The 114945-nt window shown below is 67.4% G+C and carries 96 protein-coding genes and 1 pseudogene (2 of these 97 only partly in view); 56 read left to right on the top strand and 41 right to left on the bottom strand.

Going from position 1 to position 114945, the window contains the following annotated elements; translation table 11 throughout:
* On the bottom strand, window positions 1–10011 hold the 5' portion of the coding sequence (locus tag ULB03_RS24815; RefSeq protein ID WP_322485757.1) for a hypothetical protein. It extends 435 nt beyond the left edge of the window; only the first 10011 of its 10446 coding nucleotides appear in the window; the start codon lies at window positions 10009–10011; its stop codon lies off the left edge, out of view.
* 760 nt (window positions 10012–10771) lie between these two features.
* On the opposite strand from ULB03_RS24815, the gene ULB03_RS24810 reads away from it, so the two are divergent.
* The gene (locus tag ULB03_RS24810) at window positions 10772–12397 is read left to right on the top strand and encodes a fumarate hydratase (RefSeq protein WP_322485756.1); all 1626 of its coding nucleotides are present in this window, start codon (window positions 10772–10774) and stop codon (window positions 12395–12397) included.
* A 240-nt stretch (window positions 12398–12637) separates the two neighbouring features.
* Window positions 12638–14245, top strand: coding sequence for an EAL domain-containing protein (locus ULB03_RS24805; RefSeq protein ID WP_322485755.1), 1608 nt, complete (start codon window positions 12638–12640; stop codon window positions 14243–14245).
* Window positions 14246–14278: 33 nt separating this feature from the next.
* Here ULB03_RS24805 and ULB03_RS24800 read toward each other — a convergent pair whose 3' ends face one another.
* Window positions 14279–16348 carry a hybrid sensor histidine kinase/response regulator gene (locus ULB03_RS24800; protein WP_322485754.1) on the bottom strand — a complete coding sequence of 690 codons (2070 nt, stop codon included), beginning with the start codon at window positions 16346–16348 and terminating at the stop codon, window positions 14279–14281.
* 189 nt (window positions 16349–16537) lie between these two features.
* A complete protein-coding gene (locus ULB03_RS24795) occupies window positions 16538–16780 on the bottom strand; it encodes a hypothetical protein (protein ID WP_322485753.1) in 243 nt (80 codons plus the stop codon).
* A 486-nt stretch (window positions 16781–17266) separates the two neighbouring features.
* Between ULB03_RS24795 and ULB03_RS24790 the strand changes: the two genes are divergently transcribed.
* A complete protein-coding gene (locus ULB03_RS24790) occupies window positions 17267–18307 on the top strand; it encodes a Gfo/Idh/MocA family oxidoreductase (protein ID WP_322485752.1) in 1041 nt (346 codons plus the stop codon).
* A gap of 94 nt (window positions 18308–18401) precedes the next feature.
* Here ULB03_RS24790 and ULB03_RS24785 read toward each other — a convergent pair whose 3' ends face one another.
* Window positions 18402–18824, bottom strand: coding sequence for an organic hydroperoxide resistance protein (locus ULB03_RS24785; RefSeq protein ID WP_416211188.1), 423 nt, complete (start codon window positions 18822–18824; stop codon window positions 18402–18404).
* Window positions 18825–19061: 237 nt separating this feature from the next.
* Between ULB03_RS24785 and ULB03_RS24780 the strand changes: the two genes are divergently transcribed.
* Window positions 19062–19598 carry a MarR family winged helix-turn-helix transcriptional regulator gene (locus ULB03_RS24780; protein ID WP_322485750.1) on the top strand — a complete coding sequence of 179 codons (537 nt, stop codon included), beginning with the start codon at window positions 19062–19064 and terminating at the stop codon, window positions 19596–19598.
* 3 nt (window positions 19599–19601) lie between these two features.
* Here the strand turns inward: ULB03_RS24780 and ULB03_RS24775 are convergent, their stop codons facing one another.
* The gene (locus tag ULB03_RS24775; protein WP_322485749.1) at window positions 19602–20465 is read right to left on the bottom strand and encodes a LysR family transcriptional regulator; all 864 of its coding nucleotides are present in this window, start codon (window positions 20463–20465) and stop codon (window positions 19602–19604) included.
* Window positions 20466–20606: 141 nt separating this feature from the next.
* On the opposite strand from ULB03_RS24775, the gene ULB03_RS24770 reads away from it, so the two are divergent.
* Window positions 20607–21638, top strand: a complete 1032-nt coding sequence (locus ULB03_RS24770; protein WP_322485748.1) for a zinc-binding alcohol dehydrogenase family protein — start codon at window positions 20607–20609, stop codon at window positions 21636–21638.
* A gap of 196 nt (window positions 21639–21834) precedes the next feature.
* On the opposite strand, the gene ULB03_RS24765 is transcribed toward ULB03_RS24770, so the two are convergent.
* Window positions 21835–23520 (bottom strand): class I SAM-dependent methyltransferase, encoded by a 1686-nt coding sequence (locus ULB03_RS24765; RefSeq protein WP_322485747.1) that lies wholly within the window; start codon window positions 23518–23520, stop codon window positions 21835–21837.
* 386 nt (window positions 23521–23906) lie between these two features.
* Between ULB03_RS24765 and ULB03_RS24760 the strand changes: the two genes are divergently transcribed.
* From ULB03_RS24760 to ULB03_RS24745, 4 genes are all read left to right on the top strand, one after another.
* On the top strand, window positions 23907–25145 hold the full coding sequence (locus ULB03_RS24760; RefSeq protein ID WP_322485746.1) for a glycosyltransferase: 1239 nt from the start codon (window positions 23907–23909) through the stop codon (window positions 25143–25145).
* 206 nt (window positions 25146–25351) lie between these two features.
* Window positions 25352–27541, top strand: coding sequence for a peptidase domain-containing ABC transporter (locus ULB03_RS24755; protein WP_322485745.1), 2190 nt, complete (start codon window positions 25352–25354; stop codon window positions 27539–27541).
* Window positions 27501–28868, top strand: a complete 1368-nt coding sequence (locus ULB03_RS24750; protein ID WP_322485744.1) for an HlyD family type I secretion periplasmic adaptor subunit — start codon at window positions 27501–27503, stop codon at window positions 28866–28868. Before ULB03_RS24755 ends, ULB03_RS24750 begins: the two co-directional genes overlap by 41 nt.
* 37 nt (window positions 28869–28905) lie before the next feature.
* Window positions 28906–30576: a tetratricopeptide repeat protein gene (locus ULB03_RS24745; protein WP_322485743.1), complete on the top strand. Its 1671-nt coding sequence runs from the start codon at window positions 28906–28908 to the stop codon at window positions 30574–30576.
* A gap of 46 nt (window positions 30577–30622) precedes the next feature.
* Here the strand turns inward: ULB03_RS24745 and ULB03_RS24740 are convergent, their stop codons facing one another.
* Window positions 30623–31693 (bottom strand): rhamnan synthesis F family protein, encoded by a 1071-nt coding sequence (locus tag ULB03_RS24740; RefSeq protein ID WP_322485742.1) that lies wholly within the window; start codon window positions 31691–31693, stop codon window positions 30623–30625.
* A 135-nt stretch (window positions 31694–31828) separates the two neighbouring features.
* Window positions 31829–32851, bottom strand: a complete 1023-nt coding sequence (locus tag ULB03_RS24735) for a rhamnan synthesis F family protein (RefSeq protein WP_322485741.1) — start codon at window positions 32849–32851, stop codon at window positions 31829–31831.
* Window positions 32852–33116: 265 nt separating this feature from the next.
* Between ULB03_RS24735 and ULB03_RS24730 the strand changes: the two genes are divergently transcribed.
* Genes ULB03_RS24730 through pcaC form a run of 3 tightly spaced genes read left to right on the top strand, consistent with a single transcriptional unit; the run spans window position 33117 to window position 35662 of the window.
* Window positions 33117–34469 (top strand): 3-carboxy-cis,cis-muconate cycloisomerase, encoded by a 1353-nt coding sequence (locus tag ULB03_RS24730; RefSeq protein WP_322485740.1) that lies wholly within the window; start codon window positions 33117–33119, stop codon window positions 34467–34469.
* A gap of 12 nt (window positions 34470–34481) precedes the next feature.
* Entirely contained in the window at window positions 34482–35261 is a 780-nt protein-coding gene (gene pcaD / locus ULB03_RS24725) for a 3-oxoadipate enol-lactonase (RefSeq protein WP_322485739.1), read from the top strand.
* Between the two features lie 11 nt (window positions 35262–35272).
* On the top strand, window positions 35273–35662 hold the full coding sequence (gene pcaC / locus ULB03_RS24720; protein ID WP_322485738.1) for a 4-carboxymuconolactone decarboxylase: 390 nt from the start codon (window positions 35273–35275) through the stop codon (window positions 35660–35662).
* Here pcaC and ULB03_RS24715 read toward each other — a convergent pair.
* Window positions 35553–36590, bottom strand: a complete 1038-nt coding sequence (locus ULB03_RS24715) for a LysR family transcriptional regulator (protein ID WP_322485737.1) — start codon at window positions 36588–36590, stop codon at window positions 35553–35555. The two genes, pcaC and ULB03_RS24715, sit on opposite strands and share 110 nt — an antisense overlap.
* Before the next feature lie 153 nt (window positions 36591–36743).
* Between ULB03_RS24715 and pcaH the strand changes: the two genes are divergently transcribed.
* The 5 genes from pcaH (at window position 36744) to ULB03_RS24690 (ending at window position 41391) form a co-directional block, all read left to right on the top strand.
* Entirely contained in the window at window positions 36744–37475 is a 732-nt protein-coding gene (gene pcaH / locus ULB03_RS24710) for a protocatechuate 3,4-dioxygenase subunit beta (protein ID WP_322485736.1), read from the top strand.
* A gap of 3 nt (window positions 37476–37478) precedes the next feature.
* Complete coding sequence (pcaG, locus tag ULB03_RS24705) at window positions 37479–38081, top strand: protocatechuate 3,4-dioxygenase subunit alpha (protein WP_322485735.1); 603 nt, start codon at window positions 37479–37481, stop codon at window positions 38079–38081.
* Window positions 38082–38565: 484 nt separating this feature from the next.
* Complete coding sequence (locus tag ULB03_RS24700; RefSeq protein WP_322485734.1) at window positions 38566–38787, top strand: hypothetical protein; 222 nt, start codon at window positions 38566–38568, stop codon at window positions 38785–38787.
* A gap of 38 nt (window positions 38788–38825) precedes the next feature.
* Window positions 38826–40346 carry a hypothetical protein gene (locus ULB03_RS24695; protein WP_322485733.1) on the top strand — a complete coding sequence of 507 codons (1521 nt, stop codon included), beginning with the start codon at window positions 38826–38828 and terminating at the stop codon, window positions 40344–40346.
* Between the two features lie 4 nt (window positions 40347–40350).
* Window positions 40351–41391: a hypothetical protein gene (locus ULB03_RS24690; protein WP_322485732.1), complete on the top strand. Its 1041-nt coding sequence runs from the start codon at window positions 40351–40353 to the stop codon at window positions 41389–41391.
* A gap of 130 nt (window positions 41392–41521) precedes the next feature.
* Here ULB03_RS24690 and ULB03_RS24685 read toward each other — a convergent pair whose 3' ends face one another.
* The 5 genes and pseudogenes from ULB03_RS24685 to ULB03_RS27540 form a co-directional block, all read right to left on the bottom strand.
* The gene (locus ULB03_RS24685; protein ID WP_322485731.1) at window positions 41522–41920 is read right to left on the bottom strand and encodes a DP-EP family protein; all 399 of its coding nucleotides are present in this window, start codon (window positions 41918–41920) and stop codon (window positions 41522–41524) included.
* A gap of 1 nt (window position 41921) precedes the next feature.
* Window positions 41922–45212, bottom strand: a complete 3291-nt coding sequence (locus tag ULB03_RS24680) for an nSTAND1 domain-containing NTPase (RefSeq protein WP_322485730.1) — start codon at window positions 45210–45212, stop codon at window positions 41922–41924.
* A gap of 118 nt (window positions 45213–45330) precedes the next feature.
* The gene (locus ULB03_RS24675) at window positions 45331–46098 is read right to left on the bottom strand and encodes a pentapeptide repeat-containing protein (protein ID WP_322485729.1); all 768 of its coding nucleotides are present in this window, start codon (window positions 46096–46098) and stop codon (window positions 45331–45333) included.
* Window positions 46099–46202: 104 nt separating this feature from the next.
* Window positions 46203–47051 (bottom strand): 4-hydroxybenzoate 3-monooxygenase, encoded by an 849-nt coding sequence (locus ULB03_RS24670; protein WP_416211187.1) that lies wholly within the window; start codon window positions 47049–47051, stop codon window positions 46203–46205.
* A 70-nt stretch (window positions 47052–47121) separates the two neighbouring features.
* Window positions 47122–47397: pseudogene (locus ULB03_RS27540) on the bottom strand (FAD-dependent monooxygenase); the annotation flags it as partial.
* A 272-nt stretch (window positions 47398–47669) separates the two neighbouring features.
* On the opposite strand from ULB03_RS27540, the gene ULB03_RS24665 reads away from it, so the two are divergent.
* Together ULB03_RS24665 and ULB03_RS24660 are read left to right on the top strand one after the other, a co-directional pair.
* On the top strand, window positions 47670–48164 hold the full coding sequence (locus ULB03_RS24665; protein WP_322485728.1) for an AraC family ligand binding domain-containing protein: 495 nt from the start codon (window positions 47670–47672) through the stop codon (window positions 48162–48164).
* A complete protein-coding gene (locus tag ULB03_RS24660) occupies window positions 48152–48622 on the top strand; it encodes a helix-turn-helix domain-containing protein (RefSeq protein WP_322485727.1) in 471 nt (156 codons plus the stop codon). The genes ULB03_RS24665 and ULB03_RS24660 overlap by 13 nt, the downstream gene beginning before the upstream one ends.
* Here ULB03_RS24660 and ULB03_RS24655 read toward each other — a convergent pair.
* The 3 genes from ULB03_RS24655 to ULB03_RS24645 all read right to left on the bottom strand — a co-directional run bounded on the left by ULB03_RS24655 (window position 48609) and on the right by ULB03_RS24645 (window position 51155).
* Window positions 48609–49001, bottom strand: coding sequence for a hypothetical protein (locus tag ULB03_RS24655; protein WP_322485726.1), 393 nt, complete (start codon window positions 48999–49001; stop codon window positions 48609–48611). The two genes, ULB03_RS24660 and ULB03_RS24655, sit on opposite strands and share 14 nt — an antisense overlap.
* 70 nt (window positions 49002–49071) lie before the next feature.
* Window positions 49072–49689, bottom strand: a complete 618-nt coding sequence (locus ULB03_RS24650; RefSeq protein WP_322485725.1) for a response regulator transcription factor — start codon at window positions 49687–49689, stop codon at window positions 49072–49074.
* 26 nt (window positions 49690–49715) lie between these two features.
* Window positions 49716–51155: a HAMP domain-containing sensor histidine kinase gene (locus ULB03_RS24645; protein WP_322485724.1), complete on the bottom strand. Its 1440-nt coding sequence runs from the start codon at window positions 51153–51155 to the stop codon at window positions 49716–49718.
* A gap of 165 nt (window positions 51156–51320) precedes the next feature.
* Here ULB03_RS24645 and ULB03_RS24640 point away from each other — a divergent pair, with 165 nt between their 5' ends.
* On the top strand, window positions 51321–53738 hold the full coding sequence (locus tag ULB03_RS24640; RefSeq protein ID WP_322485723.1) for a TonB-dependent receptor: 2418 nt from the start codon (window positions 51321–51323) through the stop codon (window positions 53736–53738).
* Window positions 53739–53853: 115 nt separating this feature from the next.
* Here ULB03_RS24640 and ULB03_RS24635 read toward each other — a convergent pair whose 3' ends face one another.
* From ULB03_RS24635 to ULB03_RS24615, 5 genes are all read right to left on the bottom strand, one after another.
* Entirely contained in the window at window positions 53854–55188 is a 1335-nt protein-coding gene (locus tag ULB03_RS24635; RefSeq protein WP_322485722.1) for a PQQ-dependent sugar dehydrogenase, read from the bottom strand.
* Entirely contained in the window at window positions 55185–55697 is a 513-nt protein-coding gene (locus tag ULB03_RS24630) for a DUF2231 domain-containing protein (protein ID WP_322485721.1), read from the bottom strand. The genes ULB03_RS24635 and ULB03_RS24630 overlap by 4 nt, the downstream gene beginning before the upstream one ends.
* Before the next feature lie 199 nt (window positions 55698–55896).
* On the bottom strand, window positions 55897–56745 hold the full coding sequence (locus ULB03_RS24625) for a hypothetical protein (protein ID WP_322485720.1): 849 nt from the start codon (window positions 56743–56745) through the stop codon (window positions 55897–55899).
* A gap of 64 nt (window positions 56746–56809) precedes the next feature.
* Entirely contained in the window at window positions 56810–57295 is a 486-nt protein-coding gene (locus tag ULB03_RS24620) for a TspO/MBR family protein (protein WP_322485719.1), read from the bottom strand.
* A gap of 293 nt (window positions 57296–57588) precedes the next feature.
* Window positions 57589–58983 carry a hypothetical protein gene (locus ULB03_RS24615; RefSeq protein WP_322485718.1) on the bottom strand — a complete coding sequence of 465 codons (1395 nt, stop codon included), beginning with the start codon at window positions 58981–58983 and terminating at the stop codon, window positions 57589–57591.
* A gap of 275 nt (window positions 58984–59258) precedes the next feature.
* Between ULB03_RS24615 and ULB03_RS24610 the strand changes: the two genes are divergently transcribed.
* Genes ULB03_RS24610 through ULB03_RS24600 form a run of 3 tightly spaced genes read left to right on the top strand, consistent with a single transcriptional unit; the run spans window position 59259 to window position 62250 of the window.
* Window positions 59259–60575: an ethanolamine ammonia-lyase subunit EutB gene (locus tag ULB03_RS24610; RefSeq protein WP_416211200.1), complete on the top strand. Its 1317-nt coding sequence runs from the start codon at window positions 59259–59261 to the stop codon at window positions 60573–60575.
* Window positions 60575–61360: an ethanolamine ammonia-lyase subunit EutC gene (gene eutC / locus ULB03_RS24605; protein WP_322485716.1), complete on the top strand. Its 786-nt coding sequence runs from the start codon at window positions 60575–60577 to the stop codon at window positions 61358–61360. Before ULB03_RS24610 ends, eutC begins: the two co-directional genes overlap by 1 nt.
* A 14-nt stretch (window positions 61361–61374) precedes the next feature.
* Window positions 61375–62250, top strand: a complete 876-nt coding sequence (locus ULB03_RS24600) for a carboxylesterase family protein (RefSeq protein ID WP_322485715.1) — start codon at window positions 61375–61377, stop codon at window positions 62248–62250.
* 84 nt (window positions 62251–62334) lie between these two features.
* Here the strand turns inward: ULB03_RS24600 and ULB03_RS24595 are convergent, their stop codons facing one another.
* Complete coding sequence (locus ULB03_RS24595) at window positions 62335–63258, bottom strand: LysR family transcriptional regulator (protein WP_322485714.1); 924 nt, start codon at window positions 63256–63258, stop codon at window positions 62335–62337.
* A gap of 111 nt (window positions 63259–63369) precedes the next feature.
* Between ULB03_RS24595 and ULB03_RS24590 the strand changes: the two genes are divergently transcribed.
* From ULB03_RS24590 to ULB03_RS24575, 4 genes are all read left to right on the top strand, one after another.
* On the top strand, window positions 63370–64002 hold the full coding sequence (locus ULB03_RS24590; RefSeq protein WP_322485713.1) for a DsbA family protein: 633 nt from the start codon (window positions 63370–63372) through the stop codon (window positions 64000–64002).
* A gap of 84 nt (window positions 64003–64086) precedes the next feature.
* Window positions 64087–64914: an MBL fold metallo-hydrolase gene (locus ULB03_RS24585; RefSeq protein ID WP_322485712.1), complete on the top strand. Its 828-nt coding sequence runs from the start codon at window positions 64087–64089 to the stop codon at window positions 64912–64914.
* Window position 64915: 1 nt separating this feature from the next.
* Window positions 64916–65305 (top strand): nuclear transport factor 2 family protein, encoded by a 390-nt coding sequence (locus ULB03_RS24580; RefSeq protein ID WP_322485711.1) that lies wholly within the window; start codon window positions 64916–64918, stop codon window positions 65303–65305.
* A 136-nt stretch (window positions 65306–65441) separates the two neighbouring features.
* Window positions 65442–66995 (top strand): carboxylesterase/lipase family protein, encoded by a 1554-nt coding sequence (locus ULB03_RS24575; protein ID WP_322485710.1) that lies wholly within the window; start codon window positions 65442–65444, stop codon window positions 66993–66995.
* A gap of 78 nt (window positions 66996–67073) precedes the next feature.
* Here ULB03_RS24575 and ULB03_RS24570 read toward each other — a convergent pair whose 3' ends face one another.
* Entirely contained in the window at window positions 67074–67721 is a 648-nt protein-coding gene (locus ULB03_RS24570; protein ID WP_322485709.1) for a TetR/AcrR family transcriptional regulator, read from the bottom strand.
* A 91-nt stretch (window positions 67722–67812) separates the two neighbouring features.
* Window positions 67813–68913, bottom strand: coding sequence for an LLM class flavin-dependent oxidoreductase (locus ULB03_RS24565; RefSeq protein ID WP_322485708.1), 1101 nt, complete (start codon window positions 68911–68913; stop codon window positions 67813–67815).
* Window positions 68914–69267: 354 nt separating this feature from the next.
* Between ULB03_RS24565 and ULB03_RS24560 the strand changes: the two genes are divergently transcribed.
* From ULB03_RS24560 to ULB03_RS24550, 3 genes are all read left to right on the top strand, one after another.
* A complete protein-coding gene (locus ULB03_RS24560; protein ID WP_322485707.1) occupies window positions 69268–71610 on the top strand; it encodes a TonB-dependent receptor in 2343 nt (780 codons plus the stop codon).
* Window positions 71611–71619: 9 nt separating this feature from the next.
* On the top strand, window positions 71620–72900 hold the full coding sequence (locus ULB03_RS24555; protein WP_322485706.1) for an MFS transporter: 1281 nt from the start codon (window positions 71620–71622) through the stop codon (window positions 72898–72900).
* Between the two features lie 186 nt (window positions 72901–73086).
* Complete coding sequence (locus ULB03_RS24550; protein WP_322485705.1) at window positions 73087–73863, top strand: cyclase family protein; 777 nt, start codon at window positions 73087–73089, stop codon at window positions 73861–73863.
* 6 nt (window positions 73864–73869) lie between these two features.
* Here the strand turns inward: ULB03_RS24550 and ULB03_RS24545 are convergent, their stop codons facing one another.
* A complete protein-coding gene (locus tag ULB03_RS24545; RefSeq protein ID WP_322485704.1) occupies window positions 73870–74697 on the bottom strand; it encodes an AraC family transcriptional regulator in 828 nt (275 codons plus the stop codon).
* A 137-nt stretch (window positions 74698–74834) separates the two neighbouring features.
* Here ULB03_RS24545 and ULB03_RS24540 point away from each other — a divergent pair, with 137 nt between their 5' ends.
* The 4 genes from ULB03_RS24540 (at window position 74835) to ULB03_RS24525 (ending at window position 77480) form a co-directional block, all read left to right on the top strand.
* The gene (locus ULB03_RS24540; RefSeq protein ID WP_416211186.1) at window positions 74835–76100 is read left to right on the top strand and encodes an MFS transporter; all 1266 of its coding nucleotides are present in this window, start codon (window positions 74835–74837) and stop codon (window positions 76098–76100) included.
* An 89-nt stretch (window positions 76101–76189) separates the two neighbouring features.
* Window positions 76190–76477 carry a type II toxin-antitoxin system ParD family antitoxin gene (locus tag ULB03_RS24535; protein ID WP_322485703.1) on the top strand — a complete coding sequence of 96 codons (288 nt, stop codon included), beginning with the start codon at window positions 76190–76192 and terminating at the stop codon, window positions 76475–76477.
* Window positions 76474–76851, top strand: a complete 378-nt coding sequence (locus ULB03_RS24530; protein ID WP_322485702.1) for a type II toxin-antitoxin system RelE/ParE family toxin — start codon at window positions 76474–76476, stop codon at window positions 76849–76851. Before ULB03_RS24535 ends, ULB03_RS24530 begins: the two co-directional genes overlap by 4 nt.
* Window positions 76852–77078: 227 nt before the next feature.
* A complete protein-coding gene (locus ULB03_RS24525) occupies window positions 77079–77480 on the top strand; it encodes a hypothetical protein (RefSeq protein ID WP_322485701.1) in 402 nt (133 codons plus the stop codon).
* Window positions 77481–77553: 73 nt separating this feature from the next.
* On the opposite strand, the gene ULB03_RS24520 is transcribed toward ULB03_RS24525, so the two are convergent.
* Window positions 77554–79650, bottom strand: coding sequence for a S9 family peptidase (locus ULB03_RS24520; protein ID WP_322485700.1), 2097 nt, complete (start codon window positions 79648–79650; stop codon window positions 77554–77556).
* A gap of 368 nt (window positions 79651–80018) precedes the next feature.
* Between ULB03_RS24520 and ULB03_RS24515 the strand changes: the two genes are divergently transcribed.
* The 6 genes from ULB03_RS24515 to ULB03_RS24490 all read left to right on the top strand — a co-directional run bounded on the left by ULB03_RS24515 (window position 80019) and on the right by ULB03_RS24490 (window position 86719).
* Window positions 80019–81014, top strand: coding sequence for an ABC transporter substrate-binding protein (locus tag ULB03_RS24515; protein WP_322485699.1), 996 nt, complete (start codon window positions 80019–80021; stop codon window positions 81012–81014).
* 80 nt (window positions 81015–81094) lie between these two features.
* Window positions 81095–81916 (top strand): ABC transporter permease, encoded by an 822-nt coding sequence (locus tag ULB03_RS24510; RefSeq protein ID WP_322485698.1) that lies wholly within the window; start codon window positions 81095–81097, stop codon window positions 81914–81916.
* 3 nt (window positions 81917–81919) lie between these two features.
* Window positions 81920–82711: an ABC transporter ATP-binding protein gene (locus ULB03_RS24505; RefSeq protein WP_322485697.1), complete on the top strand. Its 792-nt coding sequence runs from the start codon at window positions 81920–81922 to the stop codon at window positions 82709–82711.
* On the top strand, window positions 82674–84521 hold the full coding sequence (locus ULB03_RS24500; protein WP_322485696.1) for a sensor histidine kinase: 1848 nt from the start codon (window positions 82674–82676) through the stop codon (window positions 84519–84521). Before ULB03_RS24505 ends, ULB03_RS24500 begins: the two co-directional genes overlap by 38 nt.
* Window positions 84505–85869: a sigma-54-dependent transcriptional regulator gene (locus ULB03_RS24495; RefSeq protein WP_322485695.1), complete on the top strand. Its 1365-nt coding sequence runs from the start codon at window positions 84505–84507 to the stop codon at window positions 85867–85869. The genes ULB03_RS24500 and ULB03_RS24495 overlap by 17 nt, the downstream gene beginning before the upstream one ends.
* Window positions 85870–85882: 13 nt before the next feature.
* Window positions 85883–86719, top strand: a complete 837-nt coding sequence (locus ULB03_RS24490; protein ID WP_322485694.1) for a beta-keto acid cleavage family enzyme — start codon at window positions 85883–85885, stop codon at window positions 86717–86719.
* 106 nt (window positions 86720–86825) lie between these two features.
* On the opposite strand, the gene ULB03_RS24485 is transcribed toward ULB03_RS24490, so the two are convergent.
* Window positions 86826–87113 (bottom strand): helix-turn-helix domain-containing protein, encoded by a 288-nt coding sequence (locus ULB03_RS24485; protein WP_322485693.1) that lies wholly within the window; start codon window positions 87111–87113, stop codon window positions 86826–86828.
* On the opposite strand from ULB03_RS24485, the gene ULB03_RS24480 reads away from it, so the two are divergent.
* The 8 genes from ULB03_RS24480 to ULB03_RS24445 all read left to right on the top strand — a co-directional run bounded on the left by ULB03_RS24480 (window position 87019) and on the right by ULB03_RS24445 (window position 96059).
* Complete coding sequence (locus ULB03_RS24480) at window positions 87019–87786, top strand: XRE family transcriptional regulator (RefSeq protein WP_322485692.1); 768 nt, start codon at window positions 87019–87021, stop codon at window positions 87784–87786. The two genes, ULB03_RS24485 and ULB03_RS24480, sit on opposite strands and share 95 nt — an antisense overlap.
* A 154-nt stretch (window positions 87787–87940) precedes the next feature.
* On the top strand, window positions 87941–88225 hold the full coding sequence (locus ULB03_RS24475) for a hypothetical protein (RefSeq protein WP_322485691.1): 285 nt from the start codon (window positions 87941–87943) through the stop codon (window positions 88223–88225).
* Between the two features lie 111 nt (window positions 88226–88336).
* Window positions 88337–88831: a MarR family winged helix-turn-helix transcriptional regulator gene (locus ULB03_RS24470; protein ID WP_322485690.1), complete on the top strand. Its 495-nt coding sequence runs from the start codon at window positions 88337–88339 to the stop codon at window positions 88829–88831.
* Window positions 88828–90939, top strand: a complete 2112-nt coding sequence (locus ULB03_RS24465; protein ID WP_322485689.1) for an FUSC family protein — start codon at window positions 88828–88830, stop codon at window positions 90937–90939. The genes ULB03_RS24470 and ULB03_RS24465 overlap by 4 nt, the downstream gene beginning before the upstream one ends.
* On the top strand, window positions 90936–91151 hold the full coding sequence (locus ULB03_RS24460) for a DUF1656 domain-containing protein (protein ID WP_322485688.1): 216 nt from the start codon (window positions 90936–90938) through the stop codon (window positions 91149–91151). The genes ULB03_RS24465 and ULB03_RS24460 overlap by 4 nt, the downstream gene beginning before the upstream one ends.
* 32 nt (window positions 91152–91183) lie before the next feature.
* On the top strand, window positions 91184–92161 hold the full coding sequence (locus ULB03_RS24455; protein ID WP_322485687.1) for an HlyD family secretion protein: 978 nt from the start codon (window positions 91184–91186) through the stop codon (window positions 92159–92161).
* A 170-nt stretch (window positions 92162–92331) separates the two neighbouring features.
* Window positions 92332–93828, top strand: coding sequence for a tetratricopeptide repeat-containing glycosyltransferase family protein (locus ULB03_RS24450; RefSeq protein WP_322485686.1), 1497 nt, complete (start codon window positions 92332–92334; stop codon window positions 93826–93828).
* Window positions 93825–96059 (top strand): tetratricopeptide repeat protein, encoded by a 2235-nt coding sequence (locus ULB03_RS24445; RefSeq protein ID WP_322485685.1) that lies wholly within the window; start codon window positions 93825–93827, stop codon window positions 96057–96059. Before ULB03_RS24450 ends, ULB03_RS24445 begins: the two co-directional genes overlap by 4 nt.
* A 27-nt stretch (window positions 96060–96086) precedes the next feature.
* On the opposite strand, the gene ULB03_RS24440 is transcribed toward ULB03_RS24445, so the two are convergent.
* From ULB03_RS24440 to folD, 3 genes are all read right to left on the bottom strand, one after another.
* Window positions 96087–96581: a type II toxin-antitoxin system VapC family toxin gene (locus ULB03_RS24440; protein ID WP_322485684.1), complete on the bottom strand. Its 495-nt coding sequence runs from the start codon at window positions 96579–96581 to the stop codon at window positions 96087–96089.
* A 15-nt stretch (window positions 96582–96596) separates the two neighbouring features.
* A complete protein-coding gene (locus ULB03_RS24435; RefSeq protein WP_322485683.1) occupies window positions 96597–96812 on the bottom strand; it encodes a hypothetical protein in 216 nt (71 codons plus the stop codon).
* 90 nt (window positions 96813–96902) lie between these two features.
* Window positions 96903–97811 carry a bifunctional methylenetetrahydrofolate dehydrogenase/methenyltetrahydrofolate cyclohydrolase FolD gene (gene folD / locus ULB03_RS24430; protein ID WP_322485682.1) on the bottom strand — a complete coding sequence of 303 codons (909 nt, stop codon included), beginning with the start codon at window positions 97809–97811 and terminating at the stop codon, window positions 96903–96905.
* Between the two features lie 226 nt (window positions 97812–98037).
* On the opposite strand from folD, the gene fucP reads away from it, so the two are divergent.
* Both fucP and ULB03_RS24420 read left to right on the top strand, forming a co-directional pair.
* The gene (fucP, locus tag ULB03_RS24425) at window positions 98038–99381 is read left to right on the top strand and encodes an L-fucose:H+ symporter permease (RefSeq protein ID WP_322485681.1); all 1344 of its coding nucleotides are present in this window, start codon (window positions 98038–98040) and stop codon (window positions 99379–99381) included.
* 10 nt (window positions 99382–99391) lie between these two features.
* Window positions 99392–100201 (top strand): amidohydrolase family protein, encoded by an 810-nt coding sequence (locus ULB03_RS24420; protein ID WP_322485680.1) that lies wholly within the window; start codon window positions 99392–99394, stop codon window positions 100199–100201.
* Here the strand turns inward: ULB03_RS24420 and ULB03_RS24415 are convergent.
* The 5 genes from ULB03_RS24415 to ULB03_RS24395 form a co-directional block, all read right to left on the bottom strand.
* Window positions 100198–101544: a phospholipase D-like domain-containing protein gene (locus ULB03_RS24415; RefSeq protein ID WP_322485679.1), complete on the bottom strand. Its 1347-nt coding sequence runs from the start codon at window positions 101542–101544 to the stop codon at window positions 100198–100200. The two genes, ULB03_RS24420 and ULB03_RS24415, sit on opposite strands and share 4 nt — an antisense overlap.
* 150 nt (window positions 101545–101694) lie before the next feature.
* Window positions 101695–102423 carry an SDR family oxidoreductase gene (locus ULB03_RS24410; protein WP_322485678.1) on the bottom strand — a complete coding sequence of 243 codons (729 nt, stop codon included), beginning with the start codon at window positions 102421–102423 and terminating at the stop codon, window positions 101695–101697.
* 100 nt (window positions 102424–102523) lie between these two features.
* Window positions 102524–103729: a UxaA family hydrolase gene (locus ULB03_RS24405; protein ID WP_322485677.1), complete on the bottom strand. Its 1206-nt coding sequence runs from the start codon at window positions 103727–103729 to the stop codon at window positions 102524–102526.
* Window position 103730: 1 nt separating this feature from the next.
* Window positions 103731–104048: a UxaA family hydrolase gene (locus tag ULB03_RS24400; protein ID WP_145734147.1), complete on the bottom strand. Its 318-nt coding sequence runs from the start codon at window positions 104046–104048 to the stop codon at window positions 103731–103733.
* 40 nt (window positions 104049–104088) lie between these two features.
* Window positions 104089–105129 carry an aldo/keto reductase gene (locus tag ULB03_RS24395; protein WP_322485676.1) on the bottom strand — a complete coding sequence of 347 codons (1041 nt, stop codon included), beginning with the start codon at window positions 105127–105129 and terminating at the stop codon, window positions 104089–104091.
* Between the two features lie 274 nt (window positions 105130–105403).
* Between ULB03_RS24395 and ULB03_RS24390 the strand changes: the two genes are divergently transcribed.
* Both ULB03_RS24390 and purU read left to right on the top strand, forming a co-directional pair.
* Window positions 105404–106132: an IclR family transcriptional regulator gene (locus tag ULB03_RS24390; RefSeq protein ID WP_322486236.1), complete on the top strand. Its 729-nt coding sequence runs from the start codon at window positions 105404–105406 to the stop codon at window positions 106130–106132.
* A gap of 150 nt (window positions 106133–106282) precedes the next feature.
* Complete coding sequence (purU, locus tag ULB03_RS24385; protein ID WP_322486235.1) at window positions 106283–107167, top strand: formyltetrahydrofolate deformylase; 885 nt, start codon at window positions 106283–106285, stop codon at window positions 107165–107167.
* Window positions 107168–107236: 69 nt separating this feature from the next.
* Here purU and ULB03_RS24380 read toward each other — a convergent pair whose 3' ends face one another.
* Together ULB03_RS24380 and ULB03_RS24375 are read right to left on the bottom strand one after the other, a co-directional pair.
* Window positions 107237–107959, bottom strand: coding sequence for a hypothetical protein (locus ULB03_RS24380; RefSeq protein ID WP_322485675.1), 723 nt, complete (start codon window positions 107957–107959; stop codon window positions 107237–107239).
* A gap of 177 nt (window positions 107960–108136) precedes the next feature.
* Window positions 108137–108583 carry a MaoC family dehydratase gene (locus ULB03_RS24375; protein ID WP_322485674.1) on the bottom strand — a complete coding sequence of 149 codons (447 nt, stop codon included), beginning with the start codon at window positions 108581–108583 and terminating at the stop codon, window positions 108137–108139.
* Window positions 108584–108751: 168 nt separating this feature from the next.
* On the opposite strand from ULB03_RS24375, the gene ULB03_RS24370 reads away from it, so the two are divergent.
* The 3 genes from ULB03_RS24370 (at window position 108752) to ULB03_RS24360 (ending at window position 110832) form a co-directional block, all read left to right on the top strand.
* A complete protein-coding gene (locus ULB03_RS24370) occupies window positions 108752–109567 on the top strand; it encodes an AzlC family ABC transporter permease (protein ID WP_322485673.1) in 816 nt (271 codons plus the stop codon).
* On the top strand, window positions 109564–109884 hold the full coding sequence (locus tag ULB03_RS24365; protein WP_145734138.1) for an AzlD family protein: 321 nt from the start codon (window positions 109564–109566) through the stop codon (window positions 109882–109884). Before ULB03_RS24370 ends, ULB03_RS24365 begins: the two co-directional genes overlap by 4 nt.
* Window positions 109885–109968: 84 nt before the next feature.
* Window positions 109969–110832: a pirin family protein gene (locus tag ULB03_RS24360; RefSeq protein WP_322485672.1), complete on the top strand. Its 864-nt coding sequence runs from the start codon at window positions 109969–109971 to the stop codon at window positions 110830–110832.
* A 12-nt stretch (window positions 110833–110844) separates the two neighbouring features.
* On the opposite strand, the gene rraA is transcribed toward ULB03_RS24360, so the two are convergent.
* Window positions 110845–111321, bottom strand: coding sequence for a ribonuclease E activity regulator RraA (gene rraA / locus ULB03_RS24355; RefSeq protein WP_322485671.1), 477 nt, complete (start codon window positions 111319–111321; stop codon window positions 110845–110847).
* 192 nt (window positions 111322–111513) lie between these two features.
* Here rraA and ULB03_RS24350 point away from each other — a divergent pair, with 192 nt between their 5' ends.
* Window positions 111514–111891 carry a hypothetical protein gene (locus ULB03_RS24350; protein WP_322485670.1) on the top strand — a complete coding sequence of 126 codons (378 nt, stop codon included), beginning with the start codon at window positions 111514–111516 and terminating at the stop codon, window positions 111889–111891.
* A gap of 105 nt (window positions 111892–111996) precedes the next feature.
* Here the strand turns inward: ULB03_RS24350 and ULB03_RS24345 are convergent, their stop codons facing one another.
* Entirely contained in the window at window positions 111997–113838 is a 1842-nt protein-coding gene (locus tag ULB03_RS24345; RefSeq protein WP_322485669.1) for a phosphoenolpyruvate carboxykinase (GTP), read from the bottom strand.
* Between the two features lie 542 nt (window positions 113839–114380).
* A protein-coding gene (gene tcuC / locus ULB03_RS24340) for an MFS transporter (protein WP_322485668.1) crosses the window boundary here: on the bottom strand, window positions 114381–114945 show its final stretch. It continues 719 nt past the right edge of the window; the window shows 565 of its 1284 coding nt (coding positions 720–1284); its start codon lies off the right edge, out of view — the gene reads right to left on this strand; its stop codon occupies window positions 114381–114383.

The following is a 114945-nucleotide window of genomic DNA, read 5'->3' as shown; positions in this document are numbered from 1 at the left end:
GGAGCCGGCGCCGCCGGTCACCAGGGCCACGGTCCCGCCCACGCCCGCCAGCATGTTGATGGTGCCCGGTACGCCCGTGGCGGCGATGGTGCCGCCGGTCAGGACCGCGGCCCCGCTGACGGCCAATTGGGCGCTGCCGTACGCCACCTGCACGGTGCCCGCCGACTGGCTGTAGGTGCCGTTGACGCCGATGACGGTGGTCAGCCGCAGGGAGCCGCCATTGTTGACCAGGGTGTTGGTCCCGCCCACGTCCACCTGGTCGTTCAGCCACAGGTTGCCGCCGGCCAGCACCACGTTGGCCAGCGTGCTGCTGAGGGTGCCGACGCCGGTGGCGCCGGTCAGCGTGCCTATGGTGGCGCCGCTGCCGCCGGTGAAGACCAGGGCGTTGGCGCCGGTGTTCACCACATTGCCGGCGATGACGCCGCTGTTGGCGATGGTGCCGATGCTGCCCTGGTTGTACAGGGCGGTGACGCCAGTGATGGTGCCGCTATTGCTGATCGCGCTGATGGTGGAACCGATGGCGTTGCGCAGGGCCCGGCCCGTGACGGTATCGGTGGCGCTGATGACGCCGCTGTTGCCAATGCTGTCGATGGTGCCGCTGTTGTACAGGCCGTAGGCGACGCTGCTGATGCTGCCCATGTTGGTGAGGACGCCGATGCTGCCGGCGTTGTTCAGGCCGGCGGCCTGGGCCGAGGGCGCGTCCTTTAGCAGGCCGGTATTGATGACCGTGCCGATGGTGCCCTGGTTCCACAGACCGACCAGGCCCGTGGCGGTGCCGCTGTTGTCCACCAGGCCAACGGTGCCCCGGTTGCGGATGCCATAGCGGGCACCGTCCAGCAGGCCGCTGTTGGCCAAGGTGCCGAGGGAGCCGGTGGTGGCGATGTAGGCCGCTGTCACCACCCCGCTGATGGTGCCGCTGTTGCCCAGGCTACCCAGGGTGCCACCGATGTAGTCGTTGGCCGCCGTCACCACCAGATCCACGTTGGACCCGATGGTCTGGGTCCCCGCGGCGATGGTCAGGCCGGTGACGCCGGAGGTCAGGCTGACCCCGGTGTAGCTGGACCCCGCGCTACCCTGCACCAGGATGGCCCCGTTGCTGCCACCCACCACATAGTTCTGCGTGGCGTCCACGCTGGCGGTGATGGCGCCGCCCGTGATCGCGGCGACACCGCTGACCACCAGGTGGTTGCTGCCCAAGCCCAGCGTGCCCGTCGACTGGCTGAAGGCGCCCGTGATGCTCAGGTCATTCAGCAGCGACAGCGTGGCGCCGCTGTTGACCACCGTGTGGCTGCCGACATTCATCGCGTCGGCCAGCACCTGGCTGCCGCCGGAGAACACGACGTTGCTGGCGGTGTTGGTGATGCTGCCGCCCGTCAGGGTGCCGCCCGAGCCGCCGATGACCAGGTCGGTCGTCGACAGGTTGACGATGTTGCCGCTGATGGTGCCGCTGTTGGCCAGCAGGCCCAGGGTGGCGCCGACGCCGTTGTATAGGGCCGTTGCCCCCGACAGCAGGCCGCTGTTGGCCAGTAGGGCGATGGTGCCCGTGTTGCGGATGCCGATGGCGCTGCCGGTGATGGTGCCGGCCTGGGCGAACACCGTGCCCATGACGCCGCTGTTGTCGATGCCGATGCTGCCGGAGACCTGGCCGATGTTGACGAACAGGCCGACCGCCCCGGCGTTGTTCACGCCGCTGGTGGCGCCCGTCATGGCGCCGGCGTTGCCCAGCGCCAGGATGGTCCCCTGGTTGTCGATGGCCGCCCCGGTGGTGCCGGTGACGATGCCGTAGCTGACCAGGGTGCCGATGCCGCCCGTGTTGGCCACGCCCACGCCGCCCGTCATGACCCCCAGGGAGCCAACGGTACCGTTGAGGATGGAGCCGATGGTGCCCAGGTTGTTCAACGCCGCCGTCGCGCCCTGCAGCGTACCGCTGTTGGTGAGGCTGCCCAGGCTGCCCGTCGCCGCCACGTAGACGGCGTTGCTGGCGCTGATGGTCCCGGTGTTGTTGAGGGTGCCCAGCGTGGCGCCGATGTAGTCGTTCAGCCCGGCGACGACCAGGTTGGTGCCGCTGGTGGTGCCGGTCACGGCCAGGCCGGTCACGCCACCGGCCGCCACGCTGGCGCCGGTGTAGTTGGAGCCGACGCCACCCGCCACCAGGGTGGTGGCGCTGATCTGCCCCGCCAGATAGTTGGCGGTGCCGGACAGGGTGGCCACCACCGTGCCGCCGGTGATGCTGGCCGACCCGCTGACCGCCAGGCGGCCCGTTCCGACATCCAGGGTGCCGGCCGTCTGGCTGTACTGGCCGGTGACGCTGATCAGCGTGCCCAGGCGCACCGAGGCGCCCGTGTTGGACAGGGTATTGCCACCCACGACGACCTGGTCGTTCAGCAGCAGGCTGCCCGACGCCAGCACCACGTTGGCGTTGCTGGCCAGGGCGCCGACCCCGCCCGATTGGCCGGTCAGGGTGCCGACCGTGCCGCCCGTCCCGCCGATGATGGTCAGGGGGACGCCGCCGGCGTTGTTGATGGTGCCGGCGATGGTGCCGGTGTTCACCAGCGTGCCGAGGATGCTGCCGATGTACAGCGCCTGGGGGCCGTTGATCAGGCCGCTGTTGGCCAGGGTGCCGACGGACCCGCCAAAGGCCACGGCCACGCTGACGCCGCTGATGGTGCCGCTGTTGACGACCGTGCCATAGTTGCCCTGGCCCTGGACCCCGGTGCTGCCTGCGGCGATCACGCCGGTGTTGACCAGGGTGCCCACGCTGCCTTGGTTGATGAAGGCGTACCGGCCGTTCAGCAGGCCGCTGTTGGTGGCGACACCGACCGAGCCGCCGCTGGTGACATGGATGCCGGTATTGGCGCTGATGGTGCCGGTGTTGCTGAGCGTGGTCAGCGTGCCGCCGACATAGTCGTTGTTGAAGGCCAGCAGCAGGTCGACGTTGCCGCCGATGGTGGCGATGGACGTGCCGGCGCTGAGGCCGGCCAACCCGCCCGTGACGGTGAGTGCCGCACCGGTGTAATTGGAGCCGGCACCGCCCTGCACCAGGGTATAGTTGCTGCCCGCCAGATAGTTGCCCGTGCTGGACAGGCTGGCGCTCACTTTGCCGCCGCTGATGCTGGCGACCCCGCTGACCACCAGTTGCCCAATACCCGGGTTGATCACCAGCGTGCCGGCCGACTGGCTGTAGTTGCCGGTGATGCTGATCGCGCTGGCCAAGGCCAGCGTGCCGCCGGTGTTGGACACCATGTTGGTGCCGACGTCGATGGCATCGCCCAGCGCCAGGGCGCCGCCGCTGAACACCACATTGTGCGACGTGCTGCTGATCAGGCCGCCGGTCAGCGTGCCCACCGTGCCGCCGCTGCCGCCGCCGATGGTGAGGTCGCCGCCGCCGTTGTTGGTGATGGTGCCGTTGATGACGCCGCTGTTGACCAGCGTGCCGATGGTGGCCGTGCCCGACAGCATCAGGGCGCCGGTGCCGTTGAGGGTGCCCAGCAGCGTTCCGCTGTTGATGAAGGTGTCGATGTTGGAACTGGCGAAGACGCCGCCGTTACCGCCCAGCACGCCACTGTTCACCACGGTGCTGATGACGGCGCCGTGCTGGTAGAGGCCGAGGTTGCTGCCGATGCGGCCGCTGTTGACCAGGGTGCCGATGGTGCCGGCGTTGTTGATGGCGGTGTTGCCGCTGAGCACGCCGCTGTTGTTCAGCGTGGCGATGGTGCCGATGTTCTCCAGGCCATAGCTGGCGGCGATGATGGTGCCGCTGTTGCCCAGGGTGCCGATCAGCCCGGTGTTCTCCACCCCGGCGCCGCTGACGGTGGCGGCGATGGTGCCGCCGGCGTTCAGCAGCGTGCCGATGGTGCCGGTGTTGTACAGGGCGTCGCTGAAATGCGCGCCGCTGACACGGATGACGCCGCTGTTGGACAGCGTGCCGATGCTGCCGGCGTTGCGCACGCCCGCCGCTGTGGTGCTGACCCCCACGCCGGCCAGGGTGCCGCTGTTGTTCAGCGTACCCACGGTGCCATTGAAGGTGACGTAGGCCGCGTAGAGCACGCCGCCGATGCTGCCGGTGTTGCCCAGGCTGGCCAGGCTGCCGCCGATGTAATCGTTCTGCGCCACGGCCACCAGGTTGGTGCCGCTGGTGGTGCCGCCTACGGCCAGGCCGAAGATGGCGCCGCTGGAGATGCTGACGCCGATATAGTTCGACCCGACGCCGCCCGTCACCAGCGTGGTGCCCGAGCCAGAGGCCAGGTAATTGCCCGTGCTGACGAAGTTGGTGGTGACAACGGTGCCACCGGTCAGGGATGCGGCGCCGCTGACCGCCAGTTGACCGGTGCCGTTGAGCGTCAGGGTGCCTGCGGTCTGGCTGTAATTGCCGGTCACGCCCAAGACGGTGTTCAGCAGGACCGATGCACCGCTGTTGACCAATGTGCCGCTACCGACATTGACCGCGTCGTTCAAGGCTAGGCTGCCCGAGGCCAGCGCGACGTTGGCCAGGGTGCTGACAATGGTGCCGCCGGAATAGGTGCCCGTGACCGTGCCGCCCGCCAGGGTGAGCACGTTGGTCGACAGGTTCACCAGGTTGCCGCTGATCAGGCCGCTGTTCGCCACCTGGCCCAGCGTGCCGCCGGCCGCCACCTCCACCGCGATGGACCCGGCGATGGTGCCGCTGTTGAGCAGGGTTCCCAGGCTGCCGGTGCCGGCCACGTAGACCGCGCCGGTCTGGGCACCGTTGTAGGACAGGGAGCCGGTGTTGTTGATGCTGCCCAGGCTGCCACCGACATAATCGTTGCCGACGACCGCCAGAAGGTTGTTGCCCGACACGCTGCCGGTCAGGCCCAGGCCGGTGATCCCGCCGCCCGCGACGACGGTGGTGTTATAGGACGAGCCGACGCCGCCCGCCACCAGCGTGACGTTGCTGCCGCCGGCCAAGTAGTTGCCGCTGGCGTTGAAGCCGCTGGACGTGACCGTGCCCACGGTGATGGCGGCGGCGCCACTGACCGTCAGGATGGCGCCGCTGCCCAGCAGCAGGGTGCCGCTGGCGCCTTGCGTGTAGTTGCCGGTGATGCTGACGCTGTTGGCCAGCCGCAGGGAGGCGCCGCTATTGGCCACCGTCTGGCCGGTGGCGGTGATGTCATCGTTCAGCAGCAGATTGCCGCTGCTGAACACCAGGTTGGCACCGGTGCTGGTGATCCGGCCCTTGTCGATGCTGCCCAAACCGCCCCCCGCACCCGTCAGCACGCCCACCACCGTGCCAGCGCCACCGCCGATGGTGAGGGCGTTGGAGGCGCCGTTGAGGATGGAGCCGGCGATGGTGCCGCTGTTGGTGAAGGTGCCGATGGTGCCGCCGCTGCCCAGGCGCAGCGCGGTCTGGCCCTGGATTGTTCCGCTGTTGCTCAGGGTGCCGATCACACCCTCGTTGAAAAGGGCGGTGTGGACGCTGGCGGTGATGGTGCCGGCGTTCAGCAACTGGGTGATGGTGCCGCCGGCGAAGTTGTCCAGGCCATAGACCTGGCCGCTGATCAGGCCGCCGACGCTGTTGGAGAGAGTGCCGATGGTGGCGGCATTGAACAGACCCGCCTGGCGGGAAAGGGTGAGGTCGGACACCGTGCCCGAGGCGGCGATGGTCCCAGCGTTGGACAAGGTATCGATGACGCTGGCCATGTTGGCGATGCCGGCCACCACGTTGAAGCCCGTGACGGTGTTGGCGCCGGAGACGGTGATCAGGCCGCTGTTGGCCAGCGTGCCGATGCTGCCGCCGTTCCGCACGCCGGCGATGACGTTGCTGGTGCCACTGGTGATGGCGCCGGTGGCGGTGATGGTGCCGCCCGCGGTGTTGACCAGCGCGTTCAAGGTGCCGCTGCTCTGAACACCAAACGCGGCGTGCGTGGAGGTCCCCTGGATGGTGCCGCTGTTGCTGAGGCTGCCCAGGGTGCCGAAGTTGGCGACGCCCGCGGCGGTCGTCGACCCGCTACTGACGGAACCCTGGATCAGGCCGGCGTTGGCGATGGCGCCCAGGGTGCCGTTGTTGGCGATGCCGTAGGCGCCGGCGATGGTGCCGCCGGCCTGGTTGTTCACCAGGCCGATGGTGTTGCCGTTGTAGATGCCCGAGTTGGGCAGGCTGTCCAGAATCTGGCCGCTGTTGTCGATGGTGCCGATGACGCCGCCGAAGTTGGCGATGCCGTTGCGGCCGGCGATCAGGCCGCTGTTGCTCAGCGTGCCGATGGTGGCCGCCAGGGTGCCGCTGGTCAGGAGATAGACGCCAAAGCCGTTCACCGCCTCGGCGTTCAGGGTGCCGGTGTTGGTCAGGTGGCCGATGGAGCCGGTGCTGGCCACCACCAGGGCTGCGGAGGCGGCGCTGATGCTGCTCAGCACGACGGTGCCGGTGTTGGTGAAGGCCGCCGTGGTCGTGCCGAAATAGTCGTTCTGCACGGCCGCCGACAGGGTGTTGCCGGACACGACGGCACCCACCGCGAGACCGGACACGCCCGAACGGACCAGCGAGACGCTGCCGCTGTTGACCGTGGCGTAACTGGAGCCGGCGCCGCCTTCGACCAGATTCAGGGAGTCGCCGATGGTATGGTTGGCCAGCGCGTCGAAGCTGCTGGTGACGATATAGCCGTCACTGATGGTGGCGCCGCCGGTGACCACCAGCTTGGCGCCCGCGTTCAACGTCAGCGTGCCGTTGGCGTTGTTCTGCAGGTAGCCGCCCGTCACCGTCTGGGCGTTGGCCAGGATCAGGTTGGCGCCGGTGTTGTACAGCAGGTGGCTGCCGGCATTGACGTTGTCGTTGAGCAGCAGGTTACCGCCGCTCAGCACCACGTTGCTGTTGGTGTTGGTGATGGTGCCGACGGTGCCGCCACTGCCGGTGAGCGTGCCGATGGTGGTGCCGCTGCCGCCCCGGATGTTCAGGTCGGCGCTGCCGTTGTTGGCGATGTTGCCCTGGATGGTGCCGCTGTTGGACAGGGTGCCCAGAGTGCCGGCGCCGCTGATGTAGATCAGGGTCTGGACGCCCGACTGGGCCGACAGGACCGTGCCGCTGGCGACGGCGATGGAGGCCAGGCTGTCGCCGACATAGTCGTTGAGGATGGTGCCCCACAGGCTGGTGCCCTGGGTATAGCCGCCCAGGGTCAGGCCGGTGATGCCGCTGTCGTAGGTGATGCTGGTGTAGCTGGAGCCGACACCACCGGAAATGATGGGCGTGGCCCCGGCGGCGCCCTGAAGGTAATGGTAGGCGCTGGTCGCGCCGACCACGGAATAGGTGGCGCCGCTGACCACGGCCGCGCCGCTGACAATCAGCTGGCCGCCGCCGATGGCGGAGCGCTCCAGCAGGGTGCCGCCGGTCTGGCTGTAGTTGCCGGTGACATTGATGATGCTGTCGAGGCGCAGGTTGCCGCCGGCGTTGACCAGGGTGTTGGCGCCGAGGGTCACGGCGTCGTTCAGCAGGACGTTGCCGGTTAGCGTGACGTTGGAGAGCGTGTTGCCCAGCACGCCGATGGAGCCGCCGGCGCCGGTGAGGGTGCCATAGCTGGCGCCGCTGCCGCCCTGGATGATTAGATCCCGGGCGCTGTTATTGATGATGCTGCCCTGGATGGTGCCGCTGTTGGACAGCGCACCCAGCGTGCCGGTCGCGGCGATGTATAGCGCGGTGGTGGAGGACAGCGTGCCGGTGTTGGTGATGGTGCCGTAGCTGCCGGCGATGTAGTCGTTCCTGACCGCCGCCACCAGGTCGTTGCCGCTGGCGATGGTGCCCAGGTTGATCCCGGGGGAGGTGCCGCGGAAGACCGCGGTGTAGGCGGAGGCCGCGCCGGCCGAGATCAGGGTGATGGTGCCGCTGGTGGCGGTGTCACCGACAACATAGTTCTGGGTGGCGTTGACGCTGGCGAGGATGGTGCCGCCGGTGATGCTGGCCCCGCCACTGACCGCCAGGCGGCTGTTGTTCAGCACCAGGGTACCGCCGGTCTGGGCGTAGTTGCCGGTGACGCTGATGGTGCCGCCCGAGGTGATGGTCAGGCTGGAACCCAGGTTGGACAGGGTGTTGGCGCCGACGTTGACGGCATCGTTCAGCAGCAGGTTGCCACTGGTCAGCACAACGTTGCTGAGCGTGTTGGTGATAGTGCCGGTCGAGCCGCCATAGCCGGCCAGGGTGCCGATGGTGGTCAGCGTGCCGCCCTTGATGCTGAGGTCGACGGCGCTGTTGTTGATGATGTTGCCGCGAATGACGCCGCTGTTGCTGAGGGTGCCCAGGCTGCCGGTGCTGGAGATATAGAGCGCCGTCGGCACCAAGGTGCCGCTGATGGTGCCGGCGCCGTTCAGCGTGCCGCCCGCCGCCACGTTCAGCGTGGCCATGGCGCCGCCGATGTAGTCGCTGAGCGGGTTGGCATAGATCAGCGTGGTGCCACCGGAGGTGATGTTGCTGAAATTCGCGCCCGTCGGCTTCTGAATCGCGGCGAAGGCGGCCGACTGGTTGACGATGCCGCTGGCGTACAGGATGGCGCCGGCGGTGCCGACGATGTAGTTGCCGGTGCTGCTGAAGGAGGGGACGATGGTGCCGCGGGCCAGCGTCATGCGCCCCGTCACCGTCAGGCCGCTGGTGGTCAGCGTGCTGCTGGCCAGGGTCTGGTAGTAGTTGCCGGTCAGGATCTTGCCGGCGGCGATGGTCAGGTCGCCGCCCACGTTGCTCAGCGTGTTGCTGCCGACGCGGATGGCGTCATTGATGAAGAGGGAGCCCCCGGCGATGGAAATGCCGGCGGTGCCCTGCAGGGTGGTGGCGACCGTGCCACTGGGGCCGTACGTGCCGATGGTACCGCCGGTACCGCCCACCAGGGTCACCAGGCTGTTGATGGTGACGTTGCCCTGGATGGTGCCGGTGTTGATGATGGTGCCGATGGCGCCGGCGCTGTAGATGCCGCCCGCGATGAGGCCGGCGTTGTTGAGGGTGCCGAGATAACCGTTATGGGTGACCGAGGGGTTGGCGGTGGTGGCGCTGATGTTGATGGCGCCGGCGTTGGTGCTGCCGGCGACGATGGTGGAGGTGCCCCGGATGGTGCCGGTGCTGGTGTTGACCAGACTGACGATGGAGCCGCCAGCGCCAATGGCCACACCGGCGGTTCCGGTGATCATGCCACTGTTGGTCAGGGCGGAGATGGTACCGTCCTGGCCGACGTGGCTGTGGAAGGTGGCGGTGGGGCCGTAGCCGCCGTAGTTGCGCACCTCAACACCCGGGCCGGAATCGTTCAGGATGGTGCCGGCATTGCTGACCGATCCCACGACGCCGAACACGTTCAGCGCGCCGGTGCCCCCCGAGTTGCCCCGCAGGATGCCCGTGTTGATCAGGGTGCCGATGGTGCTGATGGTGACGATGACGTCGACGTCGACGGCGCCGCCGACCGAGCTGTAGATATACCCGGTGTTGGTCAGCGTCCCGATGCTGCCGCCCGTCAGGTTTATGGCGCTGTTGCCATTGGCCAGGATGGTGCCGTCGTTGGTGAAGCCGCCGATCTTCACGCCATTCTGGATCTTGAGCGCGCCGCCGAAGCCGTTCGACAGGATGGTGCCGGTGGCGGCGTTGTTGATGGTGCCGACGGTGGTATAGGCGCTGATGCCGTAACTGATGGTGCCGGCGGTGGTGGTGAAGGTGGGCGTGCCGGTGATGATGACGCCCGCGAACCCGCCCGCGTTGCCGGTGCCGCCGATGATGTTGTTATTGATGAGGCTGGTCAGCGTCTTGCCGCCGGTGATGCTGAGGCCGGTGTTGAGCGCGGCGCTGGACGAGGTCGAAGCCCCCACCAAGGTGCCGTTGTTGATGATGGTGCCGACCGTGCCGGTCCAAATAAAGGTGGTGCAGTTGGCGACCGAACTGATCGTGGACGTGGTTTGGAAGCTGCCGCAGCTGGCGGCCGATGCCGGGCGCGGGGCCGCGAGGCCCACGCCGATCGCCAGCGCCGACGCGCCCAGCAGGAAGGCCTGCTGAGTCTTCTTATTGTTCCGGGCGCGTGTATTCGTCTGCGTCGCCATGCCACCTGACTCCCAACCACTGGTTTGCGCATCGCCCGGCGGGGAGACGAAGAAAGCGGCCTTTGGGATGCCTCTAGGGGAGACCGCCCCTACGCCCAAATCCGCATTTTTTCAGTCAGCCCAACCGTCGATTTTTCCGAAACCAAGGCTTCCCCGCCCAGGCCCGGACCTGCCCAAAGGAGGCAGGATCGCTACCGTCTTCTGAGATAGATGGCCAATACCTGTCAATTGTATCTTCCGGGACTTCAACTATCGTGGTGGGTGCAAAAAGTATTTGGTTAACGCTTTTTAACCATTATCTGCTGTCACCACTTATCACATTTAACGTATGCTGTGCGCCATTCTGGTGTGTTCAATATGACTATCTCTCGATTCTTGTATCTAGGAATCGGTAACACCGCAAAAATAACGGGGTAGTCGCCGTCACATTTTATCGTTTCTTAACGTCTTCGCCTTTCGGGTGACAGCGTGCGCACGGTGGCGGAATTGGCGTTTTTCTGATCAACCTATCCTGATGCGTTGGCTTGGGCCGATAAGGACGGTCCCGGAAACGCCCATAACCGAGAACCAAAACGCATATTTTGCGTCTTTAGGTTGCTGTCCGGCTGGAGGCAGGGCGAATCTGGAGTTGGATGGTGCGCGCGCGGCGCAGATGACAGGGCGGGGTGGGTGGCGTAAGGTCCCGGCCGGCCGCGGGAGCCGCCCGTGGCCAGGCCAGTCGGGCCAGATCAATTGGGCCCAATAGTCGGGAGTGCCCCCAATGCCAGACGTCGGCGGTGAAAGCCGGGAGTTCACGCTGTTTCCCGTGGCCAAGGACGCCACCAGCTACCGCAAGCTGACCAGCGACTACGTGTCGACCACGACCTTCGATGGGGAAGAGGTTCTGAAGGTTGAGCCCGAGGGGCTGCGCCTGTTGGCCGAGCAGGCCTTCATCGACATCAATCACCTGCTGCGCCCCGGCCACCTGGCCCAGTTGCGCGCCATCCTGGATGATGCGGAGGCCTCGCCCAACGATCGCTTCGTGGCGCTGGACCTGCTGAAGAACGCCTCCATCGCCGCCTCCGGCATCCTGCCCATGTGCCAGGACACCGGCACCGCCATCGTCATGGGCAAGAAGGGCCGCCGCGTCTGGACCAAGGGCGGCGACGAGACCGCGCTGGGCAGCGGCGTGCTGGACGCCTACGCCAAGCGCAACCTGCGCTACAGCCAGGTGGCGCCCCTGTCCATGTATGAGGAAAAGAACACCCGCACCAACCTGCCCGCCCAGATCGACATCTATGCCGAGGGCGAGGACGCCTATAAGTTCCTGTTCATGGCCAAGGGCGGCGGCTCGGCCAACAAGACCTTCCTGTTCCAGGCCACGCCCTCGGTGCTGGCGCCCGACCGGCTGCTGCCCTTCCTGGAAGAGAAGATCAAGTCGCTGGGCACCTCGGCCTGCCCCCCCTATCACTTGGCCATCGTCATCGGCGGCACCAGCGCCGAGATGAACCTGAAGACGGTGAAGCTGGCCTCCGCCCGCTACTACGATGGCCTGCCCACCCAGGGCTCGGAAAGCGGCCACGCCTTCCGCGACCTGGAGATGGAGGCCGCCGTCCACAAGCTGAGCCAGACCATGGGCATCGGCGCCCAGTTCGGCGGCAAATACTTCTGCCATGACGTGCGCGTCATCCGACTGCCGCGCCACGGCGCCTCGCTGCCCATCGGCATCGGCGTGTCCTGCTCCGCCGACCGCCAGGCGCTGGCCAAGATCACCCGCGACGGCATCTTCCTGGAAGAGCTGGAGCACGATCCCGCCCGCTTCCTGCCAGAGATCGATGACAGCCAGTTGGCGGGCGAGGTGGTCAAGATCGACCTGACCCGGCCGATGTCAGAGATCCGCGAGACGCTGTCCGGTTACCCGATCCGCACCCGCGTCTCGCTGACCGGCCCCCTGATCGTCGCCCGCGACAGCGCCCACGCCCGCCTGCGTGCCGCGCTGGAGGCGGGGCAGCCCTTGCCGGACTACTTCAAGAACCATCCCATCTATTACGCCGGCCCGGCCAAGACGCCGACGGGCTATGCCTCCGGTTCCTTCGGGCCCACCACGGCCGGCCGCATGGACAGCTTCGTCGACCAGTTCCAGGCGGCTGGTGGCTCCTTCGTCATGCTGGCCAAGGGCAATCGCAGCCCGGCGGTGCGTGAGGCCTGCAAGAAGCACGGCGGCTTCTATCTGGGTTCCATTGGCGGCGCCGCGGCCCGTCTGGCCCAGGATTGCATCAAGAAGGTTGAATGCATCGCCTTCGAAGATTTGGGCATGGAAGCCATCTGGCGCATTGAGGTTGAAGACTTCCCCGCCTTCATCGTGATCGATGACAAGGGCAACGACTTCTTCCAGGAATTCACCTGATTTCGATACCGTATTCGGTATCAGGATGAGGTTATGAAAAAGGAAGGCCGGTCCCGCTGGGGCCGGCCTTCTTCATTTCCACGACGCCATCTCATCGGCCGGCACGGGGATCATCCGCGACGATTGGTAATTCACATGCCGTTTACAGAGCGACGCTCCGATTTCGATTCATCTTTAGGTTTTTTTTAACCATGCGCCCTCTAGGATGGTAATCGGATCGAAAGAGCGTTGAGGCGACCCATGTCCGGATTGTTGCGCCGCATCATCGACTGGTTTTCCGAAGAGCCGGAGCCCGCCGCTGCTGGGCGTGAACCCAAGGCTCTCGATGGTTCCGGTAACCGGCGTGGCGCCCGACGCAATCCGGATGAGACCATGTTCCGCCAGCGCCTGAAGGCGGTTCTGGGGCCGCGCTCATCCGCCGCGGCGGGATGCGTCCAGTTCGTCGGGCTTGACAGCCTGAAGGAGAGGCTGGGGCCCCGGTGGGGGGCCGTCCAGCCCCGCGTTCATGCCATGGTCGAGCGGCTGCTGCGCCAGACCCTGGGGGCGGGAGATGTTTATTACGGGTATGGCAGCGAGACCTACGTCATCGTCTTCGCCCGCCTGAACGCCCTCCAGGCCAGCCTGGTCTGCGCCAAGGTGGTGCAGGAGCTGCAGCGCATGCTGCTGGGGGAGCCCGATTTGTCCAGCATCGTGGTGCGCACGGCCGCGCGGGAAGCCTCGGGCAATTTGATCCTCAAACCCGAGCGGCTGGCCGATCTGTTGGCCGACTTGGCGGCCCGCGCGGGGCCTTCGCCGCCGGAGGCCTCCATGGACGGTCCGATGGCGGGAAGCCCCGCCGCGCATCCTGACGGGGCGACCCCGGTCTCCTCGCCTGTGATGCCGTCCGCAGGCCAGGATGCTTCGGCTCACGATGTGTCGGGCCCGCCTTCGGCCCCACCCGTGTCGTCCGCGCATTCTTCCGCGCAGACGCCCCTGTCACAGGCGGCGGCGGCTCTGGTGGAGCTTGGTCGGGGGGCCGCCCCGCCGCCCCCGGGCGACGACGACCCGTGGCTGCATCTGCGCCCCGTGCTGGGGCCGCTGGAGTTCGCTTACCGCCCGGTCTGGGATGTGCGCGGCCAGGCGCTAAGCCTCTATGTCGCCAGCCCCCGCCGCCAGCGGATCGGGGGGCGGCAATACGTGTATGGCTATGAGACCCTGACGGATGCCGCCGGCGGTGTCGTATCCGCCGGCACCGCCAATGGCCTGCAAGAGATCCTGGACCTGGATCGTGAAACGCTGCGCCAGGCCGTCGACGCGTATCTGGAGCTGTATGATAACCGGTTCCGCTATTACCTGGCCTTGCCGGTGCATTTCGAAACGCTGGCGGGAACGATCCGGCGCCGCGCTTATCTCGATCTCGCCGGCCACATCCCCGCCCATTTGCTGCCCTTCATCACCTATCAATTGATGGGTGTGCCCGATGGTGTTCCGCTGGGCCGGCTGACGGAACTGGTCAGCGCCTTGCGGCCTTTGGGGCGCGGCGTGACCGTCAGCGCCGACTTGGCGCCCCAGGCCTATGCCACCTTTGCCTCCGGCGGCGTCAAGGGCGTCGCCGTATCCCTAGGGGCGGCGGTGCCCCGTGGGCGTCTGATCCCCGACCTGCACTTGGCGGCGGCCGAAGCCCGGCGCCGGGGCCTGCACCTGATGGTCGACGGCATCGACACGCCGGAAATGGAACGGATGGCAGAGGAAGCGGGCTGCGCCTTCATGATGGGCGACCTGATCGGTCCGTGGGTGGACGTTCCCGGCCACGCCAGCCGACTGTCGCGCGCCGACGTGCTGGACCATGGGCCGTCGCAGGATCCGTGAGCGATCCGCAGCGCCTTGTCCCGGCCGCCCACGTCAAGCGACGTCGGCGGGGACCATCGCGTCGGCCAGGGCCTCCATGAACTCCTGCACGTTCAGAGGCTTGGTCAGATAGCGCCGGAACCCCGCCCGCAGACCTTTCTCTATTTCGCGCGGCAGGGCGTTGGCGCTCAGCGCCAGGACGGGGATGGCCCGCGTCTCCTCGTGATCGCGAAGGCGGGCCAGCACGTCAAAGCCGCTCATGCCCGGCAGGTTGATGTCCAGCACGATGACATCGGGCCTATGGGCGAGAGCCAGGTCCAGGCCCGTCACCGGATCCGCCGCGACCAGCAGCTTGGTCCCGGGCACGGTCTCCATCAGGTCGCGCATCAGTTCGATGTTGGATGGGTTGTCCTCGACATAGACGATGGTGCGTTTCCCGGCGTGGGGCAGGGGAATGCCGTCGGCGCCGGGGAGGGCCGGTTCGGCCGTCATGTCCAAGGCGGCCGGCAGGGTGAGGGTGAAGGTGCTGCCTTCGCCCGGCACGCTGGCCACCTCGATGGTGCCGTTCATGGCGTCCAGCAGCCGACGCGTGATGGTCAAGCCGATGCCAGTGCCGGGAATGTCGCCGTACTCCTGGCCCAAACGGTTGAAGGGCTGGAACAGGTCGCCCAGCCTGTCGGTCGCGATGCCGTTGCCGGTATCCCCCACGCTCAACGCCACACGGTCGGGTGCCGCCGCCGCGTCCAGGGTGATGCGCACGGTGCCGCCGGGGCGGTTGTACTTGATGGCGTTGGATATCAGGTTGCTGATCACCTGGACCAGGCGGGTACGATCAGCCAGGACGGGCGGCGACGCGTCGGGCAAGGCGGTGATGACGGCCACCCGTGCCTTTTCCGCCACCGGCTGCAAGGCCGTCAGCACATCATCCACCACCTGCCTGGGGTTGACCGGTTCCAGCGACAGGGTCAACTGGCCCGCGTCGATGCGCGCCAGATCCAGCACGTCGTCGATCAGGCGCAGGAGGTGGTTGCCGTTCTTGAGGATCTGCTGGACGCCCCGTTGCTGCTTGGGCGTCATTGGCTCCTGCACCTTGTTGTAATCCATCAGCTGGGCGAAGCCCAAGACGGCGTTCAAAGGGGTGCGCAATTCATGGCTCATGCTGGCCAGGAATTCGGATTTGGCTTGGTTGGCGGCTTCCGCCCGCACGCGGGCCGCCGCCAGGTCGCGGGTGCGTTCCGCCACCGCCTCCTCCAGCCCCTCGCGCGCCCGCAACAGTTCCTCTTCAGCCCGGCGACGCTCCGTCACCTCCGCCTCAAGGGCGCGGTTCACGAGTTTCAACCGCTCCGCTTCGCGTTCGGTCGCGGCGTTCAGGCGTCGGTCGGCCAGGGCTGTTACCAATGCCAGCATGAGCAGGCCGTAGGTGGCGCCGGCCACGATGATGGCCAACGGCCCGCGAGCCACATCGGTGGGCGCGGGTGCCAGCGGGTCCAGGGTCAACACCGTGGCCGCCATGCCGGTGTAGTGGGTGCCGCAGATGGCGAGGCCCATGACGATGGCGGCCAGCGCGCGGTGCCAGCCCTGCCTCAAGCTGACCGACAGCAACAGGGCCACGGTGGCGGCCCCCATGGCGATCAGGATGGAGAGGGCGAAAAGACCGGGGCGGTACGCCACCTGGCCCGGCACCTCCATCGCGGCCATGCCCGTGTAGTGCATGGCCGCGATCCCCAGCCCCACGCCCGCGCCGGCCAGGATGAACCGGCTGACGCTGGTGCGGCCGTGACGCACCGCCTCCATGCCCAGGGCGACGAAAAGGATGGCGGTCACCAGCGACGCCAGCGTCAGCCGCAGTTCCCAGGCCACGGGCACCGCCACCCGCAGGGCCAGCATCCCGATGAAATGCATGGACCAGATCCCGCCGCCCAAGGCGCAAGCCGCCCCCAGATGCCAGGCCAGGCGCGAGCGGCCGGCGGCGCCCATCATGCGTTCCGTCATGTTCAGGGCCACGAAGGAGGCGAAGACGGCGGTCAGGTAGGACAGAAGGATCAGCCAGGGATCATGGCCGATGGCGACGCCAGGATCATCGGTGCTGAAGCACAAACCGGGGAAGACCACCCGCATAGACATGCCCCCAATGCCCCGCGCGACGGTGTGTTCGGCATCCGACGCAGCGATCCTGGCGGTTTGACCGGAAAAATGGTGGGGGGACTATACCATCGCGTTCCTGAGGCATCACCGTTCGAAATAGATGCGCCGCCAGCACCGGCGATAACGGCCATGTCCGGATGGAGAGGGGGCAAGGGCCAGCCGAGCTGTTCAGATGGTCCAGCCCCGGGGCTTCTGGATCGGCTTGGCGTCAATGGCCCGGACCAGTCCCACCACGACACGCACGATGGCCCAGATGCTGCCGATGAACAGGATAATGAATTCCATGCCCACGCCCCGCAAGGCCAGGGCGCCGATGCCGAACATGACGCAAATCCAGAAAGTGCGGATGGCGAAGGTCATGTGGCCTTCGTAAATGGTGCCGGCGAAGTCAGGCCGCTTGATGTAGGCCATGATCAAGCCCAGCGGAAACGCGCCCATCAAGTAAAGAAAATGGACAAGGATGGACCATAAGCGGGCTTTGTCTTCCTGTGTTGGGGAGGAGGCGGGGGTGCCGGCAAAGCTCATCACGCGTTCCTTGGTATGTCGCGGCTTCAGAATTGTCGTTTTCGAAAAGTCATTGAGAGGTATGGTTTCAGTATAAATTCTGGTCCGTCGGCTTTGGTGACATCCGGTGGCCCCGTGTCGATGTTCAGCGGGGAACGACAGCTAAATTCATATAGGGCAATCCCTCTCCCTCGCCACCGGATTTGGGAAATTTGATCGGAAATTATGGGTTAGGTTGTGACATAAATCTATTAATGAGCAATTTTTGTTTGTTTGTCGTCATTCAAGACTGTAAATCGCAGATTAATACGTGGCTTCGCTGAACGAGTGTTCGCCAGGGCCAGAGTGAGTGAAGGGCCAGGCATGCCCAGATGGAAAGAAGGGAAAAGACCCATGATCGCGACCGCGCTGTGCGCCTTCGGCCTGTCCGGCCGGGTGTTTCATGCCCCCCTGATCCAGGCTGAACCGGCCCTGGCGCTGCGCGCCATCCTGCGCCGCTCGGGAACCGATGGGACGGAACCGGAGGGCACGCGGGTGGTGACTGATTTCCAGGCCATCCTGGACGACCCCGCGATCCAACTGGTGGTGGTCAACACCCCCAATGCCCTGCATTTCCCCATGGCGCGCGCGGCCCTGGCGGCGGGCAAGCATGTCGTTTTGGAAAAGCCCATGACCATCACGTTGGAAGAGGGCCGGCAGCTCATGGCCCAGGCCAAGGCGGCGGGGCGGCTGCTGGCCGTCTTCCACAACAAGCGGCTGGACGCCGAGTACCTGACCCTGGGCCGGCATCTGGCCGCCGGCGATCTGGGGCGCCTGGTCGAGGTCGAGTGGCACTATGACCGCTATCGCGCCCATGTCACCCACAAGGCGTGGAAGGAGGACGAGGGGCCCGGTGCCGGCACATGGTTCGACCTTGGCGTCCATTTGGTGGACGGTATGCTGCGCCAGTTCGGACGGCCCCTGTCGGTCATGGCGGAGATGCGGTCCCTGCGCCGGCCGCAGGGCGCGACCGACTATTTCGACGTCCGTTTCCGCTATCCCGATCACCGGGTCATCCTGCGGTCCAGCACGTATGTGCGGGAACCCGGGCCGGTGCTGGTGGCGCACGGCGACAAGGGCTCGCTGGTCATTCCCAAGGGCGACGTTCAGGAGGGGCAAATGGCGGCGGGGCTCAAGCCTGGCGACGCCGGTTGGGCCGTCGTGACCACGCCGGCCGTCCTGCATACCGAGCGTGACGGCGCCGTGGTGCGGGAGACGGTGGCGCTGGAGGCCGGCCGGTATGAGGATTTCTATCGCAATGTGGCGGAGGCCTTGGCTGGTCGCGCGCCGCTGGCCTTCGGGCCGGAGCCGGCATTCGAGGCCTTGGCCCTGGTCCACCGCGCCATCGAGGCGGCGGGTCAGCCCGGACTGTCCTGTGACATCGCTTACGAATAAGCCCGCAAGATACTGACTTAAAAAAGAAAAAGGCCGGCTTCGCCAAGGGCGCGCCGGCCTTCTCTTCATTCGCGGGTGGCAGAAGGGACTGCCGTCAGGCGACGTTCAGGCGAACGTCCAGGTTGCCGCGGGTGGCGTGGGAATAGGGGCACACGATGTGGGCCTGCTGCACCAGGCTGTTGGCGGTTTCGGCGTCGATGCCCGGCAGCGTGATGGTCAGGGCGACGTCCAGGCCGAAGCCGGTGCCATCCTCACGGGGGCCGATACCCACCTGGGCGCTGACGGTGGCGTTCTCCGGCACCTTCACCTTGGCCTTGGCGGCGACGAACTTCAAGGCGCCCAGGAAGCAGGCGGAGTAACCGGCGGCGAACAGCTGCTCGGGGTTGGTGCCATTGCCGCCGGCGCCGCCCAACTCCTTAGGCGTGGTCAGCTTGACGTCCAGAACGCCGTCGACGGACTTGGCCTGGCCCTCACGGCCGCCGGTGGCAGTAGCGGAAGTGGTGTAGAGGATGGGCATGATCATCTCCGTGGTTCAACTGGTTGGGTCAACTTTGGGGGCCGGTCCCACCGGGGTTCGGTTGGGTCATCGGCGCCGGTGAGGGGAGAATTGCGCGATAACGAATTGTGCACAATTTGTCAGTTGGCATAATCACCATGCGCAAATCGATTGTGCGCAATTTGTTCGAGAATGCTAGCCTGCCGTCAATCAGGCGCCCATAGCCCTGGGGGCCACTGCAGAGGTGAGGGCGTCGTCATGGCCCAGGACCAACAGAACACCACGCATCAAGACATGGGACTGGCCGGGACCGGCAACGGCTCTCCCGATACGGCCGCCCTGCTGCGCAATCAGCTGTGCTTCAGCATCTATTCCGCCGCCCACCTGTTCAACCGCACCTATAAGCCGTTGCTGGACCGGCTGGGCCTGACCTATCCGCAATACCTGGTGATGCTGGTGCTGTGGTCCGGGGACGGGTTGACGGTGAAGGCCATCGGCGAACAGCTGGATCTGGATTCCGGCACCCTGACGCCCTTGCTGAAGCGGCTGGAGGCGGCGGGCCTGGTCAGTCGTCAGCGCGACCCGCAGAACGAGCGCCTGGTGCGCGTTACCCTGACCCAGGCTGGCCGCGCCTTGCAGGAGGGCCTGGGCCCGGTGCAGGAGGCCATCCTGTGCGCCACCGGTCTTAACCTGGACGGGCTGAAGGCGCTGAAGGCCCAGGTGGATGAACTGCGCGCCGGCCTGGCGGCCAACCTGGGCCCGGCCGACCTGGGCCCGGCTGACCAGGACGGTTGAGGCCTAGCGGCCTAACGCCTGTGCCATGTGGTCGAGAAACGCGCGAATACGGGGCGTGCGCTGGGCGTCGCGATGCACGCCCGCCCATATTTCGCGCGGCGGCGCCGGCGTCGGCGTGTCCACGGCCACCAATCCGCGCGCCTTGGCCATGACATGGGGCAGGGCGGCCAGGCCCGCGCCCCCGGCGCAGGCCACGGCCTGCAGGTCGCGGCTGTTGGTCCGCAGGGCATGCCGGGCGTCCCGCGCCAGCGCCAGCAACCAGGGCAGGTCGGCCAAGCCGCCGAAGCTCTCGTTCATCAGGATCAGACTGTGGCCGGTGGCCCCCTGGGTGAAATCCGGTATGCCGTGCCGGGCCAGGTACGCGGGTGCCGCGTACAGGCCGAAGCCCACCGTGGCCACCCGGCGTTGCGCGATCTCATTCTGGTCGAAGCGGTGGAAGCGGAAGGCCACGTCCGCCTCCCGCCGGGTCAGGCTGTACAGCCGGGCGTCGGTCACCAGCTCCACCGTGATGCCGGGATGGGCGTCGTGGAACGGTGCCAACTGTGGGCCCAGCAGCCATTGTCCCACCCATTCCGGGGACGTGACGCGCACCGTGCCCTCCAGCCCCACGTCCAGGCCGGTGGCGGCCCGTTCCGCCGCCAGGGCCTCCGCCTCCATGCGCTCCGCCCCGGCCACCAGGCCGGTGCCCGCGTCGGTCGGGACATAGCCGGCCGGTGTGCGCTGAAACAGGCGGGTGCCCAGCCGGGTCTCCAACGCCTCCAGCCGCCGCCCCACCGTGGGCTGGCTGACGCCCAATTGGCGCGCGGCGCCCGACAGGGTGCCGTGCCGGGCGATGGCCAGGAAATAGCGTAGATCGTCCCAATCCACCGGACTTCTCCTATTCGACGCCTATTCATAACTGAATAGACTGTCTTTATTCCTGTCAATTGATGGTCAGAACGGAATAGGCAACCTTGGAGGAGTGCACGCCGCCGCTGACGGCGGCCCCAACCAACGAGGTCGCTCATCATGAAAGCCGTCGGTTATTACCAGAACCAAGCCATCGACCAGGTTGAAAGCCTGGTGGATCTGGAGATTCCCACGCCCGTGGCCACCGGCCGGGACCTGCTGGTGCGGGTGGAGGCCGTCTCGGTCAACCCCGTGGATACCAAGGTCCGCCGCAACGCCGCCCCGGTCGAGGGTACCGCGCGCATCCTCGGCTGGGACGCTGCGGGCACCGTGGTCGCGGTCGGTCCGGAGGTGACGCTGTTCAAGGTCGGTGATGCCGTGTTCTATGCCGGTGCGCTGGAACGTCCTGGCACCAACGGCGAATTCCATCTGGTCGATGAGCGCCTGGTCGGTTCCAAACCCGCCAGCCTGACGGCGGCGGAGGCCGCGGCCCTGCCGCTGACCACCATCACCGCCTGGGAAATGCTGTTTGATCGCATGGGTGTGGCGCGGCTGCCGGCTGGCACCGGCAATGACGGCACCGCCGGCGTGCTGCTGATCGTGGGCGGTGCCGGCGGTGTTGGCTCCATCGCGATCCAGCTGGCGCGGCGCCTGACGGGCCTGACGGTCATCGCCACCGCGTCGCGTCCCGAGACGCGCGACTGGGTCCTGGCCATGGGGGCCCATCACGTCATCGACCATCGCCAGCCGCTGGAACCCCAGGTGCGGGCCATCGCACCCGGCGGCGCCACCCATGTCATGAGCCTGACGGCGACGGAGCAGCATTTCCCCGCCATCGCCGCCCTGATGGCGCCGCAGGGGAAGTTGGCCCTGATCGACGATCCGGTCCAACCGGTGGACATCACCCTGCTGAAGCGCAAGAGCATCTCCCTGCATTGGGAGTTCATGTACACGCGCTCCATGTTCCAGACGCCGGACATGATCGCCCAGCATGAGCTGCTGAACGAGGTCTCGCGCCTGGTGGACGCCGGCGTGCTGCGCACGACGATGACCCATGATTTGGGAGCCATCAGTGCCGCCAACCTGCGCCGGGCCCATGCCGTGGTCGAAAGCGGCACGGCCCGGGGCAAGCTGGTGCTGTCCGGCTTTTAAGCCGCGGAAGGCTGGACTGGGGCGGGCCCAGGCCAGCCGGATTTCCCATAACCAATCCGCGATCAAGCAGGAGGCCGGCCATGCACCGGGTCCCCCCACGGCGGAGCATTGCCCGCCGCATCCTAGACGGGTTCATGCTGGCCGCCCGGCGCTGGCTTGTCGGCCGCCCGGCGGACTTGTGGCCGCCCCTCTGACGTCAGGCGGCGGCCAGCCGCTGCCGCAGCCGGCGGTACAGCCGGATGGGCAGCGGGTAGCGGGACTCCGCCATTAGGGCCAGGGCGGCGGCCACCGGCGCGTCCCCGTTCCAGGACGCGTCACCCCAGCGCTCGTAGACGCGGGCGGCCAGGCGATGGGCCCGCAGGCGCACCAGGCGGATCAGGGCCACCTTGGCGCAGAGGGTCACCGTGTCCGGCCAGTCGCGCAGCAGCGGGTCGCTCACCGCCTGGTCCAGCAGGGCCAGGACCTTGGCGGGTTTGCGATTGCTGCCGATGGTTTCGATGGCGGCCTGCCGCGCCGCCTGGTAGGCGGCGGGCCGGGCCAGGTTGATCAGGCGGGTGACGCAATCGTCGCCCGGCGCCACAGCGACCGGCTGGTCCAGGGTTTCCGCCTGCCGCATGCCCAACGTGGCCAGGGTCGCTTTCATGTCGCGGCGCAGGGCGTCCCGATCCGTGGGCGTCAGCATGAAGCCGGTGGTGGAATCCGTCGCTTCCACCAGGGTCAGCAGGGGGCGGATGTCGGCGCCCTGCACCGCCAGATTTTGCAGGGCCAGGCGCAAGGCGGCGGGGATGGCGGTGCCGGCTTCGCCGTTATCCATGCTGAGGCGCTGCAGCACCCGGCGCAGCGTCACGCCGGCCAGGACGGCGGCGGCGGCGTAGCAGGCCGACCAGGCGGCGTCGTTGTCGGCGTTGTTGACCAGGATGGACTTGAAATGCAGCGAGGTCATCAGGTTGCCGGGTTCCCGCCGGGTGAATTCCTCGATGTCCACCGGGTTGGGCGCCACCACCAGGCTTTCCGGATCGTCCAGGTCGATGCCGAAGCGGGCGCGGACCTGCTCCACCATCTGCTTGAAAACCTCCTGGGCCTCCTCGGGGAAACCGAAGTTGACCAGTTCCTTGAACAGGCGGTAGCGGAAGCCGTTCTCCAGCCGGTCGTATTTGGGCATGCGCTCAGGCGTCAGGCGCCGGCGCAGATATTCCCGCAGCAGGGCGCGGTCGCAGCCGTCCTTGACCCCCGCGGGGAGCGGCACGCGCGAGGCGTGGACGCGCAGGATGCCCGCGACGGGCGCCACGCTGATATGGGTGAAACCCGCCGCGCGCAGCGCCGTTTCCATGGAGGCCGCGGTGAACAGGGTCATGTGTGAGCCGGGGCTGATGATGGGCCACATCATGGAGGCCGGCGTTTCCGGCTTCAGCACCCCGCCATCCGGTGTCGTCAGGACCAGGATGCCCGTGTCGTTCAGGCCCCGGCTGAGCGTTTTCAGCAAGGGGACGGGGTTCGGGACATGCTCCAGCAATTCGAAGGCAGCCACCACGTCATAGGTGACGGGCAGGGGGGTGTCTTCGGTGAAATAGTCCGGGATGATGTCCAGGCCCAGCCACTGGCGGCCCAGCTCCGACGCGCGGGAGGGGTCGTAGCCCTTGGCTTTCCAACCCAAGGCCACCTCGACATAGTCGCTGATGAAGCCGATGTTGGCGCCGATATCCAGCAGGCGGCCCTCACCCGGCTTCAGCCAGCCCATGGGCTCCAGCATCACGTCCAGGCCGGCACCCATTTCCAGGTACAGGTCCGTGGCGGCGATGAAGATGCCGGTGTCGTGGCTGTAGTCGCCCACCGTCCGGTCGGTGGAGAAGCGGACGGTACATTGCCGGCAGCACAGCAGCACCCAGTCCGGATCGTGTGGCCCCCCCAGGGAACGGTCAGGGTCGGCGCATGGGGGCCGGCGTCGCCACAGACCGGACAGGGGGCCGCGATGGTCGGGGCGTCGGCGGAGGGCCAGCGGATGTCCATGCGAGATGCTTCCCCGTGCTGAAAGGCGGCGCCCCATTTCCCTGGGGCGGATTGGCTTCGGTTGTGCCCGAGCGTCGGCGGGCTTGTCCAGCGTCAACCCGGTCTGGCGTCAACCCAATCTGGCGCCAAGCCGGCGGCGGCATGCCGACGGTGGACAAGCCGGCACGCCATCCCCGACAATGCCGCGCCGTTCGACCTGTCGCCAGGGTGCCTGGGGCGTGATCCGAACCGGTGGGGGCTTTCAGAGGTAAGCGGGCGGGCATGTTTCGCGTTTTGATGCTGCACAAGGACTTTCCAGGTCAGTTCCGTTCCTTGGCCCGGTCGCTGATGGCCGACGCGCGCGTGGAACTGCGCGGCCTGGGGCAGCGGGAGGAGGCGGCCATCCCGGGATTGCGGCCGCACCTTTACCAGGACATGCCCACCGTCGACCCCGGCACCCACCCCTATCTAGTCAACGCCGCCGACTATATCATCCGGGGGCAGTGCGCCCTGCGTGATGCGGTGGGGATGGCGCAGCAAGGGTATCGCCCCGACCTGATCGTCGGTCATTGTGGTTTCGGAGATACCCTGTACCTCAAGGACCTGTGGCCGGATGTGCCGCTCGTCGGATACTTTGAATATTATTATCATGGCCGGGGTGCGGACGTCGGTTTCGATCCGCTATACCCCGTCACCCTGGACGACCTGGCCCGGGTGCGCACCTTGAACGCCGTCAATCTGCTGGGGCTTGAGGCGGCGGATCTGGGCATTTGCCCCACCGAATGGCAACGCGCCCTGCATCCCGCGCCGTTTCGCGATCGATTGCGGGTGATGCATGAGGGCATCGACACGGACCTCGCCCGCCCGGGGGCCGTGTCCGCCTTCGCGCTGCCCAACGGCACAGTCCTGCGGCAGGGGGACGAGGTGGTGACCTATGCCGCCCGTGACCTGGAGCCCTATCGCGGTTTTCACGTCTTCATGCGCGCCCTGCCGGAAATCCTGCGCCGCCGGCCGGGGGCGCAGGTGGTTGTGGCCGGCGGGGATGGTGTCAGCTATGGCCCGCCGCCACCCGGCGGCGGGCCTTGGCGCGATCATCTCATGGCCGAGGTGGGACCGGCGTTGGATTCGGGACGGGTCCATTTCCTGGGGCCGCTTGACCATGGCCGTTTCCTGGATCTGATGCGTCTATCCAGCGCCCACGTCTACCTTACCTATCCCTTCGTTCTGTCCTGGTCCATGCTGGAAGCCATGGCCTGTGGCGCGCTGGTCGTCGCCTCGGCCACCCCGCCGGTGAAGGAAGTGGTGCGGGACGGGGTGAATGGCCTGCTGTTCCCCTTTTTCGACACGGCGCTGCTGGCCGACCGGGTGGTGGAGGCGTTGGGGCACCAGTCCCCCTTGGCCGCGCTTCGGCACCAGGCACGGGAAACCGTGGTCACGCGATTCGATGCCCGTTCCCGCGCCGTTCCGGCCTGGCGTCAGGCCCTGTCCCAGTTTGGCTGCCCCATGCCGCCAGCGGTTTAATTCCTTGTTTCATTTAAATGACGCATTAACCGGCCAGAAAATCCAGGGTGGGCATATGTAGAATTTGCCGTTTCTTTTACGAGTGCGCTAAGGTCGCGCGCAAAGGGGGACCGGCTCCTGCCCGCCAGGGCGAACAAGCCGGCACAATGGGGTTCTGTACGGCGGATGACGTGAGCGCAGATTCTTCGACCATGAATGGAGCCATCGTGGATCACACGATGCTCACCGCCCTGCTGCTGGTGGCGCAGCATCACGGCGTCCACCTGTCCCGGGAACAGTTGGTCCGCACATACGCTTCCGGGGAGGGCGAGGTTCAACGCGCCGTCCTGGTGCATGCCGCCGATGAAAAGGGCTTCGAGGCCCGGGCGGTGCGCATGTCCTGGCGCCAGTTGATGCGCCTTGGCCGTGCGGTGCCCGCCATCCTGTGCCTGAAGGATGGCACGGCCTTGGTCCTGACCGGGGTGTCGCCCAGCGTCTCACCGCCTATCGTCTATGTCCGTGATCCAGCCACGCCGACACAGGTGCGTCCGCTGGATGAGATCGCGCTGGATGAGATTTGGGCGGGCGACATCATCCTGATCAAGCCCAAGAACGCCGAGGAGGAGGAGCGGGGCCTGTTCGGGCTGCGCTGGCTGATCGGCGAAGTGCTGCGGGAGCGCCGTATTTTCCGCGATGTCGGCGTGGCCGCTCTGATCATGAGCGTGTTCGCGTTGGTGCCGCCGCTGGCTTACATGATTGTCGTCGACCGGATATTGGTACACCAGCGCATGTCGACCCTGGTGGTCCTGGTGTTCGGCGTCGCTTTCGTCGTCATCTTCGATACGGCCTTCGGCTGGCTACGCCGCTATCTGGTGGCGGAGGGGGCCGCACGTATCGATGGACGCCTGACCGCGTTCATCTATGACCGCTTGTTGGGGCTGCCTATCGAGGTGTTCGAGTCCCTGCCGACGGGCCTCATCAACCACCGCATGAACGAAATCTGGCGCCTTCGTAACTTCTTGACGGGACAGCTGTTCGGCACTGCGCTCGACACCCTCACGCTGATCCTGATCATTCCCGCCATGTTCTTCATGAGCGTGCCCCTCAGCCTGTGGGTTTTGGGCATCGCCTGCGTCATGTTTGCGGTGGTACTTGCCTACATGCCGGTCATCGGCCGCTACCACGGCAAGGTGATTGAGGCGGAAACCCGTAAGAATTCCTTCATGATCGAGACCATCCACGGCATGCGGACGGTCAAGTCTTTGGCCTTGGAAGCCAGCAAGCGGCGCGGCTGGGACAGCCGGGGGGCGCAGGCCGTGAAGGCCAACCGCAACTTGGCGATGATCGCCAACCAGCCGCAGACCATCCTACAGCCGTTGGAGAAGCTGACCTATTCCGGCACTCTGCTGCTGGGCTGCTACATTGCGCTCTCTACGGACCAGTCGGCATTGGCCGGCTCCCTGGTGGCCTTCACCATGCTGGCCAGCCGCGCCACCCAGCCGCTGGTCCAGATCGCCACCATGCTGCAGCAGGTGCAGGAAGTGCGCGGCGCCATCGCCCAGGTCGCCTCCATCGTCAACATCCCGCCGGAGGAGTTGCGCGCCGACCATGGTCTGCGTCCGCGGTTCCATGGCCATATCAGCTTCGAGGATGTCAGCTTCCGCTACGCTGGCGCGCAGAACAAGGCCCTGGACCGTGTCACCGTGGACATCCCCCGGGGCAGCGTCGTTGGCGTCATGGGCCGCAGCGGCTCGGGTAAGACCACGCTGACCCGGTTGCTGCAGGGCCTGCACCAGGACTACGATGGCCTCATCAAGATCGATGGTGTCGACCTGCGGCAGATGGACATCAGCCATTTGCGCTCCAACCTGGGTGTGGTGCTGCAGGACAATTTCCTGTTCAGCGGCACCGTCCGCGAGAATATCGGTGCCGCCCGCGCCGATGCCTCGTTCGAGGAGATCATCGAGGCGGCCCGCATGGCCGGCGCCGAGGAGTTTATCGAGCGCCTGCCGCGCGGCTACGACACCTACCTTGCCGAAGGGTCGACCAACATCTCTGGCGGCCAGCGCCAGCGCATCGCCATCGCCCGCGCGCTTCTGGTCGATCCTCCCATCCTGATCCTGGACGAGGCGACCAGCGCCTTGGACCCGGACAGCGAAGCCATTATCAACAGCAATTTGTCGCGGATTTCCGAAGGCCGCACGATGGTGATCATCTCCCATCGTCTGACCTCGCTGGTCGATTGCGACATGATCGTGGTCATGGAGCGCGGACGGGTCTACGACGTCGGCACCCATGAAGAATTGCTCCAGCGGTGCGATATTTACCGTCACCTTTGGTTCCAGCAGAATCGCCATCAATCTTCCGGAGTTCCCAATGAGCGTGCGCTCTCTGGTCCCGACGTCCCGCGGGAGTGACGCCGCCGTCGCCCAGGCGATCAACGACTTCCAGTCCGAGATCGCGGCGGTGGTGGGGGCCCCGTACCCCAAGCCGGTGCGCGGCACGCTGTACACCCTGTCGGCCATGGTGGCTGTGGCCCTGACCCTGGTTTCCGTCGTGAAACTGGACGAGGTGGTCACGGCCCCCGGCAAGGTGGTGTCACGCACCCCCAGCATCGTGGTCCAGCCGTTGGACACGTCCGTCGTCCGTTCCATCCTGGTGCGGCCGGGGCAGGAGGTGAAGAAGGGCGACCTGCTGGTAACGTTGGACCCGACCTTCGCGTCGGCCGATGCCTCACAATTGCGCGACCAGGTGGCGTCGCTGACGGCGGAGGTCGCCCGTCTGGAGGCCGAGCAGGCCAAGGTCACCTACGATCCGGGCCCGAACCCGTCGACGCAGGCGGCCTTACAACTGTCGGTCTGGCGGTCGCGCCAGGCCGAGTACAAGGCCAAGCTGGCGAACTACGACCAGAAGATCGAGTCCGCCCAGTCCACCATGGTGCGCAGCCAGCGGGACATGGAGTACTTCAAGTCCCGTGTCGCCGTGACCTCGGAGATCGAGGACATGCGCTCCAAGCTGGAAAAGAAGGAATACGGCAGCCGGCTGAACACCCTGCTGGCCCAGGACAGCCGTACTGAAATGATGCGGAACCTGGCCAGCGCCGAACAGCAGGCGCGCACCGCGTCGCACGACCTGGAGGCCGTGCGGTCGGAGCGGGAGTTTTTCCAGCACGAGTGGCAGTCGGATCTGGCGCAGGATCTGTCCAGCAAGCGGACGGATCTGCAAAAGGCCAAGGACGACCTGTCGAAGGCGGAGCGGCGGAATGACCTGGTGGAGATGCGGGCCGTCGATGACGCGTCCGTCCTGTCGCTGGGCGACATTTCCGTCGGCTCCGTCGCCAAGACGGGTGACATGCTGCTGACCCTGGTGCCGGCCAATGCCCCCCTGGAGGCCGAGGTGGATCTGGATGGTGCCGATCAGGGCCACGTCAAGATCGGCGACAAGGTCGAGATCAAGCTGGATGCCTATCGCTTTATTGAGCACGGCACGGCCAAGGGCATACTGCGCAGCATCAGCGATGACAGCTTCACCCGGCAGGACAACGGCCAGCCGACCTCACGTCGCTTTTTCCGCGGGCGGGTCGAGATCACGGAGGTGAAGCTGCACAATGTCGGTAGTGACGGTGTGCATCTTATCCCCGGCATGCCCTTGAACGCCGACATCATGGTTGGCCGGCGCACCATCCTGATGTACCTGATGGAAACGGTGCTGCGGCAGGCGTCCGAGGGAATGCGCGAGCCTTGAGCGGCATCCCGGTGTCCCATTTGACGCGCGATGGATCATGGCCGGCTTTTCGACGCTGATTGATCGGGCGACCACCTGGCGGATCGGGCAATCCTCCGCCGAGTGGTCGCTGGCCATGGCCCGTCGCTTGGCCGATCGCGGTGACCTCGTCGCCGCGGCCCGGGCGCTGGCTGTGGCCGCTCGGGGCGGTTCGGTCGAGGCCATGCTGGACTTGGCCGACGCCCTGATGCAGGGCCGCGGTGTGCTGCCGGATGGGGCGGCGGCGATACGGTGGATCACCGCCGCGGCGCAGGCGGGCAATGCCGATGCCCAGGCGCGTCTCGGCGCGCTTTACGCCAACGGCCTGGGGCGGCCGCCCGAGGCGGGGGACGACAGGGGGGGCGTGTTCCATCTGCCCATTGACATCGGGCAGGCCCGTTTCTGGTCAGAGAAGGCCGCAGAGCAGGGGCATGTCGAGGCCCAGGTGTTGCTGGGCTGGTTGCTGTCCAGGCGTAGCGGCGCGGATGCTGATCCCGTACGGGCCGCCGAATGGTATCGCCGAGCCGCCGAAACCGGCAACCACGGGGCCAAGGTTGGCCTGGCCATGATCCTGGCCAATGGCGACCTGGGGGAAAAGGACGCGGCCGGTGCCGTACGCCTGTATGAGGAGGCGGCCGCGGCGGGCAATCCCACGGCCATCTATTACCTGGCCATGGCCTTGCTGCTGGGGGAAGGCACCGCGCCCGACCTTGAGCGGGCCTTGGCCACCATGAGGCAGGCGGCGGACCTTCAGGTTCCCGGGGCTCAGCGGGCCCTGGGCGTGATGTATATGCGGGGACAGAACCTGCCGCGTGATGGGGCGCAGGCGGAAACCTGGCTGCGTCGCGCCGCCATCAAGGGGGATGTCGATTCCATGGCGCTGCTGGGGGATTTGCACGCGGGGCGCATGGCCCGCGTTCCCAGCGATGTCGAGGCCGCGCAATGGTACCAGGCGGCCGCCGACCGCAACCATGCCGGGGCCCAGATGGCCCTGGGCCTGGCCTACGTGGACGGCCGGGGAGTGCCCAAGGACATGTTCGAGGCGGTGCGGTGGTTTGCCAAGTCGGCCGACGCCGGTTTCGCGCCCGCCCTGTTTCGCCTGGGGATTTGCCACCTGGGGGGCGACGGGGTGCCCCAGGACTATGCCAAAGCCGCCCGGTATTTCCGCCTGGCCGCCGATGCCGGCGATGCCGACGCCCTCTACAACCTGGGTGTTCTGCATTACCACGGCCATGGTCTGGATAAGGACGAGACGCAGGCCATGCGTCTCTACGTCGGGGCCGCCGAACGGGGCAGCGCTTCAGCCCAGTTCCGGGTTGGGCGGGCCCATGCCACGGGCGTTGGCTTGCCGCATGACATCGGCGCGGCGCTGTCGTGGACCCGCCGTGCGGCGGAGCAAGGGCATGTGCCCGCGCAAGTGAACTTGGCGCGCATGCTGTTGGCTGGGGAACAGGGCGGCGACCAAGACGCTGCCGTCGCGGAGGCGAGGGCCGTTCTGGAGCGTGCCGCTGCGGCGGGCAGTGGTGAGGCCATGAGCAGCATGGCCGAACTGATCGCTGGCCATGATGGCCCCGCGGCGTTGGAAGCGGCTCTGGCCTGGGCCCGTCGCGCGGTGGCGGCGGGGGACCCGCAGGCCCCCCAAGTTGTCGCGGCGCTGGAAGCGCGCGCGTTCCAGGGGGCCGTCCGTTAGCGCGGATGGCCGATTTAAGTCGGCTGACGGCGACGCCTTGGCGGGCTCAATGCACCCGGTTGCGCATCGATAATTGCAGGTGATGCAGGATCAGGCTGGTGTCGTAGGAGGAGGAGGACTCGCGAATGACCTCTTCCCAGCGCTGAACGCATGGAATGCCCACGGGGTTGCGCTGCAGCAGGTCGCGCTTGATAAAGGGGCTGGCCTTGCGCGCCACCAGGTAATCCCAGAAGTAGTGGGTCTGGTTCAGGGGGCGCCCCTGGTTGATGGCCTTCTGCAACTGCCGCAGATAGGGGATGATCTGTCCCTGGCTGTTGCCATGGGTATCGATCACCGCGTCTTCTTTCTTCGACGTGTCCAGGGCTTCGTTCAGGGGCTTCGCGATCTCGGAAACCACGCTGCGATAGGGCAGCAGGGCGCGGCACTGGATCCCGGCGCGCAGGAAAAAGCGGGTCATGCCGATCTCGTAATCGCGAATGACCCAGCGCTTGCGGCGGTAGTATCTCACCTTGTTCCAGAACTTGGTGAAGCTGGGATGCTGCAGGACGGCCTGATGGAAGATCAGGAAATAGCTTTGCAGGTGGAAGTGGCGATCCCAGCTGTCGGTCAGGCCCCAGATGCCGGCCTGCGTCGGGTCGGCCTGGCGGATCACGTCGCCCAAATCCTGAAGTGGCCCGTAGATGCTATCGTTGGTGATCAGCAGTTGTTCCAGAGCCCCGGGGTCGCGGATCAGGGCGATGGCGTCCTTGAACGCCCCGAAGTCCCACCCGATGTTGCGCCGCTTCAGCACCCAGGCGACATGCGGCAGCACCTTGTCTGTTTCCTGGGCCGACAGCTTGGGACAGTTGCTGGCGAAGATGACGGCATAGCCAGCCTCCGCCAGTTTGGCCACAAAATAGACGACGTAGTCGTGGACGATGCCGCGCTGGTCATAATGGTTGAATACGGCGACCCGGCGCGCCCCCTCCAGCGGGACCAGACCGGGGAAGCTGGCCTTGACGGTCGCGCGGCGGGGCAAAAGGGGGGCGGCCAAGCAGAGCGCCAGATCGACAGCGTCGACCAGCAGCATCGGCAATCCGACACCCTTCTTGATCATCTTGAGGAAAGTGTCAGACATGAAACCGTGAATTCCCCCGCCTCAAATATCAACTATAAGCTATGCGCCCTAGTTCTGGAAACAGCACAATTGATACAAATAGGTGGCATCAAGCCCCACGGGCGCTGGCCACAAGGAAGTGGCACCACTTCTACGCTATCGCGCTGAAAGGTGCTCCCGGATCAGGTTGGTATCGTAGGCGGATACCTCGGATACCACCCGCTCCCAATCGCCGACATTGGGAATATTTGCCGGATTCTTTTGTAGCAGTTCGCGCTTTATGAAAGGAAAACCCAGGCTGACCGTCAGCTCATACCAGAAGAAATGGGTCTGGTTGATGGGTATCGACGCCTTGATGCGGCTTGCAAGCATTTGCGCATAGCCGGCGGGCGACATCCGGTCCGCTTTAGCCGGCGTCGGTCGTGGCGTGTGCGACCGCATGAATGTTTCGGTGACGGTGTTGTAGGGGAACAAGGCCTTGCAGCGCAGGCCCTGGCTTTGCAGGGCCCGCGTCAGGCCGATTTCGTATTTCTCAATGATCCAGTGCTTGCGCCGGAAACAGCGGACGCCCTCCCAGAACCGGTGGAAGGCGTTGGAGCGCAGGGCCTTGCGGTGGAAGATCAGGAAAAAGCTCTGCAGGTGGTAATGGCGTTCCCAGCTGTCGGTGCTGCCCCAGATATCGGCCTCGTCGGGGCTGGCGCGGGCGATCAGGGGTTCAAGATCGTACAACGGGCCGAAGACGCTGTCGTTGGTGATCAGCAGCATCTCCCGCTCGTCCAGGGATGGCACCTGGGCGATGGCCTCGCGATAGGCGGCAAAGTCCCAGCCGATGTTCCGGCGGGTGAAGGCGATGGCGACGTCGGGCAGCAAGGATGCCACCGTCTGCTCGCTGAGCACCGGCGTGTTGCTGGCGAAGATGACGGCGAAGCCCGCCTCGCGCAGTTTGCGCACATGATAGCGGACATAGGGCGCGATGCTGTCCGTGCGCGCGTAATGCATGAACACCGCCACCCGGGCGGCCCCGTCCAGCGGCACGCCCCCCATCCAGCGTCTTTCGATCAGGCCCGTGGCGGGGCGCGGCGGATAGAGCAGCAGTTCGGCGTAGTCCGCGATGCGGCTGACCAGCAACCGGCTGCGGTAGGAGATTTGTCTGGCAACCCGGCGAAAGAATTCACGCACTCAAACACATCCCAGCACACCGTCCGCCCGCCCTCCCATGGGCCAGCGCCGCCCCTTTATGCCCCAGGTGGCCCAGGCAAACAACGTCGGCGGCGGAAGGGGCGTGCGGCATCGACGTGCCCCGGAGCGTTATAGCTGGGATTTTGTGCGTCAGACGAACATATGTTCGAAAACGCTGGTCTGTCTGGACCGCGTGGCATGGCTCATTCCAAACGATCCGATGCTATCGTGCGGGCGGCCTGTGAAGAAGGCGGGAGGAAGATCAATGTCTGGAATGCTGGACCCGCTGTTTCGCGGCAGCCCGGTGGACGCGGTGTTCACCGACACCGCAACGGTGCAGGGCATGCTGGATGTCGAGGCGGCGCTGGCACGGGCGGAAGCGGGACTGGGCGTCATCCCCCCCGGCGCCGATGCCGCCATCGCGGCCCAGTGCCAGGCCGGCCATTTCGACCTGGATGCCCTGGCGCAGTCGGCGGCGAAGGCCGGCAACACCGCCATTCCCTTGGTCAAGGCCCTGACCGCCCGTGTCGCGGCGGCTGATCGCGACGCCAGCCGCTTCGTTCACTGGGGGGCCACCAGCCAGGACGTCATGGATACCGGCCTGGTCCTGCAAATTCGCCAGGCCGTGGCCCTGGTGGATAACGACCTTGGGGCTCTGGAGGGGCATCTGGCCCGGCTTGCCAAGGACCATGCCGAAACGCCGCTGGCTGCCCGCACCTGGATGCAGCAGGCGCTGCCCACCACCTTTGGGCTGAAGGCGGCCGGCTGGATGGCGGCCGTGGGGCGCGCCCGCCGGGCCGTGGCGGCGGCCGGTCATGATTGCCGGGTGGTACAGTTCGGCGGGGCGGCCGGCACCCTGGCCGCCCTGGGTGAGCGGGGACTGGAGGTGGCGGCGGCCCTGGCCCACGAATTGGACCTGGCTTTGCCTGACCTGCCTTGGCACGGTCATCGTGACCGGCTGGTGGCGCTGGGTGCCGCGCTGGGTTTGGTCGCGGGCGTGCTGGGCAAGATGGCCCGCGACCTCTCGCTGCTGATGCAGACCGAGGTGGGCGAGGCGTTCGAGCCGGCGGAGGCCGGCAAGGGCGGGTCGTCCGCCATGCCGCATAAGCGCAATCCTGTCGCCTGCGCCGTGGCCCTGTCGGCCGCCAACCGCGTGCCGCCCCTGGTCGCCACCCTGTTCGCCGCCATGCCGCAGGAGCAGGAGCGGGGCCTGGGCGGCTGGCACGCGGAGTGGGAGACCTTGCCGGAAATCTTCCGCCTGGTGGGCGGCAGCCTGGGCGTCATGGTCGGAACCATGGCCGGGCTGGAGGTGGATGCCGCGCGCATGCGCGCCAACCTGGAGATCACCCGCGGCCTGCTGATGTCGGAATCCGTGGTCATGGCGTTGGGCGAGGCCCTGGGCCGCGGCCCGGCGCACAGCCTGGTGGAGAAGGCCAGCCGCCAGGCCGTCACCGAGGGCCGGTCGCTGGGGGATGTCTTGGCCACCCTGCCGGAGGTCACGGCCCACCTGTCGCCGCAGCAGTTGGCGGCGGCGCTGGAACCCGCCCACTACCTGGGCATGGCCCCGCACTTCGTCGCCCGGGCCCTGGCGGCCCGCACATCTTCCCGTGATGCATGAGGAAAGTTTGCCATGCCACTGATCACATTGGATGATGGCTGTAATCTGAGCTATCGCGTCGATGGCCCGGCCGAGGCCCCGCCGCTGGTGCTGTCCAATTCGCTGGGCACCGCGATGGCGATGTGGGAGCCGCAGATGGCGGCCCTGACCCGGCACTATCGCGTCATCCGCTATGACAGCCGGGGGCATGGCGCCAGCGATGCGCCGGCCGGCCCCTACACCATGGAACGGCTGGGCCAGGATGTGCTGGGCCTGCTGGATGAGCTGGACATCTACCGTGTCCGCTTCTGCGGCCTGTCCAAGGGCGGCATGGTGGGGCAGTGGCTGGGCATCAACGCCGGCCAACGGCTGGAGCGCCTGGTGCTGGCCAATACCGCCGCCTATATGGGACCGCCGCAGGGTTGGCAGGGTCGCATGGATCTGGTGAGCGCCCAGGGCATGGGGGCGGTGACCGAGGCGGTGATCGAGCGCTGGTTCACCCCGGGCTTCATCGCCGCCGAGCCCGAGGCGGTGGACCGGGTGCGCCGCTTGCTGCTGGCCACCCAGCCGCAGGGTTATGTCGGCTGCTGCGCCGCCATCCGCGATATGGACCAGCGGCCGCAGCTGCCGGCCATCGCCGTGCCCACGCTGGTTATCGGCGGCACCCAGGACCCCGCCACCCCGCCGGAGAAGGCGGAGGAGCTACACGCCAACATCAAAGGCAGCCAACTGGTGATGCTGGAGGCTGCCCATCTGTCGAACGTCGAACAGGCGGCGGCTTTCACCGAGGCCCTGCTGACCTTCCTGGCTTGAGGAACCCACCCATGGATGAGCAAGAGCGTTACGAGTTCGGTCTGAAGACCCGCAAGTCCGTGTTGGGGGAGGCGCATGTGGAGCGCGCCCTGGCCGGCCGCACCGAGTTCAACACCGAGTTCCAGGACCTGATCACCCGGTATGCCTGGGGGGAGATCTGGACGCGTCCCGCTATCGACCATCCCACCCGCCGCCTGCTGACCCTGGCGATGATGATCGCCCTGAACCGGGGCGAGGAGTTCAAGATGCACGTCCGCGCCGCCGTGCAGCATGGCGTGTCGCGGGACCTGATCAAGGAAGTGATCCTGCAGAGCGCCATCTATTGCGGCGTGCCAGCCGCCAACACCGCCTTCCACCAGGCGGCGGAGGTGTTCGCGGCGCTGGATGGGACTGCCGCTTAGCCGTTCTCGGCCATCTCCCGCGCCACGGCCTCCAACTGCCCGCGCAGCCAGGCCTGGGCCGGGTCGTGCTGGGCGCGCAGGTGCCAGGCCATGTACATGCGCAGGGCGTCCGTGCCGGGCGGGGCCGCGGCCAGCAGGTCGGGGGAAGGGGGGCTGCCTGGAAGTCCGCCAGCTCCAGCGCGTGCAGCCGGCCCGGCACGCAGGCCATGAGGTCGGTGCCCCGCAGGAAGGGCGCCAATCCCGAGAAGTTGGCCACGGACACCACCACATCGCGACGGATGCCCAGCCCCTCCAGCGCCTTGTCGAAGTTCAACGGGTCGGCGGAGGGATGGACGACCGTGAGGTGGCGGCCGGCCAGGAAGTCGGCGGCGGTGCCGGGGCTGGCGCGGTGGGCGCCATCGAAGACACAGACATAGCGGTCGTCGAACAGCCGCTTCTGGATGATGTCCAGTCCCTCGGGCGGGGCGGGGGAGATCAGCAGGTCACAGCGCGCCTCGCGCAGCATTTCGCTGGTGGGCCGGCCGGAGGGGACGATCTGCAGGCGGAAGTCGGCCACGCGGGCCGCCACCCGGGCGTACAGGCGGGGCAGCAGCAGGTCGCGCTGGAAGTCGTTGGCCGCCACCGTCCAGGATAGCCGGGCCTGCGCGGGGTCGAAGCCGTTACCGGCCGTCAACGCCTTCAACCCGTCCATGATCGCCCGCGCCTGGGGCACCAGCCGCTCCGCATGCTGGGTGGCGACGATGCGTCGGCCGGACTTCACGAACAGCGGATCGCCCACCAGGCGGCGCAGGCGGTTCAGCGCGTGGCTGACGGCCGATTGCGCCATGTCCAGCCGCCGGGCGGCGGCGGAAACCGACCCCTCCTCATACACCGTGACGAACAGGCGCAGCAGGTGACCGTCGACGGCCAGATGATCCAGGATGCCCAAGGCCGTTTCCATCCATGAATATTATCGATGGATTATATGGTGACGCATGGGATTTCCAGAAGCGTTGATTGGTCTAGGGTGGGGCGAAAGATGTGGGCGCCGCACTTTTGAAGCCCCCATCTTAAAACCAATCCTGGGAGGACGGGTCCTGAGATGAGCAACGATACTGGAGAATTCGTCCGGCGCGACCGGGCCTGGCACCCGCCGGCCTTCACGCCGCAATACAAGACGTCGGTGCTGCGCTCGCCGGGCAAGGCGCTGGTGTCCCTGCGCCAGTCGGTTGGCGAGCGCGCGGGCCCCGTGTTCGGCCACGGTGACCTCGACCCCTTGGACAACGACCTGATCCGCAACTACATCACCACCGGCGAAGAGGCGATGGGGGAGCGCATCATCGTCCACGGCCGGGTGGTGGATGAGATGGGACGCCCGGTCCGGGGCAGCCTGGTGGAGGTGTGGCAGGCCAATGCCGGTGGCCGTTACCGCCATCGTCATGACCGCTACATGGCGCCGCTGGACCCCAACTTCGGCGGCTGCGGCCGCTGCGTCACCGATGACGATGGGCGCTATTTCTTCCGCACCATCAAGCCAGGGCCCTATCCCTGGATGAACCACAACAGCGATTGGCGCCCTTCCCACATCCATTTTTCGCTGTTCGGCAACGCCTTCGCCCAGCGCCTGGTGACGCAGATGTATTTCGAGGGGGATCCGCTGATTGCGCGCTGCCCTATCATCAGCACCATCCCCGACAAGGCGGCGGTGGACATGCTGGTGGCCAAGCTGGACATGGGGGAGATGGTGCCCTTTGACAGCCTGGTGTACCGCTTCGACCTCGTGCTGCGCGGCCGCCGCTCCACCTTCTTTGAAAACCGGCCGGAGGGGAACTGAGCCATGCCCGTCGATTACCTGAAGGAAACCCCCTCGCAGACCGGTGGACCGTATGTCCACATCGGTTGCCTGCCGGCCTTCGCCGGCCTGAACCTGCGCACCCAGGAAAAGCTGCACGTCCTGGCGGGCGGCGGCGTGCCGGGTGAGCGCATCCGCATCGAGGGCGTGGTGTGGGACGGTTCCGGCCATCCCCTGCGCGACGTCATGCTGGAACTGTGGCAGGCCGACAGCAGCGGCGTCTACAACGCCCCCGGCTTTCGCGGCTGGGGCCGCGTGGGCGCCGATGCGGAGACGGGCCTGTGGTCGTTCGAGACCGTGCGCCCCGGCGCCACGCCCTGGATCGACGGCCGACCGCAGGCGCCCCATTGCTCCCTGCTGCTGTTCGCGCGCGGCATCAACATCCACCTGCACACCCGCATCTATTTCGACGACCGGGCCGAGGCCAACGCCGCCGACCCGGCCCTGCTGTCCATCGAACTAGCGAACCGCCGCCAGACGCTGATCGCCACGCGGCAGGCCGGGGGCCAAGGGGGATCGGACGTTCCCACCTTCCGCTTCGACGTCCATCTGCAGGGCGCCCAGGAGACGGTGTTTTTCGACTGCTGACGGTTCCCTTGCGGAACTGGTGGAAAGGCCCGGCCGATCACGCCGGGCCTTTTCTGTTGGTGTATAAATCCATTTGAGATCAATGCCTTAATTCTCAGAAGAATATTGGAAGAGTGATCCGGCGCGCCGGGACCCTACCCTTCGCCAACCCTATCCCCGTGAACCTGCGGGAACAGGGGGCTATCTAGCGGAGGACAGGAATGAGCGCGACACAGCCGGCTGCCGCCACGACGGCTACGGGGACCGGGGCGGCCGCGACCGGGCACCGCGTCCTGGCGGCGCCGGGCGTCTATGTCCGGATGCCGGCCCGCCGCACGGCGGCGACGAAGCTGGCCAAGCTGGCCCAGGCGCTGGTGGAGCAGACGGACGCCGCGACGTTCAGCCTGGCGGCGGCCAGCGCCTATTTGTTCTCCCTTGCCCAACTGTCCGTTCCCCCCTCCGGTTCGAGGACCTGCCGTCCCTGCCGCTTTCCGCCGCCGCCCGCGTGGCGCAGACGGACTGCGACGCCTTCCTGGGGCAGTTCACCCTGTTCCAGGCGCAGGCGGAAACCTGGATTACCCCCCGCCGGGGGGCGGAACTGCCCAGCCTGTTTTCCCAGCTGGCGACACCGGCGCGGGTGATGGCCGATGTCGCCCGGCTGGTCGGCGATGCCCTGGCCGGGGCCACCGGCCAGGCGGGGGCAAGGTTTCCTGCACCTATTCGCTGAAAGCCTGCCAGCGCGCCGCCCGGCGGCAGGGCGAGCGGGTGTCCACCCTATTGGCGGCCGCCAACCAGCAGGGGCAGCACCTTGCGGATGGTGCCGCGGCGCTGCTCGCCGCTCTGCGCGGTGGCGGGCTGGCCCCGCTGCTGGCGGGCAGCGGGGAGGATGTGCAGGCGATGGCCCAGGCCTTGGATCACGCCCAGGCCTGGGTCGCGGCGGAAAGCGCCCGCATCCTCGCGCGGCGGGGGCAGACCAGATTGATGGCGGGTGTGGTCGGCCTGACCCTGTGCTGGAATGCCCTGGGGTGGTCCATGGTGCCAGCCGGCGTGCTGAGGGCGGGCGAGGGGACGGCCGATATCAGCGGCTTGCAAGGGCACTTGGGCCGGCTGGAGGCGCTGATCGAGCTGAAGGGCAACCGGCACCGCCAGGAACAATCGGCGGCCCTGGTGCTGGCCGGCATGCGCGCGCAGTTGCAGGGCGTGGCCCCCATGGTTCAGGCGGTTCAGGAGGAACTGGCCGCCCTGGCCTGGTTGCTGGGCAACCTGCCGGCCGAGGTGTCGTCTGTTCTGGCCGAAGTGTCTGCCGAGGATTTGGCGGTGGAGCGGGCGGAATGGAACCGCATCATGGCCGACGCGGCGTTCGGCGACGGCCTCGCCATGCATCTGTGGCCCTCGCCCACGCACTTGAGCGCCCCGTCCCTGGTGGCGGTGGCGGGTGACGATGTCTTTTGCGTCGCCTCCTCGGGGCGCCTGTATCAGCACGCCGGCGGTGGCGCGGCATGGGCCGACATGGGCGAAAGCGCCCTCAGCTGTGTCAGCGACGGGTATGACGTGGCGGCCATCGATGGCGCGCCGGTGGCCTCCGTTCCCCTTGGCACGGCGTCCACCGCCAGCCGGCAGGTGAAACTGTATGACAGGTTCACCCGGGCCTGGCGGGTGATCTCCACCTTCCCCGCGTCCTGCATCGCCACCGGCGGCGGGGACCTGTACGCGGTGAGCCAGGCTGTGGGCGATGCCGGGGGCGTGGGGCGCGTCCACCGCTATTCCGGCCGGGGGCGGGGCTGGGCGGCGCTGCCGGAACTGCCCGGGCCGGACATCGCCGCGCAATTGGCCGTGGCCGGGGGTGTTGTCTTCGCCCTCGCCAACAACAGCCAGGCGCTGTACCGCTATAACCCCAGCCGGCAATGCTGGGTCCGCGTCAGCCGCCTGACCTGCCTGTCCATCCGGGGCAACGGCGCCAAGCTGGGCATCGTGGATGTCGAGAACCGGGCCTTTGTCTATGACCCCGCGGCCGGCGGGGTGCCCAGGCAGCTGGGGGTCGGCGTCGGCGCCATCGCCCAGCTGACCAACGGCGACCAGTTCAGCATCGCCAGTGCCGCGCCGGGGGCGCTCTGGTACACCGACACCAGCGCCAAGCCTGCCTGGCGGACCTATCTGGCATCCGATGCCGCCGCCGTCTTCGCCAGCGACGCCGATGTCGTTCATTACCGCGATGGCCAGGGGCGGCTGCACCGCGTCACGCCGGAGGGTGACACCGTCGCTCTGCCACCGCTACCGGAGGTGTGAGGGGATGCGGGGAAATGATGTGCATGCCGACGCCCGTGGCGGCCACCCGGACACGGCGCCGGCGACGCTGAAAGCGGCGTGGGACGGGGCAGACGGATCGCCCCCCGCCGGCGACGGCCCGCCGGCTGGTGTCATCGCCCTGTGCAATCACCTGATCCTGTTGGCGCGCGGCCTGTTCGCCGTCCGGTTCAGCACGCTTCCGGCCTGGGTGGCGAGCCAGGCGCCGGCCCTGGCCCTTGAGTACGGGCTTTGGCAGGCGTCGCTGTGGCGCAGCCTGCATGACGGCCTGATCACCGGCGGCCTGGTCGCCCTGGCGCGGCGGTGCCGGGGGCTGACGCCGCCCCTGCGGGCCGACCTGTCGGCCGCGTCGCTGTGCGCCCTCTGCGATGTGCTGGCCAACCAACTGCTGCTGGGCGCCAGTTACATCCGGCAACTCCAGGCCCTGGCCCGCGACTTGCCGGAGGCGGACATCCGCGCCGCCCTGGCCCTGAAGCCCATCGCGGCCACCCTGCGCGCCACCCTGGCGGCGCTGTCGCCGCCGATGGACGTGGCGATGGCGGGCGGCACTGGCGCCCTGGTGGTCACCCTGATCGATGTCCTGGCCGTGGCCGGAGATACGCCCGTGGGCAGCGGGCAGGGGGCGGCCACGCTGGGCCCGGCCTGGGCGGTGTCCCTGCCGGGGCCCGCCCCGGTGCCGCCACCGCCGGCCCTGCGCGCGGCCGTGCGCCCCTTGATCGACTGGTGGCGGACGGCCGACCCCGTGACCCGTCGCGCCGGCCAGTTGGCGTTGATGATCGATATGTTGACGGAAATGACAGGCCCGGGAACGGCGGCACTGACCGCCATCGCCGCCGTCAAGGACATCTGTCAAGGCTTGGACGTTGACGGACCGGGGGATGAGGGAACGGACGGCGCTCCCGATGGTGGCCAGCGGCCCACCGATCTTAGGGCCAACCTGGCCCCGCGCCTGCCGGTGTCAGCCTGGGCCGACACCTTGGCCCGGTTGGAGGTGAGGCTTCCGCCGCCACGCTCTTCCGCTGGATAATAAAGCGTTCTTAAGTCGTGCTCTTGGCCGCGCCCATCGCTGGGTGCGGCCGTTTCTTTTTCTGGCGCTGGATTTCCAATGAAAAGCTCCCCGGCGATGGCGCCGGGGAGCATGGTTCTCCACGGGACAGTTATTCACAAGGGGGTCTGGGGCCCGGATCGTTGACAACTACAGGGTCTGGGCTGACGATAGGGTCGGTAATTTCGCCATGCGGTCGCGCAATTAGTAAAAACCCGAAAGGTGTGGTTTCAGTACGCCCAGGAAGATTTTCATCTTGGATGACAATCGACGTGGCATTGATTTGGATAGATGTGATCTGCCGGGTTACAGCGTGTGCCGTGCTCAGGTTTACAAAGGCGAAGCTGTAACTCTGCTGTGTTGCGGGGCAAAGGGTATAGGTAATCTGTGTTGGATCATGATTGGGCAACGTAATCATGCCAGTATCCGGATTAATTCCCGTGCCGGAGTAAGTCCAATCGTATTCACTGCCGTTGGGCTTTATGGTAACAATGGCTTCGATAATGTTCAATTTAACCTCCATGTCTCGTGGCCTGAGATAAGGCATCAACGTATCTTGGTTTTCTGTAACCTGATTTTTCTAGCCAATCTATATTTTCTTCTAATGCAATATTTTTTCCATTTTGAAGATTGGACAAGATCCAGGAATCAATAATATACCTGTCTTTTGTTTTTGAATCAATGTATCTCTGAGTAATTGCGGATGTTTCTTGGCGATTTAGCCGAGCCATATCCATTTGGCCAATTTTCTCATTTGCTGCCGCCAGGATAAGTAAAGTGGCTGACAATCGCTCATCATATTCGATTGTCATTCTGTTATTTCTTTTTAGGGATCGTAATGTGGATACGACTGCGCTTAACTTGGCTGCTGCTTCCTGAGATCGATTTAGTCCTAGAAGGCTGGCCCCCGTATTGGCTTGGTTGATCAGGTCGGTGAGCGCCCAATCAGCATTCGCAGGATCCTGTTCACGAAATTTGGCCAGTTCGATGGCGAGGGTGCGCTGAAGCGTCAATGCATTGGCGAACTGATGCCGTTCAACCAGGAACTCCCCGGCCACGACTTCCACGTTGAGGCGCAGGCGCTGCCAAATCTGATTACTGGGGTCATGGGTGACCAATTCATGGACAAGTTTTCTTGTCTCGGCCATCAGCGTGTCGGCCTTCTGTTCCTCTCCCAACGCATCAAGCAAATTGAGGCGGCGGTACTGACAGGCACCCAGCATATATAACCACCTGAATTCCGAGGGCGCGTCAGAGCGCAATGACTGTAGTTCAGTTGCCTCCTCATCAAAAAGTAAGACTGCTTTACGAAGCTCGCCCTGCTCGGCATAGGTCGTGCCAAGCCAAGACAGTGTGGAGGTCGTGGACGCGCGCAACTCCCGATCATTGGGACGTTGAGCTAAGGCTTGGCGCATTAACGGTAAAGCCGCTTCGAAAAATTTAGCAGCCTTTTCATAATCTGCTCGTTTCACGGCTGTTGATCCCAGGTTTGTCAGGGCATAGGACAACTCGACCCAGGCATCGACGTTCTTGGGCGCGATCACCGTCATGCGCTTGCTGTAGCGCTCGTACTCCCGGAAAGCCGCTTCCGCGCCGTCCAGATCGTTCGCATCCAGGCTGATCTGCCCCATCCAGAAGGCCACCGCCCCCAGATCCTTCAGCAGATCCAGGCTCTCCAGACCTTGGGCCAGGTTTGCGTCAAGCAGGCTTTTCGCCTTGGCAAGGGCGGCCTGCGCGGACTTGGGGTCGGCGCGCGACCGGGCCACCTCCGCCAGGGTCTGCAGGGCGCGGGCTTGCTGCGCACGGTCCTCTGGTGTCAAGCTGGACAAGGGTTCTTGACTGAAATAGCTCAGGGCCTTTTCGCCGATGTCCGATAGCAGCTCCAGCCGGCCCAGGGGACGCAGCTTGTCGGCGAAGTTGCCGACCATGAAGTTCATTAGATCCTCTGCCTGATGCTTGCGCTGTTGCGCCGTCTTTTCGGCCTGGCGGGCGACCAGGCCCAGGCCGCCGGCGAGGACGGCGATGGCGGCGAAGCCGGCCATGAGGCCGAGGCGGCGGCGGTCGGCCTGCCGTTCCCGCCGAACCGAGGCGTCGATGTAGGCGCGGACCTCGGTGTCCAGAGGGATGGGGGTGAAGCCGGCCAGCTCGCGCGCCTCCTCCAACTGCCGGCCCCGGGGCAGCAGCAGGTCGTTGCGGCGCCCCTCCGCCAGCCAGCGCCGCGCCGCCTCCTCCATCCGGCTGCGGGCCTGCAGGAAACGGCGGTGGTCCGCGATCCAGGCGGCGGCGCGGGGCCACTGGCGCAGCATGGCTTCGTGGGCCACGCCGAACACCGGCTCCCCATCATAGACCTGGGCGACGAACAGGCGCTGCCGCACGAAGGTGTCGACCAGCGTCCGCTCCTCCACCGTGGCCAGGGTGCGCCAGGGGATGCGGCGGCTGCGCGCCGCCTCATCCTGGGCGCCCACGGTGACGACCAGGGACAGCACGCGGCTGAGCGCGGCGCGGGCCGGGGCCGGCAGTCCGTCCAGCGTGGCCTCCGCCCGTTTGCCGATGGCGCCGCCCAGGCCGCCCAGGGCGCGGTAAGCGGCGACGGTCAGTTCCCGGCTGGTGCTGCGTTGTAGATAGAGTTCGTGCAGGGTGTATTGCAGCAGGGGCAGGGCGTCCGGCTGGTCGGCCGTCGCCTCGCACAGCGTGTCGTCCAACTGCGCCCCGGTTTCCGGATCGGTTCCGAAACGAAGCCCGGCGACGATGGCCGGTAGGCGGATCATGTGAATGATCTCGGCGCGTGTCGGCGGCGCCAGGTCGAAATGGCCGCCCTGGGTCTTGGCGGCCAGCAACAGCGGCTCGCCGGCCACGTCGGGATAGAAGTCGTTGCGGCAGGCGGCGATGACCAGGATGGCGCCGCTGCCCGCCAGATGGCCCAGCGCCGTGAAGAACGAGCGCCGCTGCGCCCCGTCGATGCGGAACACCGCCTCCAGCCGGTCGATGAACAGGACGGCGCGGCCCGCCTGAGCCTTGGCGGTGGCCCGGCCGAGGAAGTCCGGGTCGAGGAAGCCGGGACGATCGTTCCGCGACAGGCCGGCGCCGATGGCGTCGGCGCTGAAGCCTTCCAACAGCGGCCGCCCCTCGATCTCCAGGTCCAGCAGCGCGCCGCCCAGGGCGGTGGGCAGGGGCATGCCCTGGACATCGCCCAGGTCCAGGATGCAGGCGCCCAGGAAGGGGAAGGGCGCGGACGCCGACCGGAGGGAGGGGATCAGCCCCGCCTGCACCAGCGATGTCTTGCCGCTTCCGCTGGGGCCGAGGACCAGGACCAAGCCATGGCCGGCGGCGACCTGGGCCGCCACGGTGTCGCGCAACTGGGCGATGGCCGCGTCCCGGCCGAAGAACACGGCGGCGTGCGCCTCGTCGAACGCGTCCAGGCCGACGAAGGGGGAGGCGTCGATCCAGCTGTCCACGGTCGCGGCCGTAGCGTCGGCCACGATGGGCGTGACCGGCGCCATGGTGCGATAGCCCCGCTTGCGGATGTTCTCGATGTAGCGCGGGTCGCCGGCGGTGTCGCCCAGCAGCTTGCGCAGTTGGGTGATCGCCTTGTGGACCTGGTTTTCCCCCACCGCCAGGCCATCCCAGCACAGGTGCAGCAGGTCGTCCGCGCTGACGATCTGGCCCGCGCGGCCGCACAGCGCCAGCAGGACGTCCATGGCCCGCGGCTCAACCTTCAGTGTTTGCGCCGTCTGTTCATGACGTACGGTGCAGGCCTGCGCGTCGACCAGCCACTCACCGAAGTGAAAGCCCTTGGTTTGCAATTACATCCCCCATGGGCCGCACGCTCCCCGCCGCGGCCATCTTCCCCGGGAGCCTTTTTAGCACATCTCCTGATGGGTTAACCTGTTTAAGCAGCGCGGACGATTTGAGACTTGGGGGTCAGGCGTCGTCGCCACACACGTCGATACCCGTGGCCGCCAACAGGATGGGCTGTTGCTCCGGCCCGATCTTCAGGCCTTGGAAGCCCGCCAACTGCCGCAGGTCCAGGCCGCTGATCTCGGCCCCGCGCAGGTCGGCGCCGTCCAACTTGGCGTTGGTGAGGGTGGCCTGGAACAGGTCGCTGCCGCGCACATCCACATCGGTCAGGTCGGTGGCGTGCAGGTCGGTTTCCCGCAGGCGGCAGCGGGTGATCACCGCGTCCTTCAAGGACAGGCGCGACAGGTCGGCCAGTTCGAAGGTGCAGTCGCGGAAGGTGGCGCGGTGCACCGTGCGCGCCCGGCTGAGCGCGTGGTGGAACTCCACCAGGTGGAAGCGGGCGGCGAAGAAGACGCAGGCGTCCGCCTCCACCTCGAACAGGGTGCAGCGTTCCAGGGTGCAGAACGACAGGTCGCAGCGGGTGAGGCGCGCCGCCCGCAAATCGCTGAAGGCCAGGGTGCAGCCGGCGGTCTTGGCCTCGGGGTCCACGAAACGGCAATCCTCCAGCACCGCGTCGCGCAGTTTGACATGCGACAGGCGGCAGCGGACGAACTGGCACCCCTGGAACCGGGCGTCGCTGAAATCCACGGCGGTGAAGCGCACATCCTCGAACACGCAGCCCTCGAAGCGGCAGCCGGTGGCATCCAGGTCGCGCCAATCCATGCCCGTGAAGCGGCCGTCCCGGACGTCGCCGGTGGCAAGGATATTATTTTCCAGCGTGTCGATGTCCATGCGCGCGGCCCTCGGGTAACGAGGGGCCATCATAGCCGCAAGGGCGGGGCGTTGGGCAGGGGGTGTTGGGCAGGGGGCCGGTTGAACGGCCGGCCCCCCTCCGTTCAGATGGGCAGGCCGACGTAATTCTCCGCCAGCGCCGTGGCGGCGGCGCGGGAGCTGACGACGTATTCCAGGTCGGCCTCGCGGATGCGGTGTTCGAACGCGCCGGCCGCTTCATCCGTGTGTAGCATGGTGGTCATGTACCAGGAGAAGCGTTCGCCCTTCCAGATGCGCGCCAGGCAGGTGGCGGCATAGCTGTCGATGCCGCTGCTGTCGTTCCGGGCGTAGAATTTCTCCAGCGCGCGCGACAGCACCAGCACGTCGGCCACCGCCAGGTTCAGGCCCTTGGCGCCCGTGGGGGGAACAATGTGGGCGGCGTCGCCCGCCAGGAACAGGCGGCCATGGCGCATGGTCTCGCAGACGAAGCTGCGCATGGCGATGATGCCCTTCTGGATGATGGGCCCCTCGGTCAACGTCCAGCCGTCGGTCGTTTCCAGCCGCTGGTGCAGTTCCGACCAGATGCGCGCGTCCGACCACTGCGCGATGTCGTCCTTGGGGTCGCACTGGATGTACAGGCGCTGGATTTCCGGGGAGCGGGTGCTGAGCAAGGCAAAGCCCCGGTCGTGGCGGGCGTAGATCAGCTCGTGGTGCGACGGCGGCGCCTCGGTCAGGATGCCCAGCCAGCCATAGGGGTAAATCTTCTGGAATTCCTGGCGCTGCGTCGCTGGAATGGCCTGCCGGCTGGGGCCGTGGAAGCCGTCACAGCCGGCGATGAAGTCGCACGCCAGCACGGCCGGGGTGCCGTCTGCCCGCGCGAAGGTGATGGACGGGCGCTCCGTCTCCACATCGTGCAACCGCACGTCCCGCACGCCGAAGTGGATCTGGGCACCCTGGGCCAGGCGGTGGGCCACCAGAATCCTTGATCACCTCATGCTGGGGATAGACAGTGACCTTCTTGCCGCCGGTCAGCTCCACCATGTCCAGGTGATGGCTTTGGCCCTTGAAGCGCAGGGTGATGCCGGTATGGAAATGGCCATCGCGCGTCATGCGTTCGCCCACCCCCAACTGGTGCATCAGGTCGACGGTCCATTGCTCCAGCACGCCGGCGCGGATCGTGCCCTCGATCTCCTCCCGGGTGCGGGATTCAAGGATCACGCTGTCAATGCCCTGGCGATGCAGCAGTTCCGACAGGAACAGCCCGGCGGGGCCGGCGCCGATGATGCCGACTTGGGTGCGGATGGACGGGGTGGTTGACATGGAATGGCCCTCCCGAGCCTGAAGCGTTCTTATTCCGGGCCGAACCCCGCGTCGGGGCGGCCCACCCCGGAACGATAGGGGCGGAGGCCCCGTCCCCGGAATGGACGCAGCCCCACAAAAATTGGATTTTTTCGCAATGATTGGGCAAGGTATCTGTCCAGGTCCCACACCAGGTGGCATGTGATGTAACGGCCAGGGCAATACATGTTATTGAGCATATCGATCATGGCTTGGCATTTTTCCGCCAGTCCGCGATGGCCGGGGGCGGGGCGATGAGCCGTCCGGACATCCCCGTCTTCTCCCTGTATGGCGAGGCGCCGGCGACGGCGGAGGACCGCTTCCTGCATGTGGAGCTGATCGAGGATCGCAGCAGCCTGGTGGATTGGCGCATCCGTCCCCATCAGCATGGCGACCTGGTGCAGTTCCTGGCCATCCGCGAGGGGGCGGGGCAGGTGCAGGCGGACCAGCGCACCTGGACCTTCGACGGCCCCACCTTGATCCTGGTGCCTGCCGGGGTGGTGCACGGCTTCGCCTTCGCCCGGGGCACCATCGGCTGGGTCGTCACCCTGTCCGACCGCATCCTGCGCGGCCTGGCGCGGCGCGATCCCGCGTTCGCCGCCCTGGGGGGGAGGCCGCCTGCCTGGCCATGGCGGGGCAGGAGGGGGCGTTCGCCGCCGTGCTGGCCGCCGCCGATGGCGTCCTGGCCGAGTTGCGCGGGCGGGAACCCGGCCAGCGCGTGGCGGCGGAGGGGCATATGCTGGTGCTGATGGCCGCCCTGCTGCGCGTGGCGCGGCCGGCCCTGGCCTCCGGCGGCGGTGGCGGCCGGTCGGGGCAGGTGGCGCTGGTCGCGGCCTTCCGCGCGCTGGTGGACCAGCATTACCGCAGCCACCGGCCGCTCGACGCCTACCTGACGGAGCTGCGCACCTCCTCCTCCACCTTGCGGGCGGCCTGCCTGGCGGTGACCGGCCGGCCGGCCATCGGGCTTATCCAGGATCGGCTGATGACGGAGGCCAAGCGGCTGATCCTCTACAGCGGCCGGACCATCGCCGCCGTGGCCTATGAGCTGGGCTTCGAGGACCCGGCCTATTTCTCCCGCTTTTTCCACCGGCAAAGCGGGGAAGCCCCCCGCGCTTGGCGCCAGCGGCTGATGACGGACTGGCCCGTGGCCGACACCGCCTCGCTGGAACCGCCCGATCCCCTGGCCGCCGCCGTCAGCGATGCTTGACTGCGGCGCGCCTCGTCATCAGCAGGGCCGCGCCCAGGCTGAAGCCATAGCCCCACAACAGCCAGGCGCCGGCCTGGCGGCTGACCGTGTCGTCGGGTCCATAGATGCGGGGGAACCAGTTCAAGGCCAGGCCGTCGGCGACCATGACCACGGCACCGACGAGGCCCACCCCCGCCATGATCTGGTCCGGCGCCAGCCCGGCCAGGCGGCGGATGAGATAGACGCTGGTCCACGCGACCGAAACGGTGCTGGCGAAATTCAGTGGATTCCACAGCGGATCGGTCAGCAGCTGGGGCAGCCCGCGCAGGTAGGCCAGGGCCGACAGCCAGAACGCGCCCCCCAGCAGAAACAGAATCCCCACCTGTCGCCGCGTCAGCATCGCGCCCCCCTCCATCATGCCGGCCTCCATCGCCCTGGTTGTCAGGACAGGATACGCACGGATGGGGCGTTCAGCTCACCCCCATCTCGATGGACAGGCGGATCAGGTCGGCGGTACGGGCGACGCCCAGCTTGGCCTTGATGGCGGTGCAGGTGTTGGCGATGGTCTTATAGCCCACCCCCAGTTCGGTGGCGATTTCCGCCAGCGCCCGGCCCTCGCCTAACAGACGCAGGATCTCCAGGTCCCGTTCCGTCAGGCGCTGGGTGGGGTTGCCGGCGGCCATGCCGTGCACCGCCAATTCCTGGGCGATCTCGTTCTCCACATAGCGCCCGCCTTCGGCCAGGCGGCGGATGGCGGTCAGCAGTTCGTCGGGATCGGCGTTCTTGCTCATGTAGCCCTTGGCCCCGGCCGCCAGCGCGCGGGAGGCGTACAGCGCCTCCGCATGCATGCTGAAGACCAGGACGCAGGCCGACGGGTCCTCGATCAGCAGGCGCTGAAGCAGCTCCAGCCCGCCCACGCCGGGCAGGTTCAGGTCCAGCAGCACGATGTCGGGTCGGTCCTCCCGGTAGCGCACCAGGGCGTCGCGGCCGGTGGCGGCCTCCGCGATGACGGCGCCGGGCAGGGGGGCCAGCAGCCGCTTGAGGCCGGAGCGCACGATGGCGTGGTCATCGACCAGGAGCAGTTTCATGCCAGGGCTTTCGCGGTCAGGGTCATTCAGGCGGCCTCGCGGGCCGACAGGGCGGTATTCCCGGTGGCCAAGGGCAGCAGGGCGTGCACCCGCACGCCGCCGTCGGGGCGGTTGCCCACCTCCAGGGTGCCGCCCAGCGCCGTCACCCGCTCCGCCATGCCGCGCAAGCCATAGCCGCCGCCGCTGGCATGAGGGGACGGCTCGGCGGGCAGGCCGTCGCCATCATCCGTGATCTCGACGGTGAGGCCATCGGCGCGGGGGGCGACGGTGACGGTGATGTCCCGGGGGCGTCCGTGGCGGATGGCGTTGCTCAGGCTTTCCTGCACGATGCGATAGATGGCGGTGTCGCCCGCCTCGCCCAGGTGCAGGCCGGGAGTCACGGCCACGGTGATGGCCACGTCCGGCCGGCGGGCCCGCCAGAACGCCGCCAGGTTCTCCAGCGCGGCGCCCAAGCCCAGGTCGCTGAGGCCCGGCGGACGCAGGCGGCCCAGGATGGCCTTAACCTCCTGCTGCACATGGGCCACCGCCTCACGGGCGGAACGGGCCTGGTCCCGCATCACCGGATCGCCCGCCCGCTCCGCCGCCGCCAGCAGGGCGGTGACGTCGACGTTGATGGCGAAGAGATAGGGCCCGACTTCATCATGCAGGTCGCGGGCAAGGTCCGCGCGCTCCTCCTCCTGGATGGTCTGCAATTGTTCGTGCAGGCGCCGGTTGCGCGCCTCCGCCGCCGCCAGGCGCTCGATCATGCGGTTGAAGCCTTCCGCCAGGCGGCGCAGCTCCGGCGGCCCGGCCTCCGCCACCGGCCGCGCCGCTTCCACGCTGGCGTCCTGGGCCACATGGGCGAAGGCCTTGGACAGGCGGTCGACGGAGCGCAGCGCCCGCCCCAGCGTCCAGTAGACCATGGGCAGGGCAAGGGCGCTGAACAGCAGCATCATCACAGCGTCGTCGCCCAGTTCCCCCCACACCTCCGACACCTCGCCCGCCGGGTCGGTTTCCAGGCGCAGCCACAGGCCCTGGCCGGAAAAGCCGGGCAGGGGCACCTCGGCGCTCAATTGCGGCACATCGAGAGAGGCCACGAACCAGGCGGGGGCGGGGTGGTCCGGTACCGCCAGGGTGGAGGCGGCGATAAGGCCGGCCCCGGGCTTGTGCAGGCTGACCTTCAGGTGGCGGTCGCCATTGAAGGCGCCGACCAGGCGGGTCAGCAGGGCGGTCACCTCCTCATCGCTGCGGTCCGCCGGCGCCGAGCGGCCGGCCAGGTGGGCCAGCGCGCTGCCCACCGTGTGCTGCCCCACGGACAGGGCGGCCTCCATCTCCGTGCGCACGGAATGCTCCGCGCGCAGCCAGGCGGCGGTGGCGCCGGTGGCCAGGCTGACCAGCAACAACAGGGCGATACTCAGGACCAGGCGGATGCGCAGCGACATGAGGTTGGTTCCCCAGCGGCCCGATACGATGTCGCCGCCCGGCATCGGACGGCGCCTCCCACGCCTATCTAACAGGCGCTTGCCGCTCTCATGCAACAGTCGCCGCGATATCGGGAATTTTTCCCGGGAAAATCGGGAAGGGGGCCTATGGCCGGACTTGGCCGTCGGGACTAGCCTTTCATCAGCTCCATCCTTCCGGTGCGCCCCATAATGAAAAACATTCCGGCCGGTCTGCTGGCCCTGCTGTGCGCCACCTGTTCCACCGTTGCCCTGGCGGCTGAGGCCGACCCGGCGCCCGATGGCGCGCCGCCGACGCTCAGCGACATCATCGTCATCGGCGTGACGCCCCTGCCGGGGGCCAACGTCCCGCTGGACAAGGTGCCGGCGGCGGCCACCACCCTGTCGGCGGACGATCTGGCCCGCATCCACTCGGTATCGATCCTGGACAGCATGGCCCAACGGGTGCCGGGGCTGGCGCTGTCGGATACCCAGGGCAACGCCCTGTTCCAGGACATCCACTACCACGGCTTCACCGTCTCCCCCCTTCAGGGGACGCCCCAGGGCATCGCCGTCTATCAGAACGGCGTGCGGCTGAACGAGGCCTTCGGCGACACGGTGAACTGGGATCTGGCGCCGGAGGTGGCGATCAATCGCCTGACGCTGGCCACCAACAACCCGGCCTATGGCCTGAACGCCCTGGGCGGGGCGGTGACCCTGGAGATGAAGAACGGCTTCACCGTCCAGGGCGGCAGTGCTGAGCTGCTGGGCGGCAGCAACGGCCGTGCCCAAGGCTCCGCCGAATTCGGCTGGCAGTCCGGCAACATCAGCCTGTACCTGGCGGCGGAGGCGACGCGCGATGATGGCTGGCGCAAGCAATCCGGCTCGGATGTGGAGCGCTTCTACGCCGACGCGGGCTGGCGCAGCGATAGTGCGGAGGTGCATCTGGTCGCCGCCGCCGCGCGGTCCAGCCTGGGCGTCGTCGGTCCCACGCCGCTGGAAATGATCCAGTCGGATGAGACCTCGGTCTACACCTGGCCCCAGACCACCAAGAATGACAGCGGCATGCTGGCCCTGAACGGCAAGGTCGACGTGGCCCCCGGCTGGTCCCTGCAGGGTAACGTCTATGGCCGCCATTTCGGCCAGAAGCATGTGGACGGCAACGACGGCAATTTCGAAGGCTGCAGCCGCCGCTCCTCCTACGGCGGGCAATTGTGCCTGGAGGATGACGCGTTCGGCACGCCGGCGGGGGGCAAGACCACGGCGTTCCGCGATCAGTTCGTCATCACCGACCTGGCCGGCCACACCTTCGCCTATGACGGCGATGCCAATTACGGCACCCTGGACCGCACCTCCACGGATACCACCTCGGTCGGCGGGTCGCTGCAACTGACCAGCGACCGGCCGTTGATGGGGATGGGCAACCGCTTCGCCGCCGGCGGCAGCATCGACCACAGCGACATCCGCTTCACCGCCACCAGCACCCTGGGGGTGATCAACCCCGACCTGTCGGTCACCACCCAGGGCGACGCGGCCGATGACATCGCCGGCGCCGGCCTGATCATCCGCACCCTGGGCAACCTGGGCTATGCCCCCGTCTGGCTGTCAGGCACCACCGACTATTACGGCGCTTATGTCACCGACACGCTGGACCTGACGCCGGCCCTGTCGCTGACCGCTGGCCTGCGCCTCAACGTGGCCGACATCAGCACCCGCGACCGCAGTGGCGCCGCCCCCGAGCTGAACGGCGACCACCGCTACACCCATTGGAACCCCCAGGCCGGCCTGACCTATCAGTTGGGCGGCGGCTTCAGCATCTATGGCGGTTATTCCCAGTCCAACCGCGCGCCCACGCCGTTGGAATTGGACTGCGCCGACCCGCTACGCCCCTGTCTGCTGGAAAATTCCCTGGTGGCCGACCCGCCGTTGCGCCAGGTGGTGGCCAACACCTATGAGGCCGGCGTGCGGGGCACCCAGGGCGTGGCCAACGGACGCCTGGATTGGACCGTGGGGCTGTTCCGCACCGACAGCGACAACGACATCGTGGCGCTGGCCAGCACCATCCAGGGCCGCGGCTATTACACCAACGTGCCGTCCACCCGCCGGCAAGGTGTCGATGCCGGCCTGACCTTCGCCAGCGAGCGGTGGCAGGTCTACCTGAACTACAGCTTCGTGGACGCGACCTATCAGTTCGACGGTGTGCTGGCATCGGCCAACAACCCGTCAGCGGATGACAATGGCACCATCACCGTCCACAACGGAGACCGCATTCCGGCCATCCCCCGCCACCAGGTGAAGCTGGGCGGTGATGTGCTGGTGACCCAGGAATGGAACGTGGGCGCCGCCGTGCAGTACTACGGTAGCCAATACCTGGTGGGGGACGACGCCAACCAGAACGCGCCGCTGACCCCGTACTGGACCATGGATTTGCGCACGTCCTATCAGATCCTGCCCGATATCCAGGTGTTCGGCGGCATCAACAACCTGTTCGACCGCCGCTATGCCAGCTACGGCACCTATTTCGAGCTGAGCGGTGCCAGCGACGTCCTGGGCCGGCAGCTGAGCGACGCACGCACCCTGACCCTCGGCGCGCCGCGCACCTTCTATGGCGGTGTGAAGATTTCGTTCTAAGGCATTGAAGTTCAAGAGTTCCAACGGGCGACGCGATTAACCCTCCCGCTGGAAGGGGGGCCGGTTTCATCCGCTGCCGGCCCCCCTCTTTTTGTTCATCGCGCCCGCGCGGCGCTCATTGGGCGGTCACCCGCCAGACGGTGTTGCCCACGTCATCGGCGATCAGCAGGGCCCCGGTCTTGTCGATGGCCAGGCCGACCGGGCGCCCATGGGCGCGCCCTTCCGTGTCCAGGAAGCCCGTGACCACGTCCATCGGCTGGCCATTGGGCTGCCCATTGCTAAAGGGGATGAAGATCACCTTGTAACCATTTGGAATATTTCTATTCCAACTGCCGTGTTCGCCGACGAAGGCGCCACCCTGGTAGCTGCTGGGCAGGCTAGTGCTGGTGGAGAAGGCCATGCCCAGTGGGGCGACGTGGGTGCTCAGGGCATAGTCCGGCACGATGGCGCGGGCGACCAGGTCGGGGCGCTGTGGCTTCACGCGCGGATCTATGTTCTGGCCGTAGTAGCTGTAGGGCCAGCCGTAGAACCCCCCATCCTTCACCGAGGTCATATAGTCCGGCACCAGGTTCGGTCCCAGTTCGTCACGCTCGTTCACCACCGCCCACAGCGTGCCGGTTTGCGGTTCCCAACTGAGGCCGTTGGGGTTGCGCAGGCCATCGGCGTAAATGCGCCAGCGACCGGTGGCGCGGTCCACTTCCCAGATGGCGGCGCGGTTCTTTTCCGCCTCCAGGCCGTTCTCGGTGATGTTGCTGTTGGACCCGACGCCCACATAAAGCCGGGTGCCGTCCTGGCTGGCCAACAGGCTCTTGGTCCAGTGATGGTCGATGGGGCCGCCGGGCAGGGGGGTGAGGGTTGCGCCCTCGGCCGTCATCCGGGTTTCACCCTCGGTATAGGGATAGCGCAGGATGGCGTCGGTATCGGCGACATAAAGGTCACCGCCCACTAGGGCCACGCCGAAGGGGGAGTTGAGATGGTCCAGGAAAACGGTCCGCGTTTCCGGCACGCCGTCGCCATCGGCATCGCGGAGCAGGGTGATGCGGTTGCTGTCCTTGGTTTCACCGCCGGACGTGGCCATGGATTCCACCCAATGCATGATCAGGTCCTTGGGCCGCTTGACCGGTTCACCTTCCGGCGCCACCGATTCCACCACCAGCACGTCGCCGTTGGGCAAGACATAGAGCGATCGCGGATGGTGCAGCCCGGTGGCTAGGGCCTGGATTTTCAGGCCTTGGGCCACCGCCGGCTTCTCACCGTCCTTCCAACCCACGACCTTGGCCACCTTCATGGGGGGCAACAGGTATTGCTCCTGCTTCGGCAGCGTCGGGTTGGCGCCGACCTGGGCGTTGGGGTCGGTGCCTTTGCTGCCATCGTCGCAGGCGGCGAGGCTGAGGGCGGCGGCGCCCACCACGATCAGGTGGCTCAGGGGACGAAGACGGGGCGCGATCATGACCGCACCTCCACGACGCGCCGCCGCTGCACCAGCATTGACCAACCGATCCAATTGCTGGTCAGCACCACGACCAGCGCCAGGGCCGAGAGGATCAGACCCTGGGGCACGACCGAGGTCCAGGCATCGCGGCTGTGGACGAAGCAGTTCAGGATGGCCAGGCCCAGCGCCAGCAGGTTGCCAAGGACATGCGGCCAGGTGGGCGCCCAGGCGGGCGCCTGGATCACGAGATAGCGGCGCTGGGCCAAATCGATCAGGCCCGCGATCAGGGCTATGCCCCCCAGGACGGCGCCGGCGAACAACAGCCAGGCCGAAAAGTCCGCCCACATCATCTCCGCCGTGCGCCAATAGGCCAGATCGGTGAAAAACGCGCCGATGAAGCAGGCGCTGGGAAAGGGCACCAGCATGGGATAAAGGGGGGCATGGACCACCTCAACCGGGGTGTTCTCCACCGTTGTCAGGTGGATCGGCGTCCCTTGGACGGTCGATCTGGTGATGTCACTGGGCATGGCCGCTCCTTGGTCGCAATCATCCGTGCGCGTCCAACCGCCCAAGCGCGTGAGCGGTTCCCAGGGGATCCGGGCATCGCGAAGCATGCGCCCAGCCCGTAGCCTGTCAGTATATTTTTTCCATAACGTATCTTATCGGTGCTGCTGTGGGCGCAAATTTAAAGTGTCAGGGTCTGGCAAAACAGAATGGTCAGCCGCCCTACCGGCCGACAGCAGAACGGGGCGATGCCGACGGGGGCACGGGTGGCGACGCGGAGAATGGTTTGCCCACGGGTAGGCTGCCGTCATAAGCCGCGCTGGGCGTCATCGTGATGCCGGCCGGCGGGATGTCCGGCGCGTCACCCAGAGTTTTGGGACCGCATGTCATATCGGCCAAGGAACAGGTCCAGGCGCTGCCGCCCGTGGAGGTGACGTCCAGGCTGACGGTTTGCCCTGCCGGGAGATGCGCCGCCATCGGAAGCACTGCGCCGCTCCGCTCCGTGGGCGCCTTGCGGGCATGGGCCCTTCCCACAAAAATCAATATTTTGGCGTCGGGATGAGCCTGATGCGCCGCGATGACGCCATCGGCCATGGCCTTCTCATACAGCCCCGGGTCCGGGGGACCCGGCACCGGTTGAAAAGGCACGAACGACACCGTGATGCCAGGACCGGCCAGGGTGCGGATCTGCTCCAGCATCCGCGCCATGGCCACACTGCTGCGACCATCGGCCATGCCGGTGGGGTCCGGTGCGAAAAACGGCAGGGCCGTTGCCGGGGTTTCAGGATGGCGGCTGAAGTCTTTCAGCGCCTCCGTATTGGTCACGGGAAACTCCAAGGCCAGCACCAGCTTATGGAATTTGGCCGTGGCCGCGCAGACGATGTCGGCGACCATGGCCGGAATTTCCGCCGTGCCGTGGAAATCCCCCACCACGAAATAGGTCTTGGCCGGGTCCAGGAAGGTTTCGACACCGGGGACCGGGGCGCACCGCGCCGCCCTGCCCGCCTGCGGCGCCATCAGCGTGGCCAGGGCCGTCGTCATCGCCAGGATGGACGTGAATGACCGGCGCATGAAACACCCCCTTGCTGCTGCGATAGCCTGGGGGCAGACCGCCATGATCCACCAGATTGCGTGTTTAGTTCAGTATCCAGATACCGGCGTTCAGCGCGGACGCGAAGCTGACCCAGGCGGCATAGGGCAGGAACAACAGGGCGGCCGTGCGGTCCTGGCGCCAGGCGGTGGCGATAAAGGCCAGGATGGTGGCCAGCAAGGCCAGGATGACGGCCAGGGCCAGGCCGGGCAGATGCGCGGCGAAGAAGATGGGGGACCAGCAGAAGTTCAGCACCATCTGGATCCACCACAGCCGCATGGGCCGGCTGTCACGATCCCGCCGCCACGTCAGCCAGCCGGCCACGGCGATCAGGACATACAGCAGGGTCCAGGCCGGCGCGAACACCCAGTTGGGCGGGGTGAAGCCGGGTTTGGCCAGGTTGCGATACCACTCGGCCGGCGCCGTCAGATAACCCAGGGTCAGGCCGATGCCCAGAACCAGCACGATGAAGAGGATGAGGGCGGGAAAACGCGCCGCTGGGGCCGGCGATTCATCCTCACGGGTCGTCATGGGCGGGCCATCCTGGAGCGGATTCTTCTCGGGAACGTCTACCAAGGCATTGGTACACAATAACGTCGCGATTGTCGCGCCCGTTCCTTGGTTCCGTATTGGCGGTTCCCTATTGGCGGCTCCCGACTGGTGCCCCTCGCCCGCCCTGAAATCGTTTCGACACTCCCGGTAACGGAGCATATCAGGCTGGTGGCCGCGCACTCAGGCCACTTTCCAGCACCTCCCCAGGGCCACTTGCGCCGCTGGGACCGGGGGCGCCGCTGATGCCCCCGATCCCCTCCATTATCGTCTGATTACTTCGGCGCGTCGGCGACGGCCCAGGAGAAGTCGGCCCGGGTGGCCTGGTTGGTGAAGTACTGCTTGTCGGCGAACAGGTTGATGGGCTGTTTGTAGTTGGCGGGATAAGTCGGCCCCTTGCCCACGCCGGCCAAGGCATGACAACTGATGCAATTGGACTGGATTCCGTCGGGGATGCCCGGATCGGTCTCCAGATAGGGGTTGAAGCACACGTCCATCTTCTGCGTCTGCCCGCTGGTGGCCACGGCCGGCACCTGCTGGCTGTAGTTGGTGCACATGGCGTAGTTGCGGTACGGTGCGGGTAGGCTGGCGGGCTGCCCCTGCTTGCTGCCCGGATACTTGTTGGGCGTGTCGGCGCCCGGCTGCCAATAGAAGGTCTGCCAGGCCCAGAACGGCACTTCCTTCGTGTTGACATGCATGGCCACCAGCACGCCATAGTCGCCTGCGGCCGCCGGGACCTGCTGGGCCTTGCTCAGGGCCTGCGCCTCTTCTGCGCTCAGCTTGAAGTTATAAAGCACCGTCACCGGCGCGTAGTACTGCACGGTGCAGGACAGCTTGGCAGCCTTGGCCGAGGCATCCAGCGCGGCGATCTGTTCCTTGCTCAGCTTCTTGCCGGCCGGGATGATCTCGTCCCCCGTGGCGGCCGGGTCGATGGCGACGCAGACTTTCCAGGTTTCCGGGGTGGGATTCTTGGCGTTGGTCGATTGCGCCGGCCCCTGCCACAGCGGCATCGGCGTCAGGCCCGTGGCCTTCACCACGCTCATCACCGGCTTCAGTTCCAGAGCGTCCACTGGGAATTCGCTGATGCTGCGGTTCTCGGTGGGCGTGCCGCTGGGCCAGGCGGCGTTGATCTTGTTCAACGCCGTTTGGGAATTGACCTCATAGGTCCCTTGCAGCCCGGCGATGTACTGCGGCGACCGGATGAATTTCGCCGCGGCGGGGCTGAATTTGTTGAAGGACACCACCTGGGTGCTGCTGGCCGGGTCGTTGGGAACGGCGTTGCCGCGCAGCAGGGCCAAGTGGGCGAACTGATGGGGGCGCCTGAAATGCCGCGCCGGCTCCGCCAACTTGTCGCCGCCGGCCGCCGTCAGCTTGGATTGCGGCGTGGCGAACACCTCTTCCGTGCCCAGCCAGGTTTCCCAAACCGGCAGCTCCTTACCCTCATAGGTGGTGCCTGACGCCGCATTCAGGCCGGCCCAGACGGACCAGCTGTGCTGACGCAACTGGTCCTGATTGTTGTTGGTCACCCAGCCCTGAATGGTGGCCCCCTGCGTGCCAATGGCATAAGAGGCTGGAATATCAACAGGAACGATCTGTGCCATCGCGGCGGCAGGCATCAAGCCGATGCCGAGCAAAGCGGCCAAGGCGGCGGTGGAAGAATGGACACGCATGCTTTCCCCCTGTCTATCGTGGATGGACCGGCGAACCAGGGCCGGGCTTGGCGGGTATATGCGCAGCATTATCAACTTATAGATCACAAAGTCACCATTAATATTACTTTAACGGGTATAGCGAGCGGTTGCTCGCCGCTTCCCGGCACCCATGTTCAATGTCATGATCACCGCATGGGCGAGGTCGCTGGGGGGAGAGGGGTTTGGTTGGACGCGCGCCGTACCGCATCAGCGTTGGACCCCGCACCTGGACCTTCGCCGACCTGAAGGACCTGATGGCCAAGGCGACGCCGCCCCGGTCCGGCGACCGGCTGGCCGGCATCGCCGCCACCAGCGCGGAAGAGAACGTGGCGGCCAAGATGTGCCTGGCCGACCTGCCGCTGAAAACCTTCCTGACCGAGGCGCTGGTGCCCTATGAGGCGGATGAGGTCACCCGCCTTATCCTGGACCGGCACGACGCGGTCGCCTTCGCCCCGGTGTCGCACCTGACGGTGGGTGGCTTCCGGGATTATCTGCTGTCGGATCAGGCGACGACGGAGACGTTGGCCGCCCTCGCCCCTGGCCTGACACCGGAAATGGCGGCGGCGGTGTCCAAGATCATGCGCAACCAGGACCTGATCCTGGCGGCGCGCAAGTGCGTCGTCGTCACCCGGTTCCGCAACACCATCGGCCTGCCCGGCACCTTGGCCGTACGGTTGCAGCCCAACCACCCGGCGGACGATCCCGCCGGGGTGGCGGCCAGCATCCTGGACGGCCTGCTCTATGGCTGTGGCGATGCCGTCATCGGCTTGAATCCGGTGTCGGATAGCCTCTCGGTCCTGGGCGACCTGGCGCGCCTGATCGACGGCATCATCCAGCGTTTCGCCATCCCCACCCAGGCCTGCATCCTGACCCATGTCACCACCAGCATCGAACTGATGAACCGGGGCGTGCCGCTGGACCTGGTGTTCCAGTCGGTGGCGGGCACCCAGGCGGCCAACCAGGGCTTCGGCGTCAGCCTGGCCCTGCTGCGTGAGGGGATGGAGGCCGCCCAGGCGCTCAAGCGCGGCACGGTGGGTGACAACGTTATGTATTTCGAGACCGGCCAGGGCAGCGCCCTGTCCGCTGGCGCCCACCACGGCGTGGACCAGCAGACGCTGGAGGCGCGGGCCTATGCCGTGGCGCGGGAGTTCCGGCCCCTGCTGGTCAACACGGTCGTCGGCTTCATCGGGCCGGAATATCTTTATGACGGCAAGCAAATCATCCGCGCCGGGCTGGAGGACCATTTCTGCGGCAAGCTGCTGGGCCTGCCCCTGGGCTGCGACGTCTGCTACACCAACCACGCCGAGGCAGACCAGGATGACATGGACACGCTGCTGACCCTGCTGGCCACCGCCGGCGTGTCCTACATCATGGGCGTGCCGGGGGCGGACGACGTCATGCTGAATTACCAGTCGACCTCCTTCCATGACGCCCTCTATGTCCGCCGCCTTCTGGGGCTCAAGCGGGCGCCGGAGTTCGAGGCTTGGCTGGCCGCCATGGGCATCGCCGGCGCCGACGGCCGCCCCCTGCCCCAATCGCCTGGCCAACCGCTGCTGCGGGGATGGCGCTGATGGACCGGCCGACGGTCACGCCCGACGCCTGGGCGCACCTGGCCGCTGCCACCCCCGCGCGCATCGCCCTGGGCCGCGCGGGCGACAGCCTGCCCACGGCGGAGGTGCTGCGCTTCGCCCTGGCCCATGCCCAGGCGCGGGATGCCGTGCATACGCCCTTCGACGCCGCCGGCCTGGTGGCGCAACTGGCGGCTCTGGATCTGGCGCCTGTGGCGGTACACAGCGCCGCGCCCGACCGCGCCACCTACCTCAACCGTCCGGACCTGGGACGCTTGCTGGATCCGCCAAGTCATCAGGCTCTGGCGGCCTTGCCGTCAACCCGCCCCGACCTCGCCATCGTCATCGCCGACGGCCTGTCGGCCACCGCCGTGCATCGCCAGGCCCTGCCCCTGTTGGCCGCCTTCCTGCCCTGGGTCCAGCGGGAGGGCTGGCGCCTGGCGCCGGTGGTGGTGGCGTCCCAGGCGCGGGTGGCCCTGGGCGACGCGGTGGGACAGGCGCTGGGCACCCGTGCCGTGGCCATGCTGATCGGGGAACGGCCGGGTCTGTCCGCCCCCGACAGCCTGGGCGTCTACCTTACCCTGAATCCCACCCCCGGCCGCCTGGATGCGGAGCGCAATTGCCTGTCCAACATCCGGGATGGCGGCCTGTCCCATGACCTGGCGGCCTTCAAGCTGGCTTGGCTGCTGCGGCAGGCGCTGCGCCGCCAGGTGACGGGCGTGGCGTTGAAAGATGAGAGCGACCGCTTGCTGGTCGGTGGCCGCGCGCCTGTGTTGTTGGCGGACTGACGGAGAGGACGGCCGTGCTGCGGACTGGTTTGGTGGCGTTGTGGATGATGGCGCTGGTTTCAGCGGCCCAGGCGGAACCCGCCCGCATCGAGGAACGAACCCTGCCCTACGCGCCCCTGGCGGACGACCTGAAGGCGTTGGACGAGGTCATCAGGGCCCCGCTGAGCGACGATTTCGTGGCCAAGAGTTTCACCGCACCCGACGGCCGCACAGTGCCCTACCGCCTGCTGGCGCCGGCCACGGTGGCGGCCCAGCCCATGGCAGCCAAGCTGCCGCTGGTGGTGGTGCTGCACGGCTCCGGCAGCATCGGCCAGGACAACAAGGGGCAGATGACCGGCTTCGCCAAGGCCTGGGCCCTGCCCGACCTGCGGCTGCGCTTCCCGGCCTACGTGGTGGTGCCGCAGGTGAATGCGCGCAGCGCCGACTACGCCCCCGGCGGTGACGGGCTGCTGGCATCCCACCCCGGTCCCTCCCTTCCCGCCGTGCTGGCCCTGGTGGATGATCTGGCTGGCCGCCTGCCGGTGGACACAGCGCGGATCTACGTCGTGGGTTTCTCCATGGGGGCGTCGGCGGCGCTGGATGCGCTGGTGGCCAAGCCCGGGCGCTTCGCCGCAGCGGTCGCGTTCTCATCCGTGCCGCCGGATAGGGCGCAGGCCCCCGGGGTGGCGGCCGTCCCCACCCTGCAGGTGCATGGCGACCAGGACACCGAGAACCCCTATGCCCCCGACCATGCCTGGGCTGAGGCGGTGGCCGCCGCCGGCGGCGCGCCTGTCTTCGTGCGTTATCAAGGGATGGAGCACCGGGTCCCGCCGGACATGGTCCTGGCGCCCGGCTGGCGGGAATGGCTGTTCGCCCAGCGGCTCACGCCGGGCGTGCCGCCGCGTCCTTGAGCGGCCGGCCTTAGCGGGCTTGGCTGTTGCGCCGGGCGCTTGCTTGCTGGTGGACCGACCGAGAGGACGACCGTGCCGGTCCGGTCATGGCGCCGTCGGTCCGCGTGGCGCGATCGCTGGCTGCCTCGCTTCGGTTTCCAGCATGGCGACAAAGGCGGTCACTTTTGGCGGGCGAAACCGGGCGGCGGGATAGACCGCGTGGATGCCACCCGACGGCAGGGACCAGTCGGGCAGAACCTGAACGAGCGCGCCGCTCCGCAACGGGTCGGCAACCAGAAAATCCGGCAGCACCGAGAGGCCACCCCCGGCAAGCGTCGCGGCAAGGACGGCCGGCGTCGCGTTGATTGTCATCGACAGACGCATGCGGACGGTGCGGCGGTCGAAGTCGCCGCGCGAGAAATGCCAGACCAGGGGCTCACGCAGGGCGCCGTTGGCGATGAATGGCTGCTGGCCAAGATCCTCGGGGGCATCAGCGGAAAGCGTGCGGGCGAAGTCGGGGGCGGCAACGAGCAACTGCCGGAACGCGCCGATCCGGCGTGCCTGCTGGCTGGAATCGTCGAGCCAGCCGACCCGGATCGAGACGTCGATGTGATGGGTGATCAGGTCGACCTTATCGTCCGACAAGACGAGGTCGACCGTGCACGCCGGATAGGTTCGGCAGAACTTTGCCACCAAGGGCGCAATAGTCGATGTGCCGAAGTCGTTCGGCGCGGCGATCCGCAAGGTCCCGATCGGGCTCGCCGTCACCTCGGCGACTTCACCGAAGGCATCTTCGGCTTCGCGCAGGATGATGACGGCCCGGGCATGCAGCAACCGGCCGGCTTCCGTCGGCTCCACCCGGCGGGTGGTCCGAAGGAGAAGGCTCGTTCGCAGGTCCGCCTCCAGCCGGGCCACCTGCTGGCTGACGACCGTCTTAGTGATGCCGAGCCGCTCAGCGGCGCGCGTGAACGAGCCCGCGTCGACCACGGCGACGAAATAGGCCAGTCGATTGAGATTGATCGACTCCATGCTGTCGGACCCTATTGTAAGTTAATTGCACACAGTGTGTATAATTAGTCGCCATACTCAGCACAATCATGATCGCGTATCTTTATCTCCAGGCAACACGGGGAAATGGATATGCGGATTACCTACCTGTTCGACCCGCTCTGCGGCTGGTGCTACGGCGCGGGTCCCACGCTTGAGAAACTGTCGCACGTCGACGGCGTAACGCTCGATCTGGCACCGACCGGCCTGTTCGCGGGTGAGGCTTCGCGGCCGATGGACAAGCACTTCGCCGCCTACGCCTGGGAGAACGACCAGCGCATCGCCCGCCTGACCGGCCAGCCCTTTTCCGATGCCTATCGGGAGCGCGTGCTCGGTGCGGCAGGAGGCCTGTTCGACTCCGCCCCGGCCACCCTCGGCTTGGTCGCCGTCGGCCTCAGCGAGCCGGCCCGCGAACTCGACGTGTTGAAGATCCTGCAGGGCGCCCGCTATCAGGACGGCCGCAACAACTCCGATCTCGGCGTCGTCGCCGAGACCCTCGCCGGCGCCGGCTTCACCCAAGCGGCGCAACGGGTGCAGGAGCCGGATGAGGAACTGCTCTCGGCCTATCGGGGCCGGGTTTCGGCGGCACGTGCCGAGATGGCGCGCGTCGGCGCCGGGGGCGTTCCCGCCCTGGTCGTCGACGGCAAGGCCGGCCGGCGCTTGGTGCGCACCAACGCCCTGTTCGGCGCCTTCGACCTGTTGGTCCAGCAGTTGCGCGCCGCCTGACATTTCCACGATCCGCTCGTGACGAGACCAAGCGCGCCCTGCGTTTGGCCGAGCGACGGCACAGTCGACACCGAGGAGACCGACATGACCATCAAGGCAACCTCCAAGCTGAGCTGGAAGCACTTTCCCGCCGGCCAGAATGGCTTTTTCCGTGCCCCGGTGCTGCTCACCGGCCCGACCGAAGCGCTGCTGATCGACGGCGGCTTCACCTATCCGGATGGCCGCGCGCTGGCAGAAGCGATCACGGCGACCGGCAAGACGCTCACGACCATCTATGTCAGCCAGTCCGACCCGGATTACTATTTCAGCCTGAAGCCGGTGCGTGCGGCTTTCCCGGACGCCAAGGTGATCGCCGCCTCGGACACGATCGCCGCCATCAAGGGCAACGTCGAGAAGAAGCTCGCCGTCTGGGGACCGCAGTTGAAGGAGAACGGCCCGCAGACGCTGGCCGACGTCGTGCTGCCCGAGGCCTTCGACGGCCCGGCGTTGACGGTCGACGGTGAGACGGTCGAAATCGTTGCCGCCGAGGGACTTGCCAACCGGCGCTATCTGCGCGTTCCCGCCCTCGACGCGGTTTTCGGCGGTGTGCTGATCTTCTCCGGCGTCCATGTCTGGACGGCCGACACGCAGACCAAGGAGGCCCGCGCCGCCTGGGTCGCCAACCTCGACAGGATCGCCGCACTGACGCCGTCGGTCGTCGTGCCCGGCCACCTCGATCCGCAGGTGGCGACCGACCTCTCCGCCGTCGCTCACACCAAGGCCTATCTCCTCGCTTTCGAAGAGGAACTGGGCAAGGCCGCTGACGCCGCCGCCTTGAAGGCTGCGATGGAAGCGCGCTTCCCCGGCCTCGGCATGGGCGTCGCCCTCGACATCGGCTCCAAGGTCGCCACCGGCGAGATGAAGTGGGGCTGACATGTCCAGCAATCTCGACCTGATCCGGGCGACCTACGAAGGCTCATCCGAAGAGAACGGCCGCAATCTCTTGGCCGTGCTGCACCCGGACGTGGAGTGGACCGAGGCGGAAGGCTTTCCCTACGCCGGCACCTATGTGGGCGTCGATGCGCTGATGGCGGGCGTGTTCGCCCGCCTCGGCGGCGAATGGATCGACTATCGCGCTGACGTTCACACCTATCTCGCCGATGGCGACCGTGTGGCCGCCTTTGGCGTCTACTCCGGCACCTACAAGGCAACCGGCAAGTCAATGCGCGCCGCCTTCGCGCATCTCTACGAGGTCCAGGACGGCAAGATCCGGCGCATGACCCAGTATGTCGACACCGTCATGGTGGCGAAGGCACTTTCCTGACGACAGCGGAAGCGGTGGAGGGGATCATGTTGACGTTGAAGACGATCTCCGCTGCCTGGTGGTTGGTTGCGTGCGGCGGCCCCCGCCGCCGGATCGAGGGGCTAGGCGCTGCCATGACACAGACCGGGAGATCGACATGTCCTTCCTCTTATCGCGCCGTGCCGCATTCGGCGCCGGCATGGCTTCGGTGCTCGCCTTGACGCTTCGCCCCAATCCCTCGATTGCCGCCGATGGACAGCCGGTGGTCTCCCTCCGCTCCGGCCGCGTGCGCGGCACCCGCGCGGCCGGCGTGGCATCGTTCAGACGAATTCCCTATGCCGCCAACCCGTTCACGGCGGCGACGCGCTTTCAGGCGCCACAGCCGGCTGGGCCCTGGGAAGGTATCCGCGACGCCACGGCCTTCGGACCGCCGCCACCACAGCCGAGCCGCGATCCCAAACCGGTGCTGTTCGGTGGTCCTGACGATCTGACCCTGAACATCTGGACACCGGATCCGGCTGCCGGGGGGCTGCCGGTCATGGTGTGGATCCCCGGTGGCGCCTTTGTCCGCGCCGATGCAGGCGAGCCGGTCTATGACGGCACCCGCTTTGCGGCGGCCGGCATCGTCGTGGTGACGGTCAACTATCGCGTCGGTGTCGACGGCTTCATGGCGATCGACGGCGCTCCGGCGAACCGTGGTCTCCTCGACCAGATCGCGGCGCTCAACTGGGTCCGCGATAACATCGCGGCGTTCGGCGGCGATGCGGCCAATGTCACGTTGTTCGGCCAGTCGGCCGGGGCGGAAAGCGTTGCCATCCTGCTCGCGTCGCCGAAGACCGAGGGTCTCTTCAAACGCGCTATCCTGCAGAGCCCGCCGATGCAGGCGATGACCAGCGCTGACGCCTCACGTCTGGCGGGCGTCTTCGCGCAGGGGCTCGGTGTCGCGCCGACGGTGGCCGGGCTCGGTGGCGTGCCGTTCGATGCGCTCATCGCGGCCGGCCCCGGCCTGGCGGCGGAACTCAAGGACGGCGCCAAATGGGGCAAGCTGTCGCTGGGCGGCACGGCCTTCCTGCCGGTGGTCGACGGCGATGTGCTTGACGCCTCGCCGATCGACATGCTGGCGCGCGGGCCGAAGCCGGGCGTCCCGGCCATCGTCGGTAGCACCGATCAGGAAGCGCGCCTCTACATGGTGCCCGGCGGCGCTATCGATCACATTTCCCAGCAGGCGATCGACCAGTTCGTCAGCGACCTGCATCTTCCCGCCAACACGTCCGACATCTACCGGGCCGATCCGGCCAACGCCACCACCGGCGACCTCTTCACCGCGCTGCAGTCCGACTACACCTTCCGCATGCCGGCGCTCAGGATCGCCGAGTTGCGGAGCGGCAATCGGCAAACGTGGCACTACAATTTCTCCTGGCGGTCGCCGGGTTACGGTGGCCGGCTCGGTGCGGCGCATTTCGTCGACGTACCGTTCAGCTTCGACGCGTTGTCGTCGAACCAGGCGAAGACCTTCGCCGGTCCCAACCCGCCGGCCTCGCTGGCCGAGGCGATGCATGGTGCCTGGGTCGCCTTCGCCAAGACCGGCAATCCCGGCTGGCCGGCCTATGACCTTGCCGCCCGGACGACGAAGCGCTTCGATGCCACGTCCAGCCTCGTCAATGATCCGGAGAAGGCGACGCGCGATCTGTGGAGGGATGTCGCGTTCTGACCAAGGATCGTGTCCCTCCGCGCGCCGCACCACCATCGGGGCGCCCCGAGTGGCGGGAGTGGTTGTTCGCGCAGCGGCTCAGGGTTGCTGTGCCGCCCCGCCCGTGATGCCGCGGCCATAGCGCGCCAGCAGGGTCAGCACCGCCTCGTCGATCACCCGCCCCACCTCCGTATCGTCCACCCCCTGGTCGGTGGCCAGGAAGGTGGGCCAGAAGATCAGATCGTTGATCATGCCCAGGAACTGGCGCGCGGCCAGGGGAACATCATGGATGGCCAGGGTGCCGGTCGCGATTTCCGAGCGCAGATAGGCATACAGGCGGTTCAGATAGGGCGCCTTGCCCCGCTGGAACAGGGCTTGCCCCAATTCAGGGAAGCGCGGCGCCTCCGCGATGATGACGCGGAACAGGGGGCCGGTATGGGGCTGGCGCAGCTTGCCGGCGTAATCATGGCCGATGGCGGTCAGGCCCCTGGCCGGGTTGCCCGCCGGCGGCAAGGGGCGTTGCAGTTCCGGGTCCGCCTCCCACAACTGCTCCATGATGCCTTCGAACAGGGCGGCCTTGGTGGGGAAGTGCTTGAACAGGGTGCCGGTGGAGATGCCGGCCTCCTTGGCCACGTGGGCCAGGGTGGTCCGGTCATACCCCTGGGACAGGAAGGCCTTTCCGGCGGCGGCCAAGGCCGCCGCCCGCTTCTCCGATTTCACCCGCTGCCTGTACTCTTCCACAGCCATGGCTGCCCATTCCCCACTCCCGCCGCAGGCCGTTTGTATACCGGCAGGCGCCGCGGGGGTAAGGGAACAGATGTTCCCCATCCCCTTAGGATCAGAGCGGCCCGTGGTTCAGGTGAGGCAGGACGTAACGGGCGAACAGGTCGCATTCCCGCGCATGCGGGTAGCCCGATAGGACGAAGGCCTCGATCCCGGCCGCCTGGTAGGCCCGCAGCTTGGCCAGCACCTGGTCCGGATCACCGACGATGGCGGCGCCGCAACCGGACCGGGCGCGGCCGATGCCGGTCCACAGGTTCTCCTCGACATAACCGTCATTGTCCGCCGCCTCGCGCAGGCCGGCCTGGCGGCTGACCCCCAGGGAGGCGCTGTCCAGAGATTGCTTGCGGATGCGCTCCCCCTCCGCCGCGTCCAGGCGCGACAGCAGGCGGTCGGCGGCGGCGCGCGCCTCCGCCTCGGTTTCACGCACCACGACATGGACGCGATAGCCAAAGCGCAGCGCGCGGCCATGGCGGGCGGCGCGGGCGGACAGGTCATCGACGATGGCCTTCACCTCGGTCAGGCGGTCCGGCCACATCAGGTAGACGTCCGCCCCCTTGGCCGCGGCCTCCCGCGCGTCTTCCGACAGGCCGCCGAAATAGAACAGCGGCGCCCGGCCGCTGATGGGCCGCACGCGCGGCGGCTCGACCGCGACATTGTAGAACTCACCCTTGAAGTTCACCGCCTCGCCGTTCAGCAGGCTGCGCAACAGCGCCATCAGTTCGGTCGTGCGGGTGTAGCGGGCGGCGCTGGACAGGGTTTCGCCCGGCATGTCGCTGGAGATGATGTTGATGCTCAGCCGGCCCTGCAGCATCTGGTCCAGCGTGGCCAACTGGCGCGCCAACTGCGGCGGCCACATCTCGCCGCAGCGGATGGCCACCAGCAGCTTCAGCCGGCGCAGCAGCGGCGCCATGGCGGCGGCGAAGGCGGTGGTGTCAATGCCGAGGTTGTAGCCAGACGGCAAAAGGATGTTATCGTATCCGCCCTTCTCCGCCGTCAGCACGATATTCCGACAGTGCTCGAAACTGGACAATAGGGCCGGATCGCGTACCCCCAGGAATTCGTAGTCGTCGTCGCAGAGGGCGGAAAACCAGCTCACCTCACAACGGGGGGCGGCCGATAACGACGTCTGGGAGGACGGGTATGTGGTGTTCGACATGGGGGCTCAGGCCTTTCCATTTGGCGACCATGTCCGGGAGCGGAATTGTTAAGTCCCTGAACATGAAGCGAAATCGTTGGTGCTGACCGGGGCGTTCGGGCCCCTGTCCAGGCGCGCCCACTGTCCACCCCACCGGCATGTGTTTCAACTGATTTTTTGTGGGGAATGTTCGCCACGCATACGCCAATTGTCCAAATTGGCGATGAAGTTCGTTGACCGCGTTAATTTGCGTGACGAATATGTCCGTGAAAAATCTTAAATAAACACATCTTTAATGTGGATTAAGCCCAGAAGGGGATTCAAGGGATGCAGACCGTCGCCCAGGCCGTTGTCGGATCGATAGGTAAAGGTTGTTTGTCACTTCGTCTGCTGGGCGGGGTCGCCCTGGCGCTGTCGCTGGCCGGTGCCGGCGCCCACGCCGCCGAGGTGCCACCGTCCAATGCCGCCGATGATGATAGCCTGACCGAGATCATCGTGACGGCGCAGAAGCGCGGGGAAAACCTGACCTCCGTCCCCGTCGCCCTGTCGGTGGTGACCGGCGACGCGCTGGCCCGTGCCGGCGTCAGCACGTCCGAATCCCTGCCCAACCTCGTGCCCGGCGTGACCTTCCGCAAGGGCACCACCAACAAGAATTCCGCGCTCAACATCCGCGGCATCGGCACCCTGTCGTTCAGCTCGGGTGCCGAGCCCAGTGTGTCCACCGTGGTGGACGGCGTGGTTTACGCCCGCTCCGGCATGGCGGTGACCGACCTGCTGGACATCGACCGGGTCGAGGTGCTGCGCGGTCCCCAGGGCACGCTGTTCGGCAAGAACGCCTCGGCCGGCGTCGTCAACATCGTGACGGCGGAGCCCCAGCACAGCTTCGGCGGCTATGCCGAGGCCTCGGGCGCCGACAATGGCGAGGTGCGGCTGCGCAGCTCCATCTCGGCCCCCATCAGCAGCGACCTGGTGGCGCAGTTGGCCGCCTTCTACGGCCACGCCGACGGCAACGCCCGCAACGTCCATAATGGCCATGACATCAACGGCTATGACCACAAGGGGGCCCGCGCCAAGCTGCAGTGGACGCCCACTGACGCGGTCAAGGTCACCTTCATCGGCGACTATGCCGAGGCCGACGACAACTGCTGCGCCGAATCCATCCAGATCATTTCCAACAGCGCCGCCAACGTGCGCGGCCTGATCCCGGCCCTGGCCCCCGTCTATCCGTCGGCGACCAACAAGGACATCAACAACGACGTCGATCCCCGCACCAAGGATCGCAACTTCGGCACCTCCGTCCAGGTGGACTGGTCCTTGCCGGCGGGCACCTTCACCTCCATTTCCGCCTGGCGCGGCTGGCACAATGTGGAGACGCGCGACGGTGACTTCACGGCTAGCTATCCGGCCTATGTCGGGTCTTCCGTCCCGGGCGGCAGCACCAGCCTGACCGACCACGGCTATGTCGACCTGAACCAGTATTCGCAGGAACTGCGCTACGCCTCCGACCTGGGCGGCCGCTTCGATTATGTCGGCGGGTTCTTCTTCTTCCACACCGACACCAAGGAACGCTTCACCCGGTCGGACGTCACCTGCACCGCCTCCACCCTGGCGGCGCTGGCCAACGGCAACATCCCCTGCGCGTCCGGCAGTTCCACCTACGCCCGCGCCTCCGGCACGGCGGTGGACAGCGTGACCACCAACAACGAGGCGCTGTTCGGCCAGGGCACCTATCATATCACCGATGATTTCCGCCTGACCTTCGGTGGCCGGCTGACGCATGACGAGCTGGACTACACGTTCCAGCGCGTGGCCACGGCCACCGGTTTCGCCGGCATCGGCGCCAGCTTCGCCAGCGCCAACAACTACAGCCGCAACGACGCGTCGGCCAAGGCGGGGGTGCAGTACGACCTGGGCCCCAACACCATGGCCTACTTCACCTATTCCCAGGGCTACAAGGGACCGGCCTACAACATCTTCTTCAACATGGCGGCCAACAACACCGGCCGCCTGTCGCCGGAAACCTCCAACGCCTATGAGGTGGGCCTGAAGACCGCCGCCCTGGACAACAAGGTGGTGGCCAGCCTGGCGCTGTTCCGTGACGACATCGACGGCTTCCAGACCAACAGCTTCACCAACATCAACGGCGCCGTCGTCAGCACCCTGGTCAACGCCGGCACGGTGCGCACCCAGGGCGTGGAGCTGGACTTCCTGACCCGGCCCCTGCCCGGCATGACCTTGAACGGTGGCGCGTCCTACACCGACGCCACCATCGTGCAGTTCGCCTGCCCCACCGGCGCGCCGGCCACCTGCTATTACCCCAATGGCAAGGTCCTGCCCTATGCGCCCAAGTGGAAGCTGACGGCGGACGCGGCCTATAAGCTGCCCCTGCCCGACAGCGTGCCGGTGGGTGTCACCATCGACACCAGTTATTCCTGGCGGTCGGACCAGCAGATGGACATCGGCGAATCCCCGGCCACCATCCAGAAGGCCTATGGGATTTGGAACCTGGGCGTGGACTTCGCCGCCCCCGAGGATCGCTTCGTCGTCCGCTTGTACGCCCAGAACCTGCTGAACCAGTTCTATACAGCGTCCAAGGTGCCGGACAGCGCCACCAGCGTGGTCAACGGCGTGGCCGTGCCCTCCACCACCTATGTCCGCCTGGGTGTGCCGCGCGATGCCCAGCGCATCCTGGGCCTGGGCATCCGGACGAAGTTCTAAGGCATGGGCATGACGACGCAGACCGACACCGGCCCGAACGCCAGCGCCACGACTCCTCCCGCCCTGGCGGCCCGCCGGTCTTTGGGCTGGGCGCCGTGGCTGGTGCTGGCCTGCGTCTTCACCGCCACGGCCCTGAACTACGCCGACCGGCAAAGCATGGCCCTGCTGAAGCCCATGATCGATGCCGATCTGGGCTGGACGCAAGAGGATTACGGCCTGGTCATGACCGCGTTCCAGGCGGCGGGCATGCTGGCCCTGGTGGGGGCGGGCTGGTTCATCGACAAGGTGGGCCTGCGCTGGGGCTATCCCTTGGCGGTGGCGGTGTGGAGCCTGGCCGCCATGGCCCACGCCGGCGCTCGCACCACGGGGCAGTTCCTGGCCTGCCGCCTGGCCCTGGGCGTGGCGGAGGCCGCCAACACGCCGGCGGCGGCCAAGGCGGTGGCGGGCTGGTTTCCCGCCGACCGCCGCTCCATCGCCATCGGCCTGATGAACGCCGCCCCCAACGTGGGGGCGGTGCTGACCCCGCTGATCCTGCCCTGGCTGGCGCTGGAATGGGGGTGGAACCTCACCTTCCTCATCACCGGCGCCGCCGGTTTCATTTGGCTGATCGCGTGGTTCCTGCTGCCGGCGCGGCCCCGGGTCCAGCTTGTGGCGGCCCCGGTGGAGGACCAGCCGGCTTGGCCGTGGCGCCGCCTGCTGAGCGATCGGCATTGCTGGGCCGTGGCGGGGGCCAAGTTCCTGACCGATCCCGTCTGGTGGTTCATGCTGCTGTGGATGCCGGACTTTTTCCACCAGCGCTTCGATCTCGACATGCGCCACATCGGGGCGCCGGTGGCCACCGTCTACGCCCTGGCCACGGTGGGCGCGTTGCTGGGCGGCATCGTGCCGGCGCGCCTGCTGGCGGCGGGGGTGTCCCCCAGCCGGGCGCGCTGGATCCCCATGGCGGCCTCGGCCCTGCTGGTGTTGCCCTTGCCCTTGGCCCTGCTGGCCGACAGCCCCTGGCCGGCGGTCCTGCTGGTCGGGCTGGTGCTGGCGGCGCACCAGGGCTTTTCCACCAACGTTTTCGCCCTGGCGGCCGACGCCTTCCCCGTCCGCATGGTGGGCACGGCCATCGGCGTGGGCGCCTTCTGCGGCAATCTGGGCGGGGTGCTGATCCTGCAGGCCACCACCTGGCTGTCGGCCCACGGCGGCTATCACCCCTTGTTCGTTTATTGCGCCGTGGCGTACGGCCTGGCCTTCCTGCTGGTGCGGACCCTGATCCCCCGTGTGCGGGTGGCGGAGGGCGCGTGATCTATCCGCCCTGTCGATGATATCGCATGGGTTTAATCGATTTTTCTTTCATCCCCGCGCCCCGGTCTAATGGCCCCCAAGACGGGAGGAAACAAGGCTACTGCGCATCCGGGGAAACCTGGGCGGTCCCGTCGTTCATATCGCCCGCAGCGGCATCCCACAGGGGCATAGACAGGAACCGGCAGCATGGCGCGCACCTTCATCGACATCTCCGTCACCCTCGACAATGACGTCGTGGCCGACCCGCCTTTCATGCGTCCGCATATCGAATACCAGACGCATAAGGACACGCTGGGCGAACTGACGATGTTCTTTCCTGAGTTGAACCCCCACGACATGCCGGATGCGGAGTTCGCGGCGGCCGAGACGGTGCGCCTCTCCACCCACAACGGCACCCACCTGGATGCACCCTGGCACTATGCCTCCACCATGAATAAGGGCGAACGGGCCATTACCATCGATGAGGTGCCGCTGGAGTGGTGCTTCAACCCCGGGGTCAAGCTGGACTTCCGCCACTTGGCCGACGGCCACGTCGTCAGCGCCGCCGAGGTTGAGGCCGAGTTGGCCCGCATCGGCCACACCCTGCGGCCCTTGGACATCGTGCTGGTGAACACCCGCGCCGGCTCGCGCTATGGCCATGGCGATTTCCTGGGCGCCGGCTGCGGCATGGGGCGGGAGGCGACGCTGTACCTGACGGAACGCGGCGTGCGCGTCACCGGCACCGACGCGTGGAGCTGGGACGCCCCCTTTTCCCACACCGCCAAGAAGTTCGCCGAAACCAAGGACGTCGGCCTGATCTGGGAAGGGCACAAGGCGGGCCGCGACATCGGCTATTGCCACCTGGAGAAGCTGTATAACCTGGAGGCGCTGCCCTCCACCGGCTTCACCGTCAGTTGCTTCCCGGCCAAGATCAAGGGGGCCTCGGCGGGCTGGACCCGGGCGGTCGCCATCATCGACGCCTGAGGTACTTCACGTCCAGGAAGGTGGTGGCACGGTGTCCGGCCGCAGGTAACGGCTGGGCGGCACGCCCAGCAGGCGCTTGAACATGCTGGTGAAGGCGGCGGGGCTGTCATAGCCCAGGTCCAGCGCCACCGTCGTCACCGCCTCGCCCGCCGCCAGCCGGGGCAGCGCCGCGAACAGGCAGGCCTGCTGGCGCCACGCGGCGAAGCTGAGCCCGGTTTCGCGGCGGAAATGCCGGGTGAAGGCCCGGCGGCTCATGCCCAATTCATGGGCCCACCCGTCTATGGTGGCGTGAGGGTCGGGATCGGTCACGAAGGCGCGGCAGCGGGCGGCCAGCCGCGCCTCGGTGGGCAGGGGCATGGACAGGGGCAGCACGGGCAGCGACGGCAGCTCGTGCAGCAACAGCGCCATGATCAGGCTGCCCCGGCTTCCCTCGGGAACTTCGGCGGGCAACTCCGCCGCCTCGACCAGCAACGCATGGACCAGGGGGGAGATGCCGACCACCTGGCACCGGTCTGCCCGGGGGTCCAGCGCGTCCTCCTCCCGCGCCGGGGGCAGTACGGCGGGGGCGATGTACAGGCTGCGCATGGCGCCCGGGCCGGCGACAATCTCAACCTCATGCACCACGCCGGCCGGTATCCACACCGCCCGTTCCGGCGGCACCATCCAGGTGCCCTGGGCGGTGGCCACGGTCATGACCCCGCGGATGCCGTACAGCAATTGACAGCGGCTGTGCCGATGCGGCGGCAGGATGAGGCCCTGGGGATAATCGTTGCCCACCGCGAAAACCGGATCGGGCAAGTTCTCAAGCGTCTGGGACCGGACGTTCCGCACCATGGGGATGGCCCACTCTCATAGGAAATTGGCCTGACCCCGTAAGCGGGTCGACCCTCGCCGGGGTAGCTTGTCCACCGCCCGCTGAAATGCAAGCCACTTGGCGGCGGGCGGTGTGAGATGGGGGGAACGTGGTGGTGATGAAGCAAGCGCAAGGCGTCATTGAAACCGCGCCGGCCACAGGGCCGGGCATGGATGTCGGCCCGGCGGCCGCCAAGGTCGGCGGCACGGTGTTCACGGTGCTGGGGGCCATCAGCTTCTGCCACCTGCTGAACGACATGATGCAGTCCATGCTGCCGGCGATCTATCCCATCCTGAAGGGCAGCTTCGACCTCAGCTTCAGCCAGGTGGGCCTGGTGACGTTGGTCTATCAGATCACCGCCTCCCTGCTGCAGCCCTTGATCGGCCTCTACACCGACGCCAAGCCCAAGCCCTATTCGCTGTCCATCGGCATGGGGTTCACCCTGGTGGGCCTGGTGCTGCTGGCCACGGCGCCCAGCTTCCCGCTGGTGCTGGCGGCGGCGGCCCTGGTGGGTACGGGTTCGTCCGTCTTCCATCCGGAATCCTCCCGCGTGGCGCGCATGGCGTCGGGCGGGCGGCATGGTCTGGCCCAGTCGCTGTTCCAGGTGGGCGGCAATGCCGGTTCCGCCCTGGGGCCGCTGCTGGCCGCCTTCATCATCGTGCCCCAGGGGCGGGGCAGCATCGCCTGGTTCTCGGCCGCCGCTTTCCTGGGGATGATCGTCCTGGCCAGGATCGGCCTGTGGTACAAGCACAACGCCAAGCCCAAGGCCGCCAAGGCGGTGAAGGAGGATTTGACCGGCCTGACGCCGCGTCAGGTGGCCTTGGCCTTCGCCATCCTGCTGGTGCTGATCTTCTCCAAGTATGTCTACCTGGCCAGCATCACCAGCTACTTCACCTTCTATCTCATCCAGACCTTCGGCCTGTCGGTGAAGGCGGCGCAGTTGCACCTGTTCATCTTCCTGGGCGCCGCCGCCGTGGGCACCATTGCCGGCGGACCCATCGGCGACCGCTTCGGGCGCAAGCATGTCATCTGGTGGTCCATCCTGGGCGTGCTGCCCTTCACCTTGGCCCTGCCCTACGCCAACCTGTTCTGGACCAGTGTGCTGAGTGGCGTCATCGGCGTGTGCCTGGCCTCCGCCTTCCCGGCCATCGTCGTCTATGCCCAGGAACTGATGCCGGGCAAGGTCGGCACGGTGGCCGGCCTGTTCTTCGGCTTGGCCTTCGGCGTGGCGGGCGTGGCGGCGGCGGCCCTGGGCTGGCTGGCGGACCTGACCAGCATCACCACCGTCTACAAAGTCTGCGCCTACCTGCCGGCCCTGGGCATCCTGACGGTGTTCCTGCCGGATATCGAAGGGGCGATGAGACGGGGACGCCGGGCGGGGTGAGACCGGACGGGGGCCGTTTCGCTTTATTGGCTGGTCTGTGGCGATGTGGTATCAAACTTTGACAGAAGTACCATGGGCAGGGGTGAGCCATGAGCGGACGGAATTTTAGCCTCACACCTCATTTAAGCGGCTTCATTGACGAGCAAGTGTCCTCGGGGCGCCACCAAAATGCCAGCGAGGTCGTTCGTGAGGCTCTTCGCCGCTATGAGAACGATATCCTCATCAACCAAGCGCATGTCGCCGCGTTGGAAAAGGTGGTTGAGGCGGGGGTTACGGACATTGAGCGGGGCGACTACGTCGAGATTTCTGGCGACGAAGGATTGCAGGTTCTGCTGGAGGAACTGCATAACCAGGCGCGAGCGCGAGTATCGAAGTGAGGACATTTCGTCTAACTCGATCTGCCCGCGCTAATCTTGATGATATATTGGTATGGAGCGCTGAGAACTTCGGCCTGGCGGCGGAGCTTCGCTATTCGACCCTGATTATCCAAGCCATCAAGGACGTTGCGGAGATCCCCGGCCATCCCTTGATTGTTTGGGAAAGAGTCGGCCGGCGGGAGGTTGGCTTCTACCACATCAGCCACAGTCGCCGGCATGTGCCCAATCCGGATGATCAGGTCGCCGAGGCCCGGCATTACCTTGTGTTTCGCCATCAGCCGGAAGATGTCATCGAAATCCTGGGCATCATCCACGAACGTATGTTGCGCCGGAAGGCCGTCCGCCAAATCTTCCGAACAATCGAGAAAGAGTGATCGCGGTCGTGAGACTCCACTAAGAAAGTGGACACTACCAAGTGTCGGGCACATGAACCCTGCCGACGCCGCTGCTTTGCATCCCGATAAACTCGGAAGCGGACATCGTTTCGATGTCGTGATGATAGGGTTGTATCAATTTCTCATAAGGGCGAGATTTTATGCCGACTCTTCAAATCCGTGGCGCGGACATCGATGGGGACCGAGTGACCTGCACAGGCCCCCAAGTGGCGTCCGTCCTGGATTTTATTGCCGCGCTGCCAGAGCTGGGCATAGGTACCTGGTATGCGGGCGCCGTGGAGGGGCTTGGTGAACGGTTGGGAGACTACGAGGAACCGGTGCCGCGCCTGGTGCCCGCCCTATCTGATCTGCTACGGCGCATTCGGGGTATCCCCCAACTTCTGGATGGAGTCTTCGCCTGGGTTCCGGGCCAAGAAATACCGCGTGTGGAAGCTGAGAATTTCACCGCTGATGGGCCGATGGCCCCGCTCGTGCTCAATGCGCTTGTGGAGATCTGGGCCTTTGATACGAGTTACATTGAAGTCTATACGGAGAGATCGAGCGTCATCACGGCCATACAGAATCGGTTCGTGGGTAATGTCCGCGCTTACGAATGTTCTGAAAACTAACGGCGGGCCCTATAGAAAAAGGGCCGCCCCATGGACGGCCCCTTCTCCACTCGCTCTCAGCTGACGCCCGGCCTTACTTGGCTTCGGCCGTCCAGGTGTTCAGCCAGCCCAGGACCTCCTGGTGCCACTGGACGGAGTTCTGGGGCTTCAGCACCCAATGGTTCTCGTCGGCGAAGTAGACCAGCTTGCTGGGCACGCCCTTGCGCTGCAGGGCGGTGAAGGCGCCCAGGCCCTGTTCGAAGGGAATGCGGAAGTCGCGGCCGCCGTGGATGATCAACTGCGGCTTCACCCACTGGTCGACGTGGTTGGCGGGGTTGAAGCGCTCGTACCCGGCCGGGTTCTCCCAGACCTTGCCGCCGTTCTCCCACTCGCTGAACCACAGCTCCTCGGTGGAATAGCCCATCATGCGGTTGTCGAAGACGCCGTCATGGTTGACCAGGCACTTCCACGGGCCGTTCCAGTTGCCGGCGATCCAGTTGATCATGAAGCCGCCGTAGCTGGCGCCCAGCGCGCAGGCCCGGTCGCCGTTGAGGAAGGGGTACTTGGCCAGCGCCGCGGCCCAACCCTTCTGCAGGTCTTCCAGCGGGCGGTCGCCCCAATGCTGGCTGATGGCGTCGGTGAAGGCCTGGCCGTAGCCGGTGGAGCCGTGGAAGTCGATCATGACCACGGCATAGCCGGCGCCGGTGTAGGCCTGCGGGTTCCAGCGGAAGCTCCAGGCGTTGGCGAAGGAGCCCTGGGGGCCGCCATGGATGATGAAGGCCACCGGGTACTTGTGGCCTTCCTGGTAATTGGCCGGCTTCACGACATAGCCGTGGACCGTCTCGTTGTTCCAGCCGGGGAAGCTGAACTGCTCATAGGCGCCCAGGGTGACGTCGGCCAGCGTCCCGGCGCCCACATGGGTCAGTTGCTCCGCCTTGCCGCCCTTCAGCGACACCTTGTAGGCCTGCGACGGACCGGACAGGCTGTCGGCCATATAGACCACGCCCTTGTCCCCGCCCTTCACCAGGTCAATGGCCGTCACATGGCCCTCGCCGGTCAGCGCCTTCACCGCACCCGACTTGACGTCGACGGAGAACAGCTTGGACTGGCCCACGTCGTAGGCGGTGGTCAGCAGGGTGCGGCCATCGGCCGTCCATGCCAGCGTGTCGGCGGAGCGGTCCCAGCTGGGGTCGATCTCCCGCGTCTCGCCGCTCTTCAGGTCGCGGACCATGATGCCGAAGCGGTCGGCCTCGAAGGTCGGCCGCTTCATGGCGCGCCACGCCAGCTTGGACCCGTCGGGGCTGAACACCGGGCCGGTATCCATGGCGGCGTTGCTGGCCGTCAGGTTGACGGGGGCGGCGCTGCCGTCCATGGGGACCTGCCACAGGTCCAGGTTGGTGCTCCACGGCTCCGTCCGTCCGGCCAGGCGGGCGGTGAAGACCACCGTCTTGCCGTCCGGGCTGATGGTGATTTCGCTGTCGTCGCCGAAAGGCTTGCCCGGCGCGTCGCCGTCGAAGCCCTTCATCAGCGGCACGGGCGCGCCGGTGGCCACACCCTCGCCGTTCAGCGCCAGGGCGAACAGGTGGTTGCGGGTGCCGTCGGCCCATTCATCCCAATGACGGACGAAGACCTTGTCGAAGACGACGCCGGTGGACTTGGCGATGTCCGCCGGCTTGACCGGCTTGTCGCCTGTCTCGGTGCCCGGGAACACGGCCATGGACACGACGATGTGCGTGCCGTCCGGCGCCAGGTTGAAGCTGCCCACGTCCAGCGGCAGGGCGGTTACCTGGGTGGCCTGGGTGCCAGCCGCATCCGTCTTCCACACCTGCTGGCTGCCGGAGCGGCCGGACATGAAATAGAGGCTCTTGCCATCGGCTGACCAGCGCGGGGTGCTGGCGCCGCCATCGGAGATGGCCAGGCGATGGCCGTCGCCCTTGCCATCGATCTCTTTCACCCACAGGGAGTGGGTGGCCTTGTTGTTGGCGTAGTCGACGGTGCGGACGTCGAAGGCCAGCAGGCGGCCATCGGGCGATACACGCGCGTCGCTGGCGCGGTCCATCGTCGCCAGCTCCATCGGCGTCAGGCCGTGGCCGGCCTCCGCCGCTATGGCCACAGGCGAAACGGTAACGGCCAAGGCCAACGCCAACGGTGCGCCCAGGGCGTACCCAAGGGCGTATAGGGAACGGTTCATCCAAGCTCTCCGAAAGGCAGGAACCCCATCGGCCTTGCGGCCGCTTGGGGGCCGTCATAGCGCAAATCGTCCTCGTCGCCTACGACGCTTGACGGCACGCGACCGGCCGCGGCGGAAAAGGTGACAGCCCCCTCCCCGCCGTGGCGGGAAAACCGCCAGTGGGGCGCCGCCCTTCCCCTGCCCCGCTTAAGGCCTGCCCCGCCCACTTTGGCGGGGATGCTGGCGTTTCGAGCCGTTCTCCCTCCCGGTGATGGTTTGCCCCGGCGGTTGGCACAGCTTCTGCTAGTATCACCCCAGTTCCAAGACGACCAGGAACCGCCGGCATTGATCGGCGGCCGTTGGATACCAAAGCCCGGGAGGTATTTAAGATGATGCTCAAGAAAGCCCTGCCCCAAAAGACCCTGTTGGCCGCCGTTCTGGCCGCGTCCGCCCTGTCGCTGGCGGCTCTGCCGGCCGCCGCCGAGGATGTGGTGCGCCTGGGCAACCTGAAGCTGGCCCACTTCGGCGCCGTGTCCTACACGCAGATGCTGACCGACTGCGGCATCAAGGTGGAGGAACGGATTTTCGCCAAGGGCCCCGACATCATGCAGGCCATGGTGGCCGGTGAGCTGGACGTGGGCGCCACCGCGTCCGAGGCCGCCATTTCCGGCCGCGCCGCCGGCGCCCCCATTTATATCGTCGCCGGTTTCGCCAAGGGCGGCGCCCGCCTGGTGGCCGCCCCCGAGGCCAAGGTGACCAAGGTCGCCGACCTGAAGGGCAAGAAGGTCGGCGTCACCCGGGGCGGCATCCAGGAGGTGCTGCTGGCCGCGGAACTGGCGCAGAACAACCTCACCTGGTCCGACCAGCCGGGCAAGGACGTGCAGATCGTCTACCTGAACTATCCGGACCTGAACCAGGCCCTGATGCTGAAACAACTGGACGCCATCATGCAGACGGAGCCGCAGGGCTCGCAGGCCGTGAACGGCGGCTTCGGCGTCGAGGTGATGAAGCCCTACGACACCGCCATCGGCAGCCCCGTGCGCACCCTGGTGATGTCGGAGGAGTTCCACGACAAGCACAAGGCCGTGGCCGAGAAGTTCATGCGCTGCTTCGTGAAGGCCACCAAGACCTTCATCGACAAGCCGGAGGTGGCGTCCAAGTATGTGCGCGAGACGCTGTTCAAAAAGCAGTTGTCCGAGGCCGATTTCAACAGCGCCATGGGCAACGCCCAGTACAGCTATGACATCGACCCCGCGCAGATCCAGATCACGGCCGATACCATGGCCAAGTATGGCGTGTCCAAGATGGCCAAGGTGCCGACGGCCACCGACTATGTGAAGCTGGACCTGCTGGCCGACGCCAAGAAGGAATTGGGCATCCAGTAAGGCTCCAGGGCCCGCCGCTTCTGAATACGGCGGGCCCTTTTTCGATCCGCTTCTTTCGCGCTTTCATGGGGAGTACCCGAATGCGGCGTAATACTTGGTTGGCGGCCCTGCAGGGGGCCGTCGTGCCGCTCGTGCTGCTTGCCATCTGGCAGGCGGCGTCCAGTTCCGGCCTGGTCAACGCGAAGATCCTGCCCTCGCCCGTGGCGGTGGCCGTGCGCTGGTGGGCCTACCTGGCCCCGGCGGAGCCTTTCGATCCCGCCAATGGCGGCTATGTCGCCTGGATATTCTCGGGCGAGCTGATCACCGACGCCATCGGCAGCCTGTACCGCGTCGTCATGGGCTTCCTGGTGGGGGCCGTGCTGGCCCTGCCCCTGGGCCTGGCCATGGGCGCCAGCCGGGCGGCCTTCCGCTGGCTGAACCCGCTGGTGGAGGTGCTGCGGCCCATTCCGCCCATCGCCTACATTCCGCTGTCCATCCTGTGGTTCGGCCTGGGCAACCCGCCGGCCATCTTCCTGATCTCGCTGGGCGCCTTCTTCCCCGTGCTGGTGAACACCATCGCCGGGGTGCGCCAGGTGGACGGCATCTATCTGCGCGCCGCGCGCAACCTGGGTGCCGGACCCCTGACCATCTTCCGCCGCGTCATGCTGCCGGCGGCCACGCCCTACATCCTGTCGGGCGTGCGCATCGGCATCGGCACCGCCTTCATCGTCGTGATCGTGTCGGAGATGATCGCCGTCAACAACGGCCTGGGCTTCCGCATCCTGGAAGCGCGGGAGTACTTCTGGTCCGACAAGATCATCGCCGGCATGCTGACCATCGGCCTGCTGGGCCTGGCCATCGACAGCGGCGTCACCCGCATCAACAACCACCTGCTGCGCTGGCACCGCGGGCTGGAGCACTGAACCATGTCCGACATCCTGATCAACCACGTCTACAAGCGCTTCGCCGTTCCGGGGAACGAAGTGGTGGCGCTGAAGGACATCAACCTGGACATCGCGGCCGGGGAGTTCGTCTGCCTGCTGGGCCCGTCCGGCTGCGGCAAGTCCACCCTGCTGAACGCCATCGCCGGCTTCTCCCACCCTTCGGAGGGCAGCATCACCGTGGGCGGCCGCCCGGTGACGAACCCTGGGCCCGACCGGGGCATGGTGTTCCAGGAATACGCCCTGTTCCCGTGGATGACGGTGGCCAAGAACGTCCGCTTCGGGCTGGAGGTCAAGGGCATGGCCAAGGACGCGGCCGACGCCCGGGTGCGTGAGCTGCTGGACATGCTGGGCCTGTCGGAATTCGGCGAGCGGTTCCCGAAGGATCTGTCCGGCGGCATGCGCCAGCGCGTGGCCATCGCCCGCGTCCTGGCGTTGGACAGCCCCGTCCTGCTGATGGATGAGCCGTTCGGCGCGCTGGACGCCCTGACCCGCCGGTCCCTGCAGGATGAGCTGCTGAAGATCTGGGCGCGTCTGGGCAAGACCATCGTTTTCGTCACCCACTCGATCGAGGAGGCCATCTACCTGGCCGACCGCATCGTCGTCCTGACCTACCGCCCCGGCACGGTGAAACGCGACATCCGGGTGGAGATGCCGCGCCCGCGCGATGCCGCGTCGCCGGAGTTCAACGCCCTGAAGCGCGACCTGTCCCGCCTGGTGTCGGAGGAGCAGCAGCGGCATGAGGCGGCGGAACGCGCCGGCCTCACCACCGACTGATCCCGCCTTGGCCAGCCCCTATCCCTTCGCGGCGCGGCTGCGCGCCATCGGCACCGGTGGCGCCCTGGCGCTGCTGCTGGCGGCGGCGGGGGCCGTGGGGCTGTGGGTGCTGGCGGTCGGCCATGCCGAGCGGCGGGCGGTGGAGGCGGTGGCCGCCGACGCCCGCCACCGGCTGGAGATCTACGCCAACAACCTGGACAGCGCGGTGGAGCGCTTCGACTATCTGCCCTCCGTCGCCGCCCGCGATCCGGCGGTGGCGGCGCTGGCGGCGGCCGGTGCGGGCCAGGCCGACGCGGCCGACGTCGACCGGGTGAACCGGTATCTGGAGGCGGTGAACGCCAGCGCCGGCTCCGCCGTCCTGTACCTGATGGATGCCGCCGGCCGCACGGTGGCGTCCAGCAATTGGAACCGGCCGGACAGCTATGTCGGCGTCGATTTTTCCTACCGTCCCTATTTCAAGGACGCGCGGGACAAGGGCCTGGGCCGTTTCTACGGCGTGGGCACGGTCACCCGGCTGCCCGGCTATTTCATCGCGGCACCGGTGGACCGCGATGGCCGGCGTGTCGGCGTGCTGGCCGTCAAGATCGTGCTGGACGCGTTGGAGGATGGCTGGCGCATCTCTCACGACGCGGTGCTGGTGGCGGACCGCTTCGGCGTCGTCTTCCTGTCCTCCAAGCCGGAATGGAAATTCCACGCCCGCCGCCCCCTGGATGCCGGGACGCTGAAATACCTGGAAGAAACCCGGGAGTATGTGGGACTGGAGCATCCGCCCCTGGTCCTGCCCCGGTCCCTCCAGGTTCATCCGGCCCTGCTGGTGGAACGGGACCTGGGCCGGTATGGCTGGACCATCGCGCTGGCGGCCGACGCCCACCCGGTGGCGCAGGCCGCGGCCACGGCGCGCATCGGGGTGGCGCTGCTGCTCCTTCTGCTGCTGGCCTCTGGACTGTATGTGCGCCAGCGGGTGAAACGCCTGCGTGAACAGCGCCTGGCCAAGGACACGTTGGATCGCGCCTACCAGGACCTGGAACGCCAGGTGGAGGCGCGTACAGCCGACCTGCGCGACGCCCAGGCCGAACTGGTGCAGGCGGCCAAGCTGGCCATGATCGGCCAGGTGGCGGCCGGCGTGACGCATGAGCTGAACCAGCCGCTGACAGCCCTGCGCGCCCTGGCTGACAACGCCCGCCTGCTGCTGGAGCAGGGCCGCCAGGCGGAGGTCAGCCAGAACCTGGTCCACATCGCCGGCCTGGTCGACCGCATGGCCAAGATCTCCAGCCAGTTGCGCAACTTCTCCCGCCGCAGCGAGGGGCCGGCCCAGCCCGTCCCCCTGCCGGGCGCGGTGCAGGAGGCGCTGGCCCTCTTGGACCGCCGCCTGAAGGAGGCGCGGGTGCAAGTCACGGTGGAGGTGCCGGAGGTGACGGTGGCCTTCGATCCCGTGCGGCTGCAGCAGGTGCTGGTCAACCTGATCCGCAACGCGGAGGATGCGACGGCCGAGGTGGCTGAGCCGCGCATCGCCATCACCGCCGAACCGGTCTTGCTGGACCACCGCGCCGCCGTGCGGGTGGCGGTGGCGGACAACGGCCCGGGCTTGGCCCCGGCCGTGCGCGACCGTCTGTTCGATCCCTTCGTCACCACCAAGCCGGGCGGTCAGGGCTTGGGCCTGGGCCTTGCCATCTCCCTGGCCATCACCCAGGAATATGGGGGCCAGTTGGAAGCCCGCGACGGGGAGGCCCGTCCCGGTGAAAACGCCGGCGCCGTCTTCCTGTTGACCCTGCCTTTGATCATAGCTGAGCGTGATGAGCCAACCGCTTGATACTGCCTCCCCTGATACCGCGCCAGTTGTCCTGTTCGTGGATGATGAGGAGATCATCCGCCTGACCGTGCGCCAGACGTTGGAACTGGCGGGTTTGGCCGTGACAACCTACCCGACGGCGGAGGCGGCGCTGGCCGACCTGTCGGTGGGCACGCCGGGCATCCTGGTGACGGATGTGCGCCTGCCGGGGATGAGCGGGCTGGACCTGCTGTCGCGGGCGCGGGCGCTGGATGCGGAACTGCCGGTGGTGCTGGTGACCGGCCAAGGCGACATCTCCATGGCCGTGCGGGCCATGCAGGACGGCGCCTATGACTTCATCGAAAAGCCCTTCGTCACCGAGCATTTCGTGGAGGTGATCCGCCGCGCCCTGGAAAAACGGGCCCTGGTGCGGGAGAACCGCCGCTTGCGTGAGGCGCTGGTGCGGAACGCGGCGGTGGAAAGCCACCTGCTGGGGCAAAGCCCCGCCCTGGTACGGGTCCGCCGCCTGGTGGCCGACTTGGCCGGCACGGACGTGGACGTGCTGGTGCTGGGGGAAACGGGCACGGGCAAGGAACAGGTGGCCCGCGCGCTGCACGAGGGCGGTCCCCGGGCCGCCTATCCCTTCGTCGCGGTGAACTGCGGCGCCATCCCGGACAGCATGTTCGAAAGCGAGATGTTCGGCCATGAGGCCGGCGCCTTCACCGGGGCCGCCAAGCGCCGGGTGGGCAAGATCGAATACGCCCATCGCGGCACCTTGTTCCTGGATGAGATCGAGAGCATGCCGCTGGCCCTGCAGGTCAAGCTGCTCCGGGTGCTGCAGGACCGGGCGCTGGAACGGCTGGGTGGCAACGACCGGGTGGCGGTGGACCTGCGCGTGGTGGCCGCCACCAAGGAGAACCTGCTGGATCTCGCCAACGCCGGCCGGTTCCGTGCCGACCTATATTACCGGCTGAACGTCGTCACCCTCACCCTGCCCCCCTTGCGTGAACGGCGGGAGGATATTCCCTTGCTGTTCCAGCATTTCGCCCTGCAAGCGGCGGCCCGCTTCCGCCGGCCTTATGCCGTGCCGGCGCCGACCCTGTTGCGAGCCCTGATGCTGAAGGATTGGCCGGGCAATGTGCGCGAGCTGCGCAACGCCGCTGACCGCCATGTGCTGGGCCTGGCGGAGGACGACGCGGCGGCCGTCGAGGGCGGCACACCCGCGAACGCGCCCTTGGCCGACATCCTGGATGGGGTGGAACGCCACCTGATCACCGAGGCCCTGCGCGCCAGCGGCGGCCAGGTGACGCGCGCCGCGGAAACGTTGGGCGTGCCGCGCAAGACGCTGTACGACAAGATGAAACGCCTAAACATAGGCGGTACGGAATGAGTGGGGGGACTGAATGAACGCCGATCCCGTGATCCTGACCGTGGCGCCCAATGGCGCCCGGCGGCTGAAGACCGACCATCCGGCCATCCCCCTGGATCCGGCGGAGATCGCCCAGGACGCCGCCGCCTGCCTGGAGGCGGGGGCCGCCATGGTCCACATGCACGTGCGTGACGCCCAGGGCCGCCACCTGCTGGACGCCGATGCCTATGCCGCCGCCACCCGGGCGGTGCGCGATGCCGTGGGCGACCGCCTGGTTATCCAGGTGACGACGGAGGCCGCCGGCCTCTACCATCCGCCCCACCAGATGGCCGTGATCCGCGCCCTGAAGCCGGAGGCGGTGTCGCTGGCCATCCGTGAACTGGCGCCGGACAGCGCGCATGAGAAGGATGCCGCCGACTTCTTCGCCTGGCTGGCGCGGGAACGGATCATGGTGCAGACCATCCTCTATTCCCGGGACGACCTGCTGCGCTGGCACGACCTGCGCCGGCGCGGGGTGGTGCCGGAGGTGCCGCACTTCCTGCTGTACGTCCTGGGCCGCTACACCGCCGGCCAGGTCAGCGATCCGCGCGACCTGCTGCCCTTCCTGGAGCCTGTCGCGGACGCGCCAAACGACAACACCGGCGACGTGCCCTGGGCGGTCTGCGCCTTCGGCCGGCGGGAGAACGCCTGCGTGCTGACCGCCACCGGCCTGGGCGGCCATGTCCGCGTGGGCTTTGAGAACAACCTGCACCTGCCCGACGGCACCCTCGCCCCCGACAACGCCGCCCTGGTGGCCGCCGCCGCCCAGGGCGGCCGGCTCATGGGGCGCCCGCCGGCAACGGCGGACGACGTGCGGGCGCGGTTCGGATGACCGCTTAGAGCGAGACGCGATCATGTTTGATCGCATCTCGCTCTTAACCTGTTCATGATAGAACGGATTTACACGATCAGGTGACTACACCTGATCGCGTTCCGCTCTAAGGGGCGTTACCAAAGAAATCATTCGGCATCACCGCCCCCTTGGTCTCTTCCATGATCGCCCGCATGGCGGCGGCGTCGGGGTGGCGGTGGCCGGCGCACCAGCGGCCGACGGTTGAGCGGCTGCGCCCGATGCGCCGGGCGAATTCGGCGGCGGTAAGGCCCTGGGCCTGGAGGTAGTCGGCGAGCGTCATGCGCGAAATGATGCGAGATTGGCAACTTATTGTCAACTGGTTGCCGGTATGGCGACTGACGGATGGTAGCCGCTGTGGCAACTTGGCTTTCATGACTGATCGCCCCCCCAATCGCATCCGCGAACTTCGTGAAGCCAAGGGCATGACCCAGGAACAACTGGGCGCCCTGATCGGCACCGACAAGACGGTGATTTCCAAGCTGGAGTCCGGCCGCACCCGGTTGTCGCAGGCGCGCATGATGGCCATCGCCGCCAGCCTGGGCTGTGGCGTGGCCGAATTGCTGGAGCCGGTGGCGCCATCGGTGCCCGGATGGGGCGACGACGCCTCGGTCGAGGTGGCGGAGGTCGACATCTATGGCGACCGGCGCGGCGGTTTCCTGGCCAGCCACCAAGGGTGGCCGCAGGGCTTCCGCGAGGATGAAACCATCGCCCAGTGGCGCTTCCCCGCCGCCTACCTGAGTGCCGAACTGCAGGTGCGGGCGGCGGCCGTGCGCATCGTCGAGGTGCGCGGCGACGGCATGGAGCCGACGCTGATGCCCGGGGACCGGGTCATGGTCAACCTGGCGGACCAGTCGCCCTCGCCCCCCGGCGTCTTCGCCTTGTGGGATGGGCAAGGTGTCGTGATCAAGCGGCTGGAGCTGATCATGGGCAGCCACCCGCCCCTGGTCGAAATCAGGTCGGACAATCCGCACCACCGCGTTTACGAGCGGGCGGCCGCCGACATCGACATCATCGGCCGCGTGGTGTGGGTGGGACGGCGGCTGTAAGCCACCCGTCTTTGATGCGAAAGTTGTCAAAATGGCAACTTATGAATTGACGGGCGGTTGCTGTTCGGGCACCGTCAGGACGTTGGCTGTTCCGCCGATGTTCCCCTTCCCCAGCGCTGTTCGCCTGTGGAGCCCTTTCCCTGTGGAGAGGCCGATGACCCGTCTTGAGCGCACGACCCATCTCTATTGGCAGTTGGCCTGCCTGGCCCGGCACGACACCTTCCTGGACCTCGTGGTGCGTGGCCTGGATGGGCTGGCGGTGGTGGCACGCACCGCGCCCAGCTATCGCCTGCGCCGGGCCGCCGCCGGCCACGTCGGCGTGGCCGCCCGCGCCCATGGCTTCCGCAACGCCCTGGCCCTGGAACGGGCGGCGCATGTCCTCGCCGCGTCCCCGGTTGGCACCCGCCTGACCCGTTCGCTGGCCGGTGGCCAATCTTAGGTGGTATAAGGGGCGGGGCCGGCGGGCGCGTTGTGCCATCCGCCTGGCGCAGGTCTGGCCACCCCATCATATCATTTGAAGGCTAATCGTTAGCATCCTAATGTTCCCTCTATGGAACAAACGCCCCCTCTTCCTCTTTCGCCCCGGCACCGGGCCTTCGGCCTGACGCTCTGCTACCTCGCGCGGTTCTGGCGGCGGGAGGCGGACGCGACCTTGAAGGCCTTTGGCCAGTCCGAGGCGACCACCCTGCCCCTGGTGGTGCTGGCCCGGCTGGGGGACGGCATCCGCCAAGGCCAGTTGGCCGACCACGTCGGGGTCGAGGGGCCATCGCTGGTGCGGCTGGTGGACATGCTGGAAAGGGACGGCCTGGTGGAACGGCGCACCGATCCCCGTGACCGGCGGGTCAAGACATTGCACCTGACGGCCGAGGGGCGCGCGCTGGCGGTGCGTCTGGACGACGCGCTGGACGGCATGCGCCGGCGCCTGCTGGCGGACGTGACGCCGGAGCAGATGGAGACGGCGCTGACCGTCTTCGCGGCGGTGGAACGGGCGCTGGGCCGGTCCTTCGGGGCCAAGGATGGCGTCGCTGACGAGGGGGCTTCATGACCGCGGCCGCCACCTGGTTCAGGGCCTGCTTCCGGGGATGGTCCCGGGGTGTCGGCGACTGGATGTTCGCCGCCAAGACGGCCGCCGCCGCCCTGGCCGCCCTCTACATCGGTTTTAGCCTGGATTTGCCGCGCCCCTACTGGGCGGCCGGCACCGTCTTTATCGTGTCCCAGCCGCTGGCCGGCGCCATGCGGTCCAAGGGCGTGTTCCGGGTGCTGGGCACGGTCATCGGCGCCGTGGCCACCGTGGTCATCATCCCCAACCTGGTGGACGCCCCACCCCTGCTGTGCGTGGCTATGGCCCTGTGGACCATGGCGTGCCTGACGCTGGCCCTGCTGGACCGCACCCCGCGCAGCTATGTCTTCATGCTGGCGGCCTACAGCACCGCCCTCATCGGCTTTCCCACCGTGACCGATCCCGGCACCGTCTTTGACGCCGCGCTGGCCCGGGTGGAGGAGATCACCGTCGGCATCCTGTGCGCCACCGTGATCGGCAGCGTCATTTTTCCCCGGGGTATAGGCCCCGTGATCACCGGCCGCATCGACGCCTTCGCCGGCGATGTCGGGCGCTGGGCGCGCGAGGCCCTGTCCGGCGCGGAGGAGACGACGGCCATCCGGTCCGACCGCCGCCGCCTGGCGGCCGACGCGGTCGAGTTGCAGATGATGGCCACCCACCTGGATTACGACACCAGTACCCTGCATGGGCTGAGCCAGGAGGTGCGGCGGCTGCGCCAGCGCCTGGTGATGCTGTTGCCCATCCTGTCGGGCGTCGGGGATCGCGTGCGGGCGTTGAAGGCCGACGGCGGCCTGCCCGCCCCACTGGCGGAGCTGTTGGCCGATCTGGCCGACTGGGTCGACGATGTGGAGGCCCCGGCGGAGATCGCGGCGGCCTTGCGCACCCGCATCGCGGCGCTGCGCGCGGCACCCGCCGATTGGCGCGACGTGCTGATCCTGAACCTGCTGACGCGCCTCAAAGACCTGATGGACGCCATCCAGGATTGCCGCGACCTGCGCCTCTATATCCGGGGCGGCGGTCACGGACCCCGGGTGCGCCGCCGCCGGGGCGGACGGGCGGGGGCGGAGGTCGCCATGCACCGGGACCTGGGCATGGCCCTGTGGTCTGGCGCCGGCGCCGCCCTCACCATCCTGCTGGGCAGCGTCTTCTGGATCGGCACGGAATGGGCGGACGGCGCCATCGCCCTGGAAATGGCGGCTGTCGCCTGCTGCTTCTTCGCCGCGCAGGACAACCCGGTGCCGGCCATCCTGGACTTCGCGCTTTTCAACGGTCTGGCCGCCATCCTGGCCGGAATCTACATCTTCGCCATCATGCCGCGCATCGACGGCTTCGTGATGCTGGCCCTGGTCCTGGGCCCCCTGTTCCTGCTGCTGGGCCGTGTCATCGCCAACCCGCGCCTGGCCGGCCGGGCCCTGGCGGTGGGCGCCACCCTGCCCACCCTGGCGGGCCTGAGCAATACCTACAGCGCCGACTTCGCCAGCTATCTCAACAGCGCCCTGGCGCTGGTGTTGGGCATGGGCTTCGCCGGGCTGGTGACGGCGCTGGTGCGGGCCGTGGGCGCGGAATGGGGTGCCCGGCGCATCCTGCGCGCCTGCTGGGCCGATATCCGTGCCGTGGCCGACATCCGGGCGCCGGCGCCCGACGGTGGGCTGCGCCCGGTGTTCGCCGGCAAGCTGCTGGACCGCATGGGCCTGCTGGTGCCGCGCCTGGCCGCCCTTCCGCCGGGGTCGGAGGTGGCGGCGGCCGATGCCTTGGCCGATATCCGCACCGGCATCAACATCCTGGAACTGCGCGCGGTGGAGGGGGCCCTGCCCACCCCGGCCCGCGCCGCGGCGGATGCCGTCCTGGCCGATCTGGCGTGGCATTACGATGCCGTCAGCCGTGCCGGGGCGCCGCGCGCGCCATCGCCCGCCCTGCTGGCCCGCATCGATGCCGCCCTGGCGGCCTTGATGCCCCTGACGGACCGCAGGCCGCGCCAAGCCTTGCTGGCGCTGGCCGGTATCCGGCGGGCCCTGTCCGACGGCGTGCCCGACCTGCCGCCGCCCCCACCCGTCGTTCCCTTGCCCCCCAAACCGGAAAGCCTGGCCGCATGATCGGCGAAATGGACATCCACGGCGTCTTCGTGTCCCCGCTGCTGGTTTGGGGCGTGGTCGCCTTCCTCATCTCCATGGCCTTGCGCTGGGTCCTGCGCTTGGTCGGCGCCTACCGTCTGGTCTGGCACCGGCCGCTGTTCGACCTTGCCGTCTATGTCATCGTCCTGGGGGGCGTGGCGGCCTTGTTCACGCACTACACCCCACTTCCCTGAACCCGATTTCCCCAATCCTGGACGTCGCCGCCATGCGCAGCCTCATCACCACCCTGACCCGTCTGGCCATCACCCTGGCCGTGGTCGCCGTCGCCGCCCTGGTGGGCTGGCGCTTCTGGATTTATTACATGGAAGAGCCGTGGACCCGTGACGGCCGGGTGCGCGCCGATATCGTCGGCGTCACCCCCGACGTCTCCGGCCTGGTGGATGAGGTGTTGGTGCGGGACAACCAGACCGTGACCCGGGGCCAGGTGCTGTTCCGCATCGACAAGGCGCGCTTCACCCTGGCGCTGCAACAGGCGGACGCCGCCGTGGCGGCCAAGAAGGCCAGCTTTGACGAGGCGGTGCTGGAACGGAACCGCTATCAGTCCTTGAGCGCGTCCGCCGTGTCGCGGGAAAAGCAGGAGCAGACGATCGCCGCCGCCCGTGAGGCGGAGGCCGTCTACCTCCAGGCCGTGGCCGACCGCAATGTCGCCAAGCTGAACCTGGATAGGACGGAGGTTGTCGCCACCGTCAACGGTTACATCACCAATTTCGACCTGCGTCCCGGCGACTACGTCACCGCCGGCAAGGCCGTGACCGCCCTGGTGGACAGCGACAGCCTGCATGTTCAGGGCTATTTCGAGGAAACCAAGCTGGGCCGCATCCATGTGGGCGACACCGTGACGGTGCGCCTGATGGGCGATCCCCGGTCCTTCACCGGCCATGTGGAAAGCATCGCCGCCGCCATCGAGGATCGGGAGCGGACGGACGGCAGCAACCTGCTGGCCAACGTGAACCCCACCTTCAGCTGGGTGCGCCTGGCCCAGCGCATCCCGGTGCGTGTGATCCTGGACCATCCGCCCGCCGACCTGCGTCTGATCCCCGGCCGCACCGCCACCGTGGCGGTCGTTGGCTCCGACGCCGTGCTGAAGACGCCCCTGACCCGGCTGCCCCATGCCACGGACCCGCAGCAGGCCAACCCGCCTCCTCCGGCGGCGGCGCCCTCGCCCAAACCCAAGGCGCGCTGAGCGCCCGGCGTTTCGGGGCACGCTGAGCGCCCCCTCTCAAGGACATCTCGCCGCAGTCTCACGAAACGCCGACAGCCGGCAGGCCGCCGCCCGTTTAAGCGATCAGGTGGCCCCTGGGCTGACGCCGGGGTGGCGCCAGCGGCTGATGGTTCGGAAGGGTGTGGGGCGGAATGGCGGCGGTGCCAGACTGGGCGGCTACGGCCGAAGCGACGGCGACGGGCATGCCCAGCGCGGAGGCCATCCGGCGGGCCATCCTGCGGCTGCAGGCGGCGGTGGCCGAGAACCCCACCTCCATCGACATCCGCTTCAACCTGGGCGTCCTGCTGCAGGCTGACGGTCGGTGGGAGGAGGCGGTGGCGCACTACCGCCAGGCCCTGGTCCTGAACCCGTTCGAGGCGCGGGTGCACAACGCGCTGGGCATCGCCCACCACGACGCCGGCGACCTGGCCCAGGCCATGAGCTGTTTTGAGGACGCGCTGGCCAGCGATCCGGACGATCCCCAGGCCCACAACAACATGGGGCATCTGTTGCAGGTGGAAAACCGCCTGGACGATGCGCTCGCCTTCTTCGACTGGGCGCTGGCCCTGCGGCCCGATTATCCGGAGGCCTTGAACAACACCGGCGTGGTCCTGCAGATGCAGGGGCGGCTGGACCAGGCGATTGACCACTACCGCCGGGCCATTTCCCTGCGTCCCGACTACGCCGCCGCCCACAAGAACCTGGGCATGACCCTGCTGGCCGCTGGGCGCTATGAGGAAGGCTGGCGGGAGTTCGAGTGGCGCTGGCAGGATGCGCAACTGGCCGCCGCCCGCCGGCCCTTCACCTGCCCGCAGTGGCGGGGGGAGGACGCGCCCGGCCGCATCGTGCTGATCCATGCCGAGCAAGGGTACGGCGACAGCCTGCAATTCTGCCGCTACATCCCCCTGGTGGCCCAGCGGGGGCTGCGCGTGGTGGTGGAGGTGCCGCTGCCCCTGGTGCGGCTCATGCGCCGGTTGCCGGGCGTGGACCAGGTGGTGGCCCATGGCAGGCCCCTGCCACCCTTCGACCTGCATTGCCCGATGATGAGCCTGCCGCTGGCCTTCGGCACCACCATGGCGACCATTCCGGCGCCCATCCCCTATGTCACCGCCGATCCGGCGGACTCCGCGGCCTGGCGCCGCCGTCTGGCGGCCGAGGCGCCGGGCGACCGCCGCCCGCTGGTGGGGGTGGTCTGGGCCGGCGCCCCGCGCGCCGACACGCCCGATGTGGCGGTGGCCGACCGCCGCCGGTCCATGGGGCTTGAGGCCCTGCTGCCCCTGTTGCGGGAAGACGGCGTCCGCTTCATCAGCCTGCAGAAGGAAGCGGCGGAGCAGGATGTGCCGGCCAGTCTGGGCGGCCTGATCGACTGCGTCGCGGATTTCGCCGACACCGCTGCCTTGATCAGCAACCTGGATCTGGTGATCAGCGTCGATACCGCCGTCGCCCACCTGGCGGCGGCCATGGGCGTCAGCGTCTGGCTGCTGAACCGCTTCGACAGTTGCTGGCGCTGGCTGCGTGGCCGCGACGACAGCCCCTGGTATCCCACCCTGCGTCAGTTCCGCCAGCCGCGCCTGGGGGACTGGACCAGCGTCGTCCAGTCCGCGCGCGCAGCGCTGGCCGCCACCTTCACCACTGGAATCCGCCCATGACCGCCCGACCCATCCCCGCCGCGAAACCGCCCCTGACGCCGGGGCACAAGGCCTTCGCCGCGGCGCTGGCCCAACACAAGGCCGGCCGGCTGGAGGCTGCGGCCGTGCTGTACCGCAAGGCCCTGTCGTTGATGCCGCGCCATCCGGAAAGCCTGCACCTGCTGGGCGTCGTCGCTTTTCAACAAAAGCGCATGGCGGAGGCTGTGGACCTGATCACCCAGGCGCTGGCCCTGAAGCCCGCGTTTCCGGAGGCGCTCAACAACCTGGGCACGGTGCGGGAGGCTGCAGGCGACATCGAGGCCGCCGCCGACTGCTTCCAGCGCGCCGTGGCGCTGAAGCCCGACTTCGCCGAGGCCCACAACAACCTGGGCAACGCCCTCAAGGCCCAGGGCCGGTTGGAAGAGGCGCTGGTCGTGCTCGACCGTGCGCTGGCGCTCCGCCCCGCTTATGCGGAGGCGCACAACAACCGTGGCGTGGTGCATCGCCTGCAATCGCGCTGGGCCGAGGCTGAGGCGGGATTCCGCGCCGCCCTGTCGGCCCGGCCCGACTATGTCAACGCCCTCTACAATCTGGGCCTGGTGCTGCGCCTGACCGGCCGGCTGGAAGAGGCACTGACCTGGCTGCGTCAGGCGGTGGAGCGCGCGCCCGACCATGCCGAGGCTTGCTTCAACCTGGGCCTGGTGTTGCAGGACCTGGACCGGCACGAGGACGCCCTGCCCCATCTGCGCCGGGCGGCCGCCCTGCGTCCCGATGACCCGGTGCCCCATGGCAGCCTGGGCACGACCCTGCAAACGCTGGGTCACGCGCCGGAGGCGCTGCTGTGCTACCAGCGGGCGCTGGCGCTGAAGCCGGATTTCGCCGACGCCCACAACAACATGGGCCTCATCCTCTATGTCCACGGCCGCTATGCCGAGGCGGAGTCCTGCTTTTCCCGCGCCATCACGCTGCTGCCGGATAATCCTAAGACTTACAACAACTTGGGCCTCGCCCTTCTGGCGCAGGGCAAGGGGGCGGAAGCGGCCCGCGCCTTCGACCAGGCCATCGACGCCCAGCCGGACTATGCCGAGCCCTACAACAACCTGGGCATGGCCCTGCATGCCGAGGCTGAGATGGACAGGGCGCAGGCCCAGATCCAGGCCGCCCTGGCCCTCAATCCGGATTATCCGGAGGCACACAATAACTTGGGTGCCGTCTTTCAGGCGAAAGGTGAACTGGAGCGGGCCATCTCCTGCTTCCGTCGCGCCATCGCCCTGAAGCCCGATTACGGCGCGTGCCACAACAATCTGGGCATGTCGCTGCTGTCCGCCGGACAGTATGAGGAAGGGTGGCGCGAATATGAGTGGCGCTGGCAGACGCGCCAGATGACGCCCTACGCCCGCCAATTCCCCCAGCCGCAATGGCGGGGGGAGCCGGCGGCCGGCAAGACCATCCTGATCCATGCCGAGCAAGGCCTGGGCGACACCCTGCAATTCAGCCGCTACCTGCCGCTGGTGGCGGCGCGGGGCCTCAGCATCACCCTGGCTGTCCAGCCGCAGGTGGCCCGCCTGCTGCGCCCCCTGCCCGGCGTGACCCACATTCTGGTGGAGGGGGAGCCCCTGCCGCCCTTCGACCTGCAATGCCCGATGATGAGCCTGCCGCTGGCCTTCGGCACGACGGTCGAAACCATCCCGGCGGCGGTGCCCTATCTGGCGGCCGATACCGCGGATGTCGCCGCCTGGCGCGACCGCCTGGCCGGGGACGGCCCCGGCCTGCGCGTCGGCCTGGTCTGGGCCGGCAACCCCCGGCGCGACCGGCCGGAGCTGGCGGCGGTTGATCGCCGCCGCTCCGTGGCGCCGGCGTTGCTGGCGCCGTTGGCCCAGGTGCCGGGCGTGCGGCTCTACAGCCTGCAGAAGGATGCCGCGCCGCCGGCGGACCTGCCCCTGATCGATCGCATGGCCGAGGTGGCGGACTTCGGCGACACCGCCGCCCTGATCGCCAACCTGGACATGGTGATCAGCGTCGATACCTCCGTGGTCCACCTGGCCGGTGCCCTGGGCAAGCCGGTGTGGGTGATGAACCGCTTCGACAGCTGCTGGCGATGGTTCCGGGGCCGGAACGACAGCCCCTGGTACCCCACCCTGCGCCTGTTCAACCAGGCGACGCCGGGGGACTGGGACGGCGTGGTGGCGGCGGTGCGACAAGCGTTGGGGGCTATTGCTAATTCACAGGCGGATGGCCCCGCTGGTGTCTGAACAAAACTCGTAAAAGCAGAGGTGTCGTCAAGAAATCTCTAACCCGATTGTGGGGATAGGCGTCAATGGCTCCACCGGTATGATGCGCTCTTTCTGACGAGGCGATCCGCTACCGTTGCTTTTTCCTGCCGTGATCCATTCGACGGCATAATTGGGAGTATTATTATCACTGCTGACGAGCGTGAGGCCCCGGGCGATAGCCATGGCGATGATCAGACGGTCCATAGGATCTTTATGTCCATTGACCGTCGGCAGACGCGTCATGTTCAGGTAGTCGGTAGCGGTTGGGGCGAGCAGGAAGAAACCTGCGTCCTCCACCACCAGGCGCTCAAAATCCTGAAGCAGTCCTTTGGCTTCGGGCCATTGGTTGGCTGAGAGTTTCATGGCCAACTCTTGGGCGGAAGCCAGCGTGGCAAAGACTTGATTGGCCGGATCTTCCAAAGCTAGCCGCGTGTCAGCGGCGAGATTATCCGGTTCAACCAAGGCCCAGAACAGGGCATGGGTATCTAACAGTAACTTCAAGGCGTCCAGCCTTGCTTAGGACGACTTAGCCACCCCCAGGCGCTTAGGTCCTTTGGGCGCGGTGACCATGCGTTCAGACGACGGGCTGCTCTTGTTTGATAGAACGCGGCTCGCTTCGCCACGGCTTAAGCCATGAACAGTGATGGTGTAGGAAAGCGCCCGGCCCTCCTTGGTGTAGGAGCCGTAAACCGTCCGATCATCCGCCTGCTTCGACTGCGATTTTTCAGCCATTTCAGCTTCCCCAGCCAAAAGCAATTACCGAGTTGAGAAGGATCACGCCTGGGCGCGGGGCGGTCAAGGGGGATGTGAGGACTTGGGGTTTTAGTTGAACTCCGCCACCTCGGCCTCCAGACCGTGGCTGCGGCAGGCGGCGGTCAGGGTGTTCAGCAGCAGGACGGCGATGGTCATGGGGCCCACGCCGCCCGGCACGGGGGTGATGGCGCCGGCGACGGCGGCCGCCTCGTCATAGGCGACGTCGCCCACCAGGCGGGTCTTGCCGGCGGCGGCGGCGGCGGGGTCGCGGGCGGGCACGCGGTTGATGCCCACGTCGATGACGACGGCGCCGGGCTTCACCCAGTCACCCTTCACCATCTCCGGCCGGCCGACGGCGGCCACCAGGATGTCGGCGGTGCGGCACAGGGCCGGCAGATCGGCGGTGCGGCTGTGGGCGATGGTGACGGTGCAGTCGGCCTGCAGCAGCAGTTGGGCCATGGGCTTGCCCACGATGTTGGAGCGGCCCACCACCACGGCGTGCTTGCCCTTCAGGCTGCCCAGATGATCCTTCAGCAGCATCAGGCAGCCCAGCGGCGTGCAGGGCACCAGCCCCGGCAGGCCCACGGCCAGGCGGCCGGCGTTGACGACGTGGAAGCCGTCCACGTCCTTGTTCGGGTCGATGGCGGCCAGCACGGCGTTGCTGTCGATATGCGCCGGCAGGGGCAACTGCACCAGGATGCCGTGGATGGCCGGATCGGCGTTCAGGCTATGCACCAGCGCCAGCAGGTCGGCCTGGGTGGTCGACGCCTCCAGGCGGTGGGTGACGGAGTGCATGCCGGCGGCGTGGGTCTGTTCGCCCTTGTTGCGGACATAGACCTGGCTGGCCGGATCCTCGCCCACCAGCACCACGGCCAGGCCGGGCTTCAGCCCGTGGCGGGTGGTGAGGTCGGCGACCTTGGCGCCGATGCGTTCCCGCAGGCGCCCCGCGAACGCCTTGCCGTCGATGATGTGCGCCATGGCTTGATCCTCCGCCAGCCGAACCCGATAATTGGGCGGGACATTAGCCGCAGCGCCCTGCGGCGCCAATCCCTTGGCGGCCCGCGGCGCCCGGACCCAGCCATGCGACATCGGCCTGTGACACGCCGCCCACCGGCATTTTTATATTTGACGTATAAATTCATATTTGATGTGCTGCGTCCGTCCGGCGCCACCTGCCGGAAAAAAGAAGACCCTGGGAGGGGACATGTCGGACGGCCATCCGCAGCAGCACCAAGCGGCCCCATCGGGAACACCGCCGAGATGGGTGGTTCCCATCGCGTTGATCGTCAGCCTGTTCTTCCTGTGGGGTGTGGCCAACAACCTGAACGACGTGCTGATCGCGCAGTTCCGCAAGGCCTTCGACCTTCAGGATTGGCAGTCGGGGCTGGTGCAGTCCGCCTTTTACCTGGGCTATTTCTTCTGCGCCATGCCGGCGGCGCTGTTCGCCCGCCGCTATGGTTACAAGGCCGCCATCGTCTTCGGCCTGGCCCTCTATGGCGCCGGCGCGCTGTTGTTCTATCCGGCGGCGGAGCTGCGGGCCTACAGCGCCTTCCTGGGCGCCCTGTTCGTCATCGCCAGCGGCCTCGCCTTCCTGGAGACGTCCGCCAATCCCATCATGACCGTGCTGGGCGACCCGGCGGGGGCCGAGCGCCGGCTGAACCTGGCCCAGGCCTTCAATCCCCTGGGCTCCATCACCGGTGTGCTGGTGGGGCGGCAGTTCATCCTGTCCGGCGTCGAATACACGCCGGAGCAATTGGCCGCGATGTCGCCCGACGCGCTGGCCCACTTCCGGGATACGGAAGCGATGGCCGCCCAGTCCTCCTACCTTGTGCTGGGGGTGCTGGTGCTGCTGTGGGCCCTGGTGGTCTACGCCGTGCGCTTCCCCACCCTGGTCGACGGGCCGGAGGAGGCGGTGGACGGCGGGACGACGACAAAGCAGGAGGGCGGCTTCCGCCGGCTGTTGCGTCACCGTCATTTCCTGTTCGGCGTCGTGACGCAGTTCTTCTATGTCGGCGCCCAGGTCGGGGTGTGGAGCTTCCTCATCCGCTATTCCCAGCACAGCGTGCCGGGCACGGGGGAAAAGACCGCCGCCGCCTATCTCACCCTGTCGCTGGTCGCCTTCATGGCCGGGCGCTTCGCCGGCACCGCCCTCATGGGCCGCATCCCGGCGGAACGGCTGATGGGCCTGTTTGCCGGCATCAACGTGGTGCTGTGCCTGGTGGGGGCCTTCGGTGGCGGCTGGCTGGGCCTGGGGGCCATGATCGCCACCAGCTTCTTCATGTCCATCATGTTCCCCACCATCTTCGCCCTGTCCCTGCGCGGCCTGGGCCCGCTGACCAAGCTGGGCTCGTCCTGGCTGGTCATGGCCATCATCGGCGGCGCCGCCATCCCGGTGGTCATGGGGCGGGTGTCGGATGTCACCTCCATCGCTGTCGCCATGGTGGTGCCGGGCTTCTGCTTCGCCGTGGTGGCCGCCTTCGGCTTGGCCGGGCGCGGCCTGCCGGCGGGGGAGCGTGACGGCCGCCTGAAGATCGTGGCCACACATTGAGTTCCCGGCCATGATCGACGCCCATCAGCACATCTGGCGCCTGGGCCGCCATGGCTGCACCTGGCCGACGCCGGATCTGGCCGTCATCCACCGCGACCATGACGGGGCGGAGCTGGAGGCCCTGGCCGCCCCGCTGGGGCTCAGGGGCAGCGTGCTGGTCCAGTCCCAGCCCTGTGACGAAGATACCGATTATCTGCTGGCCGAGGCGGCGGCCCATCCCTTCATCCTGGGCGTGGTCGGCTGGGCGGACCTCAAGGCGGCGACGGCGCCCCGGCGTATCGCCGCCCTGGCGGAACAGCCCAAGATGCGCGGCCTGCGCCCCATGCTGCAGTCCCTGCCCGTGGACTGGATCGCCGACCCCGCCGTCGATGCGGCGGCCCGCGCCCTGGTCGCGCATGGCCTGACCTTCGACGCCCTGGTGCTGCCGCCCCACCTGCCGGCGTTGCTGGAATTCGCCCGCCGGCATCCCGGTTTGCCCATCGTCGTCGACCATGGCGCCAAGCCCTATATCGCGCGCGGCGAGATAGAGCCCTGGGCGGCCGACATGCGTGCCCTGGCCGCCCTGCCCCAGGTTCATGCCAAGCTGTCCGGTCTGCTGACCGAGGCCGGCGCCCGCACCACGGCCGAGGCGCTGCGGCCCTATGTCGACCTCTTGCTCGACGCCTTCAGTCCCGAGCGGCTGATGTGGGGCAGCGATTGGCCGGTGGTGAACCTGGCGGGCAGCTATGCCGGCTGGCTGGACATGGCGCGCGGCCTGGTGCCGGTGGCGGCCCATGCCGCCGTTTTCGGCGGCACGGCGCGGCGCTTCTACCGTCTTTAAAGCACGTCCTCCACCAGGCGGGCACCCCATTCGCCCAGGCGCTCATCCAGGCCGCGATGGCGCCATGCCTCGGGATCGATGGCCTTGGCATGGGTCAGATCCTGCTGGAACATGGCCTCCATCTCCCGCCCGAAGCCGGCGCCCAGCACCACGGCGTTGATTTCGTTGTTGAAGGCCACGCTGCGCCAGTCGAGGTTGGAGGAACCGACGGTGGACCAATCGCCGTCGATGACCGCCGTCTTGGCGTGCAGGATGGCGTCGGCGTATTCGTGGATGTGCACGCCGGCCGCCAGCAGGTCGCTGTAATAGCCACGCCCGGCCATGACCGACAGGGGGCTGTCGCTGGGGCCCGGCACCAGCACGGTCACGTCCACGCCCCGCCGCGCCGCCTGGCACAGCGCGCGGGCCAGGCCCGGCGTCGGCACGAAATAACCGGTGGTCAGGTGGATGGAGGTGCGCGCCAGCGCCACGGCCACCAGCAGGCTGCGATAGATCAGGGGCCGCCCCTCCGTCGGCGCGCCGCTGAGGGCCTGAAGCACCGTTTCGCCCGGCCGGGTGCGCGGTGTGGGCGGGGGCGCGCTCAGCGCCGGGGCGGCATCGGGTCCCTGGGCCTGCCGCTGCTGCGCCCACGTCTGGGCGTACAGGCTCTCAAACTCCGCCACCACCGGGCCGGCGACGCGCACGTCGGTATCGCGCCAGGGCCGCTGTTCGGGGTCGCTGTTCTCCGCGCCCCTGCTTTGCTCCCCGGGCCCTGCATGGTGGCGCCGGTCATAGACCGCGCTGATGTTCACGCCGCCCACGATGGCCACGGCGTTGTCCACGATCAGCAGCTTGCGATGGTCACGGCGGTTGACGTCCAGGGTCAGCAGGGCCGTCGGATCGACCGGGTTGAACGCCAGCAGGTTGACCCCGCCCTGGCGCAGGCGGGTGAAGACGCTGTCCGGGGTGTCCTGCGACCCCCAGGCGTCATAGATCAGGTTGACCTCCACCCCCTGCGCCCGCTTGGCCACCAGCTTTTCCGCGAAGCGTGACCCCTCCACCCCATCGAACTCATAGCTTTCCATGTCGATGCGGGTGCGGGCGCCATCAAGGGCGGCATCCATGGCGGCATAGGTTTCGGTGCCGCTGCGCAGCAGGGTGATGCTGTTGCCGCCGATGAAGGGCGCGCCGCCGATGATCTCCCCCTGCCGGCGCAGCAGGTCCAGCCGGCCGGCGGCATCCGCCGTGGCCAGCGCCCGGGCGATGTCGGGATCGGCCGAAGGCAGCGTGGCGCAGCCGGCGAGGCTGCCAGCCAGGGCAAAGGCGATAAGGGCGGTTTTGACGAAGCTTAGGCGGGGCGGCATGGACCGGATCGTGCCACCGCCATCCGCCGCAGGCCATTGCGACCAGCGGCGGAATGGGGCCTCATTTCCGGCTTAGATAGATGTATGACCAGTGGCGAGGGTGGTCTCCGCCACTGGAGGCCGGGACCCGGGGGCATTTGATGAAACTTCTTACGCCGTCCAGCCGCCGTCGATGACGTGGATGGCGCCGGTGGTGAAGGCCGAGGCGTCGCTGGCGAGGTAGAGCGCCAGTTCCGCGATTTCCTCCGGCCGGCCCAGGCGGCCCATGGGCTGGCGGGCGACGAAGGCGGCCTGCGCCGCGGCATAATCGCCGGTGGCGGCCAGGCGTTCATCCAGCGAGGGGGTCTGCACCGTGCCGGGGCAGATGGCGTTGCAGCGCACGCCCTTGCCCACGAAGTCGGCCGCGACCGATTTGGTCAGGCCGATGACGGCGGCCTTGGTCGCGCCATAGGCGAAGCGGTTGGGCACGCCCTTGATGGAACTGGCGACGGAGGACATGTTGACGATGCTGCCCCTGCCCGCTTCCAGCATGCCGGGCAGGAAGGCGCGGATGGTGCGGACCATGGCGGTGACGTTCAGGTCCCAGGAGAAGTCCCAGGCGCTGGCATCGCATTCCAGGATGGTGCCGGCATGGACGAAGCCGGCGCAGTTGAACAGCACGTCGATGGTGCCGACCTCCGCCGCCAGGGCGGCCACGTCCGCGTCGCTGCGCACGTCCAGCCGGCGGTGCTGGCAACCCGCCACCTCGGTCAGCTTGTCGGTGTTGATGTCGGTGGCGTAGACGGTGGCCCCTTCGCGCGCGAACAGCTCCGCCGCCGCCCGGCCGATGCCTTGCGCGGCGGCGGTCACCAGCGCCGTCTTTCCCTCTAAACGTCCCATGAGAGTCTTCCTTTGTTCCTCAAACGCCGGTGAGGCATCCGCCCCGTGGCTATCTCGTTGCGCCCTGCGCGCCATCCCCGGTGCACCACCCCTTGGGGGGCTAAGCGGCCCGCGTTGGCAGGCAGGCGGGGCCCACCGGTTCGAACGATTTATAGGTCAGGATGAATTCCTGGTGGCCCAGGGCCTCGGACACGGTGCGCTCGCCCGCCGCCGCCGCCTCGACCAGGCCCAGGATTTCGGCACCCACCTCATCCAGGGTGGCCTTGCCCTCCAGGATGCGGCCGGCGTTCACGTCCATGTCGTCCGACAGCCGGGTATATGTCTCCGGGTTGGCGCAGACCTTGATGACGGGGGAGATGGCGGAGCCGACGACCGAGCCGCGGCCGGTGGTGAACAGGATGACGTGGCTGCCCGACGCGATCAGTTCCACGATCTCCGCATTGTCGGAGATGTTGGGGAAGCCGAAGCGTGGTTCCCCATCCGGCACCACGTCCATGAGGTACAGGCCGCCCGACGGCGGGATGTCGCCCGGCTTGATCAGCCCGCTGATGGGCGAGGAGCCGGACTTGGAATAGGCGCCCATGGACTTTTCTTCCTGGGTGGTCAGGCCGCCCTCCGCATTGCCGGGGGCGAAGCTGCCGAAGCCCATGATGGTGTAATAGCGTTCCGCCTTCTGCACGCAGGCCTCGATCTCCGCGCCCAGTTCCGGCGTGACGGCGCGGTCGGACATGATGCGCTCGCAGCCCACCAGTTCGCCCGTCTCCTCGAAGATGCAGGTGGCACCTGCCTCGACCAGCCAGTCGAAGCAGCGGCCCACGGCCGGGTTGGCGGTGATGCCGCTGGTGCCGTCGGAGCCGCCGCAGATGGTGCCCACCACCAACTCATGGCGTGCCATGGGCACCACCGGCGTCTGGCCGGCGATGGCCTTCAGGCGGCCGACAGCCTCGCGTCCTGCCTCGATGGTGGCGCGGGTGCCGCCGGCCTGCTGGATGACCAGGGTTTCCACCGGCCGGCCGCTGGCGGCCACGGCCTGGCGCAGGGCCTCGCGGTTGAAGCTCTCGCAGCCCAGCGACACCAGCAGCACGCCGCCCACATTGGGGTGGGTGCACAGCTTGGTCATGATCTGGAAGGCGTAGCTGTTGGGATAACAGCCGGGGAAGCCGATCAGGTGCACGTCCATGTCGTCACTCAGCGTGACGATGCGGCGGGCCACATGGTGGGCGCATTCCACCAGGTAGGCGACCACGATGACGTTGCGGATGCCCTTGCGGCCGTCGCTTCTCAAAAACCCACGCATCTCAGCCATATCAGTGGCCCCCTTCGCTGCCGCCGACCACCTGTCGTGTATGGCTGGCGATGTAATCGCTTTTCATGTTGTGCATGTGGACATGGCCGCCGACATCCACCGCGGCGGTCATGGACCCGATGGGCGCGCCGTATTTCAACACCTTGTCGCCGGCGGCCAGGGCGCGGCGGGCCAGCTTGTGGCCCACGGTCACGTCCTGGGCCGCAGTGACGGGCGTGCCGTCGATGTCCAGGGCGTCGCCGGCGCGGATGGCGGCGCGAACGACCAGCACATTGTCATCCGGATGCAGCAGGATGAGGGGGGAGATGGGCGTGCTCATGCGGCTTTCGTCGTGTTGGGAGTTAGGGGCGTGTTGGGAGTTAGCGGGGCGCGGTTGGGGCGGTGGGAATTGGGGCCTCGGGGTGCAACAGGCCTTCGTCGCGCAGGGCCTGCCACAGCGCCGGTGGAATGGCGGTGTCCATCAGGGCGCGAGTGTGGGCCACCTGCGCCGCGTCCGCCATGCCGGGGATGACGCTGGCCACCACCGGGTGGGCCAGGGGGAACTGAAGGGCTGCTGCCGCCAGCGGCACCCCGAACCGGTCGCATGCCGCCTCCAGCCGCCGCACGCGGTCGACGATGGCGGCTGGTGCTGGCTCATAATTGTAGTACAGCGGCGCGGCCCCCCGGGTGCCGTTCACCAGGATGCCGGAATTGTAGGGACCGCCGACGATAACCTTCACCCCTCGGGCGGCGCAGGCGGGGAAGAAGCTGTCCAGCGCCGTCTGTTCCAGCAGGGTATACCGCCCGGCCAGCAACACCACGTCGAAGTCGGCGTGTCCCATGGCCTCCAGGCACACCTGCCACTCATTCACCCCCAGGCCGATGGCGCGCACCGCCCCCTGGTCGCGCAGTTCCCGCATGGCGCGATAGCCGCCGTCCAGGAATTGGCGGAAGTGGGTGGCGTGCGCGTCGCCGTGGGTTAGGGTGCCCAGGTCGTGGGCCAGCAGCAGGTCGATGCGCTGGCGGCCCAGCCGCCGCCGGCTTTCAGCGTAGGACCGCATGACGCCGTCATAGCTGTAGTCGAATATCGGCTCAAACGGGGCGGCGTCGGCGAAGCCGTGGCGCACGGGCCCGGCGTCCGGCGCCACCGGCACCAGCACCCGCCCCACCTTGGTCGACAGCAGCAACTCCTCCCGGGGGTCCAAATCAGCCAGCACGGCGCCCAGGCGGCTTTCGCTGAGGCCGAAGCCATAGTGTGGCGCGGTGTCGATATAGCGGATGCCGGCATCCACCGCCGCCGCGACGGCGGCGCGGGCCGCCCCCTCCTCCACCCGCTGATAAAGATTGCCAATGGCGGCCGCGCCGAAACCCAAGGGCGGCAGTCTTGGACAGCTGGGGGTGAAGATTGGAAAGGCGTCCATTCGGCGGCTACCGCTGCTAACTCCCGGGGTGGGGTGACTTTCATTCATATACGAAATCACCTTCCGCATATAAAATCGGTGGCGGCGACCCCGAAGTCAAGCGCGCTCACCATGTCTTGCCCCGCGCCACGTCAGGTGGCATAGCCCAAGAAGCGCAATTTCCAGGCCGGATACCCGCGATGACCGTCGACGCCCCCCTGCCCGACCTTGACACCCCCGATGATCTCACGGCCGACGGTGGGGGGAGGCTGTACGCAAGTACCGGGCGCCGGCGCTGGAAAAGGGTCTGGATATCCTGGAGTTGCTGGCCAGCCACGGCATGCCCATGACGCCATCGCAGATTTCAGTTCGGCTCGGCCGCTCGGTCAGTGAGCTGTTCCGTATGATCCAGGTGTTGGAGTTCCGGGGGTACATCGCGCCGGCCACGACGGCGGACGGCTATGAACTGACCAACAAGCTATTCACCTTGGGCATGGCGCGGGCGCCCGTGCGCACCTTGCTGGAGGCTGCCCTGCCGCTGATGCGCGACCTGACCCTGGCCATCGGCCAGTCCTGCCACCTGGCGGTGGCGTCGGACGACCAGATGGTGGTGGTGGCACGCATTGAGAATCCAGGGCATCTGGGCTTCTCCGTCCGTCCCGGCTATCACCGCAGCCTGGTGGAGGCGACCTCCGGCGTCGTGCTGTACGCCTTCCAGTCGCCGGACACCCAGGCCGTGTGGCGGGCCATGCTGGAGCGGTCCGTGGGGCCGGATCGGCTGGCCCGCTTCGTCGACCGTGCCGGTGCGGTGCGCGCCCGGGGATATGAGCAGGCGGCCAGCGACTACGTCATGGGGGTGATGGACTTGTCCACGCCGGTCATCGGCCCCACCGGCGCGGCGGTGGCGGCACTGACCGTGCCCTTCGTGCAGCATATCCCCCTGGTGCGGCCCCTGTCCGACACCATTGGGCTGCTGCAGGCGACCGCCCGCCAGATCGCGGGGGAACTGACGGAACGGGTGTGAGGATGGCCGCGCCGCGGCCCCGGTGCGCCTAAGGCATGGGGAGCCATGCACGCAGAAGGGGTGCGTCACGCGGCCGGTTTATGCTAGACCCGCGTAACTTCCTTCCAAATAATGCTCGCCTGCCTTGAGGAATAGTTCGCCGTGACGACGCTGCCGCCCCCCGCCCTTCACAGCCCCTATGTCCTGGTCCTGACCTGTCCCGACGTGAAGGGGGTGGTGGCCGCCGTCTCCAGCTATCTGGCGGACAATGACGCCTCGATCACCGAGTCCAACCACTTCAACGACCAGCTGAACAACAGCTTCTCCATGCGCACGGCCTTCCGCCCCGATGGCCCGGGTTTCCCGGATCTGGAGAGCCTGCGCCAGGGCTTTCAGTTGATCGCCCGCCGGTTCCGCATGGACTGGCAGCTGGTGGACATGACGGTGAAGCCCAAGGTGGTGATCGCCGTATCGAAGTTCGGGCACTGCCTGTACGATCTGCTGCACCGTGCCCGCTCCGGCTCCCTGCCCATCGACATTCCGGCCGTCATCTCCAACCATGACGACATGCGCTCCTTCGTGGAATGGAGCGGCATCCCCTATCACCACCTGCCGGTGAAGGGCGACCCAATGAAGCGGGATAAGGCGGCCCAGGAGGCCGCGTTCATGGACGTGGTGAAGCAGACGGGCGCCGACCTGGTGGTGCTGGCGCGTTACATGCAGATCCTGTCGGCCGACTTGTGCGGCCAGTTGTCGGGCCGGTGCATCAACATCCACCATTCCTTCCTGCCCAGCTTCAAGGGGGCCAAGCCCTATCACCAGGCGCATGCCCGCGGGGTGAAGCTGATCGGCGCCACCGCCCATTACGTGACCACCGATTTGGACGAGGGCCCCATCATCGAGCAGGGCATCGAGCGGGTGGACCATACCCAAACGCCGGAAGACCTGGTGGATATCGGCCGTGATATCGAATGCGCCGTCCTGGCCCGCGCCGTGCGCTGGCACATCGAACGCCGCATCCTGGTGACCGGCCAGAAGACCATCGTCTTCAGCTGATCCCGAAAGGCAAAGGGCGGGACCGGCCCCGTGGCCAGTCCCGCCCCTCCTGTCAGATCACATCAACGATCAGTGCGGCGCCACGCCCGTGGTGGCCGAGGTGCTGACCGAACCGTCGACCTTGGCGGAGGTGCCGGTCACGGACGCGCTTTCGTGGCTGCGCACGGTCGTCCGGTTCCGGGCGTTCACCCCGTGCTTGTCGCTGGACGCGCCGCCGCTGGTGTCAGCGGACAAGGTGGCGCCATCCTTGGTCGTGACCTTGGGAGGCGCTTCTCCAGAGGGAACTGACACGGTGGGCGCCGGGCCGCTGGCGGTGACGCGGGTGTTGCCGGTGGTCTGGGTGGTTCCGGCGGCGGTGCCGTCCGTCACGCCCATGGCGCCGGTCACGGTGCCGTTCTGCGCTTCCTGCGTGGTGGCTGCGGCATTGGCGGCGGCGTTGGCGTTCGCCTTCGCCGCTTCCGTCGCGGTGTCCGTGGTTGTCTTCACGGTCGTCGCGGCGCTGTCCACTGCCTGGCCGGCTTGGTTGACGGTGCCAGTGGCCGCCTGGGTGGCCGCCTGGGTGCCCGCCTGGGTGGTAGCGCGGGCGGCGCCCTGCACGGCGGTGGTCCCCTGGGCGTTTAGGGAGGTCCCGATCCCGGTGCCGCCCAGGTTCGCGCCGGCGGCGGTGTTCAGGGTGCTGTTCACGCCACCGGTGACGGCCCCCGTGGCGTGACCGCCGATCAGTTGGGCGTTGGCGGCCCCGGCCAGCAGGGTGGCCATGGCCACGCCACTCAGCAGAAGACGGGTGTTCATGATGCTCCTCCGTATCGCGGTGTGGCGGGCGCTTTTGAATGTTGGCGCCCGCCCTTGCTACGGAGGGCAGTTCAGCAAGCGATGATGGCGGCAATTCGGCAAATGATGGGATTTAATGGGCTGAATCCTTGCCGATCCGTCCCCGGCTTTTAAAATATTCCCGCAGATTTAATGGCGTTAAGGGTAGACGGCGGTCAGCCATTCCGCCGCCAGGGCCGGCTTTTCCTGTCCCTCGATTTCCACCGTGACGGTGCGTGTCAACAGCCAGCCGCCGCCTTTTTCCTCCACCTCCGTCAGGACCTGATGGCTGCGCACGCGGGCGCCGGCCGGCACCGGGGCCAGGAAGCGGATTTTGTTGAAGCCGTAATTCACCCCCTTGCCAGCATCCCGCACCTGCAGGGTCTGGTCGCTGAACGGGGCCAGCAGCGACAGGGTGAGGAATCCGTGGGCGATGGTGCCGCCCAGCGCCCCGGTGGCGCGCGGCACGTCGACATGGATCCACTGGTGGTCGCCGGTCGCATCGGCGAAGCGGTTGATGCGGTCCTGGTCCACCACCACCCAGTCGGACGGGCCCAGGTCGCGCCCCACCAGGCCGGGCAGTTCCGCCATGTCGACAACCAGCATTTCCTGTTCGCTCCTCTCTGTCATTGGCGCCGGCCTAGGTCGAAATTTCACGGCGCGTGCGGGGGCAGGATGCCAAATTGGCAGGGCAAGGGCACGGACTATGCAGTTCCCCAACGGCACCATTCCCCTACCATGGTCATCCATTCCAGCCCGACGAACGGATCGCCCATGACCGCCACCGTCCTTCCCGACGATGCCGCACCCGAGGGCGTGGTAATTGGGGGCGCCGCAATTGGGGCCGCCGCCCCGGACGAGAGGCCGGGCCGCTCCGTCTCCGCCGAATTCCGCCGCGGCTTGGCCGCCATGATGCCCATCCTGCTGGGCGTGGCGCCCTTCGCCCTGGTCCTGGGGTCGCAGGCGGCCATGAAGGGCCTGAGCCCGCTGGAGGTGGCGCTGATGTGCGGCCTGAACTTCGCCGGCGGGTCGGAGTTCGTGGCCATCGAACTGTGGCGCAGCCCGCCGCAAATCGCGCTGATCGCCGGCATGACCCTGCTGGTCAACTGCCGCCACCTGCTGATGGGGGCGGCCTTCGCCCGGCACCTGCGGTCCTTGCGTCCGTGGCAGGCGGCCCTGGTGCTGTTCGTCATGGCGGATGAGACCTGGGCCCTGGGCATGGACGACGCGCGCCGCCGCATGGCCGCCACCGGCCGGCCGGGGATCAGCCTGCCCTATTATGCCGGCCTGGCCGTCTCCCTGTATGTCGCCTGGGTGGCGGTGACAGTGGCGGGTGCCGTGGTCGGGCCGGTGCTGGGCAACCCGCACGCCTATGGTTTCGACATGGCCTTCACCGCCGTCTTCCTGGTGCTGGTCCGGGGGATGTGGAAGGGCTGGCGGCGAGCCCTGCCCTGGCCCGTCAGCCTGGGGGTCGCCGCCGTCACCCACCTGCTGGTGCCCGGCGCCTGGTACGTGCCGGCGGGAACGCTGGCCGGCCTGGCCGTCGCCTACGTCATCGCCGGATACGAAACGCGGGAGGCCGCGCCGTGAACGATCTCGCCCGTTATGTCGCCCTGGATGTGCCATCCCTGCTGGCCATCCTGTCCATGATGGCGGTGACCTACGGCACCCGTGTCGCCGGCTTCCTGGTGCTGCGCAACCGCAGCCTCAGCCCCCGCGCCACCGCGGTGCTGGAGGCGGTGCCGGGGGCCGTGCTGATTTCGGTCATCGCGCCGGCCTTTACCACCACCAACCCGGCGGACCTGGCCGGCCTGGCGGTCACGCTGGCCATGGCCTGCCGCTTCCCCATGCTGCCCACGGTGATCGTGGGGGTGGCGGCCACCGCGCTGTTGCGCCATGTGCTTTAAAATGAAGCGGCGGGCGCTCACCGGTTGATCCGCCGGGATGCCATAGGCATCCTCGGTGTCCAACAAACCCGTGGGGACAAGACCATGATCGAACTCGTCATCGACCAGCGGCGGCGCGACCTGGGCGGGTTCGAGGTCGGGCGCATCCTGCCCGTGGCCCAGCGCCGCCATGTCGGCCCCTTCGTCTTCTTCGACCATATGGGCCCGGTCGACTTCCCCAAGGGCATCCCGCTGGAGCGGGACGTGCGCCCGCATCCGCACATCGGCCTGTCCACCGTCACCTATCTGTTCGAGGGCGAGATCATGCACCGCGACAGCGTAGGCTCCGAACAGGCCATCCGGCCGGGCGAAGTCAACTGGATGACGGCCGGCAGCGGCATCACCCATTCCGAGCGGTTCGAGAAGGCGCGGGCCGAGGGCGGCCGCCTGCACGGCATTCAGGCCTGGGTGGCGCTGCCCGAGGCGGAGGAGGAGACCGACCCCAGCTTTCACCATTATGGCGCCGACGACCTGCCGACCTATGAGCACGGTGGCCTGTGGGCGCGCCTGGTGGCGGGTGAGGCGTTCGGGGCCAATGCCAAGGTCAAGACCCATTCCCCCATGTTCTACGTGCACTGGGTGCTGCAGCCCGGCACCAAGGCGCAACTGCCGGCCGAGTATCCGGAACGTGCCGCCTATGTCGCCGTCGGCTCGGTGGAGGTGGAGGGCAGGACGGTGGAGGCCGGCCACATGCTGGTCTTCGCGCCCGGCCAGCCGGTACTATTCACCGCCGTCACCCCCGCCGTGGTCATGTTGCTGGGCGGGGAGCCCTTGGGCCAGCGCTACATCGACTGGAACTTCGTCTCCTCCCGCAAGGAGCGCATCGAGCAGGCCAAGGCCGACTGGCGCGCCGGCCGCATGAAGCTGCCGGACCTGGACGACAAGGAATTCATTCCGCTGCCGGGTTAGATCCGGGTGGCTTCAGATCCGGGTGGCGCTGACGACGATGCCATCCTCATCGGCGTATAGCCAGGCGCCGGGGGTGAACTGCGCGCCGCCGAAGGACAGGGGCACATCCACCTGGCCAGCGCCGGTCTTGGTGCTTTTCTTCGGGTTGGTGCCCAGTGCCTTGATGCCCAGGTCGATATGGGCCAGGGCCACGCTGTCGCGCACGGCCCCCCACAGCACCAGGCCGGCCCAGCCGTGCTTGAACGCCAGGCCGGCGATGACGTCGCCCACCAGGGCGGTGCGCAGCGACCCATGGCCGTCCACCACCAGCACCGCGCCCTCGCCCGCCTCGGACAGCGTGTGCTTCAGCAAAGCGTTGTCCTCATGGCAGCGCACGGTGCGGATGGGGCCGTGGAAGGAAGCCCGCCCCCCGAAGGAGCGGAACTGGATTTCACAGCTTTGCAGGCTGTCCTCATAGGCGTCGACCAAGTCAGCGGTGCGGTGGGTCATGGCCGCCCTTCCCTTTTCTGCCGGTGCCGGAAGCGCTTATCTTATCGCGCCCACCAGGATCAGGCTTCCACAACTTTATAAATCTATTTTTGTGGGAAGCTCTCGCAAAAAGATGTATGAGAAAGCGGTGAGCCTGTGCGCGCTTAAGTTGCTGCGCGCCGGGTCGCCGCACAAGCAGCCCTGGAGGACAGCATGTACAACACAGCCACCTTCCCCGTGCCGGATGGCACCACGATCAAGATCAACGGTTTCACCAATTCCGCCTATTGGGCGCAGCGCATCGTGATCGAGGTCACCGGCCAACCGACGATCACTTGGGACGGCACCGGCGCCCAGGACAACAAGCTGGTGGGCCAGGTGGTCATCCCCCCCGGCAACGGCCGGACGGTCAGCATCACCATGTCCTATGATCCGGGTGGCGGTTACGCCCCGTCCACCGTCGTCAAGATCCCCTTCGACGACCCCAGCCTGACCGGCTTCGTCATCGGTGGCCAGGATGCCGGCGGCCGCCCCAATGGCCCGGCCAGTTGGAACACGGTGGCCTTCGTCTATTGGGCGAAGGGCTATTAGAGCGAGATGCGATCATGTCTGATCGCGTTCCGCTCTAATCGCGACCAGCCCTGAAGAAAGCCCCCGGATGGCGAACCATCTGGGGGCTTTTTACAAGGATCGGGCTCAGGCCGCTTCGCGGTTCTGGGCCAGGCGGTCCAGCAGGGCGTCCTGCTGGTCGATCAGTTCCTGGGGCGTGTCGCCGCCGAAGCGGCCGAACAGCTCCGACTGGTCGCGCAGTTCCGTCTCCGCCTCCACCGGATCCACCGCCATGACGGCCTCGAACTGGTCGTGGCCGAAGTCCAGGCCATCCCAGGTGAGGTCCTCATAGCGCGGCGTCAGGCCGAACAGGTTCTCCGCCGTCTCCGGCGCCCGCCCGTGGACACGGTCCACGATCCATTTCAGCACACGCATATTGTCGCCGAAGCCCGGCCAGGCGAACTTGCCGTCGTGGTCCTTGCGGAACCAGTTGACGCGGTAGATGCCCGGCAGGGTGTCGATCTTGCCGGCCATGTCCAGCCAATGGCGCCAGTACTCCGCCATGTTGTAGCCGCAGAAGGGCAGCATGGCGAAGGGATCGCGGCGGATGGCGGCCTGGCCCACGGCGGCGGCGGTCGCCTCCGATCCCAGGGTCGCCGCCCAGTACACGCCCTCGGTCCAGCCGCGGGTCTCGAACACCAGGGGGAAGGTGCGCGACAGCCGGCCGCCGAAGATGAAGGCGCTGATCGGCACGCCGGCGGGGTCCTCCCAGGCCGGGTCGATGCTGGGGCACTGGCTGGCCGGGGCGGTGAAGCGGGCGTTGGGGTGCGCCGCCTTGCGGCCGCTGGCGGGCGTCCAGTCCTTGCCCTCCCAATCGATCAGGTGGGCCGGCGGCGTTTCGGTCAGGCCCTCCCACCACACGTCGCCGTCATCGGTCAGGGCGCAGTTGGTGAAGATGACGTTGGCGTGCAGGGTCAGCAGGGCGTTGGGGTTGGACTTCAGGCTGGTGCCCGGCGCCACGCCGAAGAAGCCCGCCTCGGGATTGATGGCGCGCAGGGTGCCGTCCGGCGCCGGCTTGATCCAGGCGATGTCGTCGCCGATGGTGCGCACCTTCCAGCCGTTGAAGGCGGCGGGCGGCACCATCATGGCGAAGTTGGTCTTCCCACAAGCGGAGGGGAAGGCCGCCGCGACATAGGTCTTCTCGCCCTGCGGGCTTTCCACGCCCAGGATCAGCATGTGCTCCGCCAGCCAGCCCTCTTCCCGGCCCAAGACGGAGGCGATGCGCAAGGCGAAGCACTTCTTGCCCAATAGGGCGTTGCCGCCGTAGCCGGAGCCGTAGCTGATGATCTCATGCGTCTCGGGGAAGTGGACGATGTACTTGTGCTTGGCGTTGCAGGGCCAGGCCACGTCCTTCTGGCCGGCGGCCAGCGGGGCGCCCACGGAGTGCAGGCACTTCACGAAGTCGCCATCGCCCAACTGACGCAGCACCGCGGCACCCATGCGGGTCATGATGCGCATGTTCACGGCGACGTAGGGGCTGTCGGACAGCTGCACGCCGATGTGGGAAATGGGGGAACCCAGGGGCCCCATGCTGAAGGGCACGACGTAGAGCGTGCGGCCGCGCATGCTGCCCTTGAACAGGCCCTGCAGCGTCTGGCGCATTTCCTGCGGGTCGGCCCAATTGTTGGTGGGGCCGGCCTCCTCCACCGTCGGGCTGCAGATGAAGGTGCGATCCTCCACCCGGGCGACGTCGCCGGCATCGGACCGGCAGAGGAAGGAATTGGGGCGCTTGGCCGGGTTCAGGCGGATGAAGGTGCCCTGGGCCACCATCTCCTCGCACAGCCGGTCATATTCTTCCTGGCTGCCGTCGCACCAATGGACGGCGGCCGGCTGGCAATGGGCGGCGACCTCCTCAACCCAGCGCAGCAGGGCCTGGTTGGTGGTGGGGGCGCCGGTAAGGGAAGAGGATTTGGTGACGGTGCTGCTCATGGAATTCTTCTACCTTTCGATCCGCGAAACCGCTGGCGGCGGACCTGGCGGGCCCCGTCCTGTAAAGGTCTGGGGCAGGCGCCGGCCGATCGGCGAAAAGCGGTAAGGAGGCGGAATCGTTTCGAGAAGGGCCGGCGGCTGCGGCCGTCTGCCATGAAACGATGCCGCGCCGCTTTTTCCGGGCGCAGACGGTCATAAGGGTATGGGGCTTTAGAAAAGGCGCGATGATGACCGTTGACAGGTCAACTATGGGCGCGCGCCTCCCCGGCATCGGCCTGGCCGGATGCATCGGGGACATAGCCCCGTGAGCGGGATCGTCGATGGATTCCGTGCATGAAGGTCATTGTGCGCTACTCCCCGAAGTTGAGTACGGGTGGGCCGGTCTTTGCCGCCAGCTCCACCCCTGACTATGGCCGGCCCTGTCGTCGGGCTCGTGCCATATCCATTTTCTACCGCCCGGTCCCCGGATGTCCAGTGGCTTGGCTGTGTCAACGGCGGGGACAGGGCGGCGTGGCCGCCCCGTGGACATCAACCCCCGGATATCAAACGGTATCCGCCACCATGCGCGCCGTGGCCGGGTCGCGACGGTAGATCATGAGGACCGACAGCAAGCCGCAGAGGGCGGCGGCGGCCATCCACCAACCGGGTGCGGCCTTGTCGTCCGTCACCTCGATCAGCCAGGTGGACACCAGGGGGGTGAAGCCGCCGAACAGCGCCGTGGCCAGGCTGTAGGCCAGGGAAAACCCCACCGTCCGCACCTCCGGCGGCATCACTTCCGTCAGCGTCACCAGCGCCGCCGCGTTGTAGCTGGCATAGAGGAAGGACAGCCACAGCTCGGCGACCAGCATGGTGCCGAAGCTGACATTATGGACCAGCCAGCTCAGCACCGGATAGGCGGTCAGCATGGCCAGGACGGTGAACGTCATCAGCAGGGGGCGGCGCCCCACCTTGTCGGACAGCGCGCCCATCACGGGCAGCCAGATGAAATTGGACAGGCCGACGCAGAAGGTCAGCAGCAGGCTGTCGCCGGCGCTCAGCTTCAGCACGCTCTTGCCATAGGTCGGGGCATAGACGGTGATAAGGTAGAAGGAGACGGTGGTCATCACC

The sequence above is a fragment of the Nitrospirillum goiasense genome (assembly GCF_034427435.1).
In the GTDB taxonomy this organism is placed as follows: Bacteria; Pseudomonadota; Alphaproteobacteria; order Azospirillales; family Azospirillaceae; genus Nitrospirillum.
The sequence above is the reverse complement of the archived record's forward strand: the minus strand, read 5'-3'. Positions and strand labels throughout refer to the sequence as shown.

What these genes read in the sequence shown, in the direction of transcription:
- ULB03_RS24490 (WP_322485694.1), top strand. Translation starts at nt 85,883, where the DNA reads ATGAACGCCGATCCCGTGATCCTGACCGTGGCGCCCAATGGCGCCCGG.
- ULB03_RS24470 (WP_322485690.1), top strand. Translation starts at nt 88,337, where the DNA reads ATGGAACAAACGCCCCCTCTTCCTCTTTCGCCCCGGCACCGGGCCTTC.
- ULB03_RS24745 (WP_322485743.1), top strand. Translation starts at nt 28,906, where the DNA reads ATGGCCGGCTTTTCGACGCTGATTGATCGGGCGACCACCTGGCGGATC.
- ULB03_RS24545 (WP_322485704.1), bottom strand. Translation starts at nt 74,697, where the DNA reads ATGGTGCGGAACGTCCGGTCCCAGACGCTTGAGAACTTGCCCGATCCG.
- ULB03_RS24495 (WP_322485695.1), top strand. Translation starts at nt 84,505, where the DNA reads ATGAGCCAACCGCTTGATACTGCCTCCCCTGATACCGCGCCAGTTGTC.
- ULB03_RS24570 (WP_322485709.1), bottom strand. Translation starts at nt 67,721, where the DNA reads ATGGCTGTGGAAGAGTACAGGCAGCGGGTGAAATCGGAGAAGCGGGCG.
- ULB03_RS24450 (WP_322485686.1), top strand. Translation starts at nt 92,332, where the DNA reads ATGGCGGCGGTGCCAGACTGGGCGGCTACGGCCGAAGCGACGGCGACG.
- ULB03_RS24360 (WP_322485672.1), top strand. Translation starts at nt 109,969, where the DNA reads ATGATCGAACTCGTCATCGACCAGCGGCGGCGCGACCTGGGCGGGTTC.
- ULB03_RS24465 (WP_322485689.1), top strand. Translation starts at nt 88,828, where the DNA reads ATGACCGCGGCCGCCACCTGGTTCAGGGCCTGCTTCCGGGGATGGTCC.
- ULB03_RS24625 (WP_322485720.1), bottom strand. Translation starts at nt 56,745, where the DNA reads ATGCGCCGGTCATTCACGTCCATCCTGGCGATGACGACGGCCCTGGCC.
- ULB03_RS24585 (WP_322485712.1), top strand. Translation starts at nt 64,087, where the DNA reads ATGACCATCAAGGCAACCTCCAAGCTGAGCTGGAAGCACTTTCCCGCC.
- ULB03_RS24555 (WP_322485706.1), top strand. Translation starts at nt 71,620, where the DNA reads ATGACGACGCAGACCGACACCGGCCCGAACGCCAGCGCCACGACTCCT.
- ULB03_RS24485 (WP_322485693.1), bottom strand. Translation starts at nt 87,113, where the DNA reads ATGAAAGCCAAGTTGCCACAGCGGCTACCATCCGTCAGTCGCCATACC.
- ULB03_RS24395 (WP_322485676.1), bottom strand. Translation starts at nt 105,129, where the DNA reads ATGGACGCCTTTCCAATCTTCACCCCCAGCTGTCCAAGACTGCCGCCC.
- ULB03_RS24590 (WP_322485713.1), top strand. Translation starts at nt 63,370, where the DNA reads ATGCGGATTACCTACCTGTTCGACCCGCTCTGCGGCTGGTGCTACGGC.
- ULB03_RS24370 (WP_322485673.1), top strand. Translation starts at nt 108,752, where the DNA reads ATGACCGCCACCGTCCTTCCCGACGATGCCGCACCCGAGGGCGTGGTA.
- ULB03_RS24575 (WP_322485710.1), top strand. Translation starts at nt 65,442, where the DNA reads ATGTCCTTCCTCTTATCGCGCCGTGCCGCATTCGGCGCCGGCATGGCT.
- ULB03_RS24650 (WP_322485725.1), bottom strand. Translation starts at nt 49,689, where the DNA reads ATGAAACTGCTCCTGGTCGATGACCACGCCATCGTGCGCTCCGGCCTC.
- ULB03_RS24350 (WP_322485670.1), top strand. Translation starts at nt 111,514, where the DNA reads ATGTACAACACAGCCACCTTCCCCGTGCCGGATGGCACCACGATCAAG.
- ULB03_RS24415 (WP_322485679.1), bottom strand. Translation starts at nt 101,544, where the DNA reads ATGCCGCCCCGCCTAAGCTTCGTCAAAACCGCCCTTATCGCCTTTGCC.
- folD (WP_322485682.1), bottom strand. Translation starts at nt 97,811, where the DNA reads ATGGCGCACATCATCGACGGCAAGGCGTTCGCGGGGCGCCTGCGGGAA.
- ULB03_RS24610 (WP_416211200.1), top strand. Translation starts at nt 59,259, where the DNA reads ATGGCCAAGGCGACGCCGCCCCGGTCCGGCGACCGGCTGGCCGGCATC.
- ULB03_RS24805 (WP_322485755.1), top strand. Translation starts at nt 12,638, where the DNA reads ATGTCCGGATTGTTGCGCCGCATCATCGACTGGTTTTCCGAAGAGCCG.
- ULB03_RS24795 (WP_322485753.1), bottom strand. Translation starts at nt 16,780, where the DNA reads ATGGCCTACATCAAGCGGCCTGACTTCGCCGGCACCATTTACGAAGGC.
- ULB03_RS24480 (WP_322485692.1), top strand. Translation starts at nt 87,019, where the DNA reads ATGCGCGAAATGATGCGAGATTGGCAACTTATTGTCAACTGGTTGCCG.
- ULB03_RS24660 (WP_322485727.1), top strand. Translation starts at nt 48,152, where the DNA reads ATGCTGGTGCTGATGGCCGCCCTGCTGCGCGTGGCGCGGCCGGCCCTG.
- ULB03_RS24770 (WP_322485748.1), top strand. Translation starts at nt 20,607, where the DNA reads ATGAAAGCCGTCGGTTATTACCAGAACCAAGCCATCGACCAGGTTGAA.
- ULB03_RS24790 (WP_322485752.1), top strand. Translation starts at nt 17,267, where the DNA reads ATGATCGCGACCGCGCTGTGCGCCTTCGGCCTGTCCGGCCGGGTGTTT.
- ULB03_RS24615 (WP_322485718.1), bottom strand. Translation starts at nt 58,983, where the DNA reads ATGCGTGTCCATTCTTCCACCGCCGCCTTGGCCGCTTTGCTCGGCATC.
- ULB03_RS24405 (WP_322485677.1), bottom strand. Translation starts at nt 103,729, where the DNA reads ATGGCTGAGATGCGTGGGTTTTTGAGAAGCGACGGCCGCAAGGGCATC.
- ULB03_RS24380 (WP_322485675.1), bottom strand. Translation starts at nt 107,959, where the DNA reads ATGAACACCCGTCTTCTGCTGAGTGGCGTGGCCATGGCCACCCTGCTG.
- ULB03_RS24645 (WP_322485724.1), bottom strand. Translation starts at nt 51,155, where the DNA reads ATGCCGGGCGGCGACATCGTATCGGGCCGCTGGGGAACCAACCTCATG.
- ULB03_RS24785 (WP_416211188.1), bottom strand. Translation starts at nt 18,824, where the DNA reads ATGCCCATCCTCTACACCACTTCCGCTACTGCCACCGGCGGCCGTGAG.
- ULB03_RS24505 (WP_322485697.1), top strand. Translation starts at nt 81,920, where the DNA reads ATGTCCGACATCCTGATCAACCACGTCTACAAGCGCTTCGCCGTTCCG.
- pcaD (WP_322485739.1), top strand. Translation starts at nt 34,482, where the DNA reads ATGCCACTGATCACATTGGATGATGGCTGTAATCTGAGCTATCGCGTC.
- pcaH (WP_322485736.1), top strand. Translation starts at nt 36,744, where the DNA reads ATGAGCAACGATACTGGAGAATTCGTCCGGCGCGACCGGGCCTGGCAC.
- ULB03_RS24655 (WP_322485726.1), bottom strand. Translation starts at nt 49,001, where the DNA reads ATGCTGACGCGGCGACAGGTGGGGATTCTGTTTCTGCTGGGGGGCGCG.
- ULB03_RS24500 (WP_322485696.1), top strand. Translation starts at nt 82,674, where the DNA reads ATGAGGCGGCGGAACGCGCCGGCCTCACCACCGACTGATCCCGCCTTG.
- pcaG (WP_322485735.1), top strand. Translation starts at nt 37,479, where the DNA reads ATGCCCGTCGATTACCTGAAGGAAACCCCCTCGCAGACCGGTGGACCG.
- ULB03_RS24420 (WP_322485680.1), top strand. Translation starts at nt 99,392, where the DNA reads ATGATCGACGCCCATCAGCACATCTGGCGCCTGGGCCGCCATGGCTGC.
- ULB03_RS24375 (WP_322485674.1), bottom strand. Translation starts at nt 108,583, where the DNA reads ATGCTGGTTGTCGACATGGCGGAACTGCCCGGCCTGGTGGGGCGCGAC.
- pcaC (WP_322485738.1), top strand. Translation starts at nt 35,273, where the DNA reads ATGGATGAGCAAGAGCGTTACGAGTTCGGTCTGAAGACCCGCAAGTCC.
- eutC (WP_322485716.1), top strand. Translation starts at nt 60,575, where the DNA reads ATGGACCGGCCGACGGTCACGCCCGACGCCTGGGCGCACCTGGCCGCT.
- ULB03_RS24595 (WP_322485714.1), bottom strand. Translation starts at nt 63,258, where the DNA reads ATGGAGTCGATCAATCTCAATCGACTGGCCTATTTCGTCGCCGTGGTC.
- ULB03_RS24435 (WP_322485683.1), bottom strand. Translation starts at nt 96,812, where the DNA reads ATGGCTGAAAAATCGCAGTCGAAGCAGGCGGATGATCGGACGGTTTAC.
- ULB03_RS24730 (WP_322485740.1), top strand. Translation starts at nt 33,117, where the DNA reads ATGTCTGGAATGCTGGACCCGCTGTTTCGCGGCAGCCCGGTGGACGCG.
- ULB03_RS24445 (WP_322485685.1), top strand. Translation starts at nt 93,825, where the DNA reads ATGACCGCCCGACCCATCCCCGCCGCGAAACCGCCCCTGACGCCGGGG.
- ULB03_RS24760 (WP_322485746.1), top strand. Translation starts at nt 23,907, where the DNA reads ATGTTTCGCGTTTTGATGCTGCACAAGGACTTTCCAGGTCAGTTCCGT.
- ULB03_RS24565 (WP_322485708.1), bottom strand. Translation starts at nt 68,913, where the DNA reads ATGTCGAACACCACATACCCGTCCTCCCAGACGTCGTTATCGGCCGCC.
- fucP (WP_322485681.1), top strand. Translation starts at nt 98,038, where the DNA reads ATGTCGGACGGCCATCCGCAGCAGCACCAAGCGGCCCCATCGGGAACA.
- rraA (WP_322485671.1), bottom strand. Translation starts at nt 111,321, where the DNA reads ATGACCCACCGCACCGCTGACTTGGTCGACGCCTATGAGGACAGCCTG.
- ULB03_RS24675 (WP_322485729.1), bottom strand. Translation starts at nt 46,098, where the DNA reads ATGGACATCGACACGCTGGAAAATAATATCCTTGCCACCGGCGACGTC.
- ULB03_RS24540 (WP_416211186.1), top strand. Translation starts at nt 74,835, where the DNA reads ATGAAGCAAGCGCAAGGCGTCATTGAAACCGCGCCGGCCACAGGGCCG.
- ULB03_RS24510 (WP_322485698.1), top strand. Translation starts at nt 81,095, where the DNA reads ATGCGGCGTAATACTTGGTTGGCGGCCCTGCAGGGGGCCGTCGTGCCG.
- ULB03_RS24780 (WP_322485750.1), top strand. Translation starts at nt 19,062, where the DNA reads ATGGCCCAGGACCAACAGAACACCACGCATCAAGACATGGGACTGGCC.
- ULB03_RS24690 (WP_322485732.1), top strand. Translation starts at nt 40,351, where the DNA reads ATGCGGGGAAATGATGTGCATGCCGACGCCCGTGGCGGCCACCCGGAC.
- ULB03_RS24620 (WP_322485719.1), bottom strand. Translation starts at nt 57,295, where the DNA reads ATGACGACCCGTGAGGATGAATCGCCGGCCCCAGCGGCGCGTTTTCCC.
- ULB03_RS24640 (WP_322485723.1), top strand. Translation starts at nt 51,321, where the DNA reads ATGAAAAACATTCCGGCCGGTCTGCTGGCCCTGCTGTGCGCCACCTGT.
- ULB03_RS24345 (WP_322485669.1), bottom strand. Translation starts at nt 113,838, where the DNA reads ATGAGCAGCACCGTCACCAAATCCTCTTCCCTTACCGGCGCCCCCACC.
- ULB03_RS24750 (WP_322485744.1), top strand. Translation starts at nt 27,501, where the DNA reads ATGAGCGTGCGCTCTCTGGTCCCGACGTCCCGCGGGAGTGACGCCGCC.
- ULB03_RS24400 (WP_145734147.1), bottom strand. Translation starts at nt 104,048, where the DNA reads ATGAGCACGCCCATCTCCCCCCTCATCCTGCTGCATCCGGATGACAAT.
- ULB03_RS24460 (WP_322485688.1), top strand. Translation starts at nt 90,936, where the DNA reads ATGATCGGCGAAATGGACATCCACGGCGTCTTCGTGTCCCCGCTGCTG.
- ULB03_RS24635 (WP_322485722.1), bottom strand. Translation starts at nt 55,188, where the DNA reads ATGATCGCGCCCCGTCTTCGTCCCCTGAGCCACCTGATCGTGGTGGGC.
- ULB03_RS24810 (WP_322485756.1), top strand. Translation starts at nt 10,772, where the DNA reads ATGCCAGACGTCGGCGGTGAAAGCCGGGAGTTCACGCTGTTTCCCGTG.
- ULB03_RS24665 (WP_322485728.1), top strand. Translation starts at nt 47,670, where the DNA reads ATGAGCCGTCCGGACATCCCCGTCTTCTCCCTGTATGGCGAGGCGCCG.
- ULB03_RS24475 (WP_322485691.1), top strand. Translation starts at nt 87,941, where the DNA reads ATGACCCGTCTTGAGCGCACGACCCATCTCTATTGGCAGTTGGCCTGC.
- ULB03_RS24410 (WP_322485678.1), bottom strand. Translation starts at nt 102,423, where the DNA reads ATGGGACGTTTAGAGGGAAAGACGGCGCTGGTGACCGCCGCCGCGCAA.
- ULB03_RS24630 (WP_322485721.1), bottom strand. Translation starts at nt 55,697, where the DNA reads ATGCCCAGTGACATCACCAGATCGACCGTCCAAGGGACGCCGATCCAC.
- ULB03_RS24535 (WP_322485703.1), top strand. Translation starts at nt 76,190, where the DNA reads ATGAGCGGACGGAATTTTAGCCTCACACCTCATTTAAGCGGCTTCATT.
- ULB03_RS24740 (WP_322485742.1), bottom strand. Translation starts at nt 31,693, where the DNA reads ATGTCTGACACTTTCCTCAAGATGATCAAGAAGGGTGTCGGATTGCCG.
- ULB03_RS24800 (WP_322485754.1), bottom strand. Translation starts at nt 16,348, where the DNA reads ATGTCTATGCGGGTGGTCTTCCCCGGTTTGTGCTTCAGCACCGATGAT.
- ULB03_RS24515 (WP_322485699.1), top strand. Translation starts at nt 80,019, where the DNA reads ATGATGCTCAAGAAAGCCCTGCCCCAAAAGACCCTGTTGGCCGCCGTT.
- ULB03_RS24550 (WP_322485705.1), top strand. Translation starts at nt 73,087, where the DNA reads ATGGCGCGCACCTTCATCGACATCTCCGTCACCCTCGACAATGACGTC.
- ULB03_RS24520 (WP_322485700.1), bottom strand. Translation starts at nt 79,650, where the DNA reads ATGAACCGTTCCCTATACGCCCTTGGGTACGCCCTGGGCGCACCGTTG.
- ULB03_RS24580 (WP_322485711.1), top strand. Translation starts at nt 64,916, where the DNA reads ATGTCCAGCAATCTCGACCTGATCCGGGCGACCTACGAAGGCTCATCC.
- ULB03_RS24455 (WP_322485687.1), top strand. Translation starts at nt 91,184, where the DNA reads ATGCGCAGCCTCATCACCACCCTGACCCGTCTGGCCATCACCCTGGCC.